This is a genomic window from Streptomyces sp. 142MFCol3.1, from assembly GCF_000424945.1.
Taxonomy (GTDB): domain Bacteria; phylum Actinomycetota; class Actinomycetes; order Streptomycetales; family Streptomycetaceae; genus Streptomyces; species Streptomyces siamensis.
In genome coordinates, this window is record NZ_AUKV01000018.1 from 113,328 (window position 1) to 228,216 (window position 114,889).

Consider the following 114,889-nt stretch of genomic DNA (forward strand, 5'->3'; position numbering starts at 1 on the left):
GCGGTCGGCGTCGGGGTCGTTCGCGACGATCAGGTCGGGGCCGGTCTCGCGGGCCTTCGCGAAGGCGAGGTCCATCGCGCCGGGCTCTTCCGGGTTCGGGAAGGCGACGGTGGGGAAGTCCGGGTCCGGCTCGGCCTGTTCGGCGACCAGGACCGGCGCGGGGAAGCCCGCCCGGTCGAAGGCCGCGAGCAGCACGTCCTTGCCGACGCCGTGCATCGCCGTGTAGACGGTGCGGGCGGTGCGCGGCGACCCCTCGGCCAGCACGGCGTCCGTACGGGCCAGATAGGCATCCAGCACGTCCTCGCCGAGGGTCTCCCAGCCGGACTCCGGACGGGGCACGTCGGCGAGCGCGCGGACGGCGTCGATCTCGGCCGCGATCTCCGCGTCCGCCGGGGGGACGATCTGCGAGCCGTCGCCCAGGTAGACCTTGTAGCCGTTGTCGCGGGGCGGGTTGTGGCTGGCGGTGACCTCGACGCCCGCCACCGCTCCGAGATGCCGGACGGCGAAGGCGAGGACGGGGGTGGGCAGCGGGCGGGGGAGTACTGCGGCGCGCAGCCCCGCGCCCGTCATCACCGCCGCGGTGTCGCGCGCGAAGTCCGCGGACTTGTGACGGGCGTCGTAGCCGATGACGACGAGACCGCCGGCCTGTCCGCCGGCCTTCAGGTAGGCGGCCAGGCCCGCGGCGGCGCGTATGACGACGGAGCGGTTCATCCGCATCGGGCCCGCGCCGAGCTCGCCGCGCAGGCCGGCGGTGCCGAACTGCAGGGTGCCGGCGAAGCGCGCGGCGATCTCCGTGACGTCCCCGGCGTCGATCAGCGCGGCGAGTTCCGCACGGGTGTCCGCGTCGGGGTCCTCGGCCAGCCACGCCTCGGCCCGTGCGATGAGTTCGTCCTGCACCTCGGGTGAACCTCTCTCTTCGTCTACTACGTCGCCGGCGGCCGTCGCGGGGGCCGCCCCTGTGCCCCTGTCGTCCCCGAAGGGCCGGGGGAACCGCGGCCCGGGCCGGACTACAGCCGGTCCAGCACCTGGGTGAGCAGCGCGCCCATGCGGGCGGCGGAGTCGCGGCCGGCCTGGAGGACCTCCTCGTGGTTGAGGGGTTCGCCCGTCATGCCCGCGGCGAGGTTGGTGACGAGGGAGATGCCGAGCACCTCGGCGCCCGCCTCACGCGCGGCGATGGCTTCCAGGGTCGTCGACATGCCCACCAGGTCCGCGCCGATGACCCGGGCCATCCGGATCTCGGCGGGCGTCTCGTAGTGCGGCCCGGGGAACTGGGCGTAGACGCCCTCCTCCAGGCTCGGGTCGACCTCCTTGCACAGCGCGCGCAGCCGCGGCGAGTACAGGTCCGTCAGGTCCACGAAGTTCGCGCCGACGATCGGCGAGGCGGCCGTCAGGTTGATGTGGTCGCTGATCAGCACCGGCTGCCCGGGGCGCATGCCCTCGCGCAGACCGCCGCAGCCGTTCGTCAGCACGATGGTCTTGCAGCCGGCGGCGACGGCGGTCCGCACGCCGTGCGCCACCGAGGCGACGCCGCGACCCTCGTAGTAGTGGGTGCGGCCCAGGAAGACCAGGGCTCTCTTGTCACCGAGCCGGTACGAGCGGATCGTGCCGCCGTGCCCCTCGACGGCCGGCGGGGGGAACCCGGGCAGCTCGGTGACCTGGAACTCGGCATCGGGGGAGCCGAGGGCGTCCACGGCCGGAGCCCAGCCGGAGCCCATCACGAGGGCGACGTCGTGGGTCTCGGCGCCCGTCAGCTCGCGCAGACGCGAGGCGGCGGCGTCGGCGGCGGCGTAGGGGTCGCCCTGGATGTCGTCCGGAAGAAGAGATGCGTTCACGCGGATGAGCGTAGCCGGTCTTGGCCTACGCGCGTAGATGACGGAGCTCACGGTCTTGCGATCGTTGTCTTGTCGTTTCCGACAGGACGTGCGGCGGAAGACGGGGAGGGTGATCTCCCCGGCGGGCTCAGCAGGGCCGTTTGCGGAGCTCCATGACGTAGTCGTGCGGCGCTCCGGCCGACTCCGCCGCGTCGGCGACCTCGCCGAGGTAGCGCGCCGAGGGGAGACCGCCCTCGTACCCGTTGAGGACGTACGCCCACGCGGATTCCTCGCCCTCCAGCGTGTGCGCGCGTACGCGCATCCGCCGGTAGACGTCGAGGCCGACCCCCTCCCAGCGGTCCATGGATTCCTCGTCCGGCGGGGCGATGTCGTACAGCGCCACGAACACCTGCGAGCCCGGCGCCTCGACGATCGTCGCCAGCGCACCCTCCCAGCCCATGTGCTCCCCGCCGAACGTGAGCCGCCAGCCGTTCAGCCAGCCGATGGCGCGGAGCGGCGAGTGCGGGGCGCGGCGCGTCATCAGCCGCGGGTCGAGATTGCCGGCGTACGCGGCGTAGAGCGACATGCGGTCGAGGGTACGGCAGTGGACCCGTGCGTCTCTCACGTAACAGAAGTGGCTCGAAAGCACGCGCGTCGGCCCCCGGGGCGTCGGCACCTTGAAGCGTGCGGGACAATGGAGTACGTGACTCGGATCGTGATCATCGGCGGCGGACCCGGCGGATACGAGGCGGCCCTGGTGGCCGCCCAGCTCGGCGCGGAGGTGACCGTCGTCGACTGCGACGGTCTGGGCGGGGCGTCGGTGCTCACCGACTGCGTGCCGTCGAAGACCCTCATCGCCACGGCCGAGGTGATGACCACCTTCGACTCCTCGTACGAGGAACTGGGGATCATCGTCGCCGACGACACGCCCCCGCTGGAGCAGGCGGCCAAGGTGGTCGGCGTGGATCTCGGCAAGGTCAACCGCCGTGTGAAGCGTCTCGCGCTCGCCCAGTCGCACGACATCACGGCCTCCGTCACGCGCGCCGGCGCACGCGTCCTGCGCGGCCGGGGACGCCTGGAGGGCATGCAGGCCCTGGACGGCTCCCGCAAGGTCGTCGTGCGGGCCGCGGACGGCACCGAGGAGACGCTCGTCGCCGACGCCGTGCTCATCGCGACCGGGGGTCACCCCCGCGAGCTGCCCGACGCGCAGCCCGACGGCGAGCGCATCCTGAACTGGACCCAGGTCTACGACCTCGACGAGCTCCCCGAGGAGCTCATCGTGGTCGGTTCCGGTGTCACCGGCGCCGAGTTCGCGGGCGCCTACCAGGCGCTCGGCTCGCGCGTCACGCTCGTCTCCAGCCGCGACCGGGTGCTGCCCGGCGAGGACCCGGACGCGGCGGCCGTCCTGGAGGACGTCTTCCGCCGCCGCGGCATGAACGTCATGGCGCGTTCCCGCGCGGAGTCCGCCAAGCGGGTCGGCGACCGTGTCGAGGTCGCGCTCTCCGACGGCCGGGTCATCAGCGGCTCGCACTGCCTGATGGCGGTCGGCGCCATCCCGAACAGCAGCGGGATGGGCCTGGAGGAAGCCGGCGTCAAGGTCAGGGACTCCGGTCACATCTGGACCGACAAGGTGTCGCGGACGACCGCTCCGGGTGTGTACGCGGCCGGTGACGTGACCGGTGTGTTCGCTCTCGCGTCCGTCGCCGCCATGCAGGGCCGCATCGCCATGTACCACTTCCTCGGCGACGCGGTGGCCCCGCTGAACCTGAAGACGGTCTCGTCGAACGTGTTCACCGACCCCGAGATCGCCACCGTGGGGTACACCCAGGCGGACGTCGACGCCGGCAAGATCGAGGCCCGCGTCGTGAAGCTGCCGCTGCTGCGCAACCCGCGCGCCAAGATGCAGGGCATCCGGGACGGCTTCGTCAAGATCTTCTGCCGCCCCGGGACCGGGATCGTGGTCGGCGGTGTCGTGGTGGCCCCGCGCGCCTCGGAACTGATCCATCCGATCTCGATCGCGGTCGACAACAATCTGACGGTCGAGCAGATCGCCAAGGCCTTCACGGTGTACCCCTCGCTCTCGGGCTCGATCGCCGAGGTGGCACGGCAGTTGCACACCCGGAAGGCCACCGGAGAGGGCTGAGGCCCGCTGACGTCCCACGACGCTCGCCGGCCGGTCACGGGGAGTCGTCGACCATTCGTACGGCATAGGCAGCGCGAGTAGGCGCCTATACCACCTCGCACCCTGCCATGCGAACAACTTCTGTTATTCGGCGCAAACTGCTGAAACCAGACGGTCGTTGGGGTTACTGTCAGTTTCGTGTTCGCTGCAGAACGTCGCCAATTGATCCTCGAAATGGTGCGTGCGAACGGGGCCGTGTCGCTCCGTGAGCTCGCCCGCGTCGTCCAGACCTCCGAAGTGACCGTACGGCGGGACGTGCGCGCACTGGAGGCAGAAGGACTCCTCGACCGCCGGCATGGCGGTGCGGTATTGCCGGGCGGGTTCACGCGGGAGTCCGGCTTTCCGCAGAAATCGCATCTCGCGACCGCCGAGAAGACGGCCATCGCCGATCTCGCCGCGGGTCTCGTCGAAGAGGGCGAGGCCATCGTGGTGGGCGCGGGAACCACCACGCAGGAGCTGGCACGCCGGCTCGCGCGGGTGCCCGGACTGACCGTCGTCACCAACTCCCTGCTGGTGGCCCAGGCGCTGGCCCACGCCAACCGTGTCGAGGTCGTGATGACCGGCGGCACCCTGCGCGGTTCCAACTACGCCCTGGTCGGCTCCGGCGCCGAGCAGTCCCTCCAGGGACTGCGCGTCTCCCGGGCCTTCCTCTCCGGGAGCGGGCTGACGGCCGAGCGCGGCCTGTCCACGTCCAACATGCTCTCGGCGTCCGTGGACCGGGCCCTGGTGCAGGCGGCGGCCGAGGTCGTCGTCCTCGCCGACCACACCAAGCTCGGCACGGACACGATGTTCCAGACCGTGCCGACCGACGTGATCACGCGTCTGGTCACCGACGAGCCGCCGGCGCATGACGACCGCGCGGTCACCGAACTCCAGGCGCTGGCCGACCAGGGCGTCCAGATCGCGGTGGCGGGGTCATCCGCCTCGGGCGGTGCGGGAGGGGATCCCGTCCCGGCGGGGCGTCAGCCGCGCCGGGACGTACCCCTCCCGGGACCGCGCCGCGGCCAGGTGGTTCCGGGCACGGGCCCGCAGCTGCGCAGCGCCACGGTCCTCGGGGAACAGCCGCAGGGTGAGCGGGCCAGGGTGGCCGATCTCCGCCGCCGCTGACCGCTCCTGACGGGCCCTTTGGCACTCCCGCGGGGGCCTGCGACGGGGCCTGTCCCACCGGCCGGGCCCCGCGCGGGGTCACGCCTTCAGGCCACGCAGGGTCAGGCCGAGCAGACGGTCCGCCAGTTCGGGCTCGTCCGGGGTCTCCTCGGCGGCCAGCGCGATCGCGTTGGTCAGCTGGAGCAGATCGCCGATCGAGACGTCGGGGCGTACGGCGCCGGCGTCCTGGGCGCGGCGCAGAAGCGCGCTGCCCGCCTCGGCCATCGGGCCGCTGCACCGCGCGAGATCCGAAGTGTCGTCCCGGGCGGCCGACATGAGGGCACGCGCGAGCCCGCGGTACTCGCCTGCATGAGTGATGATGGCGCGCAGCCACTCCACCAGGGCGGTGCACGGCTGCGGTGCGTCGAGGAGCTCACGCGAGCGGGACAGCAGGTCGCCGACCGCGTCCTCGAACACCGCGCTCATCAGCGAGTGCCGATTGGGGAAGTGGCGGTACAGCGTGCCGATCCCCACCCCCGCACGGCGGGCCACGTCCTCCAGGGACGCGTCGGTGCCGTGCTCGGCGAACGCGGACCGCGCCTCGGCGACCAGCCGTTCGTGGTTGCGCCGGGCGTCGGCACGCATGGCGCGCGGCGCCCCGTGGCTTACCGGGGACGCGGGGCCGTGCGCCCTCTCCCGTGCGGTCGGGCCCGCCATGGCCGCCACCTGACCTCTCCTGCCGTGCGGATGCGGTCCAGCATGCCATCGGCGCCCCCGGGCGGTCGCCCCGGGCGGCACCCGCACGCCCGGAAGGTGACGGGCGCCGGAACGACCGGAGCGCCCGGCCGACCGGTCGATGCGGTCCGCCGGGCGCTCCCGGGTTCGGTACTGCTGTTCTGCCGTCCGCGGCCGTGGCCGCGGGTCAGTCCTTGATCTCGCAGATGGCGGCGCCCGCGGTGACGGAGGCGCCGACTTCGGCGGACAGGCCCTTGACCGTGCCGGAGCGGTGGGCGTTGAGCGGCTGCTCCATCTTCATCGCTTCCAGGACGACGACGAGGTCGCCCTCCTTGACCTCCTGGCCCTCCTCGACAGCGATCTTGACGATCGTGCCCTGCATGGGGGAGGCGAGGGTGTCGCCCGACGCGACGGGGCCCGACTTCTTGGCGGCGCGACGCTTGGGCTTGGCGCCCGCGGCGAGGCCGGTGCGGGCCAGAGACATGCCCAGGGAGGAGGGCAGGGAGACTTCCAGGCGCTTGCCGCCGACCTCGACGACGACGGTCTCGCGGCCCGGCTCCTCGTCGGTCTCGGCGTCGGCCGCAGCGGCGAACGGCTTGATCTCGTTCACGAACTCGGTCTCGATCCAGCGGGTGTGGATCGTGAACGGGCTGGTGGTGCCGGTCAGCTCGGGGGCGAAGGCCGGGTCCTTGACCACCGCGCGGTGGAAGGGGATGGCGGTGGCCATGCCCTCGACCTGGAACTCCTCCAGGGCGCGGGAGGCGCGCTGCAGGGCCTGCTCGCGGGTGGCGCCGGTGACGATGAGCTTGGCGAGCAGGGAGTCCCAGGCGGGGCCGATCACGCTGCCGGCCTCGACGCCGGCGTCCAGGCGCACGCCGGGACCGGTGGGCGGGTCGAAGCGGGTGACGGTGCCGGGGGCGGGCAGGAAGTTGCGGCCCGGGTCCTCGCCGTTGATGCGGAACTCGAAGGAGTGGCCGCGCAGTTCCGGGTCGTCGTAGCCGAGGGCCTCGCCGTCGGCGATACGGAACATCTCGCGGACCAGGTCGATGCCGGCGACTTCCTCGGTGACCGGGTGCTCGACCTGGAGGCGGGTGTTGACCTCGAGGAAGGAGATCGTGCCGTCGTTGCCGACGAGGAACTCCACGGTGCCCGCGCCGACGTAGCCGGCCTCCTTGAGGATGGCCTTGGAGGAGGAGTAGAGCTCCTGGACCTGCGCGTCGGACAGGAAGGGGGCGGGAGCTTCCTCGACGAGCTTCTGGTGGCGGCGCTGCAGAGAGCAGTCGCGGGTCGAGACGACGACCACGTTGCCGTGGGAGTCGGCCAGGCACTGGGTCTCGACGTGGCGGGGCTTGTCGAGGTAGCGCTCGACGAAGCACTCGCCGCGGCCGAAGGCGGCGACGGCCTCGCGCACGGCCGACTCGTACAGCTCCGGGACCTCTTCGAGAGTGCGGGCGACCTTCAGGCCGCGGCCGCCGCCGCCGAAGGCGGCCTTGATCGCGATGGGCAGGCCGTGCTCCTGGGCGAACGCGACGACCTCGTCGGCCCCGGAGACCGGGTCAGGGGTGCCGGCGACCAGCGGGGCACCGGCGCGCTGGGCGATGTGCCGGGCGGCGACCTTGTCACCCAGGTCGCGGATGGCGTGCGGCGGCGGGCCGATCCAGATCAGGTCGGCGTCCAGGACGGCCTGCGCGAACTCCGCGTTCTCGGACAGGAAGCCGTAACCGGGGTGGATCGCGTCGGCCCCCGAGTCCTTGGCGGCCTGGAGCACCTTGGCGATGTCCAGATAACTGGTGGCCGGGGTGTCACCGCCCAGCGCGAACGCTTCGTCCGCCGCACGGACATGCAGAGCGTCCCGGTCCGGTTCGGCATACACGGCAACGCTCGCGATCCCGGCATCCCGGCATGCCCGGGCCACGCGGACAGCGATTTCGCCACGGTTGGCGATGAGCACCTTGCGCACGATGGCTCCCTCCTTGAAACAAGCCGAGTTTAGGGACAGCCGACACGACGTTTCGACCCGTCCCCAGTGGTGAGCTTGCCCACACGGAGCGTGATGCGAGGCTCGACCGACCCGTGAAATCCCTTGTCGCACCGCAGCACGCTGGAATCCTTCCCTGAACCCTAGCCCTCCGGTGTGGTCAAGGTCTCTGTGACTCCGTGCTGCGGCCCACAAGGTTTCTTTGTGGAGTCCCTACGAATGGCCCAATGATTCTTTGCCCCGCGCAGACCTCTTGTCCCGCGGTTTACCCGTTAGTAGCGTTCGCGATGTCCTGAACGTACTGGGAGTAACAGCACGCGGAAGTGGGTGGGGACCGGTGGTGCGCAGACCGGTGGCGTGGGTGACGGCGATCGTGCTCTTCGTGGAGGCGATCGGCATCGCGCTGCTGAACTGGTTCCTCGGCGTGGTCGTGGACCGTCAGGACATGTCCCTGGCAGGGCTCGACCCCGACATGATGTCCGTGTCGTCGAAGGTCGGCGGGCTGGTCTTCGGCCTGTACTTCGCGGCCTGTGCCCTCACCGCCCTGCTGGTCGCCCTCCGCGACCGCGCACCGCGCGTTCTCGGGCGTGTCCTGCTGATCAGCGCCGCCGTGGTGCACGGCCTGCTCGGCGCGTTCACGGTGGGGCTGGTGGGCTGGGGCGCGTTCGCCTTCATGATGGTCGTGCTCGGGCTGATCGTGTTCACCCTGCTGGCGTACGACCGCCGTGAGGCGGCCGGCCCGGCCGACGCCGTGCCCGGGGACGGCAAGGACGGCGGAAACGGCGGAGGAACCCCGGTCTCGGCCCCTCCGGCCCCCTCCGCCTCCTGATCACTTCTCCCGCGGCGTCCACAGCTCGGTGATGCCGACGCCCAGCTCGGCGAGGAGCCTGCGCACGAGCGGCAGCGAGATGCCGATGACATTGCCGTGGTCGCCGTCGATGCCCTCGATGAACGGCGCCGAGCGGCCGTCGAGGGTGAAGGCGCCCGCCACGTGGAGGGGTTCGCCCGAGGCGATGTAGGCGGCGATCTCCTCGTCCGTGGGCTCGCCGAAGCGGACCACGGTGGACGCGGTCGCCGAGGCGTAGCGCTTGGCCGCCGTGTCGTAGATGCAGTGCCCCGTCTGGAGGGTCCCGGCCCGGCCGCGCATCGCCTTCCAGCGCGCGGTGGCCTCCTCTGCGTCCGCGGGCTTGCCCAGGGCCTGGCCGTCCAGGTCGAGGACGGAGTCGCAGCCGATCACCAGTGCGCCCTGCGCCTCGGGGCGGGCCGCGACGACGGATGCCTTCGCCTCGGCCAGTGCGAGGGCGAGTTCGGCGGGGGTGGGGGCGCTGACGGCCTCCTCGTCCACTCCGCTCACGATCACCTCGGGGGCGAGTCCGGCCTGCCGCAGCAGGTTGAGCCGGGCGGGGGACTGCGAGGCGAGCACGAGACGGCGGCGCGGCTGATCGGTCATGCGCTCAGGGTATCGGCGCGGTCCGGGCCGCCGGCCGGTGTCCGTCCGCTCCCGGGCGGCTCACATCACGCCGAGCAGGATCATCGCGAGCACCATGGCCAGCGCCACGAGAATGCCCAGGCGCCGCAACATCTCCTGCATGTCGCGGAGTTCCTCGGGGGGTTCGTTCTCGGGGTCGGACCACAGCATGTCCCCGATCGTGCGGCGGGCGGGGGGCCGGGCGCCTGAGTACGCGTACTCAATTTCGGGGCTCGTGGGGCACGGACCCGGGTTCGCGGACCGGCCGGCCCGGGACTTCCCGCGCCGGCCGGTCCGCGAACCCGGGCCGTCGTCCTGGGCCCTGGATGACCGTTCCCGCCCGCCCGGCGACGCCGGGAACGGTCAGATGGGCCCTAGCCGGGCCAGTAGGTGCGGCCCCACGCCTTCGGCCCCGGGGCCGGCAGGCGGCTCATCGCCAGCCGGGCCGGGTCGGCCCAGGCGTCCGGCTCGCGGCGCGCGCCCGACGGGGCGGAGGCCGCCGCCGCGGCGCGCGCCCTGACCACCGCCAGTGCGGCGGCCAGCTCCTCGGGGGTCGGATTGCCCCGAACGACCTTGATCGTCATGTCTGCTCCCAGGAGTCCGATCGGGGCCTAGAGGGGGATGTTGCCGTGCTTCTTCGGAGGGAGTGATTCCCGCTTGGTGCGCAGCTGACGCAGGCCCCGGACGATGTGCGAGCGGGTCTGCGAGGGCATGATCACGCCGTCGATGTAACCGCGTTCGGCGGCCGTGTAGGGGTTGAGGAGCGTGTCCTCGTACTCCTGGATGAGGCGGGCGCGGGTGGCGTCCTGGTCCTCGGCGGCGGCGATGGTGCGGCGGTGCAGGATGTTGACCGCGCCCTGGGCGCCCATGACGGCGATCTGGGCGGTGGGCCAGGCCAGGTTGATGTCGGCGCCCAGGTGCTTGGACCCCATGACGTCGTAGGCGCCGCCGAAGGCCTTGCGGGTGATGACCGTGATCAGGGGCACGGTGGCCTCGGCGTAGGCGTAGATCAGCTTGGCGCCGCGGCGGATGATGCCCTCGTGCTCCTGGCCGACGCCGGGCAGGAAGCCGGGGACGTCGACGAAGGTGATGACCGGGACGTTGAAGGCGTCGCAGGTGCGCACGAAGCGGGCGGCCTTCTCGCTGGCGTCGATGTCCAGGCAGCCGGCGAACTGCATCGGCTGGTTGGCGACGATGCCGACGGGGTGGCCCTCGACGCGGCCGAAGCCGGTGAGGATGTTGGGCGCGAACAGCGCCTGGGTCTCGAAGAACTCGGCGTCGTCCAGGACGTGTTCGATGACCGCGTGCATGTCGTACGGCTGGTTCGCGCTGTCGGGCACGATGGTGTCCAGCTCGCGGTCCTCGTCGGTCGGGGCGAGGTCGGCCTCCTCGGCGAACGCGGGAGGCTCGGAGAGGTTGTTGGACGGCAGGTACGACAGGAGCTGCTTGACGTACTCGATGGCGTCCTTCTCGTCGCCGGCCATGTGGTGGGCGACGCCGGAGGTGGCGTTGTGGGTGCGGGCGCCGCCCAGTTCCTCGAAGCCGACGTCCTCGCCGGTGACCGTCTTGATGACGTCCGGGCCGGTGATGAACATGTGCGAGGTCTGGTCGACCATGATCGTGAAGTCGGTGATGGCGGGGGAGTAGACCGCGCCGCCCGCGCAGGGGCCGACCACGAGCGAGATCTGCGGGATGACGCCGGAGGCGTGGGTGTTGCGGCGGAAGATCTCGCCGTACATGCCCAGCGCGCTGACGCCTTCCTGGATGCGGGCGCCGCCGGAGTCGTTGATGCCGATGACCGGGCAGCCGGTCTTCAGCGCGAAGTCCATCACCTTCATGATCTTCTGGCCGAAGACCTCGCCGAGCGCGCCGCCGAAGACGGTGAAGTCCTGCGAGAACACGGCGACGGGGCGGCCGTCGACCATGCCGTAGCCGGTGACGACACCGTCGCCGTAGGGACGGTTCTTCTCCAGCCCGAAGTCGGTCGAGCGGTGCCGGGCGAACTCGTCGAACTCGACGAAGGAGCCCTCGTCCATCAGGAGTTCGATGCGCTCACGGGCCGTCAGCTTGCCCTTCGCGTGCTGCTTCTCGACGGCGCGCTCCGAGCCGGCGTGCGTCGCCTCTTGGATGCGGCGCTGCAAGTCCGCGAGCTTGCCCGCGGTGGTGTGGATGTCGGGGTGTTGCAGCTCTTCCGGCTCGGACATCGGGATGCGGCTCCCTGCCTGCTCTAGGGGGACGTGAGGGTGAGGTGCTCAGAAGGGGGGCTTGCTACTCATCCGTAGCGTAGTGGCGTGCCTACCGTTCAGCAGTGCGGCGTTTACCACACCTAGGGTGGGTTGCATGACGCCGCGAGATGCTTCAGACGCGAACGACAACCGGTGGTCCGACCTGGACCGGCCGCCCCTGAACGCCACCGCCCTGAACCGGGCGCTCGTCCGCGACGGCGAGCACGGCAGCCTGTGGCGCGATGTCCAGGTGGTGGAGCGCACCGGGTCCACCAACTCCGACCTCGTCGCCCTGGCCGGCGCGGGGAAGGCGGACGAGGGCGCCGTCCTCGTCGCCGAGGAACAGGACGCCGGGCGCGGCCGTCTCGACCGCAGCTGGACGGCGCCCGCCCGCTCCGGCCTCTTCTTCTCCGTCCTGCTCAAGCCCACCGGGGTTCCTGTCGAGCGCTGGGGCTGGCTGCCGCTGCTCACCGGTGTCGCCGTCGCGACCGCGCTGTCCCGCACCGCCGGTGTCGACACGGCACTCAAGTGGCCCAACGACCTGCTGGTGACCATCGACGGGGAGGAGCGCAAGGCCGGAGGCATCCTCGCCGAGCGCGCCGGGACGGACTCCGTCGTGGTGGGCATCGGCATCAACGTCACCCTGCGCGAGGACGAACTGCCGGTGCCCGGGGCCGGGTCGCTGGCGCTCGCGGGAGCGGTCGGCACGGACCGTGACACCGTGCTGCGGTCCGTGCTGCGGTCCCTGGAGGACTGGTATTCGCGGTGGCGCGACGCCGCGGGCGACCCCGTCGCCTCCGGTCTCCAGGAGACGTACGCCGCCGGGTGCGCGACGCTCGGACGAGTGGTCCGCGCCGAACTGCCCGGCGACCGCTCGATCACCGGCGAGGCCGTCGCCCTGGACGGGGACGGCCGGCTGGTCATCGCCACGGAAACGGGCGTGCAGCAGCCCGTCGGCGCGGGCGACGTGGTGCACCTGCGGCCCGCGTAGGGAGTCCCGGCGGCCGAAACCCCCCGGCCGGGACGGTGCCCCTGGAAACCTCCCCACCTGGGTCCCGGCGTCGGGAGTGAGCCAGCGCACACCTGCCGTAGAGTTGAGCGCGGCCGATATCTGACGTCGGCAGATCGGAAGGGCAGCAGGCGTGACCGTCGACGACACCGGCTCCGACGCGGGCGCCCGGCCCGCCCCTGACGGCGAGCCGGGCCGTACCGCCGGGCCGGTTACCGACGCGTCGCCCTCGTCTGCCGGCGCCCGGCCCGGGACGCGGCCGGACGCCGGGTCCGACACGGGCCCCGACGCCCGTACCGACCTGAACGGCCGCGTGGACCTTCCCTCCGAGCCGGAGGACGGGGAGGACCCCCTGGCACTCCGCCTGGAAGGGCTCATCCTCGGCGCGGAGCGCCGCTACACGCCCTTCCAGGCAGCCCGCAGCGCCGGTGTCTCCATGGAGCTGGCGTCCCGCTTCTGGCGGGCCATGGGCTTCGCCGACATCGGGCAGGCCAAGGCGCTCACCGAGGCGGACGTGCTCGCCCTGCGGCGCCTGGCCGGTCTCGTCGAGGCGGGGCTGCTCAGCGAGGCCATGGCGGTGCAGGTCGCCCGTTCCACCGGCCAGACCACGGCCCGCCTCGCCGAGTGGCAGATCGACTCCTTCCTGGAGGGCCTCACGGAGCCCCCGGAACCGGGCATGACCCGCACCGAGGTGACGTACCCCCTGATCGAGCTGCTCCTGCCCGAGCTGGAGGAGTTCCTCGTCTACGTCTGGCGGCGCCAGCTCGCCGCCGCCACCGGCCGGGTCGTGCAGGCGGCGGACGACGAGGAGATGGTCGACCGGCGCCTCGCCGTCGGCTTCGCCGACCTCGTGGGCTTCACCCGGCTGACCCGCCGCATGGAGGAGGAGGAGCTCGGCGAGCTCGTCGAGGCCTTCGAGACCACGGCGGCCGACCTGGTGGCCGCGCACGGGGGACGCCTCATCAAGACCCTCGGCGACGAGGTGCTGTACGCGGCGGACGACGCCGGGATCGCCGCCGAGATCGCGCTGCGGCTCATCGAGACGATGGCGCACGACGAGACGATGCCCGAGCTGCGCGTCGGCATGGCCTTCGGCACGGTGACCACGCGGATGGGCGACGTGTTCGGCACCACAGTGAACCTCGCGAGCCGGCTCACGTCGATAGCGCCGCGCGACGCCGTCCTGGTGGACGGCGCGTTCGCGGAGGAACTGATCCACACCGGGGAGGCCCCCGCCTCCGAGGCGGAGGCCGCCGAGGCCGCGGCCACCGCCGAGAAGGAGGGCGAGGAACCGCCCACCTACCGCTTCGCCCTCCAGCCGATGTGGCAGCGCCCGGTGCGTGGCCTCGGTGTGATCGAGCCGTGGCTGCTCGCGCGCCGGGACAACACCGAGTCGTAGCCCCGGGCACCCGCGCACCGGCCGGGCCGTGGGCCGGTCGTCGGGGCGGGCCGGACGCCGGGGCACCGGCCGGGCCGTCGGCCGCTCATCCGGGCAGACCCGGGAGGCCGTGCGCCGACAGGCCGTGCACGCAGATGCCGACGATCGGGACGCAGACGCCCGGCGGCTCCGGCCGCGGTGCCGGGGCGTGACTGCTGGTGCCCGGCGCCGGCGCCGGAGTGGCCGGGTCGGTCGTCGCCCGCGGCGGCGGGGTGCTCATCGGCACGGAGGGGATGCCCGTCCCGCCCGGTGCGTCGCTCGCGAGGCCGCTGCCGTGGGGCCACGGCGTCGTCGGGACGGCCGAGGGCGTCGTCGGGGGCGCCGTGGGCGTGGCGCCGTCGCCCGATGCCGCAGTCGTGGCGGCACCGCCCATCACGCCGGATGCCGTGGCGGCGGACGGTCGCACCGAGGGCACCGCCTCCACCGTGGTCACGGAGGACCCCGCAGAGCCCGCCGGGTCGGTGGCGTTCCCCGCCCGCGGCTCGGCCTCCGCGCTCCCGCCGCCCCCGACCACCGAGTCGGGGGTCATCCGCGCGAGGCTCAGCACCCCCGCGGCGAGTGCGAGTCCCCCCACTGCGAAGAGCACCCGCCTCGGCCGCGGCCTGCGGTGCCGGCCCCGCACGGGGCGGAACCGCCCGGGAGGGTCGGTCGCGTCCCCGGACTTCGGGGCCCCCTCGCGAGGACGGGGCCCCGAGGACTCGGTGCGGGTCCTGCGGGCACCGTTCGCCGCGGGAGCGGACCGGACCGGGCCGCCCTTCGCGCCGACACCACCGCTTCCGGAGCGCCGAGCGCTGCCTGCGGCGTCTTCCGGGGCGCCGCAGGCTGCCGTGTCGCCCTCCGGGGTGCCGTCGGCGTCTGCGGCGGCCGAGGCGCGCTGCGTGCCGCCCGTGCTGGTCTGCGCGGGCCCGTTCCCGGCTGTGCCGGGGGGTGTGGGGCGGGTGCCGGGGCTGTCGGCCCGTGGGGCGCCGCCGGTGGCCGTACTGCTCTTCGGAGTGCCGTCGGTGTCCGTGCCGGCCCTCGACGCGGCACCCACCGGCGACCCACCGCCGTCGGTGGCCACGCGGGTGGCGTTCCCCGCCGTGTCGGTGGGTGCGGGGGTGAGGTCGGTCGGTCGGGCCGCGGTGGTGGGGGCCGGGGCCGTTCCGGAAGGAGCCGGGTCTGCCGTGCGGGCCGGCGCCGGGTCGGTCCGGGGCGCGCTGTTCTTCGTGGGGCCGGCCTGAGGTTCCGGGCGGGTCCTGCCGACGTCTGTCGTATGGCCGTTCGTCATGGTCGTCCCTCCCCTACGTGCCCGCGCCCCCCGAAGCGCTGTGGCGGTGCGCAGGCTATGCACGGTTCGGGCGCGATGGGCGGGAGTTGGGCCGGATGTCACCCGAACGGGGACGTACGGGGCGGGGGGAGCGGGTTTCCTGGGGCGGCGTCGGCTGCGATGATCGGGGCGTCGGTTGTTAACCCACGTTAACCGGGAGGGCGTCATGGCGGAGCAGGGGCCGGAGTCGACGACGGAGCAGGTCGACGAGCGGCGGTTCGGGGAGTTCGTCGCCGTACGGCGGCACGGACACGTCGCCGAGCTCGCCCTCGACCGGCCCAAGGCCATGAACGCGGTGTCCACCGAGATGGCCCGCTCGATCGCCGGGGCCTGCGACGCGCTCGCCGCCGACCGGGACGTACGCGTGGTGGTGCTCTCGTCTACCCATGAGCGGGCCTTCTGCGTCGGCGCCGACCTGAAGGAGCGCAATTCCTTCAGTGACGCCGACCTGGTGCGGCAGCGCCCGGTGGCGCGGGCCGCGTACACGGGTGTCCTGGAGCTGCCGATGCCGACCATCGCGGCCGTGCACGGCTTCGCGCTGGGCGGCGGGTTCGAGCTGGCGCTGTCGTGCGACCTGATCGTGGCCGACCGCTCGGCGGTCGTCGGGCTGCCCGAGGTGTCCGTCGGGGTGATCCCCGGCGGTGGCGGCACGCAGCTGCTGCCCCGGCGGGTCGGTGCGGCCCGCGCGGCCGAGCTCATCTTCTCGGCGCGGCGCCTGGAGGCGGCCGAGGCGCGGGAGTTGGGTCTCGTGGACGAGCTGGTGGAGGCGGGGCGGGACACGGCGGAGGCCCTCGCGCTCGCCGCGCGCATCGCCGCGAACTCTCCCGTCGGCCTGCGCGCGGCCAAGCGGGCGCTGCGGCTCGGTCACGGGCTGGACCTGCGCGCCGGCCTGGAGGTCGAGGACGCCGCATGGCGGTCGGTCGCCTTCTCGGGGGACCGGGCCGAGGGGGTGGCGGCGTTCAACGCGAAGCGCGCCCCGCAGTGGCCCGGCGAGTGAGCAGGACCTGCCGGCGTCTGTCCGGCGGGTGTGCCCGGTAGGGCTCCCGCCGGGGCTCCCCGCCTCTTCCGGCGGCTCCCTCCGGCGCTCCGGGCGGCTCCCTGCGGCGCTCCGCCCGGCTCCCGCCCGGCTCCCCTTCGGGCCCCTTCCGGCGGCGCCCGCATGCGCGAGCCCCTGTTCGCCGTATCAATGTCCCTAAATGCCATGTTTTTACCTAGCCTGGGGTGATGGGTGAGGACAATCGGCTGAAGGCCGTGGTGGAGCTGGCGCAGGGGATGGCGGCGGCACGCACCCCGCGCGAGTCGTGGCGGGCCGCGGCCCTCGGCGCGTGCCACGCGCTGTCCGGAAACTTCGCCGCGCTCTCCGTGTGGGAGCGCGAGCTCGGGCGGCTGAGGGTGCTCGCCAACGTGGGCGACCGGGCGGCGGACGAGGCCGAGTTCCCGGACGGGGAGTCCTATCCGGTACACCAGTTCCCGGAGATCACCGAGTTCCTGCACGAGCGCTGGGCGGGCGGCGGTGGCCCGAACGCCTGGGTGGAGACCGCCGACGGCCCGGCGGGCGGCGGCGCCGGGTACTGCCACCAGCGCGTCGCCGCACTGCGCCGACGGGGGCGCGGCTGCTGCGTGGTCGCCCCGATCGTCCTGCACGGCCGGGCCTGGGGCGAGCTGTACGTCGCCCGCTCCACCGGTGCCCCGGTCTTCGACCGGGCCGACGCCGACTTCGCGACCGTGCTCGCCTCCGTCGTCGCCGCCGGGATAGCGCAGACCGAACGCCTTGAGGAGGCACGGCGGCTGGCGTTCACGGACTCCCTCACCGGGCTCGCCAACCGCCGTGCCGTCGACATGCGCCTCGACGAAGCGGTCGAGCAGTACAAGAAGGACGGCGTCGTGGTCAGCCTCGTGGTCTGCGACCTGAACGGGCTCAAGCGCGTCAACGACACCCGCGGGCACGCGGTCGGCGACCGGCTCCTCGAACGGTTCGGGTCGGTGCTGTCCCTGTGCGGGGCCATGCTTCCGGGCACCCTGGCCGCCCGCCTCGGCGGCGACGAGTTCTGCCTGCTGGCGGTGGGCCCGCCGGCGGCCGCCGTGGTCCGGATCGCCGACGAACTGTGCCGCCGTGCGGCCGAGTTGGAGCTCGGCGAGGGCGTGGCGTGCGGGGTCGCCTCGACCGAGGAGGCGATCGGGCCCGTACGGTCCGCCCGTCGGCTCTTCCGGCTCGCCGACGCGGCCCAGTACCGGGCCAAGGCCGTCCGCGCGGCACGGCCCGTCGTCGCCGGGCGTGAGGGGGCCGACGACCCGGTCGTCCAGCTCGCGGACGCTCCGTCGCCCACCGAGGGGGAGCGCCGCCGCTTCCGCGGACGCCACCAGCTGCGCCCTGAGCTGCCCGCCGTCGCGGGCCCGGGCGGCCCCGGACGTCCGGAGGTCCGTTGTGACGTTCGCCGGAGTAAGGGGTCAACCCGGCACCCACTAGTGACATCAACGAATTCACTGCGTACGCTCCTGAATATGGATATGCACACTGTGATGGTGGGGACGTCCGGGGTGACCGCGTCCGACGTTCTTGCCGTGGCGCGCGACGACGCCCGGATCGAGCTCTCCGGCGAGGCGGTGGCGGCCCTCGCCGCGGCCCGCGAGATCGTGGACGCGCTGGCGGCCAAGCCGGAGCCCGTCTACGGCGTCTCCACCGGGTTCGGCGCCCTCGCGACCCGGCACATCAGCCAGGAACTGCGCGCCCAGCTGCAGCGCAACATCGTCCGCTCGCACGCGGCCGGGATGGGCCCGCGCGTCGAGCGCGAGGTCGTCCGCGCGCTGATGTTCCTGCGGCTCAAGACCGTCTGCTCCGGCCACACCGGCGTACGTCCCGAGGTCGCGCAGACCATGGCGGACATCCTGAACGCCGGCATCACCCCGGTCGTCCACGAGTACGGCTCGCTCGGCTGCTCCGGCGACCTGGCGCCGCTGTCCCACTGCGCGCTCACGCTCATGGGCGAGGGCGACGCGGAGGGCCCCGACGGCACCGTCCGCCCCGCCGGCGAGCTTCTCGCCGAACACGGCATCACCCCTGTGGAGCTCCGCGAGAAGGAGGGGCTCGCCCTCCTGAACGGCACCGACGGCATGCTCGGCATGCTGGTCATGGCCCTCGCCGACCTGGAGGCGCTTTACAAGTCGGCCGACGTCACGGCCGCCCTCTCGCTCGAAGCGCTGCTCGGCACCGACAAGGTCCTCGCGCCCGAACTGCACGCCATCCGCCCGCACCCCGGACAGGGCGCCAGCGCCGCCAACATGCTGGCGGTGCTGAAGGGTTCGGAACTCACCGGGCACCACCAGGACGACGCCCCGCGCGTCCAGGACGCCTACTCCGTGCGCTGCGCGCCGCAGGTCGCCGGCGCGGGCCGCGACACCCTCGCCCACGCGCGCACGGTCGCCGAGCGCGAGCTGGCCTCGGCGGTCGACAACCCGGTCGTGCTGCCCGACGGCCGCGTCGAGTCGAACGGCAACTTCCACGGCGCCCCCGTCGCCTATGTGCTCGACTTCCTCGCGATCGCCGCCGCCGACCTCGGCTCCATCGCCGAGCGGCGCACCGACCGGCTCCTCGACAAGAACCGTTCGCACGGCCTGCCGCCGTTCCTCGCGGACGACGCCGGTGTCGACTCGGGCCTGATGATCGCCCAGTACACGCAGGCCGCCCTGGTGAGCGAGATGAAGCGCCTCGCCGTCCCGGCGTCCGCGGACTCCATCCCGTCCTCGGCGATGCAGGAGGACCACGTCTCCATGGGCTGGTCCGCGGCGCGCAAGCTGCGCACCGCCGTGGACAACCTGACCCGCATCGTCGCCATCGAGCTGTACGCCGCCACGCGCGCGATCGAGCTGCGTGAAGGCCTGGCCCCGGCCCCCGCGACGCAGGCGGTCATCGACGCCGTCCGCGCGGCCGGCGTCCAGGGCCCCGGACCGGACCGCTTCCTCGCCCCCGACCTGGAGGCGGCGGACGCGTTCGTGCGCGCGGGCGGAGTGCTGACGGCCGTGGAGCCCGTCACCGGTCCGCTCCAGTAGCGGACCCCGTGGAACGCGGAGGGGCGCCGTCCGCAGGCGCCCCTCCGCACCGGGCGGCGCTCCCCGGTGTGCTAGGGTCTCGCATTGATACGTTTTGGTACCCATTTACTTTGTGCGCCTGATCGGAATCTTCCGCAGGCGCGTTTTGTTTTACCGGCATCTCCGGCATTACCCGGTGCATCTCCGGATGGGACCCTTACCTGTTCGGGAGAACAACATGGCTACAGGAACCGTGAAGTGGTTCAACTCGGAAAAGGGCTTCGGCTTCATCGAGCAGGACGGCGGCGGCCCCGACGTCTTCGCCCACTACTCCAACATCGCGAGCTCCGGTTTCCGTGAGCTGCTGGAGGGCCAGAAGGTCTCGTTCGACGTCGCGCAGGGCCAGAAGGGCCTGCAGGCGGAGAACATCATCCCCGCCTGATTCGGGGACGCGCTTTTCCAGAGCCGGGGCCCGCACCTTCGGGTGCGGGCCCCGGCTCGTGCTGTGAACGCCCGTCCACGGACGGGCTCGGTGCGTGCAGTCCGTGGGGCCCAGGAAGGAAAACCAGATCCAGCATGACTCGATCCGAACGTCCCGCCCGTAAGCGGCCGACGCGCGCACGTGGCGACGCCCAGAACGGTGGCGCCGCCCACGACGGCGGTGCCACGAGGAGCGGCGGCGCCGTGAAGAACAGCGGCGCGAAGTCCGACGGCCCGGCACGCAGCGGTGGTACGGCCAGGTCCGGCGGTGCGGCTCGGACGGGTGGTTCCGCGCGCAACGCGGGCCGCGGCGCCGGCCGTGGTGCGGGCAGGGGCGCGACCCGCCAGGTCACGCCGCCGCAGGAGTTCTCCCTGCCCGAGACCCTCACGCCCGCGCTTCCCGCCGTCGACTCCTTCGACGCCCTGGACATGCCGGCCGCGCTGACGAAGACCCTCGCCGCGAACGGTGTCACCGAGCCCTTCCCGATCCAGGGCGCCACCCTGCCCAACTCCCTCGCGGGCCGTGACGTCCTCGGCCGCGGCCGTACGGGATCCGGCAAGACGCTGGCCTTCGGGCTGGCCCTGCTGGCGCGCACCGCGGGCCGCCGTGCCGAACCGAGGGCGCCGCTCGCCCTCGTCCTGGTGCCCACCCGTGAGCTGGCCCAGCAGGTCGACGACGCGCTGACGCCGTACGCGACCTCCGTCCAGCTGCGCGTCGCCACGGCCGTCGGCGGGATGTCGATCGGCCGCCAGGCCGGTGCGCTGCGACGTGGCGCCGAGGTGCTGGTGGCCACCCCGGGCCGCCTCAAGGACCTCATAGAGCGGGGTGACTGCGTCCTGGACCAGGTCGCGATCACGGTGCTCGACGAGGCGGACCAGATGGCCGACATGGGCTTTTTGCCGCAGGTCACGGCGCTGCTGCGGCAGGTCGAGCCGGACGGTCAGCGGCTGTTGTTCTCGGCGACGCTCGACAAGAACATCGACCGTCTCGTGCGGATGTTCCTCACCGACCCCGTGGTGCACTCCGTCGACCCGTCGGCGGGCGCGGTGACCACCATGGAGCACCACGTGCTGCACGTGGCCGACGAGACCGACAAGAAGGCCGTCGCCATGCGGATCGCGGCGCGCGACGGCCGGGTGATCCTCTTCGTCGACACCAAGCGCGGCGCCGACCGGTTCACCAAGCGGCTGCTCGCCAACGGCGTACGGGCGTCCGCGCTGCACGGCGGGCGCAGCCAGCCGCAGCGCAACCGCACCCTCGACCAGTTCAAGAACGGTCAGGTCACCGCGCTGGTCGCCACCAACGTGGCGGCTCGCGGCATCCACATCGACGACCTCGATCTGGTCGTCAACGTGGACCCGCCCACCGACCACAAGGACTATCTGCACCGCGGCGGACGCACCGCACGCGCGGGCGAGTCCGGCAGCGTCGTCACCCTCGTACTCCCGGAGCAGAAGCGGGAGATGACCCGGCTGATGGCCGACGCCGGCATCACCCCGCGCACCGCCCGTGTCAGGTCCGGCGACGAGGAACTGACCCGTCTGACCGGAGCCCGCGAGCCCTCCGGCGTCCCCGTGGTCATCGAGGTGCCGCAGCCCGCCGAGCAGCCGAAGCCGCGTGGCAGGACCCGTACCGGCACGGGACGCCGCGGCGGTTCCGGTGACGGCGGCGGGCGGCGTACGGCCGCCGAGGGCGGCACGGGCTCGGCCCGCACGGACGGCGCCGGGCGCGCTCCGCGACGCCGCACGGGCCGCGGCCAGGACGCCGTGGCGCAGAGCGGCGGCCCTCGCGGCCGCGGCGGGCAGAACCGCGGTGGCGCGGGCCGTGGGGGCAGGGACGGCGGAGGCCGCAAGGCCGCGTAGCGCGCCCGCGCAAGCCCGTTGGCGGCCGAGGCAGGGCAGCCGGTGCCGCGCCCCGGGCAGACGCGGTGGCGGCCCGGTGGGCGACGGCTTTCGGGCCGCCCCGCCGGGCCGTCTCGTCGAGTCTGTCGTCGAGCCGCCTCGCCGGGGGAGCGGCGCCGCACCGCCCGCGGGCTCCGTGCCCGGACCGGTGTCAGGGGCTGCCGAAGAACCCGGGATCGACCTTGTCGAGCTTCAGGGCGAAGTCCCGGTGGAGCTGGAGGATCTCGGCCAGCGGCACCGCGCGACGGCTGGTCGAGTGCAGGTCGCGGCGGGCCTCGGCCGACCACAGGAACGGGACGACGGAGAGGCCCTGCGTCCCGCCCAGGAGGCCGGACTCGGCACGCCAGCCCGGCCAGCGCAGGGTGTCGTAGAACCGGTCGGTGCCCTCGCGCAGGAACCAGTCGAGCCACTCCCCGTGGCCCACTTCGAGTGCCTCCCAGCGCAGCGAGTCCGGCGCGAAGTAGACGATCTCGCCGGGGCCACCGGGGCGGCCCGCCGCTTCCGGGTCGGCGCCGTTGACGAGGAAGACCCCGCCCAGCACGTCGTGGCCGACGACGAGTCCGTTCGCCGGGCGCCAGGACGGGTCGAACCGCTCGGGGAACTCGTTGACCTCGGCGAGGCTCGGCAGGTCCGCCGACGCGCCGGGCAGTCCCGTGGAGGTGTCGGCGGCCGGGCTGCCGTAGATGCGCAGCCAGCCGCTGTCCAGCACCAGGCCACCGCAGTTGAGCACCAGACCGCCCAGCCAGGACCGCGCGGTGACCTGGAGCTGGAGCAGGGTGGCGCGCCCCAGCGCCGGGTCCGCGGGCAGCACCTCCATGGACACCCCGCTCGCGGCGAGTGCCTCGGACAGGAGCGGCCAGGAGGGCTCCTCGACATCGGTCAGCTCGGTCAGGTCTCGCATGGATTCCCCGTGGGTCGGTCCGGACCGGAGTACTGCTCTCAGCAGGCCGTGATGCGCTCGCGGCGCACCGAGTACGTCACGAATCCGGCGCCCAGGGCGAGGAAGAGGGTGCCGCCGACGACGTACGGCGTCGTGTCGACGCTTCCGGTGTCGGCGAGCTGGGTGTGGGGCCCGTCGGACTGCGTGTCCGGGTCCGTCGCGGTGCGCGCCTCGGGGGTCGTCGTCGCGGTGGCCGACGCCGAGACGCCCGGACTGGGTTGGTCCTGGGTCGCGTTGGCGGACGGGACGAACCACAGGGCACCCAGGAGGGTCCCGGCTGCGGTGGCGGTCAGCAACGATCGACGTGCGGCGGACACGAAATATCGATCCCCTTGTGGCGCGGGCGAATTGGCCGTGTGGGGCGATGCTAATGAAAGGCGCGGGTCGTGGGAAAGTCGCGCAACCCCTGGGCCTTACGCTCCGTCCCATGAGTACTCCTGAGACATCACAGTTTGTACGGCTTCGTGTCGAGCTCGTACTGGAGATCGACGACGCCGACGCCGTCACCAAGGCCGCGCTGCGGCGTATCGCCGGGGACACCGACATGCCCGCGGACGAGCGCGCGCACGCCGAGAACGCGGTGACGGAAGACACGGCCGAGGCCCTCGCGTATCTGGTGGACCCGTTCGACCTGGTCAGCGAGGTGCCCGGGATCGAGCTCGCGCAGGCGTCGTGGAGCAGCGAGCCCATCGAATACGACCCCGATTCGCCCGACTGGGACCTCGACGAGGATGATGCTGACGAGGACGACGAGGAAGAAGACCCGCTCGGCTGACGCGGCTTGGGGAAACGTGACCCCGGGCGGCAACCGCCGTCCGGGGTTTCTTCGTCTCAGTAGACGCACTGACCACATCCGCACCACGCGGCGCATGTCCGAACGTGGTGTGCCCCACACTCCCGAGGGGCGTGGAACGGGACGTACCGGTCGTAGCGTTGATGGTTCCTACGGGGCTGTTCGAGACATTTGGTTATTCGGCGACGATGGAGAAGCGTGTGATGACGGACAGTAAGCGGCGCAGGGGCCTGATGGCCGCGTCCGCACTGCTCGGCGGTGTTCTGGTGCTCTCTGGCTGCAGTGACGGCAACGCCAAGGCCGACGGCGACGGCGGCGGCGACAGCTCGTCGCAGGCCAAGGTCGACGAGGCGGCCGCCAAGAAGACCTCAGAGGCTCAGATCAAGATCACACCCAAGGACGGCTCCGACAACGCCTCCATCAACAACGGCACCGCGGTCACGGTGAGCAAGGGCAGGCTGACGTCCGTCACCATGCAGACCGCGGAGGGCACCGCGGTCGCGGGCCAGATATCCGCCGACAAGAAGAGCTGGAAGCCGACCGGCCAGCTCCAGCGGGCCACCACATACAAGATCGCCGCCGAGGCCGCCGACTCCGAGGGCCGCACCGCCCACGAGAACGCCTCGTTCACGACGGTCTCCCCGGCGAACAGTTTCATAGGCAACTTCACGCCGGAGGACGGCTCCACCGTCGGCGTCGGCATGCCGGTCTCGATCAACTTCAACAAGGCGATCACCAACAAGGCCGCCGTGCAGAAGGGGATCACCGTCTCCTCCAGCAGCGGCCAGGAGGTCGTCGGCCACTGGTTCAACGCCAACCGTCTGGACTTCCGGCCCGAGAGCTACTGGACCGGCGGCTCCACCGTGACCCTGAAGCTCGCCCTCGACGGCGTCGAGGGCGCGAGCGGCGTCTACGGCGTGCAGCAGAAGACGGTCACCTTCAAGATCGGCCGCAACCAGGTCTCGATCGTCGACGCCAAGACCAAGACCATGAAGGTCACCCAGGACGGCAAGACCATCAGGACCATCCCGATCTCGGCGGGTTCCCCCGAGAACAAGACGTACCAGGGCCAGATGGTGATCTCCGAGAAGTTCAAGGAGACCCGGATGGACGGCTCGACCGTCGGCTTCACGAACGACGACGGCAAGGGCGAGTACGACATCAAGGACGTGCCGCACGCCATGCGTCTGTCGAGCTCCGGCACCTTCATCCACGGCAACTACTGGGGCGCCAAGTCCATCTTCGGCGCGGTGAACACCAGCCACGGCTGTGTCGGCCTGTCCGACACCAAGGGCGCCGGCGACAAGAACACCCCTGCCGCGTGGTTCTACGACAACTCGCTCATCGGTGACGTCGTGGTCGTGAAGAACACCGGCGACAAGACCATCGCCCCGGACAACGGCCTCAACGGCTGGAACCTGAACTGGACGGCGTGGAAGGCCGGCTCGGCCGTCTGAGCCCGCTGAACCCGCCGAGGCGGCGGCGACCCCCACACGGGTCGCCGCCGCCTTCGCGTTCTCCGGGCCGGGCGCTCACCGTCCGCGCAGGCCTCCGGGCCCGCGCGCAGCTCTTCTCGCGGCCCGGCGCAGCCTTCTCATCGTTCTCTTATTTCGGCCTTATCCCTTCATCACACGCCGTACCTACCTTGCGGCCATGTTCTTCACCTACCTGAGGCGCGAACTGCGCCGCCGCAGAAAGGCGGCCCTCGTCGTCGCCTCCGGACTCGCCCTGGGCATCGCCCTGGTCATCGTGGTCAGTTCCGTGTCCTCCGGCATGGAGAAGGCGCAGGGCAAGGTCCTCCAGTCGCTGTACGGGCTGGGCACGGACATGACGGTCACCAAGGCGGCGGCGCCCGCGACCGGCTCCAGCCAGCGCCCGCGGTTCAACTTCGACGCCCGGGACAGCGACTCGGACGAGGAGCAGAGCAGCGACCGTGTCATGGTGCAGGGTTTCCAGACCCTGTCCGCGTCGACGGTCGCCGAGGTCGACGCGCAGAAGGGCGTCGCGGACTCCGTCGGCGGCCTGAGCCTGCAAGTCATCCGCATCGACGGACAGTTCACGCGTGGTCAGTTCAAGCAGGACCCGGACGCCGGCGGCAACCGGCAGGGCGGCGGAACCGGCACCCAGCAGCCCCCGCAGGGCCGCGTCGAGGGAGGCGGCGCCGACTTCGACGTCAACAACTACTCGGTCTACGGCACCGACGTCACCAAGCCCGCCCTCGGCCCGCTGACCTCCTCGAAGATCACCAGCGGGCGCACCTTCAAGACCTCGGAGACGGACGCCGAGGTCGTCGTCGCCGACAAGTCGTACGCCAAGGAGAAGAAGCTCAAGGTCGGCGGCACCGTCACCATCAAGAAGGTCAAGTACGAGGTCATCGGTATCGCGACGCCCGACAGCGGCGACGCGGCGGCCAACCTCTACATCCCGCTCAAGCAGGCGCAGACGCTCAGCGACTCCAAGAACAAGGTCACCACGATCTACGTCAAGGCGTCCGACTCGCAGCAGATCGACAGCGTCAAGAGCACCATCCAGAAGAACATCTCCGGCACCACGGTCACCACCTCCGCCGACCTCGCCGACACCGTCTCCGGCTCCCTGTCCACCGCCTCCGACCTGGCCTCGAACGTCGGCAAGTGGCTGTCGATCGCGGTGCTCGCCGCCGCCTTCCTGGTGGCCGGCCTGCTCACCTCCTCGGCCGTCTCCCGCCGCGTGCGCGAGTTCGGCACCCTCAAGGCGCTCGGCTGGAAGTCGGGCCGGGTGACCCGCCAGGTCGTCGGCGAGGCCATCGTCAACGGCCTGGTCGGCGGCGCCCTCGGCATCGCGATCGGCCTCGCCGGCGCGTACGCCGTCACCGAGATCAGCCCCACCCTCCAGGCGGAGCTGGGCGGTTCGAACGGCGGATCCGGCGGCCCCGGTGGCGGCGGTCCGGGCGGCGGCGTCTTCGGCGGCCCCGGCCGGCAGACCGCGAGCAAGGCCCTCGACGTCGCGCTCACCGCGCCCGTCAGCCTCGACACCATCGTCGTCGCGGTCGCCCTCGCCGTCACCGGCGGGCTCGTCGCCGGCGCCTTCGGCGGCTGGCGTGCCTCCCGGCTGCGCCCCGCCGACGCCCTGCGCCGCGTCGAATAGCCCGGCCCCCATGTACTCACGTATCCCAGGAGTTGCACCATGTACGAACTCAGAGGCGTCACCAAGCGCTATACGCGGGGCAAGGAGGTCGTCGACGCGCTCGACGGTGTCGATCTGACCATCGGGTCCGGGGACCGGCTCGTCATCCAGGGCCCCACCGGCGGCGGAAAGTCCACCCTTCTCCAGATGCTGGGCGGACTCGACCGTCCCACCTCCGGCAGCGTCGAACTCGACGGCACGGACATGGCGAAACTGTCCGAGGCCAGGCTCACCCGAGTACGCAGCGAGAACATCGGTTTCGTCTTCCAGAGCTTCAACCTGATTCCCACGCTCACCGCCCAGGAGAACGTCGAGACCGCTCTCGTCCCCCTCGGCGTGAAGACGAAGGAGCGGCGCGAACGGGCCGCTGCGGCACTGGAGTCGGTGGGCCTCGCCGAGCGCCTCGGCCATCTGCCCGCCGAACTCTCCGGCGGTCAGCAGCAGCGCGTCGCCATCGCCCGCGCCCTGGTCAAGCAGCCCAAGGTGCTGCTCGCCGACGAACCCACGGGAAACCTCGACGAGTCCATGCGCGACGAGATCATGGACGTACTGGAAGCCATGTGGAAGGAGTACGGGCTCACTTTCATCATGGTCACCCACGACTCGTCGATCGCGCAGAAGGCCCCGCGACTCGCGACGATCCGCAAGGGCCGGATCACCGTCAAGGAGAACGCGGGGGCATGAAGGAGCACGGGAATCGCGAGGGCATGAAGACGTACAGAAGGGGGAGTGCGGGGGCGTAGCGGAACAACCCCGTCAACTCTTCACCCCCGCCACTGTATTGGCGGCCGATCACCCCCCGGGCATACTGCGTGTTCCGGGGGGTGCACGCGCATGTGTACGGGACCTCCCCCGGCCGGATGAACGAGTTCCTCGTCCGGATCACATCTCCAGGGGGAGACTTGCGCAGACAAGTGAAAAGAACGTGCGCCGCGAGCATCGCCACGGCGGCCGCCGTGGCCCTGACGGCGGGCATGACCAGCCCGGCGTCGGCCGAGGCCGCGCACGCGAGCAGCACCTCCGTGGCCGAAGGGGCCTCCGGGCTCACCGCCCGGCACCACATCACGCTGATCACCGGCGACCGGGTGGCCGTCGACGCCGGGGGACGGGTCGTCGGCTTCGAACGCGCCGAAGGCCGCGCCCACATACCCGTGTTCGTCCGCAAGGCGGCCGGCCACACCTTCGTCGTGCCGGCCGACGCCCAGCGGCTGATCGCCTCCGGGCGGCTCGACAAGCGCCTCTTCGACGTCACCGAACTGAACCGGGCGGCCACCCGCAAGGCCCAGAAGCCGGGCCTGAAGCTGATCGTCGGCTACCGGGGCGCCGCGGCCGCCGCCAAGGCCGACGTCCGGGACGCGGGCACCGTCCGCAGGACCCTCAGGTCACTGAACGCGGACGCGGTCCTCACCCCGCGACAGGACGCGGCCGAGCTGTGGAAAGCGGTCACGGACGACGGCACGGCCGCCGTGGGCATCGCGCACGTGTGGCTCGACGGCGTCCGCAAGGCGAGCCTCGACAAGTCGGTGCCCCAGATCGGCGCCCCCAAGGCATGGGCGGCCGGCTACGACGGCAAGGGCGTCAAGATCGCCGTCCTGGACACCGGGGTCGACGCGGCGCACCCGGACCTCAAGGACCAGGTCATCGCCGCCAAGAACTTCTCCACCTCCGCCGACGCCACCGACCACTTCGGGCACGGCACGCACGTCGCGTCCATCGCGGCGGGCACCGGCGCGAAGTCGAACGGCAAGTACAAGGGCGTCGCGCCCGGCGCGAAGATCCTCAACGGCAAGGTCCTCAGCGACGACGGCTACGGCGACGACTCCGGCATCCTCGCCGGCATGGAGTGGGCCGCCGATCAGGGCGCGGACATCGTCAACCTCAGCCTGGGCGGAGGTGACACGCCGGAGATCGACCCGCTGGAAGCGGAGGTCAACAAGCTCTCCGAGGAGAAGGGCATCCTCTTCGCCATCGCCGCGGGCAACGACGGCGACTTCGGTGAGCAGACCATCGGCTCCCCGGGCAGCGCGGCCGACGCGCTCACCGTCGGCGCCGTCGACGACAAGGACAAGCTGGCGTCCTTCTCCAGCCGCGGCCCCGGCCTCGACGGCGCGATCAAGCCCGACGTGACCGCACCGGGCGTGGACATCACGGCCGCGGCGGCGCCGGGCAGCGTCATCGCCAAGGAGGTCGGCGAGAGGCCGCCGGGCTATCTGACGATCTCCGGTACGTCGATGGCGACCCCGCACGTCGCGGGCGCCGCCGCGATCCTCAAGCAGGAGCACCCGGACTGGACGTTCGCCGAGCTCAAGGGCGCGCTCACCGGCTCCGCGAAGGGCGGCGCCTACACGCCGTTCCAGCAGGGCACCGGCCGTATCGCCGTCGACCGGGCGATCAAGCAGACCGTCATCGCCGACCCCAGCTCGGTCGCCTTCCCCGTCGCGCAGTGGCCGCACACCGACGACAAGCCGGTGACCCGCAGCGTCACCTACCGCAACGTGGGCAAGACCGACGTCACGCTGACCCTCGCGGTGACCGCCACCGGCCCCAAGGGCCGGCCGGCCCCCGCGGGCTTCTTCACCCTCGGCGCGAAGACGGTGAAGGTCCCGGCGGGCGGCAAGGCCTCCGTCGGCATCACGGCCGACACGAAGCTGGGCGGCACCACCGACGGCGCGTACGCGGCGTACGTGACCGCCACGGGCGGCGGCCGGTCCGTGCGCACCGCCGCGGCCGTGCAGCGCGAGGTGGAGTCCTACGACGTCAAGCTGAAGTACGTGGCGCGGGACGGGGAGAAGCCCACCCACTTCACCGGTCTGACGCCATACACCGGCGCGGGCCGCGACTACGTCACACAGGGCACCGGAGCCGCGGAGACCGTCCGGGTCCCCAAGGGCACCTACACCCTGAACTCTCAGTTGGTGAAGGACCCCGAGAAGCCGGAAGGCGGCCTGGACTGGCTCGTCCAGCCTCGGCTGAGCGTCACCCGTAACGTCTCGGTGACCGTCGACCAGCGGACGGCCAGGTCCGCCGACATCACCGTGCCGGACGCCGGGGCCAAGCCCGTCTCCGCGGTCGTCTCGTACATGTACGCGCCCTCCGACTTCGGCTTCGGCGTCGGCATGGAGTCCTTCGCGGACCTGCGGGTCGCGCACATCGGCCCGGCGCTCTCCTCGGGCCTGACGCAGAGCTGGTCGGGCGTCTGGACCAAGGGCGACGACACCGAGTACGACATCTTCACCGGCGGCAAGGTGAGCAAGCTCCAGGGCGCGCACGTCAAGCACTACACGGCGGGCGACCTGGCCACCGTGAGGACCGGCATGGGCGCCGCGGCCTCCGGCAAGACGGGCGCCGTCACCGCGTACGGCTATCTGGCCGACGACTTCGCCTTCGGCGTCGGGGTCGAGCAGAAGCTGCCCGGCACCCGCACCCTGCACGTGTCCACCGGCGACCGTGTGCAGTGGAGCCTCGACTTCGAGCAGTACGGCGGCAAGGACCCCGACGGCTTCCCGCTCGCCGAGGCCTTCTACACGCTCGGTGACGCACAGACCTTCGCGGCGGGCAGGAGCTACACGAAGACCTTCAACACCGGTGTCTTCGGCCCGAAGCTCAGCAGCTCGTACGGCGTCTTCCGCGACGGCCGCTACATCAGCGGCTACCTGCCGATGCTCGCCGACGGGCAGTCGCACGCCGGGGCATCCCTCGTGACGTCGGTCAGTACGGCCCTGTACCGCAACGGCACGAAGATCGCCGAGAACGACGACCCACTGGACGGCAGCGGCCGCTTCAAGGTGCCGGACGCCGACGCGTCCTACCGGCTGACCACCTCCGTCAAGCGCTCCGTGAAGGTTGCCGCGGCCTCCACCCGGATCGACGCCTCCTGGACGTTCCGCTCCAAGAAGGCGTCCGGGGTGAAGCTGCCGGTGTCCACGGCCCGCTTCGGCGCGCCCCTCGGCCTGGACAGCCGCGGACCGGCCGGCCGCGAGGTCACCGTCCCGGTCACCGTCCAGGGCGCCGCCGCGGGGGCCAACCTCCGCTCGCTTTCCGTGTACGTCAGCTACGACTACGGCCAGACCTGGACCAAGGCCGACGTCAGGAACGGCAGGATCACCTACAAGAACCCGGCGAAGGGCAAGGGCGTCTCGTTCCACGCCAAGATCGCCGACAAGAAGGGCAACAAGTCCACGATCTCGATCTACAACGCCTACTACAGCAAGTGACCCTGGAGGCGGGGCCCGGGTTCGCCGAGCGCTGACCCGTTTCGCCCAACGCTGACACGCGGCGGCGGCCCGTCGGAAGCAGAGCTTTTGACGGGCCGTCCGTGTTTGTGTGAGGGCATGACCGCTTCGACCGTCGAATACATCCGCTACCGCATCCCCGAGGACCGGTCGGCCGAGTTCCTGGCCGCCTACACGCGGGCCGCCGTCCAGCTCGCCGCCGCCCCGCAGTGCGTCGACTACGAACTCGCCCGCTGCGAGGAGGACTTCGAGCACTTCATCCTGCGGATCACCTGGACGTCGACCGAGGACCACATCGAGGGCTTCCGCAATTCGGAGCTCTTCCCCGGCTTCCTCGCCGAGATCCGCCCCTTCATCGGCGACATCGAGGAGATGCGCCACTACAAGCCGACGACGGTGCGGGGTGCCGGCGCGTCGGTCCCCACGCTCTACTCCTGGGCGGGCGGCGCCGAGGCCTTCACCCGGCTCACCGAGTCCTTCTACGGCAAGGTACTCAAGGACGGCCTGTTGGCGCCCCTGTTCGCGGACCTGGCACCCGAGCACGCCGTCCACGTGGCGCTCTGGCTCGGCGAGGTCTTCGGCGGCCCGCCGGCGTACTCCGAGACACAGGGCGGCCACGGGCACATGGTCGCCAAGCACTTCGGCAAGAACATCACGGAGGTGCAGCGCCGCCGCTGGGTGAACCTCCTCCAGGACGCCGCCGACGACGCCGGGCTGCCCACCGACGCCGAGTTCCGCTCGGCCTTCCTCGCCTACGTGGAGTGGGGAACACGTCTGGCCGTCTACTTCTCCGGCCCCGACGCGACCCCTCCGGGAGAGCAGCCGGTGCCGAAGTGGACCTGGGGCGCCGCACCGCCGTACCAGCCGTGACGGGGCCGCCGTACCAGCCGTGACGGGGCCGCCGTACCAGCCGTGACGGAGCCGCGTGGCGGGCGTGACGGGGCCGCCGTGCCGGGTGCGGTGCCCGTCGTGGCGGCCCGTGACACACGGCACGACGACGTGACCCGGTGTGCGAAGCGTGCCGGTGGTCCTACTGCGGCGCGGTCGCCCCCGCACGGGTGGCGTCCCTGCCCCAGGACGCCAGCAGACGCAGCGCCTCCGCCGAGGACGAGTCCGGCTCCGCGTGATACGTGATCAGGGCCAGCTCACCGTCGTCCAGCAGCCGGAAGGACTCGAAGCGCAGCGAGAGCTCGCCCACCAGGGGGTGCCGCAGATGCTTCAGCCCGTGGCTCTTCTCCTTCACGTCGTGCGTCGCCCACAGCCGGCGGAAGTCCTCGCTCTTCACGGAGAGCTCCCCGACCAGCGCGGACAGGCGCGGATCGTCCGGGTGGCAGCCCGCGTCCATGCGCAGCATGCAGACGATGTCGATCGCCTTCTGCTCCCAGTCCACGTACAGGTCCCGGTACTCGGGCTTCAGGAACACCAGACGCGCCCAGTTGCGCTCCTGGGGCGGCATCTCGGACCAGTCGCCGAAGATCGCCGCGGCCATCCGGTTCCAGGCGAGGATGTCGGAGCGCCGCCCGGTGAGATACGCCGGGACGCCGTCCATCGAGTCGAGCAGCTGCCGCAGCGCCGGGCGCACCTGCTGCGGCCGGGCCGCCTGCTTCTTCTTGTGCTGCTTGGGCTTCGCCAGGTGGGTGAGATGCGCGTGCTCGGCATCCGTCAGCCGCAGCGCCCGCGCGATCGCGTCGAGGACCTCCGCCGACACGTTCCGGCCGTTGCCCTGCTCCAGCCGCGTGTAGTACGCCACGGACACCCCGGCCAGCTGCGCCAGCTCCTCGCGGCGCAGCCCGGGTACGCGGCGGTGCCGTCCGAAGTCCGGCAAACCCACGTCCTCGGGCTTCAGCCGGGCCCGGCGACTGCGCAGGAACTCGCTCAGCTCCGCACGCCGGTCCAGCGACCGGCCCACTTCCCCGGTGGGCTCCTGAGAGGGCTGTTCGCTCATACGTCCAGTATTCACGGTCGTACGCGGAGGATCCTGACCCCGCCGGTGGTAGGACCGCTGGACGTACGCAAAGCCGTGGCCTGGGTGAAGCCCCGCGCCGGAGGCAGTCTGGGATTCGTGCTCGGCCGGAGCCGGCCGAGCACGGCACAGACCACTCCTGAGGAGAACTCCCGGCATGACCACTGTTGCTGCCTACGCCGCTCCCGCCGCCAAGGCTCCGCTGGAGCGCACCACCATCGAGCGCCGCGAGGTCGGCGCGTCCGACGTCCTGATCGACATCAAGTTCGCCGGCATCTGCCACTCCGACATCCACCAGGCCCGCGAGGGCTGGGGCGAGGCCATCTTCCCGATGGTGCCCGGTCACGAGATCGCCGGCATCGTCTCCGAGGTCGGCTCCGGCGTCACCAAGTACAAGGTCGGCGACCGTGTGGGCGTCGGCTGCATGGTCGACTCCTGCCGCGAGTGCGACAACTGCAAGGCCGGCCTGGAGCAGTACTGCACCGGCGGCGGAATGACCGGCACGTACAACGCGGTCGGCAAGGACGGCGAGCCCACCTACGGCGGCTACTCCGAGAAGATCGTCGTCGACGAGAACTACGTCGTCCGCATCCCCGACGGCCTGTCGCTGGACGTGGCCGCACCGCTTCTCTGCGCCGGCATCACCACGTACTCCCCGCTCAAGCACTGGAACGCTGGCCCCGGCAAGAAGGTCGCCGTCCTCGGCATGGGCGGCCTCGGCCACATGGGCGTCAAGATCGCCCACGCCCTGGGCGCCGAGGTCACCGTCCTGTCGCAGTCGCTGCGCAAGAAGGACGACGGCCTGAAGCTGGGCGCCGACCACTACTACGCCACCAGCGACCCGAAGACTTTCGAGGAGCTGCGCGGCACGTTCGACGTCATCCTGTCCACGGTCTCGGCCCCGCTGGACCTGGACGCCTACCTGTCCCTCCTCAGGACCGACGGTGCCTTCGTCAACGTCGGCGCCCCCGAGGAGCCGGTCAAGCTCAACCTCTTCTCGGTGATCGGCGGCCGCAAGACCCTCGCGGGCTCCGGCATCGGCGGCATCCGGGAGACCCAGGAGATGCTCGACTTCTGCGCCGAGCACGGCTTCGGCGCCGAGATCGAGCTGATCAGCGCGTCCGAGATCAACGACGCGTACGAGCGGGTGCTGGCGAGCGACGTCCGCTACCGCTTCGTGATCGACACCGCGACGATCTAGTGTCGGCCGGCCCCCGTGCCGATGAGGGGCGCCCTTGGCCGCACGGCCCGCGGGCGCCCTTCCGCGTCGGCAGCCCATGCCTCCCGCGTACGTTCCGGCGCCCGCCCGGTGCGGGGCGGGATCGGCCCGGGGCTGCCGCAGCGGGCGGGTGCCGCGAGAGCCTGCGCGTGAGGCGTCAGCGGCCCCGTCGGGAGTTGAGCCGGGCCGCCTGGCGGGTCAGATGGTCGCGCTCGGCGAGATTCGGTGCCCTTCGGGCCGCCTCCGCGTACAGCTGTGCCGCCGTGACCAGGTCGCCGTCGCGCTCGTGGAGATAGGCCGCCACCGCGGTGCGGCGAGGCATGGGGCTTCCGCCGCTCGAAGAGCTCGAGGAGGCGTCGTCCAGCGCCGCGAGCGCCGCGAGCCCGGCGCGCGGGCCGTCGGCCTCGCCGACGGCGACCACGCGGTTGAGCCGGGCCACCGGGCTGTCGGTCAGGCGCACGAGCTCGTCGTACCACTCGACGATCTGCACCCAGTCGGTCTCCTCGACGGTGGGTGCGTCGGCGTGAAGTGCGGCGATGGCGGCCTGGGCCTGGAACTCGCCCAGCCGGTCGCGGGCGAGGGCCGCCTGCAGGATCCCGACGCCCTCGGCGATCATCCCGGTGTCCCACCGTCCGCGGTCCTGCTCGGCGAGCGGCACCAGAGCACCGTCGGCCGCGGTCCGGGCGGCGCGCCGGGCGTGGTGGAGCAGCGTCAGGGCGAGCAGGCCCGCCACCTCCGGGTGGTCGATCGACGCCGCGAGCTGCCGGGTGAGCCGGATGGCCTCGGCGGCGAGGTCGACGTCGCCGGAGTATCCCTCGTTGAAGACCAGGTAGAGGACACGGAGCACGGTGGCGACGTCCCCGGGCCGGTCGAACCGCACGCCGGAGACGGTGCGCTTGGCCCGGCTGATGCGCTGCGCCATGGTCGCCTCGGGCACCAGATACGCCTGGGCGATCTGGCGGGTGGTCAGCCCGCCGACCGCGCGCAGCGTGAGCGCGACCGCGGACGACGGCGTCAGCGAGGGGTGGGCGCACAGGAAGTAGAGCCGGAGCGTGTCGTCCGCCGCGGGGGCGGGGCCCGGCGCAGGCTCCTCGTCGACGAGGTCCTCACGCCGACGCCGGGCCGTGTCGGCGCGGGTGGCGTCGAGGAACTTGCGCCAGGCCACGGTGACCAGCCAGCCCTTCGGATCGCGTGGCGGATCGGCCGGCCAGACGCGGAGCGCCTCGACGAGCGCGTCCTGCACGGCGTCCTCGGCCGCCGCGAAGTCGGCTCCGCGGCGGACGAGGACGGCGAGCACGCTCGGCGTGAGGCTCCGGAGCAGGGCCTCGTTCATCGATGAGGGCACTCCGTGACGGAGGGCTCCGCGGCCAGGAACGGGCGAAGTTCGAGCCACTCGTGGATCGGCTTGCCGCCCGCCCCGGGGGCGGCCGACAGCTCTCCGGCCAGTTCGACGGCCCGCTCGTGGCTGTCGACGTCGATGACCATCCAGCCGGCGATGAGGTCCTTGGTCTCGGCGAACGGTCCGTCGGTGACCGGCGGGCGCCCCTCACCGTCGTACCGGACCCACTCTCCCTCGGGGGCGAGCGCCTCACCGCCGACGAACTCGCCGGTCTTCTCGAGCCGGGCCGCGAAGTCGTTCATGTACCGCACGTGCGCCGAGATCTCCTGCGGCGTCCACTGCTCCATCGGCACGTCGTTGAACGAAGCCGGGGCGCCGCGGTAGTGCTTGAGCAGCAGGTACTTGGCCATGGTGGTCTCCTCGGTGTTCGTGCGGCCCATTGTGGCCGCGTTCACCTCGGGGACGGAGCCGGTCACGCGTTCTCGACATCGGCGTCCGAATTTCTTCCGGGCCGTTCCGACGAGCCGGGCCGGCGAGCCGCGCACGACATGACCGGGCCGCTACAGGCGGCGCAGGACCTGTGCCTCCGCCCGCTCGACGTGCGTACGGCTGTAGGCGTGCACCAGGGAGAGGTGGAAGAGCGCCGGGGCCAGCGGCGCCCAGCGGTGGATGCGGTCGGGCCGCAGCATGTACTTGACCACCGTCGTCGGGCGGAAGGGCACGTAGTCGACGGCCTGGTGTTCCCACCGGTCGGCGACGCCCCGGCTCATCCGCGTCCGCAGGTTCTCGCCGGAGAGCTCCTTCAGCTTGGCGTGGAAGTGGGCGCTCCAGTGCCGCTTGTCCGTGTCCAGGACGAAGGCCAGAAGATCCGCATCGTGCGGATCGCGCTCCTCGAACGCCGGCGCAGCCGGTACCAGGCATCCTGCAACGGCTGCTGGAACAGCACCGCGCACACCATGCCGAGCACGACGGCCACGACGCCGTTGGCAACATCGATTCCGTCCATGCCGCAGACACTATGGATCTTGACGTTGCCAGGAGGCGTCGTGCTCCTACCGTCATCCCTGCCGGTCTCCTTGCCGGTCGTCTGTGCCGCCGGTCCCCGGGGCCGGCCGTCGTTCAGGAATGACCGCGGCTTTGGGCCTCGGCCCTGGCGATGGCCTCGGCCTCGCTGTCGGCCAGCGCGATGGCGACGCCGAACGCCTTGGCGATGTGACCCGCGGCCGACATGACGCGTGCCGTGCCCACGACGGGGGCGATCGCTATGAGCACGTCCTGCAACTGCTCGATGCTCAGATCGGCCTTGAGAGCGGGATCGACATGGGCCAGGTACGAGATCGGCGGGGCGTCCATGGCCACCAGCGCGGCGATACGGGTGAGGATCAGGGTCCTCTCGTCCATGCCGCAGTGCTCGATGGAATCGATGGTCATCGCGGTGAGCGTGTCGAGAACGGGAGCGTCAGACGCAGTGGCCATGACGGGACCACCTTCCGGTGCCGTGAGGAGCCGCACACGCCACCCGCGGATCGCGGGATTTCCCTGCGTGTGGGCGATCGGTCCTCTCAGCGTAAGTGCGCCCGGGGCCGCGCGCGCGTCGGTCGTGCGTCGTCTCGCGTCCCGCGCAAACGGCGGCCTTCGCCGCAGTGAGCGATGCCCCGGCCGTCCGCCGAGCGAGCGGTTTCGACGCCGCCCCGCGACACGAGTCCGCCGGGCCTCCATGGTCCGCAGGGGGTGCCCCGGCTCCTGGGCCGCGCTGCCATGCGGTCGAACTCACCTACGGGGGCGACTCGTTCATCAACCTCCGGGACGCGGCGGCGTGGCGCGGCGTCGGCCGGGCAGGGCCGCCGGTGTCAGTGCGCGGCCGGGCAGGGCCGCCGGTGTCAGTGCGGGAGCGTCGCCGCGCTGCCGCCGTTCGCCTCGTATCCCGCCACCGCGAGCGCGCGGTATATCGCGTAGTCCGAGGCCGGGTCGGCGGTGAGGGTCCAGGGCAGCGCGCCCACGTGGCCGTCCACGTGCAGGAGCTGGTCCATGGCCTCGGCCCAGCGCTCGCTGCGGACCAGGAAGAAGACCAGGAGATGGCGGACGTGGGCCAGCATCGGGTCGTCGGGGCGGGCGGCGTGCACCGCGAAGAGCGCGCCGTGCACCGCCTTCGTCACGACCTCGCTCTGGTAGAAGCTGCGGACCAGGTTCACCTCGGGGAGGTGCTCGAAGACCGCGAAGAGCGGCATCGCGGCGAGGAGCGAGCCCTGCGGGGCGCGCGCCGCGGCGGCCTCCGCGAACGAGTAGGCCACGTCCCGCGAGCCGTGCCACTTCTCGCACCAGTAGTGCAGGGCCGCCAGATGCGCCCCCATGTGGGAGGGCGCGCGGTCCAGGATCTTCAGCCAGAGCTGCTCGAACTCGGGCTGGGGGTAGGACAGTCCGCGGGCCACGGACAGCTCGACGATGTACGGCACCGGGTCGCCGGGGGCGAGCAGCGCGGCCTCGGCGCAGGCGGACCTCGCCTCCTCCATGATGATCCGGAACTCGTCGGTCCCGGGTGTCGACGTGCGCCACGCCTGCTGCACCAGGAACTCCGCGTGCACCGCGCCGCCGCCCGCGTCCTTCGGGGCCTCGGCCCGCCACACGCGCAGCCACTGCCCGCCGGGCGTCTCGCTCACCCCGCCGGGGCGCTGCTGGAGCTCCAGGGACGCGGCGCCCGCGAAGGCCTGCACCCGCTGCCACCGGCGCTCCCCGTCGCTCTCGGTGCCCGCGAGCAGCTGCGAGGCGGCGCGGTAGTCCTGGGTGCGCTGCACGAGGTCGAGCACGTCCAGCAGGTCGTGGTCCGGGCCGGGCATGCGGATGTCCAGCTCCTCCTGCCGCAGGAATCCGTAGTCCGCCGGGTCCGCGGCGTCCGGGTCGCCGGGCGCGACCTGCTGAATTCCGGCACGCCTGCGCATCAGCACCGGCAGCAGGACCAGGCTGAACATGGCCAGCGCCATCAGGACCCAGAGAATCTCCATGTCACAAGCGAACCAGACGGGTCCGACAATTGGCCAACCCGGTCCGGTATCGGTCCGGCCGACGGCCTCCAGCCGGCCCGGCAGGCGGGCTCCGGGCCCGGTGCGGCCACCCCGGTCCGGCCCCGGCCGACCGGTCCGGCCCCCGCCGCCCCGGTCCGCCCGGTCCGGGGCGGCCTGCGTCCCGGACCCGGCGGACCGGGCGGACCCGGGCCGTCGCGTCATGGGCGTGCGACGTCATCGGGCGCCCGGGCGCACTACGCTCGCTACCCATGAGCGACAGGCACATCAGTCAGCATTTCGAGACCCTCGCGATCCACGCGGGCAACACCGCCGATCCCCTCACCGGCGCGGTCGTCCCGCCGATCTACCAGGTCTCGACCTACAAGCAGGACGGCGTCGGCGGGCTGCGCGGCGGTTACGAGTACAGCCGCAGCGCCAACCCCACCAGGACCGCACTGGAAGAGAACCTCGCTGCCCTGGAGGGCGGCCGTCGCGGCCTCGCGTTCGCGTCCGGACTGGCGGCCGAGGACTGCCTGTTGCGTACGCTGCTCAGCCCCGGCGACCACGTGGTCATCCCGAACGACGCGTACGGCGGCACCTTCCGCCTCTTCGCGAAGGTCGTCTCCCGGTGGGGCGTCGAGTGGTCCGTGGCCGACACGAGCGACCCCGACTCGGTGCGCGCCGCCCTCACCCCGAAGACGAAGGCCGTCTGGGTCGAGACGCCCTCCAACCCGCTGCTCGGCATCACCGACGTCGCGGCGGTCGCGCAGATCGCGCGCGAGGCGGGCGCCCGGCTCGTCGTCGACAACACCTTCGCCACCCCCTACCTCCAGCAGCCGCTGGCGCTGGGTGCGGACGTCGTCGTGCACTCCCTGACCAAGTACATGGGCGGGCACTCGGACGTCGTCGGCGGTGCCCTGATCACGGGTGACCAGGAACTCGGCGAGGAGCTGGCCTATCACCAGAACGCGATGGGCGCGGTGGCCGGCCCCTTCGACTCCTGGCTCGTGCTGCGCGGCACCAAGACGCTGTCCGTGCGCATGGACCGGCACAGCGAGAACGCGGGCAAGATCGCCGAGATGCTCACCCGGCACCCGCGCGTGACCCGCGTCCTGTACCCGGGCCTGCCGGAGCACCCCGGGCACGAGATCGCCGCCAAGCAGATGAAGGCGTTCGGCGGCATGGTCTCCTTCCAGGTCGACGGTGGCGAAGAGGCGGCCGTCGAGGTCTGCAACCGCGCCAAGGTGTTCACGCTGGGCGAGTCCCTCGGCGGCGTCGAGTCCCTGATCGAGCACCCGGGACGCATGACGCACGCGTCGGCGGCCGGTTCGGCGCTGGAGGTCCCCGCCGACCTCGTACGCCTCTCCGTGGGCATCGAGAACGTCGACGACCTGCTCCAGGACCTTCAGCAGGCCCTCGGGCAGTAGCCGTTCACCAGCCGGTCAGCGGTGGGGTCGTCTGCGACGGCGGCTCCACCCACGGGCGGGCCGTCGCCGCCCATACGGTGAAGGCGACGGCCGCGGCGAACAGCACCAGCCACATCAGGCGCCGGGCCGCCCTCCTACGGCGCAGCATGCGGCCTCCGCGACGGACGACGTCCCCGTGCAGGTCGGGCGGCACCGTGGGCGGCGCCTGCTCCAGCATCCGCCGTACGGCCGCCTCACGCTCGTGCAGGCTCACGACGGCGCCACCTCCACGACGGCCGGCGCCGGGCCCCGCGGCGGGTGCAGCAGCGTCGCCATCGAGCGGGCGCAGATCGTCCGCACCCGTTCCGCCGGCAGCCCGAGCAGGGCCGCCGTCTGTTCCTCGGCGACTCCCTCGTACAGCCGCAGCACCAGGATCAGCCGCTGCTGGGGCGTGAGCCGGGCCAGCACGTGGTCGGGGGAGGGGCGCGGCCGGCCGAAACTCCCGTACTGGTGCCAGGCCGAACGCGCGAAGCGGACGGCCAGCTGCTGGCGGGCGCAGTCGTACGGGTCCTCGCCGCGCAGCCGGTCCCAGGAGGCGTACGTGTGGGCGAGGGCCAGCACCAGCAGGCGCCGCGCGCGCGGGTTGGCGTCGCGGGGTTCGGCCGTGAGCAGCGTGGCGGCATGCAGCAGCCGCCCTGCCGCGCCCGCGACGAACGCCTCGAACTCCCGGGCCCGGCGGGCGTCTTGGGACGCCTGCCGTTCTCGCACCACGCCTCCCGCCTGAGAGCGCCCCCGAGGGGACGGGGCCCGGCCGCGTACGGGGTGCCGCACCGCGTACGAGGAGGACCCGGTCTCATATGAGGCCAGGCGCCGCCTTCCGGTCAAGAGCCCGGGGCACACCCATGCGAGCGCGGGCATATCCTGCCCGCGCCGGACACCCCGTCCCGGGGGCCCTTCTCCGGGCGGGCCGCCCCGCGCGTGCGGCGGCGGCGCTCCGGGCCTGCGACACGGCGAAGTGCGCCCGCGGAGGTCAGGAAGTCGGCTGGGACTCGGCGACGGGCCCGCCGTGGGCCGCCTGACGTGCGGAGAGGGCGCCATTGAAGCGCGTGAGGAGCGTGCAGAAGGCCTCACGCTCCTCCGGCGCCCAGTCGTGGGTCAGCTCGGCCATCAACTGACGCCGGGAGGAGCGCACTTCGTCGAGCCGGGCCTGCCCGCGCGGCGACAGCTGGAGCACCACGGCGCGCCCGTCCTCGGGGTGCGAGGTCCGCTTCACGAGCCCGGTGTCGACGAGCGGGGCCACCTGCCGGGTGACCGTCGAGGAGTCGATGCCCATGCTCGCGGCGAGCGCCTTGACGCCCATCGGGCCCTCCTTGTCGAGGCGGTTGAGCAGCAGGTACGCGGCGCGGTCCATGGAGTTGCGCACCTGCCCCACCCCGCCGAGCCGGGTCTGTTCGGCACGGCGCGCGAACACCGCGACCTCGTGCTGCAGCGTGTCGAGAAGACCGGTGTCACCGACGGTCGTCATGTCCATCGACATTTCAGGTGTTGTGGGCATGGCCGGGGGCTCAATTCATGCGTGGGAGGCTGGGTTGGGGGACAGGGTACGCGGCCGGGAGGCGGGTCGTACCTGCGCTGAGCAAACCAGTCTCGCAGCGTGGTCAAGCAGGGAGCGGACCCGCGTGAACTGCGAGACTGGTGGTCATGAGCTACAGCACGGCTGACTCCTTTCCCAGCGTGACTCTCGACGACGTCCGTGGCGCGCAGAAGATGCTCACGGGCGTGGCGCGGATGACCGCGATGGAGGGCAGCAGGTACCTCACCCAGCTGGTCGGCGCTCCGGTCCACTTCAAGTGCGAGAACCTCCAGCGGACCGGTTCGTTCAAGCTGCGCGGCGCCTACGTGCGGATCGCCGGGCTGCTGCCGGAGGAGCGCGCGGCGGGCGTGGTCGCGGCGAGCGCCGGCAACCACGCGCAGGGCGTCGCGCTGGCCTCCTCGCTGCTCGGGGTGCGCGCCACGGTGTTCATGCCGACGGGTGCCCCGCTGCCGAAGGTCGCGGCCACCCGCGAGTACGGGGCCGACGTGCGGCTGCACGGCCAGGTGGTGGACGAGACGCTCGCCGCCGCTCAGACGTACGCGGCGGAGACGGGTGCCGTCTTCATCCACCCCTTCGACCACCCGGACGTCATCGCGGGCCAGGGCACGGTCGGGCTGGAGATCCTGGAGCAGTGCCCCGAGGTGCGCACGATCGTCATCGGCATGGGCGGCGGCGGGCTGGCCGCGGGCGTCGCGCTCGCCGTGAAGACGATCCGCCCGGACGTGCGGATCGTGGGCGTGCAGGCCGAGGGTGCCGCGGCGTACCCGCCGTCGCTGGCGGCGGGGCGCCCGCTGTCGATCGACCACCCGGCGACGATGGCCGACGGCATCATGGTCGGCCGGCCCGGCGACGTGCCGTTCCGGATCGTCGCCGAACTGGTGGACGAGGTCCGCACGGTCTCCGAGAACAACCTGTCGAGCGCGCTCCTGCTGTGCCTGGAGCGCGCCAAGCTGGTCGTGGAGCCCGCCGGCGCGAGCCCGGTCGCCGCGCTGCTGCGGGATCCGCGCAGCTTCGAGGGCCCGGTGGTGGCCCTGCTGTCGGGCGGGAACGTGGACCCGCTGCTGATCCAGCGCATCCTGCGGCACGGCCTGGCGGCGAGCGGCCGCTACCTCGCGGTCACGCTGCGGCTGACCGACCGTCCCGGGGCTCTCGCCACACTTCTCGGGGTGTTGTCAGTGGCGGACGCTAACGTCCTCGATGTGAGTCACGTTCGGACCGACCCACGGCTCGGGCTCACGGAGGTGGAGGTCGAGCTGCACCTGGAGACGAAGGGGCCCGAGCACTGCGCCGAGGTGAATCTGGCGCTGCGTGAGGCGGGGTACACCGTCATCGACTGAGCCCGGCGAGGCATCGGCCGAGGTCAGGGCCACTGTTCGTCCCACTGTCGGTCCCGGATGGAAAAATCTGTTGAGTGACGCGATACATCGCGTTACGGTGTGCCCCTTGCCACACGCCCTGCCCGCGGACGAAGACCCCACCGGCCCGGGCGTGCCGTACAGGGCAAAAGCAAGACATTTCCGTGCAAATCCCCAACGACGTGGAGAAACTCACATGCCAGGCGCCATCTATGCCGAAGGCCTGGTGAAGACCTTCGGTGACGTAAGGGCTCTGGACGGCGTCGACCTCGATGTCCCGGAGGGCACCGTCCTGGGCCTGCTCGGTCCGAACGGCGCGGGCAAGACCACCGCGGTCCGCTGCCTGACGACCCTGCTGCGCCCCGACAGCGGCAAGGCGGTCGTCGCGGGCGTGGACGTGCTCAAGAACCCCGACGCGGTCCGCCGCAGGGTCGGCCTCTCCGGACAGTTCGCCGCGGTCGACGAATATCTGACCGGCCGCGAGAACCTCCAGATGGTCGGCCAGCTCTACCAGATGAAGGCGAAGGCGGCGAAGGTCCGTGCCGAGGAACTGCTGGAGCAGTTCAACCTCAGCGACGCCGCCGACCGCACCGCCAAGACGTACTCGGGCGGCATGCGCCGCCGGCTCGACCTGGCGGCCGCCCTGGTCGTCTCCCCGCCGGTGATGTTCATGGACGAGCCGACGACCGGCCTCGACCCGCGCAACCGCCAGCAGCTGTGGGACGTCATCAAGCAGCTGGTCTCCGGGGGCACGACGCTGCTGCTCACCACCCAGTACCTCGAAGAGGCCGACCACCTCGCGCACGACATCTGCGTGGTCGACCACGGCCGCGTCATCGCCCGCGGCACCGCCGACCAGCTCAAGGCGCAGACCGGCGGCGAGCGGGTCGAGGTCGTCGTGCACGACCGCGAACACATGGCGACCGCCTCCGAGGTGCTGCGGGGCTTCGGCAAGGGCGAGACCACGGTCGAGGAGCACACCCGCAAGCTCACCGTGCCCGTCACCGGCGGCGCGAAGCTCCTCGCGGAGGTCATCCGCGAGCTGGACACCCGCGGCATCGAGATCGACGACATCGGCCTGCGCCGCCCCACCCTCGACGACGTCTTCCTCTCGCTCACGGGCCATGTGGCCGAGGCGAAGGACGAGGACACCCCAGCGGCGGACGGCGCGAGCCGTCAGCGCAAGAAGGAGGCCGGCAAGTGAGTGCCGCCAGTGACGCCGTGCAGCTCACGGCACCCTCGAACCCGGTCGGCCAGTCCGTGCGTGACTCGCTGGTCGTCGCCAAGCGCAATCTGATCAGAGGCCGGCGGAGCCACGTCTTGAAGGAGCAGGTGAAGTGAGCGCCATCAATGATTCCGCGGTCATCGCCCGTAGGAACTTGATTCGTATGGGCCGGATTCCCGAGATGCTCATTTTTGGCCTGATCCAGCCAATTATGTTTGTGGTGCTGTTCACCTACGTGTTCGGTGGCTCAATCCAGGTCGGCTCGTCCAGCTCCACCCAGGCTTACCGCGAGTTCCTGATGGCCGGGATCTTCGCCCAAACTGTCACGTTCGCTACGGCGGGTGCGGGTGCGGGCATCGCCGACGACATGCACAAGGGTCTCATCGACCGCTTCCGCTCCCTGCCGATGGCCCGTGGTGCGGTGCTGACCGGGCGCACCTTCGCCGACCTGGTGCAGACGGCGCTCACACTCGTCGTCCTGGCTGTCGTCGCCGTGATCGTCGGCTGGCGCACGCACGAGAACATCGGCAAGGTGCTCGCCGGCTTCGGGCTGCTCCTGCTTCTCGGTTACGCGTTCTCGTGGATCGGCGCACTCATCGGCCTGTCCGTCCGCACTCCTGAAGCAGCGACCTCGGGCGGTTTGATCTGGCTGTTTCCGCTGACGTTCATCTCGAACGCCTTTGTGGACGCCAATCAGATGCCCACCTTCCTGCGGCACATCGCGGAGTGGAACCCGTTCAGCGCCACCGTGCAAGCATGCCGCGAGCTATTCGGAAACCTTCCCCCGGGCTTCCAAACGCCTGATGCCTGGCCTATGCAACACCCCGTGTGGGCCTCGCTGATCTGGTCGGTCGTGATCATCCTGCTCTTCCGCACACTCGCGGTCCGGAAGTATCGCCGGGCGACAGGTTGACGGTTCCCGGATCTTGTGTCGTCAACGCTGGCCAGGGTGACGACATGCGCAGTCCACGTCGCAAGCCTGGCCCATGCAGCACTCGGTCTGGGCCTCGGTGATCTACTCGGTCCTGATCATCGTGCTCTTCCGGACCCTGGCGGTGCGCAAGTACCGGTCCGCCACCGCGTGACACGACATGACGATGCCCCCGGCCGCACGGCCGGGGGCATCGTCGTAGTCGTCGGTCCCGGGCTCAGCCCTGGTACGGCTCGGCCTTGAGGATCTTCACCGAGGCGAGCTTGCCGTTCGGCAGCTCGTACTGGGCGTCCTCGCCGACCTTCTTGCCGTTCACACCGGAGCCCAGCGGGGACTGCGGGGAGTAGGTCTCGATGTCGGAGCTCGCGTACTCGCGCGAGGCCAGCAGGAAGACCAGGGTGTCGTCCTCGTCGCCGTCGAAGGCGATGGTGACGACCATGCCCGGTGCGACCACACCGTCCGCCGCGGGAGCCTCGCCGACCTTGGCGTTCTCCAGGAGCTGGGTCAGCTGGCGCACACGGAGCTCCTGCTTGCCCTGCTCCTCCTTGGCCGCGTGGTACCCGCCGTTCTCGCGCAGGTCGCCCTCCTCGCGCGCGGCCGCGATCTTGGCGGCGATCTCCGTGCGCGCAGGACCAGACAGGTACTCCAGCTCGGCCTTGAGCTGGTTGTACGCCTCCTGGGTCAGCCAGGTGACGTTCTCGCTGGTCTGGGTCACAGGTGCTCCTCGTAGGTACTGGGAATACAAAGCATCGCCCTACCCAGAAGAATGTTCCTTCACGGGTGGGCGAAACCACGAGCCTAACAATTCAGTGGCTCGAAAGGGAGGACATAACGCATCAGAATTACGTCAGTGCAGGTCAGTGGGTATGTGCTGGTAGGAGCTGCGGGTGATGTCCGCCCGTGTGGTCCCGCCGCCTGCCGGTTCGCTCAGTCCGCGTGACAGCCGAGCAGCTCCGCCGTGGTGCCACGGGCCGTCGTACGCAGGGTAACCACCTTGTCGACGCGTGACGAGCTCTGGTCGAAGCGGAAGTCGGCCCGGCCCACCTCCCCGCCGTCCTCGGACTGCGAGCGCAGCGTGCAGTAGCCGTGGGCGTCTGTGTCCTTGCGCACTTCCAGGTGCACCTCGACGGCGCTGTCCGAGACCGCCTTGAAGGTGATCACTTCCGCGCTGATCTTGCTGCCGCCGACGTAGTAGGACGCGAACCAGCCGATCAGGGCCAGCAGGGCGACGCCCAGAACGCCACCGATGATCTTGAGTTTCCGGTCGGCGCGCTCGTCCGCGGAGCGGCCGTAGCGGCCCTCGGGCAGCTGGGTGCTCGCCGTACTCATGATCGTCCTCTCGGCAGGGCCGGGACCAGGGGTCCTGGAAGGGGGCCCGGAGACAGGGCCCTGGAATTATTGGCCCCCCGATTCCGTCACTATAGAAGCCGCCCGAGGCGCTCTCTCACGCCGGGCGCCGACCGCTGATCCACCGAGGCGACAGCCGACTGACCGAGGATTGAGTCTTGACTGACCAGCTGCGACTGATGGCCGTGCACGCCCACCCCGACGACGAGTCGAGCAAGGGCGCGGCGACCATGGCGAAGTACGTGTCCGAGGGGGTGGACGTGCTGGTCGTGACCTGCACGGGTGGCGAGCGCGGCTCCATCCTCAATCCGAAGCTCCAGGGCGACAAGTACATCGAGGAGCACATCCACGAGGTACGCAAGAGGGAGATGGACGAGGCCCGCGAGATCCTCGGCATCAAGCAGGAATGGCTCGGCTTCGTCGACTCGGGCCTTCCCGAGGGCGACCCGCTGCCGCCCCTTCCCGAGGGCTGTTTCGCCCTGGAGGACGTGGACAAGGCGGCCGGTGAGCTGGTCAAGCAGATCCGCTCCTTCCGCCCGCAGGTGATCACCACCTACGACGAGAACGGCGGCTACCCGCACCCCGATCACATCATGACCCACAAGATCTCGATGGTGGCGTTCGAGGGTGCGGCCGACACCGAGAAGTACCCGGAGTCCGAGTACGGTCCGGGTTTCCAGCCGCGGAAGCTGTACTACAACCAGGGCTTCAACCGCCCGCGCACCGAGGCGCTGCACCAGGCCATGCTGGACCGCGGCCTCGACTCCCCGTACGGGGAGTGGCTGAAGCGCTGGAGCGAGTTCGAGCGCACGGAGCGCACGCTGACCACGCACATCCCGTGCGCCGAGTTCTTCGAGATCCGTGACAAGGCGCTCATCGCGCACGCCACGCAGATCGACCCCGACGGCGGCTGGTTCAAGGTCCCGATGGAGCTCCAGAAGGAGGTCTGGCCGACCGAGGAGTACGAGCTCGCCAAGTCTCTCGTCGACACCTCCCTCCCCGAGGACGACCTCTTCGCGGGCATCCGCGACAATGCCTGACATGAGCGCAAGCCAGGCACTGACGCACCTCGTCCCCCTCGCCAAGGAGGTCGACGAGAACAAGGTCACTCCCGGCGTCCTGGGCTTCATCGTCTTCGCGGTGATGGCCCTGGCCGTGTGGGGGCTGATGAAGTCCATGAACCGCCACATGGGCAAGGTCACCTTCGAGGAGGACCCGGAGAAGGACTCGGCGGCCCCGGGCAAGGGCGCCGTCGGCTCCGGCGGGAAGGCCTCCCCCGCGAAGGGCTGAGCCGGACCTCGCGCCGAGCCGGGCTCAGTGCGAACGGTCCGCCAGGGACAGCAGCGGGTGCGTGGACTCCGGCCGCGGGTGGTCGGAGTGCGCACCCGCCGGGCCGTTCCCGCGGGTGAACACGGCACTGGCGTCGACGCTGACGAGGCGGTGGTCGAGGACGCCGTGCGGATACGGCTCCTCGACGCCCCGCATGGCGACGGCGGACACCGGCGCGGGCGCTGGGCCGATGCCGGTGTACCCGATGCCCGCTCGTTTGTCCGCGCACGCGCAGATGCCAGAAGCCGGTGGCGCGGTCGTGCTGCGAGTGCGTCGCCACGGCCGGACCGTGCGGCGGTGCCCCGGCGAGCGCCCGGAAGGTCGGGTCGAACGCGCCACCCAGGCAGCGGGTGACGAACGCGTACGCGTACTCGGCGGCGAACGTCTGCGGCATCTGCTCCACCCGGCCGGGGAGGGCGAAGCCCCCGCTCCTCGGCGAGTAGCCGCGCGAGTACGCCGGGAAAGGCGGGCTTCCCCATGCCGGGCTCGCCGGTCACCACCAGCGGGCGGCCACCCGCCAACTGCTCCCGCGCGCGCCCGACCAGCTCCACCGGATCCCCTCCTCCGCGGACGACAGGACCGTCCTACCGGGCCGACGGCACCGCCACACCCATCACGTCCCGGGCGTGGCGGCCCGGGACCAGGCCGAGGCGCCACGCCTGCCAGCCGGCGTCCAGGTCGACCCCGCGTTCCAGCAGCAGCCGGTACGCCTCGATGCAGTCGTCCAGCTTTCCGTCGCGGGAGGTGTGGCCGGCACGGGAGAGCTGGGCGAGCTCTTCCTCGGCGACGGCGGCGCCCACCTCGTAGCCCCCGGTGGCCGCGTACGGGAGCAGGGTGCAGCGCAGGAAGCGGGCCCAGTCCCCGCCCCGCCGGTCCCCGTACGAGGTGAAGAGGTCCACCGCCTCGTCGCACAGGGTCAGAGCCTGCTGGGTGCGCGCGTTCCCCGCGTCGACGACCGCGAGCTCCAGGCAGGTCCACGCCTCGCCGTGTGCGACCCCGATGCGCTGGAAGTCGGCGCGCGCGTCGACGAGGAGCTGGCGGGCGAAGCCGGAGTTGCGCAGGGAGCCGGTCTGGGCGGCGCGCTGGTCGCGGGTGACCCGGGCCGAGTGGTGCCGGGCGCACGCGAGCCCGTACACGTCCCGCATGCGGGAGAACATCGTCCGGGAGCGCTCCAGCTCGCGGACCGCCTGATTCAGGTTGCCGGTCTCCTCCAGGGCCTGGCCGAGGTAGTAGACGGTCCAGGCCTCGCCGCGCGCGTCCTCGTTCTCGCGGTGGCGGGACGCGGCCTGGCGCAGGCCGTCGACCGCGGAGGACGGGTCGCCCTCGACGAGCCGGGCGCGGGCCAGCTGGGTCAGGGCCCAGGCCTCGCCGCGGGGGTCGCGGGTGCGGCCGTACAGGTCCAGGGCCTCGCGCAGCTCGCGGTCGGCGCGCGGCACGTCGCCCATGCGCAGGCCCAGCTGGCCGAGGTGGAAGTGGGTCCACGCCTCGCCGTGCACGGATTCGCTCTCGCGGTGCAGGACGAGGGCCTGGGTCAGCAGGTCGAGCGCCTGGGCGAGCCGGGAGCGGTCCCGCTCCACCGCGGCGAGCGCGTGCATCGTCCAGGCCCGGTCGGCCGCCAGGTCGGGGGAGGCCTGGAGGTCCATGGCCTCTTGGAGCTTGGCCGCCGCCTCGGTGAGGTTGCCCTGGTGGTGCAGGGTGATGCCGAGGGAGCACAGCGCCCGGGCCGCGCCCGCGTCGTGGTGCGCCTCGAAGTAGAGGTCCACCACGGAGGCCAGGGTCGTGCGCGCCTTGTCCAGTTCGCCCAGCTGGCGGGCGGCGATGCCGGTGCGCCACTGGACCGAGCGGACCAGCAGTCCCTGGTCGACGGCCTGGGTCAGCTCGCTGATCTCGCCCAGGCGGTAGAGGTCGCCGCGCAGCAGGCAGTAGTCGCACAGGGCGCCGAGCAGATTGAGCACCGCCGCCTGGTTGACGCCCTCCGCGTGCCGCAGCGCCGCCGTGATGAAGCTCGACTCGTCGTCCAGCCAGCGCAGCGCCGCGTCGAGCGAGGTGAAGCCGTGCGGGCCGAACTGGTCCGCACGGGTGGACGTCTTGCCGTCGACGAGGCGGATCACCGAGTCGGCGAGTTCCGCGTAGTTCACGATCAGGCGTTCCTGGGCCGCCGTGCGCTCGGAGGGTTCCTCCTCGTCCATCAGCCGGGCCGCGGCGAAGGAGCGGACCAGGTCGTGCAGGCGGTAGCGACTGCCGCGCACGTGGTCGATCAGCCCCGCCTGCGAGAGCGCGGTGAGATGGCGGGTCGCCTCCGGTTCGTCCGTCGCCAGCAGGGAGGCCGCCGCGGCGGCGCCCAGGGAGGCGCGGCCCGCCAGGGCCAGCCGGCGCAGCAGCCGGCGGCCCGTGTCCGACTGGTCGGTGTAGCGCAGCCACAGCACCCGCTCGACGGGTTCCACCGGGCCGTACGCCTCCAGGTCGGTGGCCAGCCGGCGCGGGGTGCGTGGGCCGAGGCAGGAGCCCGCGATGCGCAGGGCGAGCGGCAGCCCGCCGCACAACTCCCTTACCCGGTCACTGGATTCGGCGTCGTACGGGCCCGAGGCGTCCTGTGCCGCCGCGTTCAGCAGTTCCTCGCCGCCGGCCGCGTCCAGTGCCTCGACGGGGAGCTGGTGCACCCAGGCGGCGAGGTCGGCGGACAGGTCGAGCGGTTTGCGGGAGGTGACCAGGACCAGGCTGTCGGAGCGCTCGGGGATCAGGGTGCGTACCTGTCCGGCGTCGCTGGCGTCGTCCAGCACGATCGTCACGGGCAGGTCCGTCAGATGCTGGTGGTAGAGCTCGCTCAGCCGCCTGACCTGCTGGTCCTGTGAGGCGCGTTCGCGGAAGAGGAGCTGTTCGCGGGGGGCGCCGAGCCGGTTGAGGAGGTGCAGCAGCGCGTCCCGGGTGGTCAGCGGCGGGTCGTCCGGGCTGTCGCCCCGCAGGTCCACCACGCACGCGCCGCGGAACTGGTCCCTGAGGTCGTGCGCCGCCCGGACGGCGAGGGTGCTGCGGCCGGAGCCGGGTGCTCCGTGCAGCACGACGACCGTCGGGCGGGTCTCGGTGCTCGCCCGTGCCGCCTGCACCCACTGCGCGATCCGCGACAGCTCCGTCCGCCGGCCGGCGAACGGTCCTTCCGGCTTGGGCAGTTGGCCGAACGACTGCTCCAGGACATTGCGTCGCCGGGCGGCCGCGCTCTTGTCGGTGCGGCGCAGCTGGGGCGCCCCCTGCTTGGCGCCCGTGGAGGCGCTGAGCACGCGCTGCTGGTCGAGGAAGGGGCGGATGCCCCGGACCTCCAGGGCGGTCAGCCACTGCAGGCGCAGCTGCTCGGCACCGCCGGGCTGCCCGAGCGCCCCGGCCCGGCGACTGGCGGCCGGCACGTGCGAGGCGGTCACCTTGAGCACGGTGGCAGCCGCTCCCGCCACGGCGACGGTGGCGCCCGCGCCGACAGCCGTGCCCGCGCCCGTGCCGAACGCCAGGTCCGCGACGACGGCGGCAGCCGCCGCCACGGCCGTGACCAGCAGGGACGTGCCGGCGCGCTCCCGTGCGTAGCGCTGCCCGAACGTCAGCTGTCCTGCCTCGGCCTCGTCGAGTGCGCGTGTGTACGCTCCGTACTCCTCGGTGGCCGTCTGTCCCATCGCGTCGAGGGCGGCCCGTGCCCGCGACAGCAGCACGCCTCCATCGACGCGCCCGCCCGAGCGCCGCACCTCTTCCTCGACGGCCCGGGCCAACAGCCGCTCGGCCTCCGCCCGATGGCTGTCCCGCATGTCACGTCCCCCTCCGGCAGCAACTCCTTGGCCTACGAGTGTCCTTCGTGCGGGACGTGAAGGACAGAGGACCGTCGATCATTCGCGCAGTGCGCCCGGTTCCTCCACGCCGGGCAGACCTCCCGGGGCCCGGCGCGGACGCGGCTCACCCGCGGGGGCGCGCCCGGCACCCGCGTGCTTCTTTGCCGCCCGGGACACCGTGGGAGAGTGGGGGTGTGAACCGACTGGCCCATGAGACGTCCCCGTATCTGCTCCAGCACGCCGACAACCCCGTCGACTGGTGGCCGTGGTCGGCCGAGGCCTTCGACGAGGCCCGCAGACGGAACGTGCCGGTGCTGCTGAGCGTCGGCTACAGCAGCTGTCACTGGTGCCATGTCATGGCGCACGAGTCCTTCGAGGACGACGCCACCGCCGCGTACCTGAACGAGCACTTCGTGAGCGTCAAGGTCGACCGCGAGGAGCGGCCGGACGTCGACGCCGTCTACATGGAGGCCGTGCAGGCCGCGACCGGGCAGGGCGGCTGGCCCATGACCGTGTTCCTCACACCGGACGCCGAGCCGTTCTACTTCGGCACGTACTTCCCGCCCGCGCCCCGCCACGGCATGCCGTCCTTCCCGCAGGTCCTGGAGGGTGTCACCAGCGCCTGGACCGACCGGCGCGACGAGGTCGCCGAGGTCGCGGGGAAGATCGTGCGGGACCTGGCCGGGCGCGAGATGAGTTTCGGCGACGGCCGGGTGCCCGGCGAGGAGGAGCTGGCCGGCGCGCTCCTCGGGCTCACCCGGGACTACGACACGGCGCGGGGCGGATTCGGCGGGGCGCCCAAGTTCCCGCCGTCGATGGTGGTCGAATTCCTGTTGCGGCACCACGCGCGGACCGGCTCCGAGGGTGCGCTCCAGATGGCCGTGGACACCTGTGAACGGATGGCGCGCGGCGGCATCTACGACCAGCTGGGCGGGGGGTTCGCCCGGTACTCCGTCGACCGCGAGTGGGTCGTGCCGCACTTCGAGAAGATGCTGTACGACAACGCGCTGCTGTGCCGGGTCTACGCCCATCTGTGGCGTGTCACCGGCTCCGGGCTCGCGCGCCGCGTCGCCCTGGAGACCGCGGACTTCATGGTGCGTGAACTGCGCACCGAGGAGGGCGGGTTCGCCTCCGCCCTGGACGCCGACAGCGACGACGGGACGGGCCGCCACGTCGAGGGCGCGTACTACGTGTGGACGCCGGAGCAGCTGCGCGAGGTCCTCGGTGAGGACGCCGAACTCGCCGCCCAGCACTTCGGGGTGACGGAGGAGGGCACCTTCGAGGAGGGTGCCTCCGTGCTGCGGCTGCCCCAGCACGAGGGCGTCGTCGACGCCGACCGGATCGCCTCCGTGCAGCAGCGGCTGTTCGCCGCGCGCGCCGGCCGACCTGCCCCCGGCCGGGACGACAAGGTGGTCGCCGCGTGGAACGGCCTCGCGGTCGCCGCCCTGGCGGAGACCGGCGCGTACTTCGACCGCCCCGACCTCGTGGACGCCGCGATCGGCGCGGCCGACCTCCTGGTGCGGCTGCACATGGACGACCACGCGCGACTGGCCCGTACCAGCAAGGACGGTCACGTCGGGGCCAACGCCGGTGTGCTGGAGGACTACGCGGATGTCGCCGAGAGTTTCCTGGCGCTGGCGTCCGTCACCGGGGAGGGGGTCTGGCTGGAGTTCGCGGGCTTCCTGCTCGACCATGTGCTCACTCAGTTCACGGACGCGGAGTCGGGCGCCCTGTACGACACGGCGGCCGACGCCGAGGCGCTGATCCGCCGGCCGCAGGACCCCACGGACAACGCCACGCCCTCGGGGTGGAGTGCCGCGGCCGGGGCGCTGCTGAGCTATGCCGCGCAGACCGGTGCCGAGCCTCATCGCACGGCCGCCGAGCGGGCGTTGGGGGTGGTGAAGGTGCTGGGGCCACGCGCGCCGCGCTTCGTCGGCTGGGGTCTCGCGGTGGCGGAGGCGCTCCTCGACGGACCGCGGGAGGTCGCGGTCGTGGGACCGGTCGGCGATCCGGCGACCAGGGCGCTGCACCGTACGGCGCTCCTGGGCACGGCGCCGGGGGCTGTCGTCGCTGCGGGGGTGGCGGACAGTGACGAACTACCGTTGCTTTCCGGCCGACTTCTGGTCGACGGACGGCCTGCCGCGTACGTCTGCCGTAACTTCGCCTGCGAGGTCCCGACGACCGACCCCGACCGGCTCGAAGCGGCCCTGAGCGGCCGAAAGGTCTGACCCCCAACTCGCCCAAACGTCACCAGTGTTCGGATTGTTCAGTTAGTCGACCGAGTGTGATGAAACACGCTCTTCACCGGAAGATCCTGTGCACTTCACAGATCCCCCATAGTGTCTGACCGGGACGCGACAGATGTCACTCATTGTCGCGACCGGGGGTCATAGGGGATCTGGGGGGATCTTTTGCTCACGTCTGTCTTCATTGCTGCCGTTTCACTGGCGCTCTTCTGGATGGCGGCCTTCACCCTGTGGTGGCAGATGCACGCGTGGCGTACGCCCGAGGTGCTGGCCTCCACTCGCTTCAGCAGCCCGGACGGCGGGGAGAGCCTGTCCTTCTCGCTGCTGCTGCCCGCGCGGCACGAGCAGGCCGTGCTGGACCACACCATCCAGCGGCTGCTCGAATCCGGCCACACCGACTTCGAGATCATCGTGATCGTCGGCCACGACGACCCCGAGACCACCGCGGTGGCCCGCGCCGCCGAGGCGCGCGACCCGCGGGTGCGTGTGGTCGTCGACCACCACGAGAAGAAGAACAAGCCGAAGGCCATGAACACGGCCCTGCCGCACTGCCGGGGCGACGTGGTCGGGGTCTTCGACGCCGAGGACCAGGTCCACCCGGAACTGCTCGCCCACGTCGACCACGCCTTCCGCACCACGGGCGCGGACGTCGTCCAGGGCGGCGTCCAGCTCATCAACTTCCACTCCAGCTGGTACAGCCTGCGCAACTGCCTGGAGTACTTCTTCTGGTTCCGCTCGCGACTCCATCTGCACGCGCAGAAAGGATTCATTCCGCTCGGCGGCAACACCGTCTTCGTCCGCACGGGCGTCCTGCGGGAGGCCGACGGCTGGGACCCCGACTGCCTCGCCGAGGACTGCGACCTCGGTGTACGCCTGTCCAGCGTGGGCAAGAAGGTCGTCGTCGCCTACGACTCCGACATGGTGACCAAGGAGGAGACCCCGGGCTCACTGATGTCCCTGCTGAAGCAGCGCACCCGGTGGAACCAGGGCTTCCTCCAGGTCTACCGGAAGAGGGACTGGAAACAGCTCCCCGGCTTCGGGCAGCGGCTGCTCGCCCGCTACACGCTGATGACGCCCTATCTTCAGGCCGTCTCCGGCGTGATCATCCCGCTCAACGTGGCCGTCGCGCTCTTCCTCGACGTGCCGGTCGGCATCGCCTTCATCACCTTCCTGCCGGCGGTGACCGCCCTGGTCACGTTCGTCTTCGAACTGGTCGGACTGCACGACTTCGGCAAGCAGTACGGGCTGCGGGTCCGCTTCGTCCACTACCTGAAGCTGGTCGTCGGCGGCCCCTTCTACCAGGTGCTGCTGGCGGGCGCCGCCGTACGCGCCGTCTGGCGCGAGCAACGGGGCCGCAACGACTGGGAGCTCACCAGCCATGTCGGCGCGCACCTCACCGAAGCGATCCGAGAGGACGTCCCCGCGTGACCTCCACTCTTCCCGCGGCGACCACACCCACGGTCCCCGCGCAGCGGCACCATGCGCCCGAAAACGTCCCCGACACCCGTCCGTCCCTGCGCTTTCGCAGTTCACGCCCGGACCTCATCCTGTGCGGGGTGCTGCTCGCGGCGATCCTCGTCGTCCAGGGCTGGAACATCGCCGACTACCCCGCCCTCAGCGACGACGAGGGCACCTACCTCGCCCAGGCCTGGGCCGTCCAGCAGGGCAAGGGCCTGGCCCACTACACGTACTGGTACGACCATCCGCCGCTCGGCTGGATCCAGATCGCCCTGCTGACCTGGATCCCCGCGCACCTCAGCCCCTCCTCGATGACCGTCGGCTCGATGCGCACGGCCATGCTGCTGATCAGCGCCGTGAGCACGGTCCTCGTGTACGTGCTCGCCCGCCGTCTCTCGCTGCCGACGTGGGCGGCCGGCCTCGCGATGGTGCTCTTCGGGCTGTCCCCGCTGTCGGTCGTGCTCCAGCGCGAGATCTTCCTCGACAACGTCGCGGTGATGTGGACGCTCCTCGCGTTCTGCCTGGCCGCGTCCCCGAGCCGCCATCTGTGGCACCACTTCGGGGCGGGCATCGCGGCCGCGGCCGCCGTGCTCACCAAGGAGACGATGCTCGTCATCGTGCCCGCGCTGTTCGTCACCATGTGGCGCCACAGCCACCGCGACACCCGCAAGTTCGCGCTCACCGGAGCCGTCACCGCCTGCGCGCTGATCGGCCTCGCGTACCCGCTCTTCGCCCTGCTCAAGGGCGAGTTGTTCCCCGGCTCCGGGCACGTCTCCCTCTGGGACGGCATCACGTACCAGATGAGCCGCCCCGGCTCCGGCTTCGTCCTCGACCCCGGCAGCGGCTCGTACGGAGTCCTGCACTCCTGGCTGTACTACGACCGTGTCCTGCCCCTCGGCGGGCTCGCAGGCGCCCTGCTGCTCCTGGCCACCTGGCGCTGGTCGGTCACCGCGCGCGCCCTCGCCGGACCCGCGCTCACCGTCGCGATCCTCGCCCTGGTGGCGATGCGCCCCAGCGGCTACCTGCCCGCCATGTACGTCATCCAGGCCCTGCCGTTCCTCGCCCTGGTCCTGGCCGGCGGCGCCGCGAGCGTCTCCCACGCGGTACTGCGACGGTGGCGCGGCACCGCCGAGAAGACGTACGTCACCTGGGGACGCCGCGGCCTGGCGGCGGTGCTCGTGGTGGCTGCCGGGGCCTATGTCGTGCCCGACTGGTACGACGGGGACCGCACCGCCGTGACCACCGACGCGAACGCGCCCTACCGGGCCGCGTCCGCCTGGCTGCGGACCGAGGTGAGGGACCCGCGCGGCACCAGGGTCCTCGTCGACGACGCCCTCTGGCTCGACCTCGTGCACGCGGGCTACCGGCCCGGCCTCGGCGTCATCTGGTTCTACAAGGCAGACCTCGACCCGGCGGTCACCAGGACGATGCCGCGTGGCTGGCGCGACCTCGACTACGTCGTCGCCTCCCCGACGGTCCGGCGCGACGCCGTCGACCTGCCCACCGTGAAGGCCGCCATCGAGCACTCGACACCCGTGGCGACCTTCGGCAGGGGCGAGGACCGCATCGAGATCAGGCACATCAACGACACCACCACCACGGCGACGTCCGGAGGCAGTCGATGAGCAGCTTCGAGAGCACTGTCCCGGACGAACTGGGGGACCCGGCGGTACACCCGGCCGAGATCCCCGAGCCGGGCGCCGTCACCATCGTCGTACCGACGTTCAACGAGTCGGCGAACATACGGGAGTTGCTGCACCGCATCACCGAGGCGGTGCCCGCGCGGCTGCCCTGCGAGGTCGTCTTCGTGGACGACTCGAGCGACGACACCCCGGACGTCATCTCCCGGGCGGCGCAGGACTGCCCGTTCCCCGTGACGGTGCTGCACCGCGACGAACCCGTGGGCGGCCTCGGCGGCGCGGTCGTCGAGGGACTGAAGGCGGCCACCTCCGACTGGATCGTCGTCATGGACGGCGACCTCCAGCATCCGCCGTCCCTGGTGCCGGAACTGGTGGCCCGCGGCGAGCGCTCTGGCGCGGGGCTCGTCGTCGCCAGCCGGTACATCAAGGGCGGCAGCCGCGCAGGCCTCGCGGGCGGCTACCGCATCGCCGTCTCGCGCGGCGCGACCTGGCTGACCAAGTCGCTCTTCCCACGCCGGCTGAGCGGTATCAGCGACCCGATGAGCGGCTTCTTCGCGATCCGCCGCAGCGCCGTCACCGCCGACGTCCTCAAGCCGCTCGGCTACAAGATCCTGCTCGAACTCGCCGTCCGCTGCCGCCCGCGGCAGGTCACCGAGGTGCCCTTCGTCTTCCAGGACCGGTTCGCGGGCGAGTCCAAGTCGACCGCGCAGGAGGGCTTCCGCTTCCTGCGCCACCTCGTCGGACTGCGCACCGCCTCACCCGTCGCCCGCATGATCGTCTTCGGGCTGATCGGCGCCACCGGCTTCGTGCCGAACCTGCTCGGCCTGTACGCCCTCACCGCCGCCGGAATGCACTACGTACCGGCGGAGATCCTCGCCAACCAGCTCGGGGTCGCCTGGAACTTCCTGCTCATCGAGCATCTGCTGTTCCGCGAGCGGCGCGGGCACCGGCACTGGTGGGACCGCGTCGGCCGGTTCGCGCTGCTCGCCAACGCCGACCTGGTGCTGCGGATCCCGCTGATCGCGCTGTTCGTCGACCGCTTCGGCATGGGCGCGCTCTGCGCCACCGCGCTGGCCCTGGTGACGACGTTCGTCCTGCGCTTCGTGGGGACCGAGGCGCTGATCTATCTGCCGCGCCGGCGTGGCACGTCGGCGGGCGGAAGCCGCGCAGGAAGGAGAAGCGCGTGAGCAGAACCGGATTCCGGATGCGACCGAGCCGGACCACCTCGCTGCTGGCCGTGGCGGGCCTTGCCGCCGGCCTGCTGCTCGTGGCGCCGCAACCCGCGTCCGCCGCCAACCTCGTCACGAACCCGGGGTTCGAGACCGCCGGCACCGACGGCATGCCCCACTGCTGGGAGAAGTCCGGCTGGGGCGACAACGACTTCACGTTCGCCACCGTCGCCGACTCCCACTCCGGGACCAAGGCCATGCAGGTCACACTGACCCGCCGGGCCGACGGCGACCGCAAGGCGCTGATCACCGAGTCCACCGCCTGTGCCCCGGTGGTCGGCGCGGGCAAGCAGTACGACCTGGGGCTCTGGTACAAGACCACCACCCCCGACGCCGCGATCACGCTCTTCCGGCACGACGCGACGGCGGGCTGGCAGTACTGGACCGACCTCAAGACCCTGGACATGGCGGCCGGCTGGACCCGGGCGACGGTCCGCACCCCCGCGGTCCCGGCCGGCACCGACCGCATCACCTGGGGTGTCTCGGTGTACGGCACGGGTTCGGCGACCACCGACGACTACACGATGGAACAGGTCTCCGACCCGGTCCCGCCCGCCGAGTGCACCGGCACGGCGAAGGAGTGCGCCGACGGCAGGTGGACGGTGCTGCCCACCCAGAACCCGGTGCGGTCCATGCACTCCGTCGTGCTCAGGAACGGCAAGGTGCTGCTGATCGCGGGGTCCGGCAACAGCGAGGAGAACTTCGCGGCGGGCACGTTCACCAGCGCGGTCTACGACCCGGCGAACGGCACGTACGAGGTGATCCCCACGCCGAAGGACATGTTCTGCGCCGGGCACGTCCAGCTGTCCGACGGGCGGGTTCTGGTCATGAGCGGCAACAAGGCGTTCCCGGTCGCGGGCGGCCACGGGTACGAGGGGTACAAGGACTCGTACGTCTTCGACCCGGACACCGAGACGTACAGCAAGACCAACGACATGAACGACGGCCACTGGTATCCGTCGGCCACCGAGCTCGGCAACGGCGACGTCATCTCCTTCGGCGGACTGCGCGAGGACTCCACCGGCTCGGTGACCGCCGAACGCTGGTCGGCGGCCGAGCAGAAGTGGCTGCCGCTGTGGCAGGTCAACCAGACCTGGTCGTACTGGGGCCTGTACCCGTCGATGATCCTCATGCAGGACGGCCGGCTCTTCTACTCGGGCAGCCATGTCTTCGGCAACGGCACCCCGGGCACGGGCTCCGCGATCTACGACTACGACGCCAACACCACGACCGCCGTCCCCGGGCTCCAGAACAAGGACGAGCGTGACCAGTCCGCGAGCGTGCTGCTGCCCCCGGCCCAGGACCAGAAGGTCCTGACGCTCGGCGGGGGCAACATCGACTCCAACCCGGACGCGGGCCGGCTCACCGACATCATCGACCTCAAGGCCGCCGATCCGGTCTACACCGCCGGCCCGCCGATCCCGCAGGGCACGGTGGACCTGGGCGACGGCAAGGTCGCCCAGACCGGCGACCAGGGCAAGATGTACGTCTCCGCCGTCCTGCTGCCCGACGGGAAGGTCCTGGAGACGGGCGGCGGCCTGCACAACCGCGCCGACCCCGTCTTCGAGGCGTCGGTCTTCGACCCGGCGACCTCGGCCTTCGACCCGGTGGCCGCCGACCCGGAGGCCCGCGGCTACCACTCGTCCGCGTTCCTGCTGCCCGACGGCCGGGTGATGGCCACCGGCGACAACCCGGGCAACGGCACCTGGAACCACAACGTGTCCATCTACACCCCGCCCTACCTCCTCAAGGGCACCCGCCCCACGATCACCTCGGTGATCGACAGCGAGTGGGTGTACGGCGACACCCAGCGCATCACCGTCGACCGGCCCATCGCCAAGGCCGAGCTGATCCGCCCGGCAGCGGTGACCCACTCCTCGGACCCCAACCAGCGGTTCGTGGACCTGCCGCTGTCCGTCGACGGGGACAACGTCGACCTGAACGTGACGAGCAATCCCGATCTGGCGCCGCCCGGCTGGTACATGCTCTTCGCCGTCGACGCGGGCGGCGTGCCCTCCGTCGCCCAGTGGGTACACCTCCAGGGCCCGTCCGTGCTTGCGGCGGACACCGCCTCGGCGCATGTCCACTCCTTCGCCGACTCCCTGGAGGGCAAGGTCGCCGAGCCGGGCCGGAAGCGGAGTTCGCAGAAGGTCGGCAGCGCGGTCTCCGGCTGCGACCGCCACTACGGCGGCGTCGGTGTCTGTGTGCCGACGGCCTTCCCGGACGGCGTGAAGAGGACCACGGCCTCCCGCTGCGCCTGGCTGAAGAAGAACGACTACGGGCGGTTGAAGGTCAACGGCAAGGACGACCCGCTGGGGCTCGACCCCAGCAGGGACGGACTCGCCTGCGGTGCACGGGATCTGGCGAGGCGTTAGATCTTTCGGGAGCCGCCGCCTCAGCGGCTCCCGAACTCCGCCAGGGCGCGCACCACGATGGCCTCCAGACGGTCGTGGTGCGCGCCCTTCCAGTAGGCGCGCCCGCATTCGCCGCACTGCGCGAAGACGTCGTACGACCGCTGGGTGCCGCCCTCCAGCTGGTCCGCGACCTGCTCCTTGGTGGCCCCGGCGAGCAGGCCGTTGCACGCGGTGCAGCGCGTCCAGGGCCTGAGCTCCGGCGCGAACCGGCCGAGGACGTCGCGGAGTTGGTCCTCGGGCCGGGTGCTGTAGATGTAGGCGCCCGCCCACAGCTCACGCCGGCGCAGCAGGCCGCGGTCGCGGCTGAGCATGACGCGCCGCTCGGCCGCGGACCGGGCGGCGAGCGCCGGGTCACCGATGTCCGTGGACTCGTACGCCGTGTCGACGCCCAGCAGCCGCAGCCGGCGGGCGAGCGTGCCGAGGTGGACGTCGAGGAGGAAGCGGAGCGGGGCCCCGGGCACCTGCTGCGGGCGCTCGACCGCCCGCACCCGGACCGATTCACCGGCCGCCGGGATGTGCGAGAAGGACACCGGTCGCCCGTCCACGACCAGGGCTCCCACCTCGGTCAGCGGGACGCCCAGCGACTCGACGACGTGGCCGAGCGTGGAGGATCCGTCGGTGCCCACGGCGGTGGCGCCGGTGCGTCGCGCGTGCGGGACGAACATCCCCAGTTCGGGGGCGAATTCGACGTCGATCTCCGGTCCGTTCACCCCGTCAGCATGTCATGCGGGGTGCCCCTGGGGCCTGGGGGTTTCCGCGCCCGCGGCCGTCCCGGCCGCACCGCCCAGACCGTGCTCCAGGACGTCCACCGCCCGGTCCACGACCTCGGCGAAGTCCTCGCGGTGACCGCCCTCGGCCCAGTACAGGGAGGTCTCCATCAGCCCGCCGATCAGTGACATCGCGAAGACCCGCACCTCCAGACCCTCCGGGTCGAGGCCGGTGCGCTCGCCGATGGCCCGGCACAGCAGCCGGCCGGTGACCGACATGCTCTCCATCATCCGGGAGCGCACGGCGGGCACCTCCACCATCAGCCGGGTGCGCAGCCGGGTCACCTCCGGCCCCTCGTTGTCGCCCAGGGCGATCGCCTTGCGCAGCACGTACCGCAGGGAGTCGAACCACGGCTCGTCCGAGGGGCGCGCGCGGAGCTCCTCCTCGAGCATCGGGTCGTACTCGTCGGTGAGGACGATGTCCTCCTTGGTCGGGAAGTAGCGGAACACCGTGGACGGGGAGACCTCGGCCGCCTCCGCGATCTGTTCGATGGTGGTCGCGTCGTACCCCTGCTGCCGGATCAGCCGGTACGTCGCGTCGCGGATCGCGGTCCGGGTCTTCATCTTCTTCCGTTCGCGGAGCCCGGGCCGGGGCCCCGCGGCGGAGGCGGAACTGTGTGCGGTGGCGGCCATGGTGCTCATTGTCCGGCATCGGCGGGTGCCGGGGCCATGCCGGTGTGCGGCTCGGGGGCGGTGCCGGACGCCGGTTCGGGGTTGCGCAGCAGTGCCGCGGCCAGCAGGGCGGTCACCAGCGCGGCGACACCGCTGACCAGCAGGACCAGGTTCATGCCGTGGAGGTACGCGGCGTCCGCGGAGGCGGCCAGCGCGTGGTCTTTGAGCCGGCCGGCGACCACATGGGCGCCGACCACGGAGTCGCCGGCCGCGTCGGCGGCGGCGCGCGGCAGGGCGGAGGTGTCGAGGCGGTCGGCGTAGGCGCTCGCGAGGAGCGAGCCGAGCAGGGCGATGCCGGTCGCGCTGCCCACCTGGCGCACCGTCATCAGGAGCCCGGAGCCGCTGCCGGCCCGGTCGCGGGGGAGCGCGCCGATGGCGGCGGACATCGCGGGCACCACGGCGAAACCGAAGCCGAGTCCGGCCACGGACAGCCACAGGGCGGTGAAGCCGTAGCCGTCGTCGACGGAGGTGCGGCTGCCGAGGATCGCGGCGAAGGCGAGGACGACGAGACCCGCGCTGATCACGGCGCGTGGCCCGAACCGCGCCAGCACCGGGCCCGCGGCGCGGGACGCGATCAGCAGTCCGCCCATCATCGGCAGCATCCGTACACCCGTGCCGAACGCGTCGTGCCCGAGCACCGCCTGGAGGTACTGCGGCAGCACGAACATCAGGCCCGACAGCACGAACATGACCAGCGTCGCGGCCAGCGTGTTGAGGAGGAAACCGCGCTGGGCGAGCAGGGAGAGGTCGAGCATCGGGCGGACACTGCGGCGCTCGCGCAGGACGAGCAGCGCGACCAGGACGAGCGCGGCGCCGAGCAGGCCGAGGACCAGCGGGTCGCCCCAGCCGCGGTGCGGGGCCTCGATGATCGCGTAGATCAGGATGCTGAGCCCGGCCGCGGTGAGGGCGGTGGACACGGTGTCGACCCTGGGGGAGGAGGGGTCGCGGGTCTCGGGGAGCAGGAACAGGCAGGCCGTGATGCCGATGGCCGCCATGGGCACGTTGACCACGAAGACGGAGCCCCACCAGAAGTGGTCGAGCAGCCAGCCGCCGACGATCGGGCCGAGCGGCAGCCCCAGCGCGGAGGCGGCCGAGACCGCGCCGACCGCCTTGGTCTGCTCGTCGGGTCCGAACAGCGAGGGCAGCACGGCCAGCGCGAGTGGCATCACGAGCGCGCCGCCGATCCCCATCAGCGCGCGGGCGACGATCACCCAGGCGATGTCGTCGACGAGGGCGCCGACCAGGGATCCCGCGAGGAAGACGCCGAGTCCGGCGATGAGCATGCGGCGCCGTCCGAAGCGGTCGCCGAGCAGGCCTGCCGGGAGCATCAGCGCGGCGAAGACGACGACGTACGCGTCCGCCGTCCACTGCTGCTCGCCCGTGGAGGCGCCCAGGTCCCGGGCCATCGTCGGGAGCGCCACATTGAGGATCGTCATGTCGAAACCGAGCACGAGCATGCTCGCGACCAGGGCCCCGAGGGCCCACCAGCGGCGGGGGTCGCGCCCTGCGGCGCCGTCATCCGTGAGAGTCACCATGAAATGAAAGTAGCTCTCAAAAAATGGTGTCTGTCAATATGGCTCGGGGGCCGGAGGTCGCCCGGGGGCGGTCCGGAAGCCGTGTCCGGGTACGACGAAGGGCCGCGGCTCGAAAGCCGCGGCCCATCGGTGCAGGGAGGTCGCAGGGGCTATCCGTGCTGGTAGGCCACCAGCGAGATGCCGATGTAGTGCACCACGAACGCCGCGAGGGTGAGGGAGTGGAAGACCTCGTGGAACCCGAACCAGCGCGGGGACGGGTTCGGCCGCTTGATGCCGTAGATGACCCCGCCCGCGCTGTAGAGCAGGCCGCCGACGATGACGAGGACGAGGACCGCGATCCCGCCCGCGCGCATGAAGTCCGGGAGGAAGAAGACGGCCGCCCAGCCCATGGCGATGTAGCAGGGCGTGTAGAGCCAGCGCGGTGCGCCGACCCAGAACACCCGGAAGACGATGCCGGCGGCCGCGGCGGCCCAGATCCCCCACAGAAGCCACTGCCCCTTGGCGCTCGGCAGCAGCAGCATGGTCAGCGGGGTGTACGTGCCCGCGATGATCAGGAAGATGTTGGCGTGGTCGAGCCTGCGCAGGACGCCGTCCATGCGGGGGCTCCAGTCGCCCCGGTGGTACAGCGCGCTCACGCCGAACAACAGGCAGGCCGTCAGGGCGTAGATCCCGCAGGCGATACGGCCGCGGGCGGAGTCCGCGAGCGCCGTGAGCACCAGGCCCGAGACGAGGGCGGCCGGAAACATGCCGAGGTGCAACCAGCCGCGCAGTTTGGGCTTGACCGGATGCGACAGGGAGAGCGCATCGGGATCGCGGCCTACGGCCGGCGAGTCCGTGGGCGCGTCGGGGACGGACGCAGTCATGCGCGCATGGTACCTACGGAACCGTAAGTTACGTATCGGCGCGGCGTGATGGAACGCCGTTAGTGGCCATGGTCTCACGCGAGCGGCGGGAGCGCTCGGGGGTGCGGCGGGGCGGCCGGCCTCCGGCGCGGTCCGGGCCTTTGGCCGTGTTCATGCGCGAAGCGCGTGCTCCGCGGGGTGTCCGGCGGCGGGGAACGGCAGCCCGGCCCGCCCAGGCCCGCGGGTATCCGGGATGAACCCCCGGTGTGCGGGAGGAAACCTTCCGGCGAGTGGCGATGCTCACTCCGCTCAGGTGTGAGGACCTCTGGACATATGCGCGGATGCGTCGGATGATCAAATGAGTGCGGTCGGCACCGGATGAGCGCCAGAGATCGACAACCGTGAAGCATCCGGGTCGCAGCCCCCACGGGGCACAACAACAAAACCCCTCATTTAGGAGCAATCGTGGCGCGCGACATCGCGGCTCCCACAACCGCCGTCCCCACCAACCACCAGGAACTGATCTCGTGGGTCAACGAGATCGCAGCACTGACCGAGCCGGACAGCGTGGTCTGGTGTGACGGATCCGAGGCCGAGTACGAGCGACTGAGCGAGGAGCTCGTCCGCAAGGGCACCTTCAAGAAGCTCGACCCGATCAAGCGCCCCAACTCGTACTACGCCGCCTCCGACCCGACCGATGTCGCGCGGGTCGAGGACCGGACCTTCATCTGCTCCGAGAAGGAAGCGGACGCGGGCCCGACCAACCACTGGAAGGCCCCCGCCGAGATGCGGGAGATCTTCTCCGGCGAGGGCGGGCAGGGCGGCATCTTCCGCGGCTCGATGAAGGGCCGGACGATGTACGTCGTCCCGTTCTGCATGGGCCCCCTCGGCTCCGACCTCTCCGCGATAGGCGTCGAGATCACCGACTCCGCCTACGTCGCCGTGTCCATGCGCACCATGACCCGCATGGGACAGCCGGTCCTCGACGAACTCGGCTCCGACGGCTTCTTCGTGCGTGCCGTGCACACGCTCGGAGCGCCGCTCGCCGAGGGCGAGGCGGACGTGCCGTGGCCGTGCAACTCCACGAAGTACATCTCCCACTTCCCCGAGACCCGGGAGATCTGGTCGTACGGCTCGGGCTACGGCGGCAACGCGCTGCTCGGCAAGAAGTGCTACGCCCTGCGCATCGCCTCCGTCATGGCGCGCGACGAGGGCTGGCTCGCCGAGCACATGCTCATCCTCAAACTGACCCCGCCGCAGGGGGAGTCCAAGTACGTCGCCGCAGCCTTCCCGAGCGCCTGCGGCAAGACCAACCTCGCCATGCTGGAGCCCACGATCTCCGGCTGGACGGTCGAGACCATCGGCGACGACATCGCCTGGATGCGGTTCGGCGAGGACGGCCGGCTGTACGCGATCAACCCCGAGGCCGGCTTCTTCGGCGTCGCGCCCGGCACCGGTGAGCACACCAACGCCAACGCGATGAAGACGCTGTGGGGCAACTCCGTCTTCACCAACGTCGCGCTGACCGACGACAACGACATCTGGTGGGAGGGCATGACGGAGGAGACTCCGGCCCACCTCACCGACTGGAAGGGCAACGACTGGACGCCGGAGTCCGGCACGCCCGCCGCGCACCCGAACGCCCGCTTCACCGTGCCCGCCTCGCAGTGCCCGATCATCGCGCCCGAGTGGGAGGACCCAAAGGGCGTGCCGATCTCGGCGATCCTCTTCGGCGGCCGCCGGGCCACCGCGGTCCCCCTGGTCACCGAGTCCTTCGACTGGAACCACGGTGTCTTCCTCGGCGCGAACGTCGCCTCCGAGAAGACCGCCGCCGCCGAGGGCAAGGTCGGCGAGCTGCGCCGCGACCCGTTCGCGATGCTGCCGTTCTGCGGCTACAACATGGGCGACTACATGGGCCACTGGGTCGACGTCGCCAAGGACAAGGACCAGTCGAAGCTCCCGAAGATCTACTACGTGAACTGGTTCCGCAAGAACGACGCGGGCAAGTTCGTGTGGCCGGGCTTCGGCGAGAACAGCCGCGTCCTCAAGTGGATCGTGGACCGCCTGGACGGCCGGGCCGAGGGCGTCGAGACGCCGATCGGCATCCTGCCGGCCAAGGGCGCCCTCGACACCAAGGGGCTCGAACTGTCCGAGTCGGACCTCGACTTCCTGCTCACCGTCGACAAGGAGGTGTGGCGCGAGGAGGCGTCTCTGGTCCCCGAGCACCTCAACACCTTCGGCGACCACACCCCGAAGGAACTGTGGGACGAGTACCGCGCGCTGGTGCAGCGTCTGGGCTGAGTCCCCGTACAGACTCCGCGGCCGGTTTGGATGTGCCCTGACCAGCGATCGTCACGACCGGCCGCGGTGATACCACCCCACAAGAGCCGGGACCCCGCGCAACGGCGTGCGGGGTCCCGGCTCTTCCCGTGCTCCCCGCTACCCCCGCCCGTCCCGGGGTCCGCGACGCCCGGTGCGCGGAACGTGCCGGACCGGCTGAAAATGTCGCACGTTCGCGGGACACTCCTGACATCCTGCAACTAACCCCGAAATGAGGTGAGCGGGGTGCGCACACCGGTCAGCGATCCCATGAAGATCGGGCCGTACCGCATCGTGGGACGGCTCGGTTCCGGCGGGATGGGATGGGTGTATCTCGGACGTTCGCCGGCCGGGCGCGAGGTCGCCGTGAAGGTGGTGCGGCCCGAACTGGCGGCCGAGCACGAGTTCCGGGAGCGGTTCGCCCGCGAGGTCGCCGCGGCACGCGTGGTGGGCGGCGCCTACACCGCGGCCGTGGTCGACGCCGACACGGAGGCCGAACTCCCTTGGCTGGCCACGATGTACGTCCCCGGCCCCTCGCTCGCCGAGGCGGTCCGCACCGACGGGCCGCTGCCCGAGCCCCAGGTGCGCCGGCTCGGCGCGGGCCTGGTGGAGGCGCTCCAGGCCATCCACGCCGCCCGCGTCGTGCACCGCGACCTGAAACCGGCGAACGTGCTCCTCGCCTCCGACGGACCGCGCGTCATCGACTTCGGGATCTCCCGGGTGGACGGCGCTCCCGGCCTCACCCAGGTCGGCGTGGTCGTCGGCACCCCGCCCTTCATGTCGCCGGAACAGATCAAGGGGGCTCCGGTGGGCCCGCCGAGCGACGTGTTCTCCCTCGGCGGCGTCCTGGTGTACGCGCTCACCGGCCGCCCGCCGCACGGCAGCGGTGAGGCGGTGCGCTACCGGGTCGTGCTGGCCGAGCCCGAACTCGACGGCGTCCCCGCGGGGATGCGGGAGCTGATCTCCGGGTGCCTGGCCAAGCGGCCGCAGGACAGGCCCGCACTGGACACGCTGCTCGCCGGTCTGCTGGAGCGGACCCCGAAACCGGCGTCCTGGCCGCCACCGACCGTGGCGCACAGCATCAAGGTGCGCACCCATGAACTGGCGAACCGGCGCCGGCAGAGCGTCAGCGAGTCCGTGCCGTCCTGCCTGCTGCTGCACGCGCAGGCGCTGCTGGACGCCGGTCTGACCGACAGGATGGTCGCCGAGGCGGTGGGCCGTGGCGACGCCTGAGTCATTTCCCGGCCGGGGCCACGACATCCTCGAGATCGGCACGCACTGGCGGCAGTTGGTACAGAACTGGGTGGCCAGGCGGAATTACCACACCGTGACCGACACCGTTTCCGTTTCCATGCAATTCGATCTGAAGGAAACGGGGCGGATGGTCACCGTGAGATTCATGACGACCAAACGGCTTCTCGTCGCGTTCGCGACCGACGGTCATTATCTGCGCCAGGATCAACTGGCCGTCGCCGCCGCGGCATCGAACGCATGGAATACCGAACAGCTGAACCCCATGCTATCCGTGTGGGACGTACGCGGACCGCGCCCCTGCCTGGCCGGAGTGTGCGACCTCCCGCTGGCCTGCCGCATGACCCAAACGGATTTCGATGCTTTGGCCAGTGATTGGGTGGAACGGGCGCGGCAGATGTTCACTCGCTGCCATCAGGTATTCAAGTTGTAGAAGTGAAACCCGTCATGCGGCCCGAACCCCTTTCGGACGCCCACCGGTTGGCCCCAATATGGGCGAGTGCCTTTCAAGGCGACGGGGGTGCGCCTTTCAGGCCACGGGGGGTTTGCCATGCGGCGTTCGTTCTGCTCCATCGCGCTTTCCGGAATACTGCTCGCGACGGCTCCGGCGGCCGCCGCGGCGGTACCGGGATCGGCGGCCGACGCGTCCTGCGGAAAGGACTTCAGGGAGCGCCTCCAGTGCTGGTCGCGGAACATCCGCGACGGCACCGTACGGGTCAGGCTCGACGAACCGGTGCGGTTCGACGGCAGCGCGCGGGAACGCCGGGACGTCGAGGGCGCCCTGTGGCACGACCGCGCCCACCTCGTCGTCGAGGTGCCGAAGAACCGGCACACCGGAGGCGGCGGCACCGCGCTTCTCCTGCTGGCGAACGCGACCGGCCGGCTCGTCGAGCAGGACGCCACGATCGACCGGCTGCCCGCCGAGGCCGTGAGCGAACTGACGAACCTCCAGGCATGCCGGCCCAAGAACCTGTGCACCCGGCTCGCCAAGGGCCCCCTGCGGGGTGCCGACCTGATCGCCGAGCACCTGGCGGCCGACCTCTCCGAGCACACGTACGCGATCGCCGAGCCCTCCGGGCCGCCGTTCGGCGGCACGGGCACCCCCTCGGGCACGTCCAGGACCACCGAGAAGGCCGACGGCAAGCAGACGTCCGGGGCGGGCGGGGGCGCGGACAAGCGGTCCGACCAGGCCTCGGACGCCGGCTGGGACACCGCCACCCAGATCCTCGCGGTCCTGTGCGTCCTGCTCGTGGTCCTGCTCGCCGCCCTGCTGTTCCTGATCCGCCGGTCCTCGCGCGCGGTGGGCACCCTGTCCCGCCGCGCCCTCGCCGCACCCGGCGTCGGGGCCGTCCCGCCCACCACGGCACCCACCCGCCGGCGCGACGAGACCACCGTCCGCCGGCGCGACGAGACCACCACACGCCCGCGCGACGAGACCACCACCCGCCTCAGGGTGACACCGGCACCCCGGTACGGGCGCCGGGTCGGCAATGTGCCCGGCCCCGCCAGGCCGGCCGTCGTCCGCACCGAACTGCACCCGCAGGGCTACGTCGAGATCGACCGTGTGCTCTACCGGGCAGTGTGGGCCGAGCCCGGCCGGCCGCCCCCCGCCCCCGGCGGGCTCGTCGACGTCACCGACGCGCGGGAACGGGACTCCGACGTCCTGTACGCGTTCCCGCCGGCCACCGGACGGCACGCCAACGGCACCAGGACCTGAGACCGGGAGACACAGATGCACAGCGAGTACCCGCCCACGCTGCCGGCGGAGTATGCCGACATCGAGTTCGAGAACAACGCGCAGCGGCTGCCGCTCGTGCTCTGCCTCGACACGTCGAGCTCCATGGCCGGACAGCCCATCCAGACGCTCAACAACGCGCTCATGGAGTGGACCCGGGAACTGCACGACGACGTCAGCCTCAGCTACAGCGTGGAGGTCGCCGTGGTCACCTTCGGCGGCCAGGGCGTCGCCGCCTGGCGCGGTCCCCAGCTCCTCGCCCCCCGCGCCCCGGTGAGCCCCTTCGTGCCCGCGCACACCTTCCAGCCGCCGCAACTCACCGCCGCCGGGGTGACCTTGATGACGGAGGCGCTGGAGCTGTCGATGCACATCGTCGCGGCCCGCAAGGCCGAGCTGCGGGCCTCCGGCCTCCAGTACTACCGGCCGCAGATCTGCCTGGTCACCGACGGGCTGCCGACCGACGGCACGGGTCATCTCACCGACGCCTGGCACCGGTTGATCCCCGTCCTCGCCGACGAGCAGCGCGCCCGCCGCTTCCGGCTGTACGCGATAGGCGTCGGCGGCATCACCGACATGGGCGAGCAGGTGCTGCAGGCCTTCGCGCCGAAGTTCAACGCCCGGCTCCAGGGATTCCCCTTCCGCGAGCTGCTCCAGATGATGTCCGCCAGCGCGAACGCCGAGCAGAAGGGCGCGGGCGACGAGGTCTTCGAGAAGATCTTCAGCCAGTTCAAGACGCAGCGCCCGGCCTGGGAATCCTGACCGATGGCCACCGTCGACGAGCGGGAGTCGCCGTGGCGGATCCACGGCATGAGCGTCGAGGGCTACCGCCACCGCCGCCAGGGCCTGCCCTGCCAGGACGCCTGCGCCTACGCCGCGTCGCCGTCGGTGGCGGTCCTCGCCGTCGCGGACGGCGCCGGCAGCAGGCCGCGCTCCGAGGAGGGAGCCCGGCTCGCGGTGGAGCTGGCCGCGGAGCACTTCGCGCGGCGGGCCGCCGCGGCGGCGGACCGCCACCCCGGCGAGGCCGTCCACGAGCTGCTGGAGGACGCCTTCCACGACGTCAGCAAGGTGTTCCTGGACAGGACCGGGGCCGAGGCCGCGGACTTCGCCACCACCCTCACCGTCGTGGTGCTGACGCCGGGCTGGCTGGGCCATCTCACCGTGGGCGACGGCTTCGTCGTGCTGCGGGCCGGCGCGGAGGACGGCGAGCGCCAGTTCCATCTGCTGCCGCAGGCGATGGCGGCGAGCGAGTACAGCAACGAGACGGTGTTCCTCACCTCGCCGGACGCGGCCCGCTGGGTGCACACCGACTGCGTGTCCGACGAGGGGATCGACGGGGTGCTGCTGTCCACCGACGGACTCGTGCAGGCCGCGCTGAACCGCGCGGGCAGCGGCACACCGTCCCCGAACGTCTCGTTCGTCGACGCCGTGTTCCGCTCCCTCGACGCCCCCGGCCCGGTCACCGACAGCGCCCACGAGGGCCTCGCGACCCTGCTGAGGTCGGACCGCCTGACCGCCCTGAACGCCGACGACAAGACACTGCTGCGTGCCGTGCGGGGGGCGCGGCCATGAGCGGGCTCACGGTGTTCCTCGACGGGAAGCCGGTCACCCTCGCGGAGCTGCCGCTCAAGGGCGGCGGCCAGGCCGCCGTGTTCCCGGTCGTCGGCGACGACGGCATCGTCGTGAAGCTCTACCGGGAACCGCCCGGCCTGGAGCAGGAGCGGCGGCTGATGCGGATGCTGACCATGTCCCCGCTCGCCGCCCGCCCCACCGACCGCTCCCAGCCGCCCGAACTGGCCTGGCCCACCGCGCTCGCCCGCGGCCCGCAGGGGGAGTTCCTCGGCTACGCCATGCGCCGCTTCGGCGAACCCGATCACGTGCAGGTCATCGGCCTGTTCACCCGAGCCCAGCGCCTCAAGCTGTTCCCCGACCGGGCCGACTGGCGCTTCCTGCTCGGCGTCGCCTGGAACCTCGCCTTCATGACCGCCCGCATGCACTACGACAACCTCGTCATCGGTGACTTCTCCAGCAGCAACGTGGTCGTCGACGCGAACGGCTTCGTCACCTTCCTGGACTGCGACTCGATCGCCTTCAACGACCCGGTGACCGGCGAGCTCTTCCCCTGCCTGATGCACACCACCGACTACTCGTCGCCCGAGCGGCAGGCCGGCGGCCCCGCCACCCGCGCCACCGACGACTTCGCCCTCGCCGTCCTCGTCTACCAGCTGCTGACGGCCGGCAACCACCCCTTCGGGGGCGTCCCGCACGACAGCGCCTCCGAGTCGACCGTCAAGGACAACATCGCCGCCAGCTGCTCCTACGTCGTACGCCCGGAGCGTGTGGTCATCCCGCGCGGCACCATCGACCCGTCCGTACTGCCCCCCGAACTGCTCACCCTGGCCCGCGCCGCGTTCGGCGCCGGCGTGCACGCGCCCGCCGCACGCCCTCCGGCGGAGGCGTGGCTGCGCGCGCTGGACAAGGAGCGGTCCCTGGTGCGGGTCTGCCCGAGCCGCCCGCTGCACACCTTCGGCTCCCATCTCACGTCCTGTCCGTGGTGCACCCGGGCGGCGACCACCGGGCACGACGTGTTCAACGGTCCGCCGCCGGTGTCCGTACCCGTGCCGGACCCGCGGCGGGGACAGGACCCGGATGACCCGGACGGACCGTGGCCCGCGGCCCTCAAGGCCGCCGTTCTGATCGCGGTGGTGGTGGTCCTGGTCATCATCGGGCTCTCGCGCTGACGACAGCAGGGCACGCCCGTACGGCGCTCGTGGCAGGCCCGTACGGCGGCCGCGGCGGGACCGGTGCCGTGCCCGCCGCGCCGGGCGCGGCGTGACGTCACCGCGCGCGGCCCCGGTCCTCCAGATAGCGCGTGTGCGACTCCTGCCGGCGTGCCTCGGCCTGCCGCAGCGTCGTCGCGAGCCGGTCCGACTCCTCGTGCAGCAGGGTGAGCTGGCGCTCCAGATGGCGTTCCGGCGGTTCGGTGCCGGGTGCCAGCCGGGTCCACCACCTCGTCCGTACGAAGGTGTCGACGGCCTCCGGGACGTCCTGCCGTACCGCCCGGGACAGCATGTGCACGCCCTCCGGGTCCTGGGCGAGGACCTCGGCGACCCAGCCGGGGTCCAGCAGCGCCGCGAGGAGTCCGGTCAGTTCGGTGAGCCGGCCCGCCGCGGCCGGCGGCAGCTCGACGCCGTCCAGATACTCGCGCAGCGTCCCGAAGTCCCGGCGCAGTTGCTCCAGTTGGGCGGACGGATCGGGGAAGTCCGGGAGGTCGGGACGCTCGGGCGGGGCGATCAGCGCGCCCGCGCCGTACAGGCCCGCGACGACGAAGGGCCAGTACGGGCCCGCAAGTCCGGTGAAGGTCAGCGCCAGGCCGAGGAGCCCGCCCGCGCTGCCGGCGAGGTTCTTGCGGGACTCGAGGAAGCGGACGAGCCTACTGGTAGCCACGGATCTCCTCGAAGGCGCCGTCGAGCGAGCCCTTTCGGGCGTCGAAGAGACGGCCGCCCGTCAGGTCGGCGATGTGCTGGAGCTCGCCCCGGTCGGAGTCGCCGAACAGGATGGGGAAGACGGGGATCTCGCGTTGCCCCGCGGGGAGCCGCCGGTAGAAGCCGTCGAACTCCCGGGGGCCCGCGCCCGTCGTGTTCTCGCCGTCCGTCATCAGCACGATCGACGTGAACGTGTCGCCGTCGGACCCGAGGTGTCCGTACGCCTTCTCCAGCGACGTGTAGATCGCGGTGTCGCCGTCGGCGGTGAGCGCGCGGGTGTCCTCGCGGATGCCGTCGAGCCCGGTCTCCGGGTCCCCGGGCCGCACCACGTGCGTGCGGACGCTCTTGACCCCCGAGCCGAACGGCATCAGCGTCACCTCCTCGCGGTCGCGGAAGTCGCCCGTCAGATTGGTCAGCGCCTTCTTCAGCCGGCCGAGCCGGTCGCCGCCCATCGAGCCGGAGGTGTCGAGGACGTAGACGGTCCGCGACGGCCGGCGGAGCTTGTTCTCGTACGAGTCGAGGAGACGGTCGGCGACGGAACGGCTGCCGGGGAAGGGGAGCTCACGGCGCCTGCTCGTGTCGAGCCCGGGCGCCGGGGGCACCGAGGCGACGACCGGGCGGCGGTGCGTCTGCCGGGTGATCTCCCGCTGGACGGCCGGGGTGCGCAGGGCCTCGGCGAGGCGGCGCACGGTCTCGCGGGTGTCCGCCGAGCCGACGGCGAGCGAGGAGAGGGGGTAGTCGGCGGTGACCACGCCGTCGCGCGGCCGGATGACCGTCAGCCCCTTCACCCCCTCCAGTACCGACTCGTAGTTGAACAGCGCGTCCACGGTGCCGCGCCGCCGGTACGCGGTGGCCAGCCAGCCCGAGGACCCCGACGTCAGCTTCTGTCCCGCGAAGAACTCCCGCAGCCGCGGGGCCGCCTTCCGCACGTCCGCGTCCGTGAGCGCCGACTGCGCGCCGGACAGACCCGAGGCCACCGAGATCAGCGTGGCGAAACCGGAGTTGGAGCGCGCGGGGTCGGTCATCCCGTACGTCAGCTTCCCGTCCGCCACGGCCTTCTCGACCTGGGACCAGGTGACGTCGTCCGGATTCCAGCCCAGCTCGGTCACGGTGGCCGGCTTCACGCCGATGGCCACCGGGCTCGACATGACGGGCGTCTCCGAGACCACCCGGCGCGCCGCGTCCGGACGCAGCCGCAGGCAGTCGTTCGACGACAGCCACAGCGCGTCGAACGACCGGTCCGCCCCGCCCTTCGCCAGCAGGTCGACGGCGGCGAGCGTGCCCATGTAGGTCGGCTTCACCGTGATGCCGGTGTCCTCGTGGATCCGGTCGAGGACCGGCTTCATGTCACCGAGTTCGCTGGAGGCGAGGACCCGCAGGGTGCCGGGCCCGGGCGCCCCGCCGCCGGACTTCTCGTTCTCGGGTGCCGTGCACGCCGCGACCGCGAGGAGGGTCACGACGGCGCACGCCGCGCGTCGTCTCATCCGAGCCCGCCTTCCAGCGCGCCCTGCGACCGGCTGCGCTCCAGACAGGCGCCCGCGTGCCGGAGCTCGGCCGTCAGGGACTCGACCGTCGCGGCCATCGACTCCGTCGCCTGCACCTTGTACGTGTCGATCGCGTCGAGCGTGCGGTAGATCTGCTGGAAGGCGCCGCGCAGGGTCTCCGCGCCGACGGCGGGGTCGGCGGCGATCCGCTGGATCTCGCCGCTCTGGGTGGCGAGCATCTCGGCGTTGCCGCGGATGAGGTCCTCGGTGGTGCCGCGCAGGGCGTTGACCTGGTCGACGACCTTGCGCTGGTTGTCCAGGGCGGAGGCCAGCATCACGGAGATGCGCAGGGCGGAGACCGTGGTGGTGGCCGCGCGGTCGACGCCCTTGATCAGCTCGTCGTTGTTGCGCCGCACCACGTCCATGGCGAGGTAGCCCTGGGCGCACACGGCGAGCTGGGTGAGCAGGTCCTGGTGCTTCTGGCGCACCGGGAACAGCACGTCGGAGCGGAGGCTGTCGGCCTGCGCCGGGTCGGCGGACCCGACGCCGGCGATGTGCTCCTCGACGGTCGTGTCCAGGGCCTGGGTGAGGACGACGTACTCCTGGAGCTTGCCCATCGTCTCCCACAGCCGGACCCGCTCGGTCTGCAACGCCGCGTTGTCCCGGCGCAGTTCGTCCTGGCCGCCGCGCAGCGAGCCGACGATCTTGTTCAGGGTGCCCTGCGCGGAGGCGTACTTGGCGACGTGGTCGCGCAGCCTGTTGCCGCCGGGGAGCCGGGAGAGGAACTTCCTCCCCTTGCTCGCGGGCAGGTCCCGCGGGTCCAGGTCCTCGACCACGCGCCGGAGTTCGACGAGTGACCCCGCGACGTGGGACCGGGCGTCCTCGCCCTTGCCGGGCAGGCTGCGCAGTGTGCGCTCCAGCATGCGGTTGGACTGTGCGGCGGCGCCCCGCATCTCTCCGGCGCCCAGACCGGTGATCTCGCCGACCTTTCCGGCGAATTCGGGGGAGCGGGCGTCGAGGCCCGCGAGTCCGCCGACGTACTCGGCGGCGCGGCGCGCCATCTCGTCCCGCACGGACGGTTCGACGGGGACGAGCCCGCCGGCCTTCTCGCGGGGCACGGCCGACACGGCCTCCGGCGGCGTGAGGGTGAACTCGTTTTCTGTGCTGGTCACTTGGTGCTTCCCCCTAGTTCCCGGCCCGGCGCGCCATCTCGTGCAGCACCTTGGAGGCGGGCACGGGCGCCTGCCGGACGCCGGTCAGCTTCTGATTGAGGTACGAGGTGCGGCCCGCGGTCGCCGCGGTGAACTCCGCGGTCGCGCCCTGCGGCCGGAACCCGTGCCGGACGGCGAGCCTGCGCAGCGTCGAGTCGGTGCTGAGGAGTTCGCCGAGCGCGCGGCCGGCATCGGTGAGCGGGACCACCGTGTGGTCGCTGTTGGCCGTGGTGTCCGGGTACAGGACGGTGAGGTCGCCCGCCTCCCGTCCGCCGTCCTCGCCGAGCAGCGCGGCGACCTGGGACTCGTAGACGAGGACGAGAGGATTGCCCGCGCCGCTGATGAAGTCCCGGAACGCCGCGTCCGTGCTGGACTGCTGGGCGCCCTGCACACTGATGAGCTTGCGCATCAGGGGCGCGGTGCGCTCCACGTCGGCGGCGGAGGCCGCGACGCGTCCCTTGTCGGCCACGTAGGAGGCGGCGGCGAGATAGAGGGCACCGGAGTTGGAGGTGGCCGGGTCGGTGGTGGCGATGTAGAGCGTGCCGGTCAGCTCGCCGTGTGCCGCGGCGCCCTTGAGCTGCTGCCAGGTCCGGTCGTGCCGGGCGGCGTCGAGACAGGCCTCCATCTTGAGGGTGCCGGTGTTCCTGTCGAGGGCGGCGAGTCCGTTGGCGGCGAGGACCTGTGCCGCGCTGCGGTGCGCCACGACGACGACCGGCGAGTAGAAGGGCCTCGGCAGCGGCTGCCGTGCGTGGTACTTGCGGGCGAGCTCGTCGGCCGGTGCCTGGCTGGACGGGAACGCGAAGTCGTACCCCTTGAGGTCGAGCCCTTCCATGGCCCAGGACCCGGACGTCTCCGTCTTCACGGTGTAGCCCTTGGCGGCCAGGGCCTTCACCACGTCGGGATCGGCGAAGAACTCCGCCTTCTCCGATCCGATCACTCCTCGCACGGTCTTCGTTGCCGTGCCCTTGTCCTGACCTTCGCGGCCTGCGACGACGGCTGCTGCCACTCCGCCGATCAACAGCACCGCCAGGACGATTCCTGCGATACGTCTCACGCCTGGAGCGTGCGCCCCGGAACCCAACGTTCCCGGTCTGGGCGGGTGAACAGGGGGTGACCACCGGGTCCCGGTACGCAACCGGAGGGGGCACCCTCCTGCCGGCCTGCACGGCGCACCCCGCCGGCCTGCCTCACCCCCCCGGGTCCAAGGGGGTGGACCGGCTGCCGTGCCCGACGCCGACGCGCCCCGGTCGACCGGCCGATCGCGCACCGCGGCGGGGCCCGGGCGGCCTTCCGGGGAGCCTGGTGCGGAGTCCGGGGCGACCGGGTCCGCGGTGCGCCGCGCGCGCGTGCCGGGGTGTGGTGACCGGGCCTGCCGGACCGCGAGGTGCGGGTCATATGGCGCCCGGTCCGCGCGTCGCTGCGGGTGCACGCGGACCGGGGCCGTCAAGGGGAGCCCGCAGGCTCAGTGGGGCGCGAGCTCGCGGGGCTCGGCGACCGGGGCATGGGCGTCCATGCGCTCGGCGGCGAGGATCGCCGCCGCGGTGTCGGCGCGGGACGCCGCGACGACGAGGGCGCGGCCGGCGAGCGCGTGCGCCCGCTGGTGGAGCGCCACCAGGTGTGGTTCGTGCAGGGCGGCGGCCGCCGCGGCACGCACCGGCGTCGCTCCGCCCCGCAGCCGCGCCACCTGCGCGGTGAGCCGCTCGGCGGCAGCGTCCAGGTCGGCGGAGGGCGCGAGAGCGCGGATCTCGTCCGTGACCGCGAGCAGCGCCGCGAGGTGACCGGCGAGCTGGATGTCCAGCTCCTCCTCGCGCGACCGGTGGGGGAAGTCCGAGGAAGTGGTGCCGGCCGTCGTGTGGACCGACTTGGTGCGGATCGGTTCGTACATGGGACGGCCTCCTGTGCTCTGACAGGAAGCCATCCTAGCTTGGATTTCGTCTAAAGTTGAGCCGAGTCGCAGATTTGTGCACGGTGCGCACGCAGCGTGAGCGTCAGGGCTGGGTGTAGCCGTCCAGGAACTTCCCGATCCGCGTCACCGCGTCCGTCAGATCGGCGACCGCCGGCAGGGTGACCACCCGGAAGTGGTCCGCCTCGGGCCAGTTGAAGCCCGTCCCCTGTACGACCATGATCTTCTCGCGGCGCAGCAGGTCGAGGACCATCTGCCGGTCGTCCTTGATCTTGAAGACCTTGGGGTCCAGGCGCGGGAAGAGATACAGCGCCCCCTTGGGCTTGACGCACGTCACGCCCGGGATCTGCGTCAGCAGCTCGTAGGCGACGTCCCGCTGCTCCATCAGCCGGCCGCCGGGCAGCACCAGGTCGTTGATCGTCTGCCGTCCGCTCAGCGCGGCCACCACTCCGTGCTGGCCCGGCATGTTCGCGCACAGGCGCATGTTCGCGAGGATCGTCAGCCCCTCGATGTACGACTCGGCGTGCGCGCGGGGCCCGGAGACCGACATCCAGCCCACCCGGTAGCCCGCCACCCGGTACGCCTTCGACATGCCGTTGAAGGTGAGGGTGAGCAGGTCGGGGGCCACCGCCGCCGTCGCCGTGTGCGTCGCCTCGTCGTAGAGGATCTTGTCGTAGATCTCGTCGGAGCAGACCAGCAGATTGTGCCGCCGGGCGATGTCGGTGAGCCCCCGGATCATCGCCTCGTCGTAGACCGCGCCCGTCGGGTTGTTCGGGTTGATGATGACGATCGCCTTGGTGCGGTCGGTGACCTTCCGCTCCACGTCGGCGAGGTCGGGCATCCAGTCCGACCGCTCGTCGCAGCGGTAGTGCACCGCCGTACCGCCGGACAGGGACACGGCCGCCGTCCACAGCGGGTAGTCCGGGGCGGGCACCAGGACCTCGTCGCCGTCGTCCAGCAGGGCCTGCATCGCCATCACGATCAGCTCGGAGACGCCGTTGCCGATGAAGACGTGCTCGACGTCCGTCTCGATGCCCAGGGTCTGGTTGTGCATGACGACGGCCCGGCGCGCGGCGAGCAGGCCCTTGGCGTCGCCGTAACCGTGCGCGGAGGAGACGTTGCGGAGGATGTCCTCCAGGATCTCCGGCGGGCACTCGAACCCGAAGGCGGCCGGGTTGCCCGTGTTGAGCTTGAGGATGCGGTGACCGGCTGCTTCCAGCCGCATCGCCTCCTCAAGAACCGGACCCCGGATCTCGTAGCAGACGTTGGCGAGCTTCGTGGACTGGATCACCTGCATGCCCGTGAGCTTACGGCCGTGTAACGCGGGGTGGGGGGTGTTTTCCACCACGTGAGACGTGCCGGTTCCGTCGCTTTCGTCCCCGTGCTGGGCTCGGACCCCTTGGGGTCTCTACAATCCGCCCTCATGTCCTTGCAGCCCGGCGACCCCGAGAACCGGCCGAGGGTGTACCTCCCGCAGAGCGGCGGCGAGGGCTCCCCGGCCTATGACGCCTACGCCGACCCGGCCGCGGCGCACGGCTGGCAGGAGGGATACGACGGCGTCGGCGACACGGCCGTCGGCGACACGGCCGTCGGCGGGCCGCCGGCCCCCGCGGACGGTGACGCCGCACAGGAGCGGGACGCCGTGCGGGACCCGGCGGCCGCCGACGGTCCCGCGCAGGAGTGGGACGCCGCGTGGAACCCGGCCGCCGGCGACGCGGCGGGCCGCCTCGACCGGCTGCGCCACCGCCGTCGCACCCGACTGGTCCGCCGGCTCGCCGTGGGCGCCGGAGCCGTGTGTGTCGTCGTCCTCGGCGCGGCGCTCTCCGGGGCCTTCGACTCGGCACCGTCCGGGGGCCCCGCGCCCGCGGGACGCGACGCGGGCGACGGCGCCGGTGACGACTCCGAGGTCCCGGGCGTCCCGTCCGCGGGTGCGGAGGACGGTGGCACGGACGGCGCGACCGCGAGCGGAACGCCAGGCGGGTCCGCCTCCGCGACCCGGGACGCCACGCCGTCCGCCACGGCGACGGCCTCGCCCTCGTCGTCCGGCGCTCCGAAGGCCACCGCGTCCCCGAGTCCCACGGCCGCCGGAACGTCCTCGGCGGGCCCCGGCAACTCCGACAGCCGCCCCGGTCACGGCCAGGGTGCCACCAAGCGGCCCAAGTAGCCCTGCGGGTTGCCCGCCGGCGCACACCCGGAAGCCGGGACGAGGCCGGAAACAACTCCTTGTCCCCTCACCCCTCGCGCCTCACAATGCGCATGACAAGAGAAGGGTGGCTGGAAGACCTTCGGTCACCCCAAGTCGCAAGAGGGGACCCCCACATGAGAAAGCCTCTCGTCGCCGCGCTCTTCGCCCTGGTGATCGCCGGGACAGGTGCGGCACCCGCGGTCGCGGCGCCCGCTCCCGACCGCGCCGCGCAATCACCGCTCCAGGAGCAGGCGTCGGCCGGGAAGGCGTCGCCCGACCGGGCGCCCGCAGTCCAGGCCGTGGACTTCGCCGGCACCGTCTCGCTCAGCAACTGTTCCGGCTCGGTCGTCCGGATGCCCGGCTCCGAGGACGACGACCCCGCGCTCGTGCTCTCCAACGGCCACTGCCTGGAGACCGGCTTCCCGGAGCCCGGCGAGGTCATCGTCGACCAGGCCTCCAGCCGCTCGTTCGGCCTGCTCAACTCCGCGGGCACCAGGGTCGCGACGCTGCGCGCCAGCAAGGTCGCGTACTCCACGATGACCGACACGGACGTCACGATCTATCAGCTCACCCGCACCTACGCGCAGATCAAGAGCTCGTACGGCATCGCTGCGCTGACGCTGAGCGACACGCACCCGGTCGCCGGCACGGCCATCAAGGTCGTCTCCGGCTACTGGAAGCGCATCTACAGCTGCAACATCGACGGGTTCGTGTACCGCCTCAAGGAGGGCGACTGGACCTGGAAGGACTCGGTCCGCTACACCTCCGCCTGCAACACCATCGGGGGCACGTCCGGTTCACCCGTCGTCGACAACTCCACCGGCAAGGTCGTCGCCGTCAACAACACCGGAAACGAGGACGGCGAGCGCTGCACGGTCGACAACCCCTGCGAGGTCGACGCGAACGGCACCGTGACGGTCCGTCAGGGCATCAACTACGCCGAGGAGACCTACCAGATCGTCCCGTGCTTCGGGCTCGACAACAAGCTCGACCTGAGCCGCTCCGGCTGCACCCTGCCCAAGCCGTAACCGCTGCGCGGCGGGTGGTCATCCGGTCGGCTCGCGGCGGACCGCCCGCCCCGCCAGCACATCCGTCCTGCGCCCGTCCTCGATCACGAAACGGCCGTCGACGAGGACGTACGGGATACCGGTCGGCAGCGTGCGCGGGGCCTCGAAGGTGGAACCCGCGGCGACCGTGGCCGGGTCGAAGAGGACCAGGTCGGCGCGGTTGCCCTCGCGGACGATCCCACGGTCGGGCAGCCGCAGCCGGGCGGCCGGGCGGCCGGTGAGGTGGGCGACGCACTCCTCCAGGGACAGCACGCCCAACTCCCGTACGTACCGGCCCAGGTAGTGCGGGAAGGTGCCGTACGCCCGCGGATGAGGCTTCTCGCCCCGCAGGATGCCGTCCGAACCGCCCGTGTGCACGGGGTGGCGCATGATCGCCCGGACGTTCTCCTCGTGGCCGACGTGCTGGAGGATCGTCGGGCCGAGCCGGTCCTCGACCAGCAGACGGCGGGCGGTGTGCCAAGGAGTCTCGCCGCGTTCGTCCGCGGACTGCCGGACCGTGCGGCCGACATAGGGGGCGAGGCCGGGGTCGCTCACGCCGGAGATCTCGATGGTGTCCCACTCGATGGGGACGCCGTGGCAGCCGTCCGCGCCGACGACCTCCATGTGGTGCCGGATCCGCTCGGCGGTCGCGTCGTCCCGAAGCCGGGCGAGGACCGCCTCCGGGCCGCCCTCGCCCGCCCAGCTGGGCAGCATCGCCACGAGCGTGGTGCAGCCCGGCGTGTAGGGATAGGTGTCCAGGCTGATGTCCGCGCCGCCGGCCAGTGCCTCGTCCAGCAGAGCCAGCAGTTGCGGGGCCCGCCCCTTGTTGACGCCGAAGTTCATGGTGGCGTGGGCGAGGTGCAGCGGGCAGCCCGCCTCGCGGGTCAGGGCGACCATCTCCTCGTACGCCTCGAGGGCGCCCGCCCCGTACGAGCGGTGGTGCGGGCAGTAGTAGCCGCCGTGCGCGGCCACCACCCGGCACAGCTCCGTCAGTTCGGCGTCCTTGGCGTACATCCCGGGTGTGTACGTCAGCCCGGACGACATGCCGACGGCGCCCTCCCGCAGGCCGTCGGCCACCAGTCTGCGCATCCGGTCCAGCTCCCCGGGCGTCGCCTCGCGGTCCTCCCAGCCGACCGCCAGCATGCGCACGGTGCCCTGCGGGATCAGGTACGCGGCGTTGACCGCGATCCCCTCGCCGTCGAAACCGTGGTCGAGCCGGTCCAGGTACTCGCCTACCGACCGCCAGGTGAAGTCGATGTCGTCGCCGTGGCCGTTCCAGCCGGTGATCGCCCTGCGGACCTCGGCGAGTGTGCGGTCGTCCACCGGCGCGTACGACAGGCCGTCCTGGCCGATGACCTCCAGGGTCACCCCCTGCGCGGCCTTCGCGCTGTGGTCCGGGTCGCGCAGCAGCGCCAGGTCGCTGTGCGCGTGCATGTCGATGAAACCGGGGGCGAGGACCAGGCCCTCGGCGTCCAGTTCCCGGCACGCGGTCGGGCGCTGGCAGCCCGCCGCCGCGGCCTCCTTGACGATCGAGACGATCCGGCCGTCGTCGACGACCACGTCGGCGCGGTACGAGGACGCACCGGTGCCGTCGACGACGTCCGCGTCACGGATGACGAGATCCAACACGGCGGCCTCCTAGAAGAACGTGCGGACGTAGTCGACGACCGTGCCGTCCTGCTCCACCACGGGAATCAGCTCCCACTTGTCGAAGGACGTGCAGGGGTGGGACAGACCCATGCCGATCCAGTCGCCGACCCGCAGCTCCGCGCCGGGGGAGGTGCGCAGCCACGCGTGCTGGTCGGAGAGGCCGGTCACCTCGACGCCGCTCGCCGCGTGCTCGACGCCGTCGCGCCGCACCACCTGCGCCTCGGGCAGATCCAGGTCGTACGCAGCGTCCCGCTTGCCCGCGTTGGCGAAGGCCTGGTCGGCACTGGGCCGGGAGACCACCTGGGCCCACAGCCGGAAGGCGGGGTGCAGCGCGCCCTCCTCCGGGATGCGGGTGAAGGGGGTCAGCTTGCGGTAGTGGCCGTCGTCGTGGGAGACGTACGCGCCGGACCGCAGCAGCTTCAGGACCGGCCGGGAGAGCGCGGGGATCTCCGCGAAGACGTCGGCGACCGCGTCGAACCAGGCGCTGCCGCCCGCGCTGACGACGATCTCCTCCAGCCCCCCGAACCGGCCCGCCTTGTCGAAGTCCGCCGCCAGCGCGGTGAGCCGGCGCAGCCAGGCGTGCACACGCTCCGGGTCCGCCTGCGGCACCTCGCCCTCGTAACCCGCCACGCCGGCCAGCCGCAGCGTCGTCGTCGCGGCCACCGCGTCGGCGACCGCCGCGCACTCGGCCTCCGTACGGACGCCGGTGCGGGCTCCCTCGCCCGCGGCGAGCTCCACGACCACGTCCACGGGGCGGGCGGTGCGGGCCAGCGCCGCGTCCATCAGCTCCACCCCGCGCACGGAGTCCACGTAACAGATGAAACGGAAGTCCTCGTCCCGGGCGAGCTCGGCGGCGATCCAGCGCAGCGCCGCGTGGTCGACGAGCTCGTTCGCCAGGAAGATCCGGTCGATCCCGAACCGGCGTGCGACACGCACCTGGTGGGGGACCGCCAGCGTGATGCCCCACGCGCCGTGCTCGATCTGCTGCCAGAACAGCTGCGGGGCCATCGACGTCTTGCCGTGCGGCGCGAAGGCGAGGCCGTGCCGGGTGGCGTACGTCTCCATGAGGGTGAGGTTGTGCTGGAGCCGCTCGGCGGAGAGCGCGAGGACCGGGGTGGTGAAGCCGTCCGTGAACAGATTGCGGCGCTGGGCGGCGAGCTCGCCGACGGTCAGTCCGTCGGCGTCCGGCGGGAGGCCCTTGAAGCGGTGGTCGACACGGTCCGCCGTGAGAGCGGCGAGCTGTGCTGCGGCGGTGTCGGCGCCCATGGGGCCTCCTTGATCAGGTGTGTTGCCAGCGCTCCACTGGTGCGTTGCGCAATATGCAACGGTCATTGCGTATGTCGCTTACTGCTGTCTAACATCCCAGCCAACGCAGGGTCAACGGTGCCGTTGGCCGCGAGGTCCTGCCGTCGCCCCCCCGCCCGCTCGAAGGGCGGAGGGGAGCGTGACGGCAGGACCTGGAGTGTCCACCACGCCGTACCCGCGAGAGCAAGGAGCCTCAGCCATCGTGACCCCCGACGGACCCGCTGACACCGCGCCCCACGGCGCCGCCGCCGGCCTCGGCGACCCCGTCGACGTGGTCGCGCTCGGCGAGTCCATGGTCACCTTCCTGCCCTCGCAGCCGGGCCGCCTCGCCGACGTCCCGTCCTTCGAGCGGGGCATCGGGGGCGCCGAGTCCAACGTGGCGTGCGTGCTCGCCTGCGCCGGGCACACCGCGCGCTGGGTCGGCCGGGTCGGCGCGGACGGGTTCGGCGACCACCTCGTGGAGACCATCGCCGCGTACGGCGTCGACACCTCCGCCGTGCGTCGCGACCCCGACCGCCCGACCGGCATCTACTTCCGCACCGCGGGCGACCGGGCGACCGACGCCCACGAAGTCGCCTACTACCGCGCCGGGTCCGCCGCCTCCGCGATGGCGGCCGGCACCCTGGACCTCGACGCCGTCCGTGCCGGCCGCGTCCTGCACCTGTCCGGCATCACCGCCGCGCTGTCCGAGGACTGCCTCGGCCTGATGCGCGAGCTCACCGCGCCTCGGCCGGGCCGTCCGCTCGTCTCCTTCGACGTCAACCACCGCCCGGGACTGTGGCGCGACGCCGCGGGCCCGCGGGTCCTGCTCGACCTGGCCCGCGGCGCCGACATCGTCTTCGTCGGCGAGGACGAGGCGCGGGAGGCCTGGGGCCTGCACGGGGCGCGCGCCGTCCGCGACGCCCTGCCCGAGCCCGGCGTCCTGGTCGTCAAGCAGGGCGAGGCGGGAGCGACGGTGTTCGAGAAGACCGCCGCCGGCCGGGGCGAAGCACTTGTCCCCGTCGGTGGATACGGCGGGGGCGAAGGGGAAGGCGTCGGTGGCCGGGGCGAGCGGTCCCGTCTCGCCGACCGGGGCGAGACGCTCGTCGGCGTCGGCGGGACCGGCGCAGAGGACGCCTCCGGCGGCCGGAGACAGGGCGTCGCCGCGTCCGGGCGCGGCGACGGTGCCGCCGACACCGCCACCTTCGTGCCCGCCCTGCACGTCGACGTCGTCGCCGCCGTCGGTGCCGGCGACGCCTTCGCCGCCGGCTTCCTCTCCGCCACCCTGCGCGGACTGCCCGTCCGCGACCGGCTCCGGAACGGCCACCTCATGGCCGCCGCCGCGCTCACCGACCCCGGCGACCTCGCCACGCCGCCGTCCCGCGACCACGCCGACCGCCTGGCCGCTCTCGACGACGACGCGTGGGGGAGACTTCGACTCGGCCCCGGCTGGACGAAAACCATCGGCCACGCCGCCGATCGAACCGTCGATCGGGCCGAGGAGGAGGTACGCACGCCATGAGTCAGACCGTCGACCGCGCGCTCAGCATCCTGCCGCTGCTCGCCGAGGGCCCCGCCGACCTCGGCCAGGTCGCCGACCGGCTCGGTGTGCACAAGTCCACCGCGCTGCGGCTGCTGCGCACCCTGCACGAGCACGGACTCGTCTACCGCCAGTCCGACCAGCGCTACCGGCTCGGCGCCCGCCTCTTCGCCCTCGCCCAGGAGGCCGTGGAGAACCTCGACGTGCGCGAGATCGCCCACCCTCACCTCGTACGCCTCAACGAGCAGTGCGGACACACCGTCCACCTCGCCGTCTACGAGGAGAACGAGGTCCTCTACATCGACAAGGTGGAGAGCCGCTACCCCGTGCGCATGTACTCGCGCATCGGCAAGCCCGTCGCCATCACCGTCGCCGCGGTCGCCAAACTGCTGCTCGCCGACCTCCCCGAGGCCGAGCGGCGGGCTCTCGCCGACAAGCTCGACTACCCCATGTACACGGCCCGTTCGATCCCCAACGCGCCCGCCTTCCTCAAGGAGCTGGCGACGGTGCGCGAGCAGGGCTGGGCCACCGACCTCGGTGGCCACGAGGAGTCCATCAACTGCGTCGCCGCCCCCATCCGCGGCGCGGACGGACGCGTCGCCGCCGCCATGTCGGTCTCCGCACCCAACGTCGTCGTCACCGCCGACGAACTCCTCACCCTGCTCCCGCTGGTGCGCCGTACCGCCGACGCCATCAGCCGCGACTACTCGGGCAGGACCCCCACGAAGGAAGCCCCCCAAGAAATGAGCACGGAATGACGGACAAGATCGCCCTCACCCCGAGGACGCACACCACCCCGCCCGCGAAGTTCTCGCACGGTGTGAAGAAGGGCAACATCCTCCAGGTCGCCGGCCAGGTCGGCTTCCTGCCCGCCGAGGAGGGCAAGCCCCCGACGCCCGCCGGCCCGACCCTGCGCGAGCAGACCCTCCAGACCCTCGCCAACGTCAAGGCGATCCTCGAAGAGGGCGGCGCGAGCTGGGACGACGCGATGATGATCCGCGTCTACCTCACGGACGTCGGCCACTTCGCCGAGATGAACGAGATCTACAACCAGTACTTCGAGGAGCAGGGCCTCACCGCGCCCCCCGCCGCCCGCACCACCGTCTACGTCGGACTGCCGGCCGGACTCCTCATCGAGATCGACGTGCTCGCCGTCCTCGGCTGACACGCACCTTCGGACCACCCGCACTTCCGCACGCCGTCACGGCGCGGCGCCCCACACCCGTCATCCCCCGGGGCGCCGCGCCGCGATCCCCCCTGCCCGAAAGCACCATGCACTTACGAAACAGAGGCCCTCCCATGGCGTCCCCCCTGTCCCTGTGGTCCTCGGTGCCGTCGCACCCGCTCGCGGCGCCGGCTCCGGCCACCCCTGAGACACCACCTCACACCGGCGGTCTGCTCCTCCTCGTCGACGGCACCGCCGGGCTGCTCACCGTCGCCGCCCTCGGCATCGCCCTGCTGCTGTTCCTCATCATCAAGGCCAGGCTCCAGCCGTTCGTGGCCCTGCTCGCCGTCTCCATAGCCGTCGGCCTGGCCTCGGGACTGCCGGTCACCGAACTCTTCGGCACGGTCCAGCGGTCGACGGCCGTCTCCGTCATCGAGTCCGGCATGGGCGGCATCCTCGGCCATGTCGCCATCATCATCGGCCTGGGCACCATGCTCGGCGCCATCCTCGAAGTCAGCGGCGGCGCGGAGGTGTTGGCCTCCCGGCTGCTCAATCTCTTCGGCGAGAAGCGCGCACCGCTCGCCATGGGCCTGACCGGCCTGATCTTCGGCATCCCGGTCTTCTTCGACGTCGGCATCTTCGTCCTCGCGCCGATCGTGTACGCCGCCGCCAAGCGCTCCGGCAAGTCCATCCTGCTCTACTGCCTGCCGCTGCTCGCCGGCCTGTCCATGACCCACGCGTTCCTGCCCCCGCACCCCGGCCCGGTGGCCGCGGCCGGTCTGCTGCACGTCCAGCTCGGCTGGGTCATCCTCATGGGCATCGTCTGCGGCGTCCCCGCCGTCCTGGCCGCCTGGGCGTACTCCGCCTGGATCGGCAGGCGCCTCTTCGTCCCCGTACCGCAGGACATGGTCGAGGCCGCGGCGGAGGCCAGGCAGGCGGTCGTCGAGGAGCAGCGCGCGTCGGGAGTGGAGCCCCAGGAGAAGCCGGTGCCGCTCGGCACGGTCCTCGGCATCATCGGTACGCCGCTGGTGCTGATCCTCGCGGCCACCTTCTCGTCGATCGCCCTGGACCCGTCCACCGTCCGCTCGGTCGTCGAGTTCTTCGGCAGCCCGTTCGTCGCCCTCACGATCGCCCTGCTCCTCGCGTACTACCTGCTCGGCATCCGCCGCGGCTGGTCCCGCAAGTCCCTTGAGACGGTCTCGACTTCGTCCCTGAAGCCGGTCGGCAACATCCTGCTGGTGGTCGGCGCCGGCGGCATCTTCGGAGCCGTGCTGAAGGCGAGCGGCGTCGCCCAGGCCCTCTCCGACACCTTCAACGACGTCGGCCTCCCGGTGATCGTCCTGTCCTATCTGATCTCCGTGGTCCTGCGGGTGGCCCAGGGCTCGGCGACGGTCGCCATCGTCACGACAGCGGGCATCGTGGCCCCGCTGCTGACGGAGGGTCACCACTCCCAGGCCTTCGTCGCCCTGGTCATCATGGCGATCTCGGCGGGCTCCATCTTCGCCTCGCACGTCAACGACGGCGGGTTCTGGATGGTCGCCAAGTACTTCGGCATCAGCGAGCGCGACACGCTCAAGACGTGGACCGTGCTGGAGAGCGTGCTGTCCGTGGCGGGCTTCGCCGTGGCCGCCGCGGTCAGCCTGGTCGTGTAGGCGTCTGATAACGAAGTCGGGGCTGGCTGTGTGCGACACAGGATCGTCGACCATACTGCCCGCTGTGGAGCAGCGCATAGGTTCGAGCAGCCAGCCCCTGGGCGCCGGATTCGACCCGGCCTTCGTCCCCGGACTCACCTCGCCCGCGGCCGCGGAGCCCGAGGACGCGGTGTCCGGCACCGCGGCCGAGGACGCCGCGATCGGGGAGACCTCGCCGAAGGCGGCGGAGTCCGGCGAGTCCGACGTCGAGGAGACAGCCTCCGGCGGGACGGACGACGCGGTCGACGCCGGCCGTAAGGACGACGAGGAGACCGCGGAGGCCGGCCCCCGAAAGGCGGCGGCCGACGCCTTCGCCGAGGACGCCGACGACGAAGCGGAAGGCGCCGGCGACAGGGCCGGGGCGGACGCGGAGGACGCGGCCGACCCCGACGGTCCCGTCTTCGAGGCATCCGACCGCCGCGCCTCGATCACGGCCGACCACCGCGGCGTACGGCTGCGCCTGGACGACCAGGAGGCGGAGTTCCGCTGGGACGAGATCGGGGCCGTCGAGACGGAGTCCCCGCGCTTCGGCAAGCGGTTCACCGTCACCGTGCACACGCCTGACCGCCGCTGGTACCCGATCGAGATCGAGGCGACGGCCAGGTCGCGCTTCAAGGAGTGGGAGTCGCGGCTCGACGAGGTCCTGGACGCCTACTTCGAGGACGGCGAGGACGCCGAGGGCGACGCCGCGTGACGCGCGGGGCACCTCGCCCCGGCTAGCTGCAGTACTGGTCGGCCTTCCCGATCGACCGGTACATGCAGTCGGCGTTCTCCAGGAGTTGCAGCACCGCGTCGCGGTTGCGTGCCGTCTCCCGCTCGATGACCTCGTCGGGCGGGTAGAAGCCGCCGCCTCCGGATGACGGGTACATCTCGAAGGTGTAGCTGAAGATCTTCTGGGCGCCCCACAGGTAGTCGTCGATCGAGCCGTCCGTGATGTAGAGGTCGCTGGACTGCTCGGGCGTGTAGCCGTTGCTGGCGGCCATCTTCTCGCCGACGGTCCTGAAGGCGTTGTAGTCGTCCGCCGTCATCCCGGTCGTGGTGTTCGAGTACGTGTACCCGAACGGCCACAGCACCAGCTCGCTGTACGTGTGGAAGTCGATCCCGGCGGTGATCTGCTGCTTGCCGCCGACGACCCGGCCGCGGACGAAGTCGGCGACGACCTTCACCTCGGGCGCCGACTCGGCGGACGCCCCGCGGTAGGTCTCGGACGACTTCGACCCCGAAGAGCCGCCGCAGCAGCCCCACTTGTAGTTCCAGTTGCGGTTCAGGTCGGTGCCGACGTACGAACTGCCGCTGTTGGGCTGGCGGTTCTTGCGCCACGAGCGGTAGGAGCCGGTCGCGATGTCGTACTCGCCGCCGTCGGGGTTGAGGTCGGGGACGATCCAGATCTCGCGGCTGTTCACCATGCCGGTGATGCGGGAGTCGGAGCCGTAGCCCGCGCCGAGTTCGCGGAGCAGATACAGCGCCATCTCGACGGTCAGGTGCTCGCGGGCGTGCTGGTGGAAGGTGAAGAGCACCTCGGGCTCGTTCTCGTCGGTGGCCACGTTGTCGCTGACCTTGATGGCGACGATGTCCCGGCCCTGGTAGGACTTGCCGATCACCCGCTTGCTCATGATGTCCGGGTACGCGGCGAGGCGCTGGTCGATCTCCGTGTTCATCTCGGCGTAGTTGTGGTACTTCGAGTCCGCCGACGGGAAGTCGAAGAGCCGGACGTCACCGGCGCCGCCCGACCGGTCCGGTGCCGAGCCCAGCGGTGAGACGTCGTAGCCGAGCGCGCGCAGTTTCCTGATCTGGTCCGCGCGGCCCGAGACGACGACGGTCTCCTCGTCGGCCTCGTCCACGGTGACACCGGTCTGCTGGATGGCGGTGCGGGTCACCGGTGTGGTGCCCTGATGGATCTCGTACTGGCGGACGTCGTCGGCAAAGGGGGCGTGGGCTCCCGCTCCGCTCGCGGTGGCGTCGGTGACGGTGGCGGTGAGGGGGGCCGCGAGGGCGAAGGCCGCGAGGACGGCGAGGGCGGCGGTGCGCCGGCCGTTCTTCCTCGACCCGGTCGCGCCGCTGCCGCGTATGCGAAGTCGCATGAAGTCTCCTTGTGTCTCCAGGAATTCCGGGATCTCCGGAATGTGGGGAGTGGAGCGGGGGGTGGTTCATGGCGACGTGCCTGGTGCGGGTGCGGCGCTCATGGTGCGGCCGTGGCATGAGCAGGTCAAGCGATGACAAAGCGGCGATGGCGGGAATCGGCCGAAATTCAGCCCGGTGGCGTACGTGGGCCGCATCGGTCGCGGCGCCACGCCCGAGGTGCGGACGGGCGGATGCACCAGGCCCGGGCATGGCCCGGGCCCGCTCGCCCCCGGCCGTGGGGTCGTGTGCCCGATGGGTGCACATCGCGTGGCGATCGGCGTACGCGCCCTTGTGCACCACCGCCCCACACGCTTTCTTGACCGCATGACGGAGACCACCGGGAAGTCCGCGAAGCCGGCGTCGGCGGAGACCGACTCCCACCCCCGCAAGTCCAGTTGGAAGTACATCGGACCCGGGATCGTCGTCGCCGCGACCGGCGTCGGCGCCGGCGACCTCGTCGCCACCCTCATCGCGGGCAGCAACTTCGGCTACACGCTGCTGTGGGCCGCCGTCATCGGCTGCCTGGTCAAGATCTCCCTGGCCGAGGCGGCGGGCCGCTGGCACCTGTCCACCGGCCGCACCCTCTTCGACGGCTGGGCGAGCCTCGGCCGCTGGACGACGTACTTCTTCGTCGTCTACGCGGTCGTCTGGGGCTTCGTCTACGGCGCGGCGGCGATGTCGTCGAGCGCGCTGCCGCTGCAGGCCCTGTTCCCCGGCGTCTTCCCGGACGACTGGTCCATCAAGCCGTGGGCCGTCCTGTGCGGGCTCGTCGGCCTGGTCTTCGTCTGGTTCAACCGGTACGAGGTCTTCGAGAAGGTCATGACCGTGCTGGTCGGCGTGATGTTCGTCGTCACCGTCTACCTCGCGGTCCGGGTCACACCGAACCTCGGCGACGCCCTCGCGGGACTCCTGCCCGTACTGCCCGACGAGAAGGACTCGGTCCTCAACACGCTCGGCCTGATCGGCGGGGTCGGCGGCACGATCACCCTGGCCGCCTACGGCTACTGGGTCAACGCCAAGGGATGGACGAACACGGGCTGGATGAAGGTGATGCGCCTCGACAACCGGGTCGCCTACGTCACCACCGGCATCTTCGTCGTCGCGATGCTCTTCGTCGGCGCGGAGCTGCTGCACTCGGCGAACGTGGCCATCGCCGGCGGCGACCAGGGGCTGATCCAGCTCGGCGACATCCTGGAGGAGGAGTACGGCACGGCGACCGCGAAGTTCTTCCTGATCGGCTTCTTCGCGACGTCCTTCACCTCGCTCATCGGCGTCTGGCACGGCGTGAGCCTGATGTTCGCGGACTTCGTGGCGCGCTACCGGACCCGGGAGCAGGCCACGGGCGAGGAGGTCGCGGCGGGCGGCCGCGAGAAGTCCTGGCCCTTCCGCGCCTATCTGCTCTGGCTGACCTTCCCTCCGATCGTGCTCCTCTTCCAGGGCGAGCCCTTCCGGCTCGTCATCCTGTACGGAGTCCTGGGCGCGGCCTTCCTCCCCTTCCTCGCCCTCACCCTGATCTGGCTCCTGAACTCCTCCCGCACGCCCCGCGAATGGCGCAACGGCCCGCTGAGCAACGCCATGCTGGCGATCGCCGGGCTGCTCTTTCTCGTCCTGTGCGTCAAGCAGATCTGGGACCAGCCGTGGTCGGACTTCATCTGATCCGTGCTCCCCGCACGCCTTTGGTCCGGGTAGGTTCGCGTGTGCCCGGAGCGAACGAGGAAGCAGGCATGCGAGAGTTCGACGCGGACCAGGTCCGGGAACTGGTGGCGGGCCCGAAGTTCTACGAGGACCGGTCGGAGCGGGTCTGTCCCGCCTGCGGGCACTCCGCGGTGCGCACCTACGTGTACCGCAGTCACATCCGCGTGCGCCCCTCACTGATCAGCTACATGTGGTGCGCCCACTGCCGGCGCTTCAAGGGGTGGACCGGACCCGACCTCGGGACCTTCGACTTCACCGACCCGATGGAGAAGCTGTCGACGGACGAACGTGCCGCCATGGCGAAGGACTTCGGCGGCTTCTTTTGGAACCTGGACAGGCTGTGGGACTCCGGCGAGCTGCCCCAGCAGTTCTCGTGAGACGGGGCGCCGCCGCTCGTGGGGCCGTCGCGGCCCCGGGGCGGGAGGGGCCGCGGCGCGGGCGGTCGCCCCCGGACGCGGTCCGGCCCCGGCTGTGGCGCAGCCGGGGCCGGACCTTCGTCCTGCTGACGGGGAGGGGTCAGCCGAGGGCGTGCACGTGCGGTCCGACCGCGTTCGACCAGGCGTTGCCCGCCGACGCGTCCCAGTTCGTCGACCAGGTCATCGCGCCGCGCAGACCCGGGTACGTCCTGGAGGGCTTGAAGGAACCGCAGCTGGTGCCCTTGGCCAGGCAGTCGAGGGCGTTGTTCACGATCGTCGGGGAGACGTAGCCGCTGCCCGCCCCGCTGGTGGAGGCGGGGAGACCGAGACCCACCTGCGACGGGGCGAGGCCGCCCTCCAGCTGGATGCAGGCGAGGGCCGTCAGGAAGTCGACCGAGCCCTGCGAGTACACCTTGCCGTCGCAGCCGAGCATCGAGCCGCTGTTGTAGTACTGCATGTTGACGACGGTGAGGATGTCCTTGATGTTCAGGGCCGTCTGGAAGTAGGAGTTCGACGTGGACTGCATGTCGATCGTCTGCGGGGCCATCGTGATGACGAGGGACGAGCCCGCCTTCGAGGACAGGGAGCGCAGCGCCTGCGTCATGTAGGTCGCGTTGAGGCCGTTCTCCAGGTCGATGTCGACGCCGTCGAAGCCGTACGTCCGCATCAGGGAGTAGACGGAGTCGGCGAAGTTCGTCGCGGACGTGGAGTCGCTCACCGACACGGTGCCGTTCTGGCCGCCGATGGAGATGATGACCTTCTTGCCCGCGGCCTGCTTGGCCTTGATGTCCGCCTTGAACTGGTCGACGGTGTAGCCGCCGAGCCCGGCCGAGTCGAGGCTGAAGCCGACCGCGCCCGGCGTGCCGGTCGCGTCGGCGAAGGCCACGGCGATGATGTCGTACTGCGACTGGACGTCGGAGATCTTCTGGACCGTGGCGCCGTTGTTGAAGTTCTGCCAGTAGCCCGTCACCGCGTGCGCCGGTACGGCGCCGCCCCCGCCGCCGCCCGAGGAGGCGGTGGTGGTGCCGGTGACGGCCGACGACTTGACCGACTCGCCGGCCGAGTTCGTGGCGGTGACCTGGAAGGAGTACGAGGTGGAGGCGGCGAGTCCGGAGACGGTCGCGGAGGTGCCCGTCACCGACTGGACCTTCGTGGCGCCCTGGTAGACGTTGTAGCCCGTGGCGCCCGAGACCGTGTTCCAGGCGAGCGAGACGGACGAGGAGGTCGTGGACGAGACGGCCAGACCGCCGGGTGCCGCGGGGACGGTCGGGGCGGGATCGCCGCCACCGCCCCCGTCGGGTCCGAACACCGACAGGTCGTCCGCGTAGTACGCGGCCTGTCCGTACCAGCCGTGCGTGTAGACGGTGACCGAGGTCGTCGACGAACCGGTGGTGAACGTCGTCGTCAGCTGCTTCCAGGACGAGGAGTCGGGCGTCCACGTCGACACGTCGGTGGTCCCCGTGCCGGTCGCGCCGAGGTAGGTGTAGCCGCCCTGGACCCACGCGCTCAGCGTGTACGTCGAGTTGGGCTTGACCGCGACGGTCTGGGTGCACTTGGCGTTGTCCTGCCCGGCGGGCGTGGCCTTCAGGGCCGCCGAGCCGCCGTGCACCGGTGAGGAGACGGTCGTGCCGCTGCCCGCGGAGCACGTCCAGTTGCCGAGGCCCGACTCGTAGCCGCCGTTCTTGACGTTGTTGACGTCGGCGGCCGCGGCGTCGGTGGCCAGGCCGGTGAGGGTGAGGGCAGACGCGGCGAGCGCGGCGGAGAGGAGCCCCGCCCAGACGCGTCTGCGTCCGGGCATGCCTGATACGCGGTCCACTGGGACCTCCGTGAGGGGAAGGGGAGGGAAGGGGGGAAGAAGGGGAGGCGTACGGGGAGGTGCGGAACGGTGGCCACCGTTGGGTGTACAAGTTGGTCCAGACCAATTCGGTTGTCAAGACCTCCGGATTCCGCGAACTCCTCAACGGGTACGCCGGAGAGTGGAGTTGTGGCATATTCGGATCACTCTCCGTTGATCACTCCCCCACCTTCGGTGAGTTGATCTCGCGAAGTCGGTGTTGAGCGGGGCATGCCGTGGATATGGTGCTGATGCAAGAGGACGTCACAGTGACGATCTGTGGCCATCTGTGACGTTCCATGGCGATAAAGGGGCGATCTGAGGCGGTGGTTGACCACCCCGCCGCAGCGAACGGGGTGTGTGCAGCGTGCCGACCGCGATAGCCGTCACCAGTCCCGACCTGGTGTTTCCGCCGCACGACCGGCAGACCCCGCCCGCGGTCGTCCACCCGCTCGACACCCTCGAAAGCTCCCTCACCGCACTGCACGCCCTCGTCGAGCAGCACGGGTACGTCATCGCGCTGCACTCGTCCTGTGCCGAGGACTCCGTCGTCCAGCGGCTGTACGCCGCCCGCTCCGTCCTGGAGAGCGACCGCGTCGCGCTGCTCGCCGTCGACCTGCCGCCGCTCGGACTCGCCCTGCTGGCCCAGCAGTTGAGGCAGCTCTCGGTCTGCGACTTCAGCCCCGGAGTGCTCGCCTCCGCGGCCCGTCTGCTCGCGCACTACATCTACGCCGGAGCCCTGCTCGGCTCGGTCGCCAAGCTCGACCGCGTCCCGGTGTCGCTGAAGTCGCACGCCAAGTCCTGGGTCCCGGGCGCCCAGTTCGCCGTACTGGCCAACCCGCGGCCCGAACTCGTCAGGGTCGGCCAGGAGGAGCTCCCCGGGCCCGAGTTCGGCACCCGGATGCACGTCGCCGACGGCCAGCCACCCTCCGACTGGGTCACCGCGACCCTCGCGCCCGGCTGGCGCGTGCAGGGCGTCGCGACCGTCCCGCTGCCGCAGGAATCGACCCGCTGGTGGGGCACGTCACGGCTCACCGAGTTCGCCGCCGGTCTGTACGACGTCTCCGTGCTCTACCAGCTCGTGTCGTCGGTCCGGCGCGACGAGTGCCACTGGTGCGGCCTCGAACTCATCGGTGACCGCTGCGGGTTCTGCGCCGCGCCCCTGCCGCCACCACCCGCGCAGGAGCTTCCGGCCACCGCCGTGCGGGCAGCATCCTCCGTACGCGCCCTGCCCCGGGGTGCCACCTAGGCACACGCGTACCAGCACGACCGATCGACCCCGCCGTCCCCCGCAGATCGAGGTTGTCCGGATCATGCTCCATCACCGAGGTGAGATGTAGTGAACTCGCGCCAGCGCCGCGGCGTCATCCTGCTGGTCCTCTCGGCCCTGTGCGCCCTCGGCGCCTTCGCCGGAGTGCTCTCGGTGATCCGCGACGTGAACTCCAAGGTCGGACCGGAGGTGGCGGCGTACCGCCTCAAGGGCGACATCGCGCCCTACAAGGAGCTGACGGCCGACCAGTTCCAGAAGATCTCCATGCCCGAGCGCTGGCTGTCGTCCACCGCCGTCACCAGCCTCGCCCAGATCCGCGGCAAGATCGCGGTGACCCGGCTGGAGAAGGGCTCGCTGCTCCAGACCGACATGATCGTGGACCGGCCCGCGCTCGACGCGGGCCAGCAGGAGATCGCCATCATGATCGACGCGTCGACGGGAGTCGCCGGCAAGATCGACCCCGGCTCGCGGGTCAACATCTACGCCACCTTCAAGGCCGAGAACGACAAGGGCACCGACCAGTCCAAGGTCATCGTCGAGAACGCCCGCGTCATCGACGTCGGCAGGCTCACCGCCCTCGACCCCGCCCAGTCCAGCTCCGACCGCCGCAACAGCGCCAACCAGGCCGTCCCGATCACCTTCGCGCTCGACACGGCCGACGCCCAACGCGTGGCGTACGCGGAGTCGTTCGCGGAACACGTACGTCTCGCCCTGGTCGCCGGCGGCTCCGACGCGTCCGTCGCGCCCGGCGACCGCACGTACACCCTCGACGAGGACAAGTAGGAGGCGCGCATGAGGACCGTCCCCGGGGGGCTTCGCCGATGACCATCCGCATCCTCCCCGCCGTCGGCGACATCGACTCGGCCCGGGCGCTCACCACCCTGCTCAGCCAGCTCGCCGACGCCGAACCGGCCCCTCCCGTCCCCGACTCCACGGCCCTCCTCGACACCCTCGCCCGCCTCGCCGGGGAGTCCCTCGACGAGCTGCCCGAAGTGGTGCTGGTCCACGAACGCATCGGCCCCGTCCCGGCGCTGGAGCTGATCCGCGACCTGGTGATGCGCTTCCCGGCCGTCGGCGTCGTCCTCATCACCGCCGACAACAGCACCGCCGTGCTGACCGCCGCCATGGACTCCGGCGCCCGCGGCATCATCGGCCTGCCCCTCGGCTACGACGCCCTCGCCGAACGCGTCCAGGCGGCCGCCACCTGGTCCGCCGGCATGCGCCGCCACCTGCACAGCGGAACCCCCGAGCTGTACACCGGCCCCGGCGGCGCCGTCCTCACGGTGACCGGGGCCAAGGGCGGCGTCGGCGCCACCGTCACGGCCGTCCAGCTCGCCCTGGCGGCGCGCGCGTCCGGCCGCACCGTCGCCCTGCTCGACCTGGACCTCCAGTCCGGCGACGTGGCGTCCTATCTGGACGTACAGTTCCGCAGGTCGGTCGCCGACCTGGCGGGCATCAGCGACATCAGCCACCGCGTCCTCCAGGACGCCGTGTACACCCACGACAGCGGCATCGGCCTGCTGCTGGCACCCGCGGAGGGCGAACGCGGCGAAGAGGTCACCGACCGGGTCGCCCGCCAGGTCCTCGGCACCCTGCGCTCCCGCCACGACGTGGTGGTCGTCGACTGCGGCTCCCAGATGAACGCCGCCACCGCGGCGGCCGTGGAGATGGCCGACCAGGCGCTGCTCCTCGTCACCCCCGACGTCGTCGCCGTGCGGGCCGCCAAGCGCATGGTCCGCATGTGGGACCGCCTCCAGATCCGCAAGGCCGAGGAGACCACCACGGTCGTCAACCGGCACACCCGCGCCACGGAGATCCAGCCCTCCCTCGTCGAACGCGTCACCGGCACCAGGGTCGCCCGGACCGCGGTCCCCGCCGCCTTCAAGGAACTCCAGTCCGTCGTCGACGCCGGACGGCTCCAGGACCTCGACAGCCGCTCCACCGTGAAACAGGCCCTCTGGACGCTCGCCGGCGAGCTGGGCCTGGTCGTCGCGCAGGACGGCGGGGGAGGAGGCCGGCGCCGCAAGGCGCCCGCGGACCGCGGCGCGCTGACGCTGCGGCGCCGGGGCGGCGACCGGGGCGCGGTCACCCTCGAATTCGCCGGGATGTTCCCGCTGCTGCTGGTCGTCATGACGATCCTGTGGCAGTGCGTGCTGTACGGCTACTCGTACTCCCTGGCCGGGAACGCCGCCGACGAGGCGGCCCGCGCTGCGACAGCGGCGTACGCGGTCGACGGGGACTACGCGGGCGCCTGTGGCGCGGCGGGCGGCAAACATCTGCCCGGCGCCTGGAAGGACGCCGACATCGCCTGCACCCCCGCGGGCCCCGTCATGAAGGCCGACGTCGAGGTCGACGTGCCGCTGTTCTTCCCGGGCTTCGACGCGGGCTGGCACGTGAGCGGCAGCGCGGGCGCGGCACTGGAGAGGGACGACGGATGAGCCCGCCCGCAACGCGCCGCCGCGGCACTGGAGAGGGACGACGGATGAGCCCGCCCGCAACGCGCCGCCGCTGGGACGACCGGGGCGTCTCCATCCTGGAGTTCACCGGGTTCCTGCCCGTCCTGCTCCTCATCGGCATGGCCGCCATCCAGCTCGGCCTCGTCGGCTACGGCGTCAACCAGGCCGGCTCGGGAGCGCGCGCCGCGGCCCGGGCCGCCTCGCAACGCGACGGGGACGGAGTGGCCGCGGGGAACGCCGCCGTCAGCGGATGGCTGGACCCCGCCGTGCCCCAGCCGGCCAAGGGCGCCGACACCACGACCGCCACCGTCACCGTCCACGTCCCCTCCGTCATCCCCTTCCTCGGCGGCTGGGACGTGACCCGTCACGCCACCATGCCCACCGACGACTGACCGGGAGGAGCCGCACCCATGAGCCTGCGATCCCGCATCGCCGCCCCCGACGAGAGGGGACCGGGGCGTGAGGACGGACACCTCGTCGCCGTCTACCGCGCCAAGCTCCTCGAAGAGATCGACCTCGCCGAGATGTCGAGCCTCGCGGCGGCCGAGCGCCGGGTACGCCTCGAACGCGTACTGGGCCACATCATCAGCCGGGAGGGCCCCGTGCTCTCCTCCGCGGAACGCTCCCAGCTGATCCGCCGCGTGGTGGACGAGGCCCTCGGACTCGGCGTCCTCGAACCACTGCTCGCCGACGCGTCGATCACCGAGATCATGGTCAACGGACCGGACTCGATCTTCGTGGAGCGCGCCGGCCGCGTCGAGCAGCTCCCCCTGCGCTTCGCCTCCGACGAACAGCTCATGCAGACCATCGAACGCATCGTCTCCACGGTCAACCGGCGCGTGGACGAGTCGAACCCGATGGTCGACGCCCGCCTCCCCACCGGCGAACGCGTCAACGTCATCATCCCGCCGCTCGCCCTCACCGGCCCGACCCTCACGATCCGCCGCTTCCCGCGCGCCTACACCCTGCCCGAACTCATCGGACTCGGCTCGCTCGACGAACAGATGCTCATGCTGCTCGCGGCCTTCGTGCGGGCCCGCTTCAACGTCATCGTCAGCGGCGGCACGGGCAGCGGGAAGACCACCCTGCTGAACGCCCTCTCCGGACTCATCCCCTCGCACGAGCGCATCATCACCATCGAGGACTCGGCCGAGCTCCAGCTCCAGCAGGAGCACGTCATCCGCCTGGAATCCCGGCCCCCGAACGTGGAGGGCAAGGGCCAGATCACCATTCGCGACCTGGTCCGCAACTCCCTGCGCATGCGCCCCGACCGCATCATCGTCGGCGAGGTCCGCGGCGGTGAGACCCTCGACATGCTCCAGGCCATGTCCACGGGCCACGACGGTTCACTCGCCACCGTCCACGCCAACTCGGCCGAGGACGCCCTCATGCGCCTGCAGACCCTCGGCTCGATGTCCGAGGTACAGATCCCCTTCGAGGCACTGAAGGACCAGATCAATTCCGCCGTCGACGTCGTCGTCCAGCTCACCCGGCACGCCGACGGCTCCCGCAAGGTCACCGAGATCGCTTTGCTCGTCTCCCACGGCCGCGAACAGTTCCGCGTCACACCCGTCACCCGCTTCGTGCCCCGCCCCGCCGGACCCGACCGTGTCGTCCACGGCCACTTCGAACACCTCCCCCTGCCGCGCGTCGTCGCGGAGAAGCTGTACGTCGCCAACGAGCCGCTGCCGCCCGCCTTCGGCGTCACCGAGGCCATCGACGTCCTCAACACCAGGCAGGCCATCGGATGACGCCCACGACCGGGAAGCACCGGGCAGGCCGCCGGACACCGCCCACGACCGAGAGGAGCGAGCCGTGAACAACCCCGCCCTCCTCGCCCTCGGCGCGACCGTGCTGTGCGGCACCCTCGCCTTCGCGGGCGTCCACACGTACGCCTCCGGCCGCGCCCAGCGCCAGGCACTCGTCGACCGGCTCTCCGGCGGCGGCCCGCTGCGCACCGCGGCAGGCCGGGTACGCCGCTTCGCGGGCATCGACCGCCGGCTGCGCCGTACCCGCCTCGGCCGCGCGATCCACCTGCGCCTGTCCGCGACCGGACTCGACCTGACGGCAGGGGAGTTCTTCACCTACGTCACCGCCGTCGTCGCCGCCCTCTGGCTGATCGCGGCCGCCACCCTCGCCCCCTTCTTCGGCCCGATCGCCGCGCTCGTGGGCGTCTGGAGCGCCGCCATCTTCCTCAACTGGCAGCGACAGAAACGCATCGAGGCCTTCATCAACCAACTGCCCGACGTGGCACGCCTGCTGGCGAACGCGACCGCCGCCGGCCTCGCCCTGCGCACCGCCCTCGCCATGGCGGCCGAGGAACTGGAGGCCCCGGCCGGAGAGGAACTCGCCCACGTCGCCCACCAGCTGACGCTGGGCAGGACCGTCGACGACGCCCTCGCCGAGCTCTCCGAACGCCTGCCCTCCCGCGAGCTGATCGTCCTCGTCACCACCCTCGTCCTCGCCAACAAGGCGGGCGGCTCGGTCGTCAGCTCCCTGCGCAACCTCACCCAGACCCTGGAGGACCGCAAGGAGACCCGCCGCGAGGTCCGCACCATGCTCTCCGAGGTGAACGCGACCGCCTTCACCGTCCCGTTCCTCGGCGTCGGCTCACTGGTGCTGATCAACTCGTCGAACGAGGGAGCCCTCGCCCGCGTCACCGGCTCCCCGCTCGGCCAGGGGCTCGTCCTGCTCGCCCTCGGCCTCTACACCGTCGGGTTCTTCGTCATCCGCCGTCTCGGCAAGATCGAAGTGTGAGGGAGGTATCACCATGCCGCCGCTGCTGCTCGCCGTCCTGATGGGCCTGGCCGTCGCGGGCGTCCTCCTGGGCATCCGCATGATCCGCGCCGACGCCAGACTCCCCAGCGACCTCTCCCTCGCCCTGGAGGTCGGCGCGAGCCGCGTCTCCAAGGCCGACTCGGCCGTCGACCGCCTCGGCATGCGCTTCGCGCCCGCGGTGCTGCGCCTGATGGGCCCCCGCCGCGTCGACGCCAAGCGTCGCCGCATCGACATGGCGGGCAACCCCGGCGGCCTGACCCTCAACCGCTACGCCGCCCGCCGCGCCGTCTACGGCGTCTTCGGCGTCGTCCTCGCCTTCGTCTTCCTCTCCAACGGACAGCTCCTCTTCGCCGCGCTGGCCCTCGCCTTCGGCCTGCTGGCCGCCGACGCCCTCATCTGGCAGGCCGTCCGCGAACGCAAGGAGGTCATCGACCGCACCCTCCCCGACTTCCTCGACGTCCTCGCCGTCGTGGTCTCCGCCGGCCTCGGCTTCCGCCAGGCCCTCGACCGGGTCGCCGAGAAGTACGAGGGCCCGTGGGCGGACGAACTGCGCATCACCCTGCGTCAGATGGACATGGGCGTCAGCCGCCGTCAGGCATTCGACGAACTGCGCAGGCGCAACTCCTCCGAGCAGGTGTCCCAGTTCGTCTCCGCCCTCCAGCAGGGCGAGGAACTCGGCTCCCCGATCGCCGAGACCCTCATCCAGCTCGCCACGGACATGCGCCGCACCGACGCCCAGAACGCCCGGCGCCGCGCCGCCAAGACCATCCCCAAGGCGACCATGGTGACCCTCGTCTTCATGCTCCCCGCGACGATGATCCTCATCGCTACCGGCATGTTCCTCGGGTCGGGCACCGACTTCGGCTCGATCCTGGGCCGCTGATGAACGGCCTCCGCGCCCCTGCGGGCGTCCACCCCCAGGCCCCAGGCCCCCGGCCCCGCACGGACCTCGCCGGGCGACGGAGCCCCCGCACGGCCACCGGCCTCCGCCGCCTCGCCGGCCGCCTCCGCCCCGGCTGGCCCAAGGGCGGCGGCGCCGGCTACCTGGCGGACGACGCACCGCCCCCCGGCAGCGTCCGCCTCCAGCTCAACGCACTCCAGGCCCTGTGCCGCCAGGCCTTCGCCGTACGGCTGGCCGCCATCGCCATCGGCGCCCCCTTCGCCATGACGAACGCGGCCGACGGCCTGCCGCGCCACGCGGTCCTCGCCGCCGCCGTCCTCGGCGTCATGGGCTCGTACGCCATGCTCAGGGACTGGGAGCGCTTCGGCCCCCGGCTGCTGGCCCACCCCACCCTGATGGCCGTCGACCTGACCTTCGCATCGGTACTCCTGCTCACCGCGTCGCCCGCCTCACCGCTCGCGTACGCGACCGTCTGCACCCCCCTCCTGTCGGGCCTGCTGTACGGCTGGCGCGGCAGCGGCGTCTTCACCGGACTCCAGCTGATCGTCCTCCTCACCGTCTTCCGGGCCTGGGAACACCGTCCCGGAGCGGGCGCCAACACCCTCCTCATCGCCGGATTCTGCGTCGGCGCCGGCATCATCGGCGTCACCCTGCGCAACCTGATGTTCCGGTTCGGCACCGCCAGCCAGGCCCTGGCCGAGGCCACCTCCCGGCTCGCCGTCGCGGAGGCCGTGGAGTCCGAACGGGCCCGCCTCGCCCGGGAGATGCACGACTCGGTCGCCAAGACCCTGCACGGCCTCGCGCTCGCGGCGGAGGCACTGGCCGGATCCGCGGAGTCCGGCGACCCCGCCACGCTCAAGCGCCAGGCGACGACGGTGGCCGACGCGGCACGCCTCGCCGCCGGCGAGTCCCGGGCCCTGCTCTGCGACCTGCGCCGTCACACCGACCTGACCGCACCGCCAGACATGGACCTCCTGCCCGAACTCCGCACCCGCACAGCCGACTTCCAGGCCCGCACGCACCTCGCCACCGACCTGCGGCACCGCGGCGGCCCTCCGGTCCTGCCCCGAACCACCGCCCGGCACGTCCTGGCGATCGCGTCCGAAGCCCTGGAGAACATTCACCGCCACGCCGACGCCACCCGTGCAGCCGTCGAACTCGAGGTCACCGACCACGATTTCACGCTCCGGATTCAGGACGACGGGTCCGGCCTTCCCTCCGGAGTGACCCTCGACGACCTGACGAGAACCGGCCACTTCGGTCTGCTCGGCATGACGGAGCGGGCCGCCACCCTCGGCGCTCGCCTCCGCCTGCACCGGCCCATGCAGGGAGGCACCGAGATCCACCTGACGCTCCCGCTCCCCGCAGCCGCCCCCCACACCCCCCGACAGGAGGCCGCTCATGCCTGACCAGGCGCTCTCCGGCCCGCCCCTGCGCGTACTCGTGGCCGACGACAACCCGGTCGTGCGGGCGGGACTCACCGCCCTGCTGGGCGGCCACCCCGACATCGAGGTCGTCGCCGCGGCGGCGGACGGCGACGAGGCCCTCGAATCCGCCGCCCGCCTCCGCCCCGACGTCGTCCTCCTCGACGTCCGCATGCCCGGCACGGACGGCCTCACGGCGCTGCCCCGGCTGTCCCGGCTCGCCCCCGTGATGATGCTGACCTACAGCCGCGAACCCGAGGTCGTGGCCGAAGCGCTGCGCCGCGGCGCCTCCGGATACCTCGTCCATGGCGAGTTCACCGCCGCCGAACTCATCACCGCGGTACGGGATGTGCGGGCGGGACGGCCCACTGGCTCGGTTTCGCCCAGCGTTTCGCACGAACCGAACGAAATCTCTTCGCATCTGCAATCGGTTGTGGCACAGTCGTCGAAGGCTCGACTCGCACACACGGCGGGGCTGCACCGCCGCGCCCCCGACCAGGCCGACTTCGGCCTGAGTTCAAGGGAGGTGGAGGTCATGGATCTCATCGCGTCCGGCATGAACAACCAGCAGATCGCCGCCGCCTGCTTCATCAGCGAGAAGACCGTCAAGAATCACATCAACCGCATCTTCGCGAAGCTGCACGCTTCCTCGCGCAGCGAAGCGATCGCCCAGTGGCTGGGCACGTCGCGCGAGGGGTGGACCCGATGACACCACCCTTCGCCCCACGCCGGGGAAGTTGGGCCCCTGGGCCCACTCGCAGTAGGCGCTCTCTCACGTACGGTGCACGGGTCGGTGGTTGTGGCGTCGGGTGGGAGGGCAGGGGCCGTGGTGACGAAGGACTGGAAGCTCAGGGCGACGGTTCGCGTGGAAACCTGGGCGAGCACGGTCTCCGACCGGATGCGCGGCCGGAAGCGGGACGCCGGGGCCGGATTCGTGGAGTATGCGGGCCTGATGATCATCATTGCGGGGATCTTCACCTTGATCGATCAGCTGGGGCTGGATGGGCTGATCTCGGGTGCGATCGGGGACGCCGTGAATCAGGTCATCGGCGGCGGCTGACGAGCACAGGCCTTCGCGGCGATCAAGGGCAGACTCTCCCGATCTACATCTGGCTGACGGGGATTCTGCTCTTCGCCGCGCTCGCCTTCTTCGCGTTCGCCCAGGCAGCGTCCGTCCGCAATGGAGCTCAATCCGCGGCGGACGCTGCGGCGTTGGCTGCGGCGCAGGATGCCCGGGACGAGTTGATCGACCACCTGACGGACGCCATCGGCCAGGACGACGACTGGCTGGCCTGGCTGGACGGCGGCCAGGGCCTCCCCGGCACGGGTGCGGCGGCCGCGGCCCAGCAGCTGGCCGCGGAGAACGACTCGACGCTCCAAGGCGTACAGCCCGTCACGAAGAACGGCTATCCCGGGTATCAGGCCGACATCCAGACCAACTACACCGTCGGCGACTCGATCATTCCCGGCACGGAGAACAAGCGGGCCACGGCCCACGCCGTCGCCATCATCAAGCCGCGTTGCGATTTCGATCCGGACGCGGATCCCGAGAAACCCGTCGAACTGAGCTGTGACGGGGAGATCGTGAACATAGATCCCGGGGACTTCGATCCGGACGAACTCCCGGACGCGTCCGTGCTGTTCTCCGTGCGACTGGCCGAGTGAGAGGAAGCCGTACCGATGGACTTTCGGCACACCATGAGGGGCCGCAGTGCACTGAGCGCGGCTGCGGTCCTGAGTGGCCTGCTCCTGACGGTGACCGGCTGCGGTGGAGGCGGCAGCGACGACGAGGGCAAGTCGAAGGCGGAGTCCTCTGCGCCTTCCTCGTCCGGCAAGGATGACGGGGGCGGCCAGAAGCAGTCACAGACGCCATCCTCGGACAAGGTTCTGGCGACGGCGAAGGACGGCGACATCTCCGTCACGATCAATTCTGCTCTCCGTGATGCAGGCGGCTTCGTCACCGTGTCGGGCAACGTCAGGAACGATGGTGCAAAGTCCTGGCTCGGCGCCAATTGGGTCAGTGACGAGCGAGAGTTGCGCAAGAACGGCGGCTCACTGGCAGGTGCCAACCTGGTGGACACCCAAGGCAAGAAGAAGTACCTCGTTCTGAGGGACACCTCTGGCCACTGCCTGTGCACGAAGTTCAGCGGTCAGATCAGCCCGGGCGGCACAGCCGAGTGGTACGCGCAATTCCCCGCTCCCCCGGAAGGCACCACCAAGGTCGACTTCCAGGTCGGTACCATGCCCCCCGCCTCCATCGAGATCTCCGAGGGCTGACCCATGGCCCTCAGCCGCCGTGGCACCGCGACGACTCTGACGACTCTCGCTGTGCTGGTCACTCTGGGCAGCCCCTCCGGCCCGGCATACGCCGACGACGACCCCAGCGCCCCACCCGGCAGCGTCACCACGTCCCCGCCCCCCGAGGTGGACGCCAACAGCCCCGGGCTGAAGCTCGCCGACGGCGCCACGCTCGCGCCCGCGAAGGTGCTGGACATCAAGTCCGTCGTGGAGGACCTCGGCGGGGAGGAACGCCGGGAGGACACGAACGAGGACGTGTCGTTCGCGCTCCAGGCGGAGGTGCTCTTCCCCAAGGACAGTTCGAAGCTGAACCCGGAGGCCCGTTCCCGGATCCAGGCGATCGCGGACGAGATCAAGGCACAGAAGGCGACGACCGTGCGGGTCTTCGGCTTCACCGACAATCTCGGCTCCTACGCGCACGGGCTGACCCTGTCGAAGAAGCGTGCCGAGGCCGTCCACGACGTCCTCGCCGGGGACCTCGGATCGACGGACATCACCTTCGAGGTGCGGGGTTACAGCGAGGACTACCCGATCGCCGACAACACCTCGGAGCAGGGCCGCAGGAAGAACCGCCGTGTGGAGGTGACGTTCCCGCGGGGCGGCTGAGGCGGCAGGTGGCGGCGCCGCGCCGTCCTGGTGCCGTAGGGCCTGGGACGCCGCGGTCGGGATCAAGGGTGCCGAAGCCGGCGACAGCGGCAACACCGCCGAGACGTAATGAGGTTGCCCGTGACAACCGCTCTCGGTAGGAAGGCCGTATGACTGGACTCGGCGCCGTGTTCCGGCCCCAACTGCCTCCCGAGCGACTCCGCTCCCTCGCACGACTGGCGGACTCCGAGGGACTCGAAGAACTGTGGCTGTGGGAGGACTGCTTCCTCGAAGGCGGCGTCTCCGCCGCCTCGGCCGCGCTCGCCTGGACGGAACGGCTGCGGGTGGGCGTGGGCCTGTTGCCCGTCCCCCTGCGGAACGTCGCGGTCACCGCGATGGAAGCCGCCACGCTGCACCGCCTGTTCCCCGGGCGCGCGGTGCTCGGTGTGGGCCACGGCGTCCAGGACTGGATGGGGCAGGTCGGCGCGCGGGCGGAGTCGCCCGTGACCCTGCTGCGTGAGCACCTCCAGGCGCTGCGCGCCCTGCTGCGGGGCGAGCGGGTGACCACGGACGGACGGTACGTGAAGCTCGACGGCGTCGCACTGGACTGGCCGCCCGCGGAGGCGCCCGAGGTGTTCACGGGTGCCACCGGCCCGCGCACGCTCCGGCTCGCGGGCGAGGCCGCCGACGGCACCATCCTCACCGCCTCCACCACCCCCGAAGGCGTACGCCGCGCCCGCCTCCTCATCGACGAGGGCCGGCGGGCGGCGGACCGCACGGGACACCACCCGGTGGTCGTCTACCTCCACACCGCCACCGGGCCGGGCGCCGCCGCCCGGCTGCGCGCCGAGATCGAGGCCGACGGCGAGAAGCCGGTGCCGGACCACGGAGCCGCCGGGGACGCGGAGGCCGTCGCCGAGGCCGTGCGGCGACTCGCGGACGCGGGCGCCGACACCGTGGTCCTCCAGCCCACCGCCGACGAGCCGGACCCCGAGGGCTTCATCCGCTTCGCCGCGCGGGAGGTGCGCCCCCTCGTCCGCTGAGGGAGCCCCGTCGGTGCGGGGGGCGTGGCGGTCCCGGGCAGGCAGCCGGCTCCCGGCCCGCCTCACCCGGGCCGGTGGTCGCCCCTCGCCCCGTCGATCAGCTCCCGCACGACGTCCAGATTCGTCGTCATGCCCGGAACGTAGCAGCGGCCACCGACAGTGCCGCCGGGGAAAATGCGTGGCTCCGGCACGCGGCCGCTGGGAGGATGCCCGCCATGGACAGCGGCAGCCGCACGTTCGAGGACCTCGTCGCCGAGGCCGCAGCCGTCTCCGTCGACGGCTGGGACTTCTCCTGGTTCGAGGGCCGGGCCACGGAGGAGCGGCCCTCGTGGGGGTACGCGAAGGCGATGGGGCAGCGACTGGCCGGCGCGACGGCCGCGCTGGACATCCAGACCGGCGGCGGCGAAGTCCTCGACTCCGCACCGCAGCTGCCGCCGCTCATGGTGGCGACCGAGGGCTGGCCGCCGAACGTCGCCCGGGCCACCGCCCTGCTGCACCCGCGCGGCGCGGTGGTCGTCGCCTCCCCGGAGCAGGCGCCGCTCCCGTTCGCGGCCGAGGCCTTCGACCTGGTCACCAGCCGTCATCCCGTGGACACGGACTGGGCGGAGATCGCCCGGGTCCTGCGCCCCCACGGCACCTACTTCTCCCAGCAGATCGGCCCCGCGAGCGCCGTGGAACTCGTCGAGTACTTCCTCGGACCGCAGCCGGAGGAGCGGAAGAACGCCCGTGCCCCGGAGCGTGCCCGGGCCGCCGCCGAGGCCGCCGGGCTCGACGTGGTGGACCTGCGGGCGGAGCGGCTGCGCATCGAGTTCTTCGACATCGGGGCCGTCGTCCACTTCCTGCGCAAGGTGATCTGGATGGTCCCCGGCTTCACCGTCGACGCGTACCGGCCGCTGCTGCGCTCGCTGCACGAACGGATCGGGGCGGAGGGCCCGTTCGTCACCCATGGCGCCCGATTCCTGATCGAGGCGCGCAAGCGGGCGTAGGGGTCAGGCGTGCGGTCCCGCGGTCACCGTTCCGACCACCAGTTCCGGTGTCGCCTCCAGGACCTCGCCGATCCGCTCCACGCGCTCGGCGAGCTCCCGCCCGGCGGCGGCCGTCAGCTCGCCCAGCGGCTCGACCGTGACCGTGGTGCGCCGGCCCCGGCGCCGCTGGTGCCAGACGCCGGCGACCACGCCGTCGACGAGCAGGACGGGATGGTTGCCGGCCTGCCCGCCCGCCAGGGCGCGTCGGTACGCCGCCCCGGGGAACAGCACCTCGCGCGGCTGGACCGCGATGCCGTACGCGTCGAAGTACGGCAGCAGTCGCACCCCGTGGACCGGCTTCTGCGGGAACTTTGTGTCGGCCGCCACGACCCACGCCGGGCCGTCCAAGAAGTTCACCTCCTCGATCTCCCCGTTCGCGGCCAGCGAGGCGAACAGCTCGCCGGCCCAACCGCGCGGCGCGGCGGCCCACTTGGCGAAGTGCGCCGGGGTGGCGGGACCGTACGCGGTCAGATAGCGGTGGACGAGCCGGGAGATCCCCTGCGCGCGAGCGGCCGTCTCGTCCGTGTCGAGCGGCGTGAAGCGCGGCGGCCGGGTGTAGGTGACCTTGCGGCCCCTGTTCGGGCCGAGGCACAGCGCGCCGCGCTGGCCCGCCCGGTGCATCACCTGCCGCCAGCGCGGCCACATGCCCTGGAAGGCGGGCATCACGAGGTCGCCGGCCCAGGGTCCGGTGCGCCGTACGACCTCCTCGCTCAGCTCGTCGACGGTGAGGCAGGCGCCGTCGAGGGCGTCGCCGATCGCCGCGACGACCTCGTCCGCCTGCGCCGCGGTCAGCCGGACAGCAGGTGCGAACGCGTTCGGACCGGCGGGGATCGCGGTCAACGCGGCCGTCCAGAGAGGAAGTTCCGCGGTCGGCAGCAGGTGCAGGGTGCCGCGCGGACCGAACGTCTTCACCAGCGACCGGTCCTCCCACAGCGCCGTGCGCACGTCCGCCCGTGTCACCCCGTCCGCGCGCACCCCGACCGACATCTCCGCCGCCGACAGGATCTGCGCGTGTGCGCCGAGCATCGCACCGACCACCCCCGCGAGCGGTGTCCCGGCCGGCGCGGGAACGGCCAGGAACTGCCGCTCCATACGCCGCGCGCTCGCCTCGTCCCATGTGATCCTCAAGGTCATGCGGACGACGCTAGGCGGGAAAGAGGCCAGATTCCGTCCGCTTCCGTCGAAGGCGGCGAATCCGCCGAGGAGTTGACCATGTCGAAGGGCAAGGGCCCCTACACCTGCGGTCTCGATGCCGCCGTGGACGTCGTGGGGGGCAAGTGGAAGCCGATGATCCTGTGGGCGCTGCACGCCGCCGGGACCCTCCGCTTCGGAGAGCTGCGCCGCCACGTCCAGGGGGTCAGCGAGAAGGTGCTGAGCCAGCAGCTGCGCGAACTGGAGGTCGACGGGATCGTGCACCGGGAGGTGTACGGGGAGGTTCCGCCCCGCGTCGAGTACTCACTGACCGAGCTGGGGGAGACGCTGAACACCGCACTGCTGCCGCTGGGGGAATGGGGTGATCGGCACATGCGTGAGCTGATTGACCGAAAACATCCCCATGCGGCATCTGATAGGTGAGATGAGCGTCCATATGTCGGATGTCCCGAGCGGCGACACGGAACCGGCACAGGGTTTCCACATCGTTATCGCCGGTGTCTCGCTTCGGATGTTCGCCTCACGTAAGTTCAGACCAAGGTAATTCGCGTGAGCAAAGCTGCGCGTGTGGCACCGCGCAGAGGAGGGGGCTGCGCGGTGCTGCCTGCATTCTGACGCGCGGTCAGGGGTGCCGCACCGTGACCCGCGCCCCTGGCCGTACGCCCCACCGTTGCATCGCCCCCGCCTCCGCCTCCAGCACGTGCCGGGCCCGTGGCCGGGGCAGGCCCACACGACCAGGGGGCATCGTGCGCACCGCGAGGACCCGGGAGTCGCGGTCCAGGTAGGCGACGTCGATCGCGAACCGCATCCCGAACGTGTGCACCGAGCTCGCCGGGCTCAACAGCAGTGCGCCCTCGATCCCGCCGCGACCGAGCAGGCCCCGGCGCCGGGCGCGCGCCGACAGGGCGAGCTCCAGCGGCACCGGCCCGGTCGTCCGCTCCGTCGTGAAGGTGGCCATGGGTGCGAAGCTAGCGGCCGCGTCAAGCCCTCGGACAGGGCCCCCGTCACCCGCGTGGACTACGTCGCGGCGGGTCGCCGCGGCCGGGGGCGTGTCCATCGGATCTTCCCGGATCCTTCGCGAATCCCTTGGAATCAGTTGTGATTCGGCCATGATCAGGCCCTGAATCGGAGATTCCGCCCCCACCGTGGCGTCGCCGGACGGTTTCGGAGAGTAGTTGTGGCACGCCGATGCACGCAGCATCACTTACGAAGGGTTATGGTGGAAACCCCCCCTCGGGCCGGTCCGTCTCCCCCCCCACGGACCGGCCCGTTTTTCATGCCCGCGGCCGACGGCCCGGCGGGCGCCCCCCGTGCGCCCCGGCCGCCGTACGCGCCGGCCGTGGTGACTCAGCGCCGACCGGCCCAGATGTTCGTGCCCGGCGTCGACACAGCGAACGTGTCGATCTGCTTCAGCTCCTCGTCCGTCAGCTTCGGGGCGGACAGCGCCGCCACGTTCTCCTCCAGCTGCGCCACGCTGGACGCGCCGATGAGGGCCGAGGTCATCCGCTCGTCGCGCAGCACCCAGGTGAGCGCGAGCTGGGCGAGGGACTGGCCGCGGCGGGCCGCGATGTCGTTCAGCCCGTTCAGCCGGCGGACCACCTCGTCGCTGAGGAGGTTCGGGTCCAGCGACTTGCCCTGCGTCGCGCGCGAGCCCTCCGGGATGCCCTTGAGGTACTTGCCCGTCAGCAGGCCCTGCGCCAGCGGCACGAAGGAGATGCAGCCCATGCCGGCGTCCTCCAGCGTGTCGAGCAGACCGTCGTCCTCGGTCCATCGGTTGATCATCGAGTACGAGGGCTGGTGGATGAGCGGGCGGACGCCCATCCCGGTGAGGATGCGGGCCGCTTCGGCGGTCTGCTCGGCGGTGTACGACGACACGCCCACGTATAGCGCCTTGCCCTGCTGCACGGCGGACGCGAGCGCGCCCATCGTCTCCTCCAGCGGGGTGTCCGGGTCGAAGCGGTGCGAGTAGAAGATGTCGACGTACTCCACGCCCATCCGCTTCAGCGAGGCGTCCAGGGACGACAGCAGGTACTTGCGCGAACCCCACTCGCCGTACGGCCCGGGGTGCATGAGGTAGCCCGCCTTGGTGGAGATGACCAGCTCGTCACGGTACGGCGCGAAGTCCTGGCGGAGCAGCTTGCCGAAGTTGAGCTCGGCGGAGCCGGGCGGCGGACCGTAGTTGTTGGCGAGGTCGAAGTGGGTGACGCCCAGGTCGAACGCGCGGCGCAGGATCGCGCGCTGGGAATCGAGCGAACGGTCGTCGCCGAAGTTGTGCCACAGGCCCAGCGAGACGGCGGGCAGCTTGAGGCCGCTGTGCCCCGTACGGCGGTATTCCATCGAGTCGTACCGCTCCGTTGCGGCGCGGTATGCAGACATGTCGTTCATGCATACGAAACTACGACAGGCCGGCGGCGCCCCGGGTGACGGCCCGGCCGTGCGCCCGGGGGCGCTCCCCGGACAGGCGTGCTCCGGGGGTAGGCTTCGCCGACGGGGACCGCCATATGGACAGGGCTCGCGCCCAGCCGCGCACCTGTCGCTTCCACACGGAGGGGCTGACAACACGTGAACCTGCGCGAAAACCTGCGCCGTCTGCTGGTCAGGTTCTATGCACGCAGGGTGGAAGGCCACCTCGACCACGACCAGGTGCCCAAGCACATCGGCGTCATCATGGACGGCAACCGGCGCTGGGCCAAGGCGGCGGGTTCCACGACCGCGCAGGGGCACCGGGCCGGAGCGGACAAGATCGAGGAGTTCCTCGGCTGGTGCTCCGAGACCGACGTCGAGGTCGTCACCCTCTGGCTGCTGTCCACGGACAACTTCGACCGTCCGCAGGAGGAGCTCGTCCCGCTGCTCGGGATCATCGAGCAAGTCGTCCGCACCCTCGCCGCCGACGGCCGCTGGCGGGTGCACCACGTGGGCACGCTCGACCTGCTGCCCCCGCAGATGCAGACGGTCCTCAAGGAGGCCGAGGAGTCCACCGCGCACGTCGACGGGATACTCGTCAACGTCGCCATCGGGTACGGCGGCCGCCAGGAGATCGCCGACGCCGTGCGCTCGATGATCCTCGACGCCGCCGACAAGGGCACCTCGATGGAGGACCTCGCCGACGCCGTCGACGTCGACGCCATCGGCAAGCACCTCTACACCGGGGCCCAGCCGGATCCGGACCTGGTGATCCGCACGAGCGGCGAGCAGCGGCTGTCCGGATTCATGCTCTGGCAGACCGCCCACTCCGAGTACTACTTCTGCGAGGTCTTCTGGCCGGCCTTCCGCAAGGTCGACTTCCTGCGGGCCCTGCGCGACTACGCGGCCCGCCACCGGCGGTACGGCGGCTGATCGGGGCCGGTCCCACGGCCGGTGAAGGACGTCCCGGACCGCGGGACGGGACGCATGTCATCTGGAGTTAACGAACGAGCCGTCATATGCCGTGGCATGGCGTGGCTCGTTAAGGGGCATAAGCCTTCCAGGTCGATGCCCGAACCACGGGTGTCGTATCTCAGCGGACGGCACGGGGCCGTCCGCCCGGGAGGCCCTTTGCACCAGCCCGACCGTGCGGTCAGTACGGACGAAGTGGAGGGCCGGTTTTCGGCCCGCGCATCGGTGCCCGAGACCGGTCCAGATCTCCTTCGTCGCTCCCCGACCTCATCCGAGGGGGTACGTCCTTCCGTGGTGACCAGCACAAAGCGCCACAAGCCAGACCGGCGCACCTATGTTCTCGACACCAGCGTCCTGCTGGCCGACCCCAACGCCCTGAACCGCTTCGACGAGCACGAGGTCGTGCTCCCGATCGTCGTGGTCACGGAGCTGGAGGCCAAGCGGCACCATCCCGAACTCGGCTACTTCGCCCGGCAGGCCCTCCGCCTGCTCGACGAGTTCCGGGTACGGCACGGCCGCCTCGACTCCCCCATCCCGATCGGGGACCTCGGCGGGACCGTACGCGTCGAGCTCAACCACTCGGACCCCAGCGTCCTGCCCAGCGGGTACCGCCTGGGGGACAACGACTCCCGCATCCTGGCGGTCGCCCGCAACCTGCAGGCCGAGGGGTACGACGTCACCGTCGTCTCGAAGGACCTGCCGCTCAGGATCAAGGCGTCCTCCGTCGGTCTCCTCGCCGAGGAGTACCGCGCGGAACTCGCCATCACGGGCTCCTCCGGCTGGACCGGAATGTCCGAACTGACCCTGTCCGGCGAGCAGGTGGACATCCTCTTCGAAGAGGGCCACGCCTACGTGCCCGAAGCGGCCGACCTGCCCGTCCACACGGGCCTGACGATCCAGTCGGAGCGCGGCAAGGCCCTCGGCCGTGTCACCTCCGAGGGCAACGTCCGGCTGGTGCGCGGCGACCGGGAGGCCTTCGGCATCAAGGGCCGCAGCGCCGAGCAGCGCATCGCGCTCGACCTGCTGCTCGACCCCGACGTCGGGATCGTGTCGATGGGCGGCCGGGCCGGCACCGGCAAGTCCGCGCTCGCGCTCTGCGCGGGCCTGGAGGCAGTCCTGGAGCGGCGCCAGCACCAGAAGGTGATGGTCTTCCGCCCGCTGTACGCGGTCGGCGGACAGGAGCTCGGCTATCTGCCCGGCTCCGAGTCCGAGAAGATGGGCCCCTGGGCGCAGGCGGTCTTCGACACGCTCTCCGCGGTCACCAGCCGCGAAGTCATCGAAGAGGTCACGGCGCGCGGCATGCTGGAGGTCCTGCCGCTCACCCACATCCGGGGCCGCTCCCTCCATGACGCCTTCGTGATCGTGGACGAGGCGCAGTCCCTGGAACGGAATGTCCTGCTGACCGTGCTGTCACGGATCGGGGCGAATTCCCGGGTTGTCCTCACCCATGACGTGGCACAAAGGGACAATCTGCGTGTCGGCCGGTACGACGGAGTCGTCGCCGTCGTGGAGAAATTGAAGGGGCATCCGCTCTTCGCGCATGTCACCCTCAACCGGTCCGAGAGGTCCCAGATTGCTGCCCTTGTGACCGAAATGCTGGAGGACGGGCAGATCTGACCCCACCTGTTCAAAGGGTGGCGGATACACGGTAGTTGGCGCCGTCCGGCAAAGGCGAAAAGCCTAGCCGGGCGGCGTCCTGGCGTGTGCTCGTTTCCGTAAAACTTCCGGGGCAAACGAGGTGTGAGCTTTCACACGCAACGCAGAATTGCCTTGCGGCGTCCGGTTACGGCAGAGTCTCACTCCTGTCAGGCCCCGCATACGACACACCTGTACCCCCAGCGGTACGGCACAACAGGAACCTCAGAACTCCATAGAGCCGTCGTATGCCGCCCGCGCACCACGCGGCGCTCCCCTCGCGGGAGTTGCCCACCGGGCCCGTGCCTCCCGTGACCCCGCAGTTGGGAGGCCAGCGCCAAGGGGCACGATTGCGTCCGCGAGGGTCACCTAAGCGGGCGATGCTGGAAGGAAACCGTGTGAGCCGGATTTCGGTCCGGGGATTCGCAGTGGCCTCGGCCACCGCGGTCACCGCTGTCGGAAGCGTCGTCGGAGTTGCCTCGGGCAGCACCGCTCAGCCCTCGAACGACGCCGAGGCGACGGCAAGCGACTCGACCCTCCTCGCGGACATACCCGCGGGCCAGCAGGCCCAGGTGCAGACCGCATCGCTGACCCAGCAGGCCGACGCGCAGGCGATCGCCGCCGACGCGAGCGCCAAGAAGGACGCCGAGGAGGCCGCCCGCAAGCAGGCCGCCGAGGACGCCGTCGCGAAGCAGCAGGCAGCGGAGAAGGCGGCGGAGAAGGCGGAGAAGGAAGCCAAGGAGCGCAAGGCGGCGCAGGAAGCGGCCAGCCGCTCCGCGACGCGTGACGCCTCCAGCTTCTCCGTCCAGAGCTCGTACACCGTTGCGCAGATCCAGGCGATGG

Annotated in this window: 104 protein-coding genes and 3 pseudogenes (1 of these 107 running past the window's edge); 65 read left to right on the top strand and 42 right to left on the bottom strand. The window is 71.5% G+C overall.

The features are described 5' to 3' along the window. From H305_RS0125990 to H305_RS0126000, 3 genes are all read right to left on the bottom strand, one after another. A protein-coding gene (locus H305_RS0125990; RefSeq protein ID WP_028802986.1) for a phospho-sugar mutase crosses the window boundary here: on the bottom strand, positions 1–897 show its 5' portion. 744 nt of this gene lie to the left of the window's left edge; only the first 897 of its 1,641 coding nucleotides appear in the window; the start codon lies at positions 895–897; the stop codon falls past the left edge of the window. Between the two features lie 110 nt (positions 898–1,007). Beyond that, on the bottom strand, positions 1,008–1,832 hold the full coding sequence (locus H305_RS0125995; protein WP_028802987.1) for a purine-nucleoside phosphorylase: 825 nt from the start codon (positions 1,830–1,832) through the stop codon (positions 1,008–1,010). Positions 1,833–1,959: 127 nt separating this feature from the next. Beyond that, entirely contained in the window at positions 1,960–2,397 is a 438-nt protein-coding gene (locus tag H305_RS0126000; RefSeq protein WP_028802988.1) for a gamma-glutamylcyclotransferase, read from the bottom strand. 108 nt (positions 2,398–2,505) lie between these two features. Between H305_RS0126000 and H305_RS0126005 the strand changes: the two genes are divergently transcribed. Both H305_RS0126005 and H305_RS0126010 read left to right on the top strand, forming a co-directional pair. Then, positions 2,506–3,954, top strand: a complete 1,449-nt coding sequence (locus H305_RS0126005) for an NAD(P)H-quinone dehydrogenase (RefSeq protein WP_028802989.1) — start codon at positions 2,506–2,508, stop codon at positions 3,952–3,954. 177 nt (positions 3,955–4,131) lie between these two features. Further along, positions 4,132–5,100 (top strand): DeoR/GlpR family DNA-binding transcription regulator, encoded by a 969-nt coding sequence (locus H305_RS0126010; RefSeq protein WP_078629255.1) that lies wholly within the window; start codon positions 4,132–4,134, stop codon positions 5,098–5,100. 78 nt (positions 5,101–5,178) lie between these two features. On the opposite strand, the gene H305_RS0126015 is transcribed toward H305_RS0126010, so the two are convergent. Together H305_RS0126015 and H305_RS0126020 are read right to left on the bottom strand one after the other, a co-directional pair. Further along, positions 5,179–5,796 carry a TetR/AcrR family transcriptional regulator gene (locus H305_RS0126015; RefSeq protein WP_037765396.1) on the bottom strand — a complete coding sequence of 206 codons (618 nt, stop codon included), beginning with the start codon at positions 5,794–5,796 and terminating at the stop codon, positions 5,179–5,181. A gap of 205 nt (positions 5,797–6,001) precedes the next feature. Then, entirely contained in the window at positions 6,002–7,774 is a 1,773-nt protein-coding gene (locus H305_RS0126020) for an acetyl/propionyl/methylcrotonyl-CoA carboxylase subunit alpha (protein ID WP_028802992.1), read from the bottom strand. A gap of 355 nt (positions 7,775–8,129) precedes the next feature. On the opposite strand from H305_RS0126020, the gene H305_RS0126025 reads away from it, so the two are divergent. After that, the gene (locus tag H305_RS0126025) at positions 8,130–8,621 is read left to right on the top strand and encodes a hypothetical protein (RefSeq protein ID WP_037765351.1); all 492 of its coding nucleotides are present in this window, start codon (positions 8,130–8,132) and stop codon (positions 8,619–8,621) included. Here the strand turns inward: H305_RS0126025 and H305_RS0126030 are convergent, their stop codons facing one another. From H305_RS0126030 to H305_RS0126045, 4 genes are all read right to left on the bottom strand, one after another. Beyond that, complete coding sequence (locus H305_RS0126030) at positions 8,622–9,242, bottom strand: Maf family protein (protein ID WP_028802994.1); 621 nt, start codon at positions 9,240–9,242, stop codon at positions 8,622–8,624. 60 nt (positions 9,243–9,302) lie between these two features. Next, the gene (gene mmpB, locus H305_RS55810) at positions 9,303–9,431 is read right to left on the bottom strand and encodes a morphogenic membrane protein MmpB (protein WP_095936324.1); all 129 of its coding nucleotides are present in this window, start codon (positions 9,429–9,431) and stop codon (positions 9,303–9,305) included. 203 nt (positions 9,432–9,634) lie between these two features. Beyond that, entirely contained in the window at positions 9,635–9,844 is a 210-nt protein-coding gene (locus tag H305_RS0126040; RefSeq protein ID WP_028802995.1) for an acyl-CoA carboxylase epsilon subunit, read from the bottom strand. Between the two features lie 27 nt (positions 9,845–9,871). After that, positions 9,872–11,464 carry an acyl-CoA carboxylase subunit beta gene (locus tag H305_RS0126045; protein ID WP_028802996.1) on the bottom strand — a complete coding sequence of 531 codons (1,593 nt, stop codon included), beginning with the start codon at positions 11,462–11,464 and terminating at the stop codon, positions 9,872–9,874. 136 nt (positions 11,465–11,600) lie between these two features. Here H305_RS0126045 and H305_RS0126050 point away from each other — a divergent pair, with 136 nt between their 5' ends. Both H305_RS0126050 and H305_RS0126055 read left to right on the top strand, forming a co-directional pair. Next, positions 11,601–12,476 carry a biotin--[acetyl-CoA-carboxylase] ligase gene (locus tag H305_RS0126050; protein WP_028802997.1) on the top strand — a complete coding sequence of 292 codons (876 nt, stop codon included), beginning with the start codon at positions 11,601–11,603 and terminating at the stop codon, positions 12,474–12,476. Between the two features lie 151 nt (positions 12,477–12,627). Further along, complete coding sequence (locus H305_RS0126055) at positions 12,628–13,893, top strand: adenylate/guanylate cyclase domain-containing protein (RefSeq protein WP_028802998.1); 1,266 nt, start codon at positions 12,628–12,630, stop codon at positions 13,891–13,893. 85 nt (positions 13,894–13,978) lie between these two features. On the opposite strand, the gene H305_RS55055 is transcribed toward H305_RS0126055, so the two are convergent. Continuing rightward, positions 13,979–15,199, bottom strand: coding sequence for a hypothetical protein (locus H305_RS55055; RefSeq protein ID WP_051370967.1), 1,221 nt, complete (start codon positions 15,197–15,199; stop codon positions 13,979–13,981). Positions 15,200–15,404: 205 nt separating this feature from the next. Here H305_RS55055 and H305_RS0126065 point away from each other — a divergent pair, with 205 nt between their 5' ends. The 5 genes and pseudogenes from H305_RS0126065 (at position 15,405) to H305_RS47120 (ending at position 21,607) form a co-directional block, all read left to right on the top strand. Continuing rightward, a complete protein-coding gene (locus H305_RS0126065) occupies positions 15,405–16,235 on the top strand; it encodes an enoyl-CoA hydratase/isomerase family protein (protein ID WP_028802999.1) in 831 nt (276 codons plus the stop codon). 275 nt (positions 16,236–16,510) lie between these two features. Next, positions 16,511–17,476 (top strand): annotated as a pseudogene (locus tag H305_RS55815) (diguanylate cyclase domain-containing protein); the annotation flags it as partial. 270 nt (positions 17,477–17,746) lie between these two features. Then, positions 17,747–19,285, top strand: a complete 1,539-nt coding sequence (gene hutH, locus H305_RS55065; protein ID WP_028803000.1) for a histidine ammonia-lyase — start codon at positions 17,747–17,749, stop codon at positions 19,283–19,285. 217 nt (positions 19,286–19,502) lie between these two features. Further along, the gene (locus H305_RS0126075; protein WP_028803001.1) at positions 19,503–19,706 is read left to right on the top strand and encodes a cold-shock protein; all 204 of its coding nucleotides are present in this window, start codon (positions 19,503–19,505) and stop codon (positions 19,704–19,706) included. 134 nt (positions 19,707–19,840) lie between these two features. Continuing rightward, entirely contained in the window at positions 19,841–21,607 is a 1,767-nt protein-coding gene (locus tag H305_RS47120; protein WP_234021053.1) for a DEAD/DEAH box helicase, read from the top strand. A 190-nt stretch (positions 21,608–21,797) separates the two neighbouring features. Here the strand turns inward: H305_RS47120 and H305_RS0126085 are convergent, their stop codons facing one another. Both H305_RS0126085 and H305_RS0126090 read right to left on the bottom strand, forming a co-directional pair. Beyond that, positions 21,798–22,547, bottom strand: coding sequence for a DUF2625 family protein (locus tag H305_RS0126085; RefSeq protein ID WP_028803002.1), 750 nt, complete (start codon positions 22,545–22,547; stop codon positions 21,798–21,800). Between the two features lie 38 nt (positions 22,548–22,585). Further along, positions 22,586–22,903, bottom strand: a complete 318-nt coding sequence (locus H305_RS0126090) for a hypothetical protein (protein WP_234021054.1) — start codon at positions 22,901–22,903, stop codon at positions 22,586–22,588. 110 nt (positions 22,904–23,013) lie between these two features. Here H305_RS0126090 and H305_RS0126095 point away from each other — a divergent pair, with 110 nt between their 5' ends. The 6 genes from H305_RS0126095 to H305_RS0126120 all read left to right on the top strand — a co-directional run bounded on the left by H305_RS0126095 (position 23,014) and on the right by H305_RS0126120 (position 31,646). Then, positions 23,014–23,361: a hypothetical protein gene (locus tag H305_RS0126095; protein ID WP_028803004.1), complete on the top strand. Its 348-nt coding sequence runs from the start codon at positions 23,014–23,016 to the stop codon at positions 23,359–23,361. 206 nt (positions 23,362–23,567) lie between these two features. Next, on the top strand, positions 23,568–24,836 hold the full coding sequence (locus tag H305_RS0126100) for a L,D-transpeptidase (protein ID WP_199791456.1): 1,269 nt from the start codon (positions 23,568–23,570) through the stop codon (positions 24,834–24,836). A gap of 196 nt (positions 24,837–25,032) precedes the next feature. Beyond that, positions 25,033–26,505, top strand: a complete 1,473-nt coding sequence (locus tag H305_RS0126105) for an ABC transporter permease (protein WP_028803006.1) — start codon at positions 25,033–25,035, stop codon at positions 26,503–26,505. A 39-nt stretch (positions 26,506–26,544) separates the two neighbouring features. Then, positions 26,545–27,228, top strand: a complete 684-nt coding sequence (locus H305_RS0126110) for an ABC transporter ATP-binding protein (protein WP_028803007.1) — start codon at positions 26,545–26,547, stop codon at positions 27,226–27,228. 230 nt (positions 27,229–27,458) lie between these two features. After that, positions 27,459–30,758, top strand: a complete 3,300-nt coding sequence (locus H305_RS0126115; protein ID WP_028803008.1) for a S8 family peptidase — start codon at positions 27,459–27,461, stop codon at positions 30,756–30,758. 117 nt (positions 30,759–30,875) lie between these two features. Next, positions 30,876–31,646, top strand: coding sequence for a group II truncated hemoglobin (locus H305_RS0126120; protein ID WP_028803009.1), 771 nt, complete (start codon positions 30,876–30,878; stop codon positions 31,644–31,646). A 160-nt stretch (positions 31,647–31,806) separates the two neighbouring features. On the opposite strand, the gene H305_RS0126125 is transcribed toward H305_RS0126120, so the two are convergent. Then, positions 31,807–32,721 carry a helix-turn-helix domain-containing protein gene (locus H305_RS0126125; RefSeq protein ID WP_028803010.1) on the bottom strand — a complete coding sequence of 305 codons (915 nt, stop codon included), beginning with the start codon at positions 32,719–32,721 and terminating at the stop codon, positions 31,807–31,809. A 175-nt stretch (positions 32,722–32,896) separates the two neighbouring features. On the opposite strand from H305_RS0126125, the gene H305_RS0126130 reads away from it, so the two are divergent. Further along, the gene (locus H305_RS0126130) at positions 32,897–33,940 is read left to right on the top strand and encodes an NAD(P)-dependent alcohol dehydrogenase (protein ID WP_028803011.1); all 1,044 of its coding nucleotides are present in this window, start codon (positions 32,897–32,899) and stop codon (positions 33,938–33,940) included. A 175-nt stretch (positions 33,941–34,115) separates the two neighbouring features. Here H305_RS0126130 and H305_RS0126135 read toward each other — a convergent pair whose 3' ends face one another. The 5 genes from H305_RS0126135 to H305_RS0126155 form a co-directional block, all read right to left on the bottom strand. Beyond that, the gene (locus tag H305_RS0126135) at positions 34,116–35,291 is read right to left on the bottom strand and encodes an RNA polymerase sigma factor (RefSeq protein ID WP_028803012.1); all 1,176 of its coding nucleotides are present in this window, start codon (positions 35,289–35,291) and stop codon (positions 34,116–34,118) included. Next, on the bottom strand, positions 35,288–35,707 hold the full coding sequence (locus H305_RS0126140) for a YciI family protein (protein WP_028803013.1): 420 nt from the start codon (positions 35,705–35,707) through the stop codon (positions 35,288–35,290). The genes H305_RS0126135 and H305_RS0126140 overlap by 4 nt, the downstream gene beginning before the upstream one ends. A gap of 150 nt (positions 35,708–35,857) precedes the next feature. After that, positions 35,858–36,250 (bottom strand): hypothetical protein, encoded by a 393-nt coding sequence (locus H305_RS0126145; protein WP_028803014.1) that lies wholly within the window; start codon positions 36,248–36,250, stop codon positions 35,858–35,860. A gap of 166 nt (positions 36,251–36,416) precedes the next feature. Then, positions 36,417–36,773 (bottom strand): carboxymuconolactone decarboxylase family protein, encoded by a 357-nt coding sequence (locus tag H305_RS0126150; protein ID WP_028803015.1) that lies wholly within the window; start codon positions 36,771–36,773, stop codon positions 36,417–36,419. Positions 36,774–37,177: 404 nt separating this feature from the next. Then, a complete protein-coding gene (locus H305_RS0126155) occupies positions 37,178–38,296 on the bottom strand; it encodes a hypothetical protein (RefSeq protein WP_028803016.1) in 1,119 nt (372 codons plus the stop codon). A 269-nt stretch (positions 38,297–38,565) separates the two neighbouring features. Here H305_RS0126155 and H305_RS0126160 point away from each other — a divergent pair, with 269 nt between their 5' ends. Next, a complete protein-coding gene (locus tag H305_RS0126160) occupies positions 38,566–39,723 on the top strand; it encodes a cystathionine gamma-synthase (RefSeq protein ID WP_028803017.1) in 1,158 nt (385 codons plus the stop codon). A gap of 4 nt (positions 39,724–39,727) precedes the next feature. Here H305_RS0126160 and H305_RS55070 read toward each other — a convergent pair whose 3' ends face one another. The 3 genes from H305_RS55070 to H305_RS0126175 all read right to left on the bottom strand — a co-directional run bounded on the left by H305_RS55070 (position 39,728) and on the right by H305_RS0126175 (position 41,239). Next, positions 39,728–39,976 (bottom strand): hypothetical protein, encoded by a 249-nt coding sequence (locus tag H305_RS55070; protein WP_028803018.1) that lies wholly within the window; start codon positions 39,974–39,976, stop codon positions 39,728–39,730. Next, entirely contained in the window at positions 39,973–40,470 is a 498-nt protein-coding gene (locus H305_RS55075; RefSeq protein ID WP_028803019.1) for a sigma factor-like helix-turn-helix DNA-binding protein, read from the bottom strand. Before H305_RS55075 ends, H305_RS55070 begins: the two co-directional genes overlap by 4 nt. 262 nt (positions 40,471–40,732) lie before the next feature. Then, positions 40,733–41,239: a MarR family winged helix-turn-helix transcriptional regulator gene (locus H305_RS0126175; protein ID WP_199791457.1), complete on the bottom strand. Its 507-nt coding sequence runs from the start codon at positions 41,237–41,239 to the stop codon at positions 40,733–40,735. 164 nt (positions 41,240–41,403) lie between these two features. Between H305_RS0126175 and ilvA the strand changes: the two genes are divergently transcribed. The 5 genes and pseudogenes from ilvA to H305_RS52620 form a co-directional block, all read left to right on the top strand. Further along, complete coding sequence (ilvA, locus tag H305_RS0126180; RefSeq protein ID WP_028803021.1) at positions 41,404–42,633, top strand: threonine ammonia-lyase; 1,230 nt, start codon at positions 41,404–41,406, stop codon at positions 42,631–42,633. 214 nt (positions 42,634–42,847) lie between these two features. Then, complete coding sequence (locus H305_RS0126185; RefSeq protein WP_028803022.1) at positions 42,848–43,855, top strand: daunorubicin resistance protein DrrA family ABC transporter ATP-binding protein; 1,008 nt, start codon at positions 42,848–42,850, stop codon at positions 43,853–43,855. Next, positions 43,852–43,992 carry a hypothetical protein gene (locus tag H305_RS53505; protein ID WP_158690578.1) on the top strand — a complete coding sequence of 47 codons (141 nt, stop codon included), beginning with the start codon at positions 43,852–43,854 and terminating at the stop codon, positions 43,990–43,992. The genes H305_RS0126185 and H305_RS53505 overlap by 4 nt, the downstream gene beginning before the upstream one ends. Next, the gene (locus H305_RS0126195; protein WP_028803023.1) at positions 43,989–44,789 is read left to right on the top strand and encodes an ABC transporter permease; all 801 of its coding nucleotides are present in this window, start codon (positions 43,989–43,991) and stop codon (positions 44,787–44,789) included. The genes H305_RS53505 and H305_RS0126195 overlap by 4 nt, the downstream gene beginning before the upstream one ends. A 49-nt stretch (positions 44,790–44,838) precedes the next feature. Next, positions 44,839–44,961: pseudogene (locus H305_RS52620) on the top strand (ABC transporter permease); the annotation flags it as partial. 63 nt (positions 44,962–45,024) lie between these two features. Here the strand turns inward: H305_RS52620 and greA are convergent. After that, complete coding sequence (gene greA / locus H305_RS0126205) at positions 45,025–45,522, bottom strand: transcription elongation factor GreA (protein ID WP_028803024.1); 498 nt, start codon at positions 45,520–45,522, stop codon at positions 45,025–45,027. Positions 45,523–45,734: 212 nt separating this feature from the next. Continuing rightward, positions 45,735–46,136: a DUF4307 domain-containing protein gene (locus tag H305_RS0126210; RefSeq protein ID WP_028803025.1), complete on the bottom strand. Its 402-nt coding sequence runs from the start codon at positions 46,134–46,136 to the stop codon at positions 45,735–45,737. Positions 46,137–46,333: 197 nt separating this feature from the next. Here H305_RS0126210 and mca point away from each other — a divergent pair, with 197 nt between their 5' ends. After that, the gene (mca, locus tag H305_RS0126215; protein WP_037765361.1) at positions 46,334–47,194 is read left to right on the top strand and encodes a mycothiol conjugate amidase Mca; all 861 of its coding nucleotides are present in this window, start codon (positions 46,334–46,336) and stop codon (positions 47,192–47,194) included. Further along, positions 47,187–47,444, top strand: coding sequence for a hypothetical protein (locus tag H305_RS0126220; RefSeq protein WP_078629257.1), 258 nt, complete (start codon positions 47,187–47,189; stop codon positions 47,442–47,444). Before mca ends, H305_RS0126220 begins: the two co-directional genes overlap by 8 nt. 24 nt (positions 47,445–47,468) lie before the next feature. Here H305_RS0126220 and H305_RS54110 read toward each other — a convergent pair whose 3' ends face one another. Together H305_RS54110 and H305_RS0126230 are read right to left on the bottom strand one after the other, a co-directional pair. After that, on the bottom strand, positions 47,469–47,654 hold the full coding sequence (locus H305_RS54110; protein ID WP_028803028.1) for a hypothetical protein: 186 nt from the start codon (positions 47,652–47,654) through the stop codon (positions 47,469–47,471). A gap of 413 nt (positions 47,655–48,067) precedes the next feature. Continuing rightward, positions 48,068–51,268, bottom strand: a complete 3,201-nt coding sequence (locus H305_RS0126230; protein WP_028803029.1) for a tetratricopeptide repeat protein — start codon at positions 51,266–51,268, stop codon at positions 48,068–48,070. 215 nt (positions 51,269–51,483) lie between these two features. Here H305_RS0126230 and H305_RS0126235 point away from each other — a divergent pair, with 215 nt between their 5' ends. The 5 genes from H305_RS0126235 (at position 51,484) to H305_RS0126255 (ending at position 60,237) form a co-directional block, all read left to right on the top strand. Next, entirely contained in the window at positions 51,484–53,517 is a 2,034-nt protein-coding gene (locus H305_RS0126235) for a thioredoxin domain-containing protein (RefSeq protein ID WP_028803030.1), read from the top strand. A gap of 183 nt (positions 53,518–53,700) precedes the next feature. Continuing rightward, complete coding sequence (locus H305_RS0126240) at positions 53,701–54,963, top strand: glycosyltransferase (RefSeq protein ID WP_028803031.1); 1,263 nt, start codon at positions 53,701–53,703, stop codon at positions 54,961–54,963. Continuing rightward, positions 54,960–56,618, top strand: coding sequence for an ArnT family glycosyltransferase (locus H305_RS0126245; RefSeq protein WP_028803032.1), 1,659 nt, complete (start codon positions 54,960–54,962; stop codon positions 56,616–56,618). Before H305_RS0126240 ends, H305_RS0126245 begins: the two co-directional genes overlap by 4 nt. Further along, entirely contained in the window at positions 56,615–57,820 is a 1,206-nt protein-coding gene (locus H305_RS0126250) for a glycosyltransferase (RefSeq protein WP_028803033.1), read from the top strand. Before H305_RS0126245 ends, H305_RS0126250 begins: the two co-directional genes overlap by 4 nt. Before the next feature lie 17 nt (positions 57,821–57,837). Further along, positions 57,838–60,237: a galactose oxidase early set domain-containing protein gene (locus H305_RS0126255; RefSeq protein ID WP_028803034.1), complete on the top strand. Its 2,400-nt coding sequence runs from the start codon at positions 57,838–57,840 to the stop codon at positions 60,235–60,237. Between the two features lie 20 nt (positions 60,238–60,257). Here H305_RS0126255 and H305_RS0126260 read toward each other — a convergent pair whose 3' ends face one another. From H305_RS0126260 to trhA, 4 genes are all read right to left on the bottom strand, one after another. Further along, positions 60,258–60,986: a Mut7-C RNAse domain-containing protein gene (locus H305_RS0126260; protein WP_028803035.1), complete on the bottom strand. Its 729-nt coding sequence runs from the start codon at positions 60,984–60,986 to the stop codon at positions 60,258–60,260. 12 nt (positions 60,987–60,998) lie between these two features. Continuing rightward, on the bottom strand, positions 60,999–61,685 hold the full coding sequence (locus H305_RS47125) for a TetR family transcriptional regulator (protein WP_051370972.1): 687 nt from the start codon (positions 61,683–61,685) through the stop codon (positions 60,999–61,001). Further along, the gene (locus H305_RS0126270) at positions 61,682–63,250 is read right to left on the bottom strand and encodes an MFS transporter (RefSeq protein WP_028803036.1); all 1,569 of its coding nucleotides are present in this window, start codon (positions 63,248–63,250) and stop codon (positions 61,682–61,684) included. Before H305_RS0126270 ends, H305_RS47125 begins: the two co-directional genes overlap by 4 nt. Before the next feature lie 149 nt (positions 63,251–63,399). Further along, on the bottom strand, positions 63,400–64,113 hold the full coding sequence (gene trhA, locus H305_RS0126275; RefSeq protein ID WP_028803037.1) for a PAQR family membrane homeostasis protein TrhA: 714 nt from the start codon (positions 64,111–64,113) through the stop codon (positions 63,400–63,402). Between the two features lie 444 nt (positions 64,114–64,557). Here trhA and H305_RS0126280 point away from each other — a divergent pair, with 444 nt between their 5' ends. The 7 genes from H305_RS0126280 to H305_RS0126310 all read left to right on the top strand — a co-directional run bounded on the left by H305_RS0126280 (position 64,558) and on the right by H305_RS0126310 (position 72,135). After that, positions 64,558–66,393 (top strand): phosphoenolpyruvate carboxykinase (GTP), encoded by a 1,836-nt coding sequence (locus H305_RS0126280; RefSeq protein WP_028803038.1) that lies wholly within the window; start codon positions 64,558–64,560, stop codon positions 66,391–66,393. Between the two features lie 264 nt (positions 66,394–66,657). Next, positions 66,658–67,644, top strand: coding sequence for a serine/threonine-protein kinase (locus H305_RS47130; RefSeq protein WP_028803039.1), 987 nt, complete (start codon positions 66,658–66,660; stop codon positions 67,642–67,644). Beyond that, complete coding sequence (locus H305_RS0126290; RefSeq protein ID WP_028803040.1) at positions 67,631–68,095, top strand: hypothetical protein; 465 nt, start codon at positions 67,631–67,633, stop codon at positions 68,093–68,095. The genes H305_RS47130 and H305_RS0126290 overlap by 14 nt, the downstream gene beginning before the upstream one ends. Positions 68,096–68,212: 117 nt before the next feature. Continuing rightward, on the top strand, positions 68,213–69,379 hold the full coding sequence (locus tag H305_RS54115; protein ID WP_028803041.1) for a hypothetical protein: 1,167 nt from the start codon (positions 68,213–68,215) through the stop codon (positions 69,377–69,379). Between the two features lie 15 nt (positions 69,380–69,394). Then, positions 69,395–70,156 (top strand): vWA domain-containing protein, encoded by a 762-nt coding sequence (locus H305_RS0126300; RefSeq protein WP_028803042.1) that lies wholly within the window; start codon positions 69,395–69,397, stop codon positions 70,154–70,156. A 3-nt stretch (positions 70,157–70,159) separates the two neighbouring features. Next, a complete protein-coding gene (locus H305_RS0126305; RefSeq protein ID WP_028803043.1) occupies positions 70,160–70,966 on the top strand; it encodes a PP2C family serine/threonine-protein phosphatase in 807 nt (268 codons plus the stop codon). After that, positions 70,963–72,135 carry a hypothetical protein gene (locus H305_RS0126310; RefSeq protein ID WP_028803044.1) on the top strand — a complete coding sequence of 391 codons (1,173 nt, stop codon included), beginning with the start codon at positions 70,963–70,965 and terminating at the stop codon, positions 72,133–72,135. Before H305_RS0126305 ends, H305_RS0126310 begins: the two co-directional genes overlap by 4 nt. 97 nt (positions 72,136–72,232) lie before the next feature. On the opposite strand, the gene H305_RS0126315 is transcribed toward H305_RS0126310, so the two are convergent. The 6 genes from H305_RS0126315 to H305_RS0126340 all read right to left on the bottom strand — a co-directional run bounded on the left by H305_RS0126315 (position 72,233) and on the right by H305_RS0126340 (position 78,774). Further along, complete coding sequence (locus H305_RS0126315) at positions 72,233–72,841, bottom strand: hypothetical protein (protein ID WP_028803045.1); 609 nt, start codon at positions 72,839–72,841, stop codon at positions 72,233–72,235. Then, positions 72,828–74,363, bottom strand: coding sequence for a substrate-binding and vWA domain-containing protein (locus H305_RS0126320; RefSeq protein ID WP_028803046.1), 1,536 nt, complete (start codon positions 74,361–74,363; stop codon positions 72,828–72,830). Before H305_RS0126320 ends, H305_RS0126315 begins: the two co-directional genes overlap by 14 nt. Then, the gene (locus H305_RS0126325; RefSeq protein ID WP_028803047.1) at positions 74,360–75,535 is read right to left on the bottom strand and encodes a toxic anion resistance protein; all 1,176 of its coding nucleotides are present in this window, start codon (positions 75,533–75,535) and stop codon (positions 74,360–74,362) included. The genes H305_RS0126320 and H305_RS0126325 overlap by 4 nt, the downstream gene beginning before the upstream one ends. 13 nt (positions 75,536–75,548) lie before the next feature. Beyond that, the gene (locus H305_RS0126330) at positions 75,549–76,628 is read right to left on the bottom strand and encodes a substrate-binding domain-containing protein (RefSeq protein WP_028803048.1); all 1,080 of its coding nucleotides are present in this window, start codon (positions 76,626–76,628) and stop codon (positions 75,549–75,551) included. A 408-nt stretch (positions 76,629–77,036) separates the two neighbouring features. Then, positions 77,037–77,459 carry a hypothetical protein gene (locus tag H305_RS0126335; protein ID WP_028803049.1) on the bottom strand — a complete coding sequence of 141 codons (423 nt, stop codon included), beginning with the start codon at positions 77,457–77,459 and terminating at the stop codon, positions 77,037–77,039. A 103-nt stretch (positions 77,460–77,562) separates the two neighbouring features. Then, positions 77,563–78,774, bottom strand: a complete 1,212-nt coding sequence (locus tag H305_RS0126340) for a pyridoxal phosphate-dependent aminotransferase (protein WP_028803050.1) — start codon at positions 78,772–78,774, stop codon at positions 77,563–77,565. A 126-nt stretch (positions 78,775–78,900) separates the two neighbouring features. Here H305_RS0126340 and H305_RS0126345 point away from each other — a divergent pair, with 126 nt between their 5' ends. Both H305_RS0126345 and H305_RS0126350 read left to right on the top strand, forming a co-directional pair. Then, positions 78,901–79,641 (top strand): hypothetical protein, encoded by a 741-nt coding sequence (locus H305_RS0126345; RefSeq protein ID WP_028803051.1) that lies wholly within the window; start codon positions 78,901–78,903, stop codon positions 79,639–79,641. A 155-nt stretch (positions 79,642–79,796) separates the two neighbouring features. Then, the gene (locus H305_RS0126350; protein ID WP_028803052.1) at positions 79,797–80,690 is read left to right on the top strand and encodes a S1 family peptidase; all 894 of its coding nucleotides are present in this window, start codon (positions 79,797–79,799) and stop codon (positions 80,688–80,690) included. Positions 80,691–80,708: 18 nt separating this feature from the next. Here H305_RS0126350 and H305_RS0126355 read toward each other — a convergent pair whose 3' ends face one another. Together H305_RS0126355 and H305_RS0126360 are read right to left on the bottom strand one after the other, a co-directional pair. Then, positions 80,709–82,337, bottom strand: a complete 1,629-nt coding sequence (locus tag H305_RS0126355; RefSeq protein WP_028803053.1) for an N-acyl-D-amino-acid deacylase family protein — start codon at positions 82,335–82,337, stop codon at positions 80,709–80,711. Between the two features lie 9 nt (positions 82,338–82,346). Continuing rightward, positions 82,347–83,624: an amino acid deaminase gene (locus H305_RS0126360; protein WP_028803054.1), complete on the bottom strand. Its 1,278-nt coding sequence runs from the start codon at positions 83,622–83,624 to the stop codon at positions 82,347–82,349. Between the two features lie 241 nt (positions 83,625–83,865). Here H305_RS0126360 and H305_RS0126365 point away from each other — a divergent pair, with 241 nt between their 5' ends. The 5 genes from H305_RS0126365 to H305_RS0126385 all read left to right on the top strand — a co-directional run bounded on the left by H305_RS0126365 (position 83,866) and on the right by H305_RS0126385 (position 88,732). Continuing rightward, the gene (locus H305_RS0126365; RefSeq protein WP_420708132.1) at positions 83,866–85,164 is read left to right on the top strand and encodes a sugar kinase; all 1,299 of its coding nucleotides are present in this window, start codon (positions 83,866–83,868) and stop codon (positions 85,162–85,164) included. After that, on the top strand, positions 85,161–85,940 hold the full coding sequence (locus H305_RS0126370; RefSeq protein ID WP_028803056.1) for an IclR family transcriptional regulator: 780 nt from the start codon (positions 85,161–85,163) through the stop codon (positions 85,938–85,940). Before H305_RS0126365 ends, H305_RS0126370 begins: the two co-directional genes overlap by 4 nt. After that, a complete protein-coding gene (locus H305_RS0126375; RefSeq protein WP_028803057.1) occupies positions 85,937–86,347 on the top strand; it encodes a RidA family protein in 411 nt (136 codons plus the stop codon). The genes H305_RS0126370 and H305_RS0126375 overlap by 4 nt, the downstream gene beginning before the upstream one ends. A 134-nt stretch (positions 86,348–86,481) precedes the next feature. Then, positions 86,482–87,999 (top strand): GntP family permease, encoded by a 1,518-nt coding sequence (locus H305_RS0126380; protein ID WP_051370975.1) that lies wholly within the window; start codon positions 86,482–86,484, stop codon positions 87,997–87,999. A 64-nt stretch (positions 88,000–88,063) separates the two neighbouring features. Then, complete coding sequence (locus H305_RS0126385; RefSeq protein WP_028803059.1) at positions 88,064–88,732, top strand: hypothetical protein; 669 nt, start codon at positions 88,064–88,066, stop codon at positions 88,730–88,732. 22 nt (positions 88,733–88,754) lie between these two features. On the opposite strand, the gene H305_RS0126390 is transcribed toward H305_RS0126385, so the two are convergent. Beyond that, on the bottom strand, positions 88,755–90,119 hold the full coding sequence (locus tag H305_RS0126390) for a M14 family metallopeptidase (RefSeq protein WP_028803060.1): 1,365 nt from the start codon (positions 90,117–90,119) through the stop codon (positions 88,755–88,757). Positions 90,120–90,483: 364 nt separating this feature from the next. Between H305_RS0126390 and H305_RS0126395 the strand changes: the two genes are divergently transcribed. Together H305_RS0126395 and H305_RS0126400 are read left to right on the top strand one after the other, a co-directional pair. Continuing rightward, positions 90,484–91,815, top strand: coding sequence for an Nramp family divalent metal transporter (locus H305_RS0126395; protein WP_028803061.1), 1,332 nt, complete (start codon positions 90,484–90,486; stop codon positions 91,813–91,815). A 68-nt stretch (positions 91,816–91,883) separates the two neighbouring features. Beyond that, a complete protein-coding gene (locus H305_RS0126400; RefSeq protein ID WP_028803062.1) occupies positions 91,884–92,231 on the top strand; it encodes a hypothetical protein in 348 nt (115 codons plus the stop codon). Positions 92,232–92,370: 139 nt separating this feature from the next. Here H305_RS0126400 and H305_RS0126405 read toward each other — a convergent pair whose 3' ends face one another. Beyond that, positions 92,371–94,068 carry a chitinase gene (locus H305_RS0126405; protein WP_199791458.1) on the bottom strand — a complete coding sequence of 566 codons (1,698 nt, stop codon included), beginning with the start codon at positions 94,066–94,068 and terminating at the stop codon, positions 92,371–92,373. Between the two features lie 403 nt (positions 94,069–94,471). Here H305_RS0126405 and H305_RS0126410 point away from each other — a divergent pair, with 403 nt between their 5' ends. The 15 genes from H305_RS0126410 to H305_RS0126480 all read left to right on the top strand — a co-directional run bounded on the left by H305_RS0126410 (position 94,472) and on the right by H305_RS0126480 (position 107,845). After that, entirely contained in the window at positions 94,472–95,353 is an 882-nt protein-coding gene (locus H305_RS0126410; RefSeq protein WP_037765410.1) for a hypothetical protein, read from the top strand. A gap of 90 nt (positions 95,354–95,443) precedes the next feature. Then, complete coding sequence (gene cpaB / locus H305_RS0126415) at positions 95,444–96,157, top strand: Flp pilus assembly protein CpaB (protein WP_028803065.1); 714 nt, start codon at positions 95,444–95,446, stop codon at positions 96,155–96,157. 38 nt (positions 96,158–96,195) lie between these two features. Beyond that, the gene (locus H305_RS0126420) at positions 96,196–97,812 is read left to right on the top strand and encodes an AAA family ATPase (RefSeq protein ID WP_028803066.1); all 1,617 of its coding nucleotides are present in this window, start codon (positions 96,196–96,198) and stop codon (positions 97,810–97,812) included. Beyond that, on the top strand, positions 97,809–98,222 hold the full coding sequence (locus tag H305_RS0126425) for a TadE family protein (protein ID WP_051370977.1): 414 nt from the start codon (positions 97,809–97,811) through the stop codon (positions 98,220–98,222). The genes H305_RS0126420 and H305_RS0126425 overlap by 4 nt, the downstream gene beginning before the upstream one ends. Before the next feature lie 18 nt (positions 98,223–98,240). Next, the gene (locus H305_RS0126430; protein WP_028803068.1) at positions 98,241–99,581 is read left to right on the top strand and encodes a CpaF family protein; all 1,341 of its coding nucleotides are present in this window, start codon (positions 98,241–98,243) and stop codon (positions 99,579–99,581) included. 64 nt (positions 99,582–99,645) lie between these two features. Next, complete coding sequence (locus H305_RS0126435; protein ID WP_028803069.1) at positions 99,646–100,587, top strand: type II secretion system F family protein; 942 nt, start codon at positions 99,646–99,648, stop codon at positions 100,585–100,587. 13 nt (positions 100,588–100,600) lie between these two features. Continuing rightward, positions 100,601–101,491, top strand: a complete 891-nt coding sequence (locus H305_RS0126440; protein ID WP_028803070.1) for a DUF5936 domain-containing protein — start codon at positions 100,601–100,603, stop codon at positions 101,489–101,491. After that, positions 101,491–102,918 (top strand): sensor histidine kinase, encoded by a 1,428-nt coding sequence (locus H305_RS0126445; RefSeq protein WP_078629260.1) that lies wholly within the window; start codon positions 101,491–101,493, stop codon positions 102,916–102,918. The genes H305_RS0126440 and H305_RS0126445 overlap by 1 nt, the downstream gene beginning before the upstream one ends. After that, positions 102,911–103,642, top strand: coding sequence for a response regulator (locus H305_RS0126450; RefSeq protein WP_028803072.1), 732 nt, complete (start codon positions 102,911–102,913; stop codon positions 103,640–103,642). The genes H305_RS0126445 and H305_RS0126450 overlap by 8 nt, the downstream gene beginning before the upstream one ends. A 117-nt stretch (positions 103,643–103,759) precedes the next feature. Continuing rightward, complete coding sequence (locus tag H305_RS0126455) at positions 103,760–103,993, top strand: hypothetical protein (RefSeq protein WP_051370979.1); 234 nt, start codon at positions 103,760–103,762, stop codon at positions 103,991–103,993. Further along, complete coding sequence (locus H305_RS0126460; protein WP_199791460.1) at positions 103,990–104,598, top strand: pilus assembly protein TadG-related protein; 609 nt, start codon at positions 103,990–103,992, stop codon at positions 104,596–104,598. Before H305_RS0126455 ends, H305_RS0126460 begins: the two co-directional genes overlap by 4 nt. Positions 104,599–104,613: 15 nt before the next feature. Further along, positions 104,614–105,210 (top strand): hypothetical protein, encoded by a 597-nt coding sequence (locus H305_RS0126465; protein WP_028803075.1) that lies wholly within the window; start codon positions 104,614–104,616, stop codon positions 105,208–105,210. A 3-nt stretch (positions 105,211–105,213) separates the two neighbouring features. After that, complete coding sequence (locus tag H305_RS0126470; RefSeq protein WP_028803076.1) at positions 105,214–105,837, top strand: OmpA family protein; 624 nt, start codon at positions 105,214–105,216, stop codon at positions 105,835–105,837. Between the two features lie 149 nt (positions 105,838–105,986). After that, positions 105,987–106,859 (top strand): LLM class flavin-dependent oxidoreductase, encoded by an 873-nt coding sequence (locus tag H305_RS0126475; RefSeq protein ID WP_028803077.1) that lies wholly within the window; start codon positions 105,987–105,989, stop codon positions 106,857–106,859. A gap of 215 nt (positions 106,860–107,074) precedes the next feature. Further along, positions 107,075–107,845 carry a class I SAM-dependent methyltransferase gene (locus tag H305_RS0126480; protein WP_420708135.1) on the top strand — a complete coding sequence of 257 codons (771 nt, stop codon included), beginning with the start codon at positions 107,075–107,077 and terminating at the stop codon, positions 107,843–107,845. 3 nt (positions 107,846–107,848) lie between these two features. Here the strand turns inward: H305_RS0126480 and H305_RS0126485 are convergent, their stop codons facing one another. Then, complete coding sequence (locus tag H305_RS0126485; protein WP_028803079.1) at positions 107,849–109,018, bottom strand: winged helix DNA-binding domain-containing protein; 1,170 nt, start codon at positions 109,016–109,018, stop codon at positions 107,849–107,851. A gap of 78 nt (positions 109,019–109,096) precedes the next feature. On the opposite strand from H305_RS0126485, the gene H305_RS0126490 reads away from it, so the two are divergent. Next, on the top strand, positions 109,097–109,459 hold the full coding sequence (locus H305_RS0126490) for a winged helix-turn-helix transcriptional regulator (protein ID WP_028803080.1): 363 nt from the start codon (positions 109,097–109,099) through the stop codon (positions 109,457–109,459). A 199-nt stretch (positions 109,460–109,658) separates the two neighbouring features. Here the strand turns inward: H305_RS0126490 and H305_RS47135 are convergent, their stop codons facing one another. Both H305_RS47135 and mgrA read right to left on the bottom strand, forming a co-directional pair. Then, positions 109,659–109,994 (bottom strand): DUF192 domain-containing protein, encoded by a 336-nt coding sequence (locus tag H305_RS47135; RefSeq protein WP_037765415.1) that lies wholly within the window; start codon positions 109,992–109,994, stop codon positions 109,659–109,661. 389 nt (positions 109,995–110,383) lie between these two features. Beyond that, positions 110,384–111,421, bottom strand: a complete 1,038-nt coding sequence (gene mgrA, locus H305_RS0126500) for an L-glyceraldehyde 3-phosphate reductase (protein ID WP_028803082.1) — start codon at positions 111,419–111,421, stop codon at positions 110,384–110,386. 177 nt (positions 111,422–111,598) lie between these two features. On the opposite strand from mgrA, the gene H305_RS0126505 reads away from it, so the two are divergent. The 3 genes and pseudogenes from H305_RS0126505 to H305_RS0126515 form a co-directional block, all read left to right on the top strand. Next, entirely contained in the window at positions 111,599–112,372 is a 774-nt protein-coding gene (locus H305_RS0126505) for an isoprenyl transferase (protein WP_028803083.1), read from the top strand. A gap of 330 nt (positions 112,373–112,702) precedes the next feature. Continuing rightward, positions 112,703–114,028 (top strand): PhoH family protein, encoded by a 1,326-nt coding sequence (locus H305_RS0126510; protein ID WP_028803084.1) that lies wholly within the window; start codon positions 112,703–112,705, stop codon positions 114,026–114,028. Between the two features lie 398 nt (positions 114,029–114,426). Then, positions 114,427–114,889: pseudogene (locus tag H305_RS0126515) on the top strand (lytic transglycosylase domain-containing protein); the annotation flags it as partial.

Coding starts and splice junctions, on each gene's coding strand:
- H305_RS0126000 (WP_028802988.1), bottom strand. CDS start 2,397: ATGTCGCTCTACGCCGCGTACGCCGGCAATCTCGACCCGCGGCTGATG.
- H305_RS0126005 (WP_028802989.1), top strand. CDS start 2,506: ATGGAGTACGTGACTCGGATCGTGATCATCGGCGGCGGACCCGGCGGA.
- H305_RS0126015 (WP_037765396.1), bottom strand. CDS start 5,796: ATGGCGGGCCCGACCGCACGGGAGAGGGCGCACGGCCCCGCGTCCCCG.
- H305_RS0126030 (WP_028802994.1), bottom strand. CDS start 9,242: ATGACCGATCAGCCGCGCCGCCGTCTCGTGCTCGCCTCGCAGTCCCCC.
- mmpB (WP_095936324.1), bottom strand. CDS start 9,431: ATGCTGTGGTCCGACCCCGAGAACGAACCCCCCGAGGAACTCCGCGAC.
- H305_RS0126040 (WP_028802995.1), bottom strand. CDS start 9,844: ATGACGATCAAGGTCGTTCGGGGCAATCCGACCCCCGAGGAGCTGGCC.
- H305_RS0126045 (WP_028802996.1), bottom strand. CDS start 11,464: ATGTCCGAGCCGGAAGAGCTGCAACACCCCGACATCCACACCACCGCG.
- H305_RS0126050 (WP_028802997.1), top strand. CDS start 11,601: ATGACGCCGCGAGATGCTTCAGACGCGAACGACAACCGGTGGTCCGAC.
- H305_RS55055 (WP_051370967.1), bottom strand. CDS start 15,199: ATGACGAACGGCCATACGACAGACGTCGGCAGGACCCGCCCGGAACCT.
- H305_RS0126065 (WP_028802999.1), top strand. CDS start 15,405: ATGGCGGAGCAGGGGCCGGAGTCGACGACGGAGCAGGTCGACGAGCGG.
- hutH (WP_028803000.1), top strand. CDS start 17,747: ATGCACACTGTGATGGTGGGGACGTCCGGGGTGACCGCGTCCGACGTT.
- H305_RS0126075 (WP_028803001.1), top strand. CDS start 19,503: ATGGCTACAGGAACCGTGAAGTGGTTCAACTCGGAAAAGGGCTTCGGC.
- H305_RS47120 (WP_234021053.1), top strand. CDS start 19,841: ATGACTCGATCCGAACGTCCCGCCCGTAAGCGGCCGACGCGCGCACGT.
- H305_RS0126085 (WP_028803002.1), bottom strand. CDS start 22,547: ATGCGAGACCTGACCGAGCTGACCGATGTCGAGGAGCCCTCCTGGCCG.
- H305_RS0126095 (WP_028803004.1), top strand. CDS start 23,014: ATGAGTACTCCTGAGACATCACAGTTTGTACGGCTTCGTGTCGAGCTC.
- H305_RS0126100 (WP_199791456.1), top strand. CDS start 23,568: ATGGAGAAGCGTGTGATGACGGACAGTAAGCGGCGCAGGGGCCTGATG.
- H305_RS0126105 (WP_028803006.1), top strand. CDS start 25,033: ATGTTCTTCACCTACCTGAGGCGCGAACTGCGCCGCCGCAGAAAGGCG.
- H305_RS0126110 (WP_028803007.1), top strand. CDS start 26,545: ATGTACGAACTCAGAGGCGTCACCAAGCGCTATACGCGGGGCAAGGAG.
- H305_RS0126120 (WP_028803009.1), top strand. CDS start 30,876: ATGACCGCTTCGACCGTCGAATACATCCGCTACCGCATCCCCGAGGAC.
- H305_RS0126125 (WP_028803010.1), bottom strand. CDS start 32,721: ATGAGCGAACAGCCCTCTCAGGAGCCCACCGGGGAAGTGGGCCGGTCG.
- H305_RS0126130 (WP_028803011.1), top strand. CDS start 32,897: ATGACCACTGTTGCTGCCTACGCCGCTCCCGCCGCCAAGGCTCCGCTG.
- H305_RS0126135 (WP_028803012.1), bottom strand. CDS start 35,291: ATGAACGAGGCCCTGCTCCGGAGCCTCACGCCGAGCGTGCTCGCCGTC.
- H305_RS0126140 (WP_028803013.1), bottom strand. CDS start 35,707: ATGGCCAAGTACCTGCTGCTCAAGCACTACCGCGGCGCCCCGGCTTCG.
- H305_RS0126150 (WP_028803015.1), bottom strand. CDS start 36,773: ATGGCCACTGCGTCTGACGCTCCCGTTCTCGACACGCTCACCGCGATG.
- H305_RS0126155 (WP_028803016.1), bottom strand. CDS start 38,296: ATGGAGATTCTCTGGGTCCTGATGGCGCTGGCCATGTTCAGCCTGGTC.
- H305_RS0126160 (WP_028803017.1), top strand. CDS start 38,566: ATGAGCGACAGGCACATCAGTCAGCATTTCGAGACCCTCGCGATCCAC.
- H305_RS0126175 (WP_199791457.1), bottom strand. CDS start 41,239: ATGTCGATGGACATGACGACCGTCGGTGACACCGGTCTTCTCGACACG.
- ilvA (WP_028803021.1), top strand. CDS start 41,404: ATGAGCTACAGCACGGCTGACTCCTTTCCCAGCGTGACTCTCGACGAC.
- H305_RS0126185 (WP_028803022.1), top strand. CDS start 42,848: ATGCCAGGCGCCATCTATGCCGAAGGCCTGGTGAAGACCTTCGGTGAC.
- H305_RS0126210 (WP_028803025.1), bottom strand. CDS start 46,136: ATGAGTACGGCGAGCACCCAGCTGCCCGAGGGCCGCTACGGCCGCTCC.
- mca (WP_037765361.1), top strand. CDS start 46,334: ATGGCCGTGCACGCCCACCCCGACGACGAGTCGAGCAAGGGCGCGGCG.
- H305_RS0126220 (WP_078629257.1), top strand. CDS start 47,187: ATGCCTGACATGAGCGCAAGCCAGGCACTGACGCACCTCGTCCCCCTC.
- H305_RS0126230 (WP_028803029.1), bottom strand. CDS start 51,268: ATGCGGGACAGCCATCGGGCGGAGGCCGAGCGGCTGTTGGCCCGGGCC.
- H305_RS0126250 (WP_028803033.1), top strand. CDS start 56,615: ATGAGCAGCTTCGAGAGCACTGTCCCGGACGAACTGGGGGACCCGGCG.
- H305_RS0126255 (WP_028803034.1), top strand. CDS start 57,838: ATGCGACCGAGCCGGACCACCTCGCTGCTGGCCGTGGCGGGCCTTGCC.
- H305_RS47125 (WP_051370972.1), bottom strand. CDS start 61,685: ATGAGCACCATGGCCGCCACCGCACACAGTTCCGCCTCCGCCGCGGGG.
- H305_RS0126270 (WP_028803036.1), bottom strand. CDS start 63,250: ATGGTGACTCTCACGGATGACGGCGCCGCAGGGCGCGACCCCCGCCGC.
- trhA (WP_028803037.1), bottom strand. CDS start 64,113: ATGACTGCGTCCGTCCCCGACGCGCCCACGGACTCGCCGGCCGTAGGC.
- H305_RS54115 (WP_028803041.1), top strand. CDS start 68,213: ATGCGGCGTTCGTTCTGCTCCATCGCGCTTTCCGGAATACTGCTCGCG.
- H305_RS0126300 (WP_028803042.1), top strand. CDS start 69,395: ATGCACAGCGAGTACCCGCCCACGCTGCCGGCGGAGTATGCCGACATC.
- H305_RS0126305 (WP_028803043.1), top strand. CDS start 70,160: ATGGCCACCGTCGACGAGCGGGAGTCGCCGTGGCGGATCCACGGCATG.
- H305_RS0126310 (WP_028803044.1), top strand. CDS start 70,963: ATGAGCGGGCTCACGGTGTTCCTCGACGGGAAGCCGGTCACCCTCGCG.
- H305_RS0126320 (WP_028803046.1), bottom strand. CDS start 74,363: ATGAGACGACGCGCGGCGTGCGCCGTCGTGACCCTCCTCGCGGTCGCG.
- H305_RS0126335 (WP_028803049.1), bottom strand. CDS start 77,459: ATGTACGAACCGATCCGCACCAAGTCGGTCCACACGACGGCCGGCACC.
- H305_RS0126340 (WP_028803050.1), bottom strand. CDS start 78,774: ATGCAGGTGATCCAGTCCACGAAGCTCGCCAACGTCTGCTACGAGATC.
- H305_RS0126345 (WP_028803051.1), top strand. CDS start 78,901: ATGTCCTTGCAGCCCGGCGACCCCGAGAACCGGCCGAGGGTGTACCTC.
- H305_RS0126350 (WP_028803052.1), top strand. CDS start 79,797: ATGAGAAAGCCTCTCGTCGCCGCGCTCTTCGCCCTGGTGATCGCCGGG.
- H305_RS0126360 (WP_028803054.1), bottom strand. CDS start 83,624: ATGGGCGCCGACACCGCCGCAGCACAGCTCGCCGCTCTCACGGCGGAC.
- H305_RS0126370 (WP_028803056.1), top strand. CDS start 85,161: ATGAGTCAGACCGTCGACCGCGCGCTCAGCATCCTGCCGCTGCTCGCC.
- H305_RS0126375 (WP_028803057.1), top strand. CDS start 85,937: ATGACGGACAAGATCGCCCTCACCCCGAGGACGCACACCACCCCGCCC.
- H305_RS0126380 (WP_051370975.1), top strand. CDS start 86,482: ATGGCGTCCCCCCTGTCCCTGTGGTCCTCGGTGCCGTCGCACCCGCTC.
- H305_RS0126390 (WP_028803060.1), bottom strand. CDS start 90,119: ATGCGACTTCGCATACGCGGCAGCGGCGCGACCGGGTCGAGGAAGAAC.
- H305_RS0126395 (WP_028803061.1), top strand. CDS start 90,484: ATGACGGAGACCACCGGGAAGTCCGCGAAGCCGGCGTCGGCGGAGACC.
- H305_RS0126400 (WP_028803062.1), top strand. CDS start 91,884: ATGCGAGAGTTCGACGCGGACCAGGTCCGGGAACTGGTGGCGGGCCCG.
- H305_RS0126405 (WP_199791458.1), bottom strand. CDS start 94,068: ATGCCCGGACGCAGACGCGTCTGGGCGGGGCTCCTCTCCGCCGCGCTC.
- H305_RS0126420 (WP_028803066.1), top strand. CDS start 96,196: ATGACCATCCGCATCCTCCCCGCCGTCGGCGACATCGACTCGGCCCGG.
- H305_RS0126425 (WP_051370977.1), top strand. CDS start 97,809: ATGAGCCCGCCCGCAACGCGCCGCCGCGGCACTGGAGAGGGACGACGG.
- H305_RS0126430 (WP_028803068.1), top strand. CDS start 98,241: ATGAGCCTGCGATCCCGCATCGCCGCCCCCGACGAGAGGGGACCGGGG.
- H305_RS0126440 (WP_028803070.1), top strand. CDS start 100,601: ATGCCGCCGCTGCTGCTCGCCGTCCTGATGGGCCTGGCCGTCGCGGGC.
- H305_RS0126445 (WP_078629260.1), top strand. CDS start 101,491: ATGAACGGCCTCCGCGCCCCTGCGGGCGTCCACCCCCAGGCCCCAGGC.
- H305_RS0126450 (WP_028803072.1), top strand. CDS start 102,911: ATGCCTGACCAGGCGCTCTCCGGCCCGCCCCTGCGCGTACTCGTGGCC.
- H305_RS0126465 (WP_028803075.1), top strand. CDS start 104,614: ATGGACTTTCGGCACACCATGAGGGGCCGCAGTGCACTGAGCGCGGCT.
- H305_RS0126470 (WP_028803076.1), top strand. CDS start 105,214: ATGGCCCTCAGCCGCCGTGGCACCGCGACGACTCTGACGACTCTCGCT.
- H305_RS0126475 (WP_028803077.1), top strand. CDS start 105,987: ATGACTGGACTCGGCGCCGTGTTCCGGCCCCAACTGCCTCCCGAGCGA.
- H305_RS0126480 (WP_420708135.1), top strand. CDS start 107,075: ATGGACAGCGGCAGCCGCACGTTCGAGGACCTCGTCGCCGAGGCCGCA.
- H305_RS0126485 (WP_028803079.1), bottom strand. CDS start 109,018: ATGACCTTGAGGATCACATGGGACGAGGCGAGCGCGCGGCGTATGGAG.
- H305_RS0126490 (WP_028803080.1), top strand. CDS start 109,097: ATGTCGAAGGGCAAGGGCCCCTACACCTGCGGTCTCGATGCCGCCGTG.
- H305_RS47135 (WP_037765415.1), bottom strand. CDS start 109,994: ATGGCCACCTTCACGACGGAGCGGACGACCGGGCCGGTGCCGCTGGAG.
- mgrA (WP_028803082.1), bottom strand. CDS start 111,421: ATGAACGACATGTCTGCATACCGCGCCGCAACGGAGCGGTACGACTCG.